Here is a 113,741-nt window from a genome sequence, read left to right on the forward strand (position 1 = left end):
CTTTCCCGGGGGCCAACCCCCGGACCCCTGGCCGACCTCGGTGTGAGCCGGAATCATGAGCGCAACTCCTTGCCGGTCAGCTCCAGGAACACGTCTTCGAGGGTGTGCCGCTCCACCGAGATCCTCTCCGGCATCACGCCGTGCTGGGCGCACCAGGAGGTGACCGTCGCGAGCAGCTGCGGGTCGACCTTGCCGACGACCCGGTAGGAACCCGGCGTCAGCTCGGCGGCCGAGCAGTCTGCGGGCAGGGCCTTCAGCAGCGATCCCACGTCGAGGCCGGGCCGGCCCGTGAAGCGGAGCGTGTTCTCGGCGCCGCCCCGGCACAGTTCCTCCGGGGAGCCCTGGGTGATGACCCGGCCCGCGTCGATGATCGCCACGTCGTCGGCGAGCTGCTCGGCCTCGTCCATGTAGTGGGTGGTGAGGATCACGGAGACGCCGTCCGCGCGCAGGTCCCGGACGAGGTCCCAGGTGGCCCGGCGGGCCTGCGGGTCGAGCCCGGCGGTCGGCTCGTCGAGGAAGACCAGCTCCGGTCGCCCGACCACGGCCATGGCCAGCGCGAGCCGCTGCTGCTGCCCGCCGGACAGCCGCCGGTACGTGGTCCGGCCGCAGGAGCCGAGCCCGAGCCGCTCGATCAGCGCGTCCACGTCCAGCGGATGCGCGTGCAGCTTGGCCACGTGGCGGAGCATCTCGTCGGCCCGGGAGCCCGAGTAGACGCCGCCGGACTGGAGCATCACGCCGATGCGGGGCCGCAGGTCCCCGGACTGTCTCACCGGGTCGAGGCCCAGGACGCGCACCGTGCCGGAGTCCGGCTTGCGGTACCCCTCGCAGGTCTCGACCGTGGTGGTCTTGCCCGCCCCGTTGGGGCCGAGCACGGCGGTCACACCCGCCCGGGCCACCAGGTCGAGCCCGTCCACCGCGGTCTTCGGGCCGTACCGCTTCACCAGGGCCTGGACCTGGACCACGGGCTCACTTCGCATGGGTCCAGAGTCTAGGTAGGCGCGCCGGACATCAGACCGGCGGGTGCAGAAACTCCTCATCACGGGGCCGGTGGACCGCCAGCCACTGTTCGGCGTAGGCCACCGCGTCCGCCACCGGGAACAGCCGGGCCTCGGCCGCGGCCACCTTTCCGCGGACGACGGGACGGTCCCGTTCGAAGTCGTAGCCCAGCTCGTCGAAACGGTCCGAGCTGATCGACACCTCGGTCACGGTCTCCCAGCCCTCCGGACCCGGGCGGCCCACGGCGACGCGCGGGGACGGGATGCGGTACTCGGCGAGGTGGAAGCTCGTGCAGGAGGCGTAGCCGGCCCCGAGCAGCAGCACCCTTGCGTCCATCGCCTCCAGTTTCGCCAGCGGGCTGCGCTCACCGAGCCGGCAGTCGGGCGCGTGCCCGTCGAGCACCTTCGCCGCCTGCGGGCCGAGTGCCGCGAACGAGGTCTGCGGGTGCGCGCTGCGCAGTGCGCCGGGCCAGGTGCGCACGGTCTCCGGGAGGACGCCGACCCCGCGGGCGGGGGTGATCCGCGGGTCGTAGGCGGGCATGGTGGCGCGGATGGCCGCCCACCATTGCGGGGGTACCGGCGGATTGCTCCACAGGGCCGGGTCGGACAGGTCGCCGGTCTGGGTGGGCACCACGAGCGTGCCCTCCGGGCCGAGCGCGTCGAGCAGTCCTTGCACCACCGCCACGGCGCCGCCGTTGACCCAGCCGAGGGAGCTGAGCGAGGAGTGCACCAGGAGGGTCTCACCAGGGCGTACGCCGAACTCGCCGAGCTGCTTCCGGAGCGTCTCGCGGGTGACAAGAGGGCCGGTCGGAGGGGGTGCGGGCATGGTTGTGGAGTGTCCCCCATGCGGCTGCCGCATGCCACCGGTTTGATCGATCAGAGATCGTTTCCGCAGGTCAGATTAGGTTTACCTAAGTGACGCAGGGCACCGTGGTGTGCGGCACACGCGGCTTGCCGGGTCCGGAAGAATTACGCAACAATGGCGTTGTGAAAAACGTCGGCGAGGCACCTCACGAGGAGCTGGCGACCGGGGAGCGGTCCACCCGCAACCGGGTCGCGCGGTCCATCCTGGACCACGGCCCCTCGACCGTCGCCGAGCTCGCCGAGCGGCTGGGCCTCACCCAGGCGGCCGTGCGCCGGCACCTCGACGCCCTCACGGGCGACGGTGTCGTGGAGGCGCGCGAGCAGCGGGTGTACGGCGCGCGGACCCGCGGCCGCCCGGCCAAGGTGTTCGCCCTGACAGACTGCGGCCGGGACGCCTTCGACCAGTCGTACGACACGCTCGCGGCGGACGCTCTGCGCTGGATCGCCGACCGCGAGGGCGGCAACGAGGCGATCGCCGCCTTCGCCCGCGCCAGGATCGCCGCGCAGGCGGGCGCCTACCGCCGGGCGGTCGAGGCCGCCGCGCCCGAGAAACGGACCGAAGCGCTGGCCAAGGCCTTGAGTGCCGACGGGTACGCTGCTACGGCGCGCAATGCGCCCCACCCGCAGAAGGGTGAGCAGCTCTGTCAGCACCACTGCCCGGTCGCCCACGTCGCCGAGCAGTTCCCGCAGCTGTGCGAGGCGGAGACGGAATTCTTCGCCGAGCTGCTCGGTACGCACGTACAGCGGCTCGCCACCATCGCGCACGGCGACGGCGTCTGCACGACGTTCATCCCCAAGATTTCCCATAACGCATCTGCAAGCACGGCCGGGAGGAACCCCGCATGACTCTCCCCACGGAGACTGCCCACCCCGAGCTCGAGGGCCTGGGCAAGTACGAGTACGGCTGGGCCGACTCCGACACGGCCGGCGCCTCTGCCAAGCGCGGCATCAACGAGGACGTCGTCCGGGACATCTCCTCCAAGAAGAACGAGCCGGAGTGGATGACCAAGCTCCGGCTCAAGGGCCTGCGCCTGTTCGAGAAGAAGCCCATGCCGAACTGGGGCTCGGACCTCTCGGGCATCGACTTCGACAACATCAAGTACTTCGTGCGCTCCACGGAGAAGCAGGCGGAGTCCTGGGAGGACCTGCCCGAGGACATCAAGAACACGTACGACAAGCTCGGCATCCCCGAGGCGGAGAAGCAGCGCCTCGTCGCCGGTGTCGCCGCCCAGTACGAGTCGGAGGTCGTCTACCACCAGATCCGTGAGGACCTGGAGGAGCAGGGCGTCATCTTCCTCGACACCGACACCGCGCTGAAGGAGCACCCGGAGCTCTTCAAGGAGTACTTCGGGACGGTCATCCCCGTCGGCGACAACAAGTTCGCGTCGCTGAACTCCGCCGTGTGGTCGGGCGGCTCCTTCATCTACGTGCCGCCGGGCGTCCACGTGGAGATCCCGCTCCAGGCCTACTTCCGTATCAACACGGAGAACATGGGCCAGTTCGAGCGGACCCTGATCATCGTCGACGAGGGTGCCTACGTGCACTACGTCGAGGGCTGCACCGCGCCGATCTACAAGTCGGACTCGCTGCACTCCGCGGTCGTCGAGATCATCGTCAAGAAGAACGCCCGCTGCCGCTACACGACCATCCAGAACTGGTCGAACAACGTCTACAACCTGGTCACCAAGCGCGCCGTCGCCTACGAGGGCGCGACCATGGAGTGGATCGACGGCAACATCGGCTCCAAGGTGACGATGAAGTACCCGGCCGTCTACCTGATGGGCGAGCACGCCAAGGGCGAGACCCTGTCCATCGCCTTCGCCGGCGAGGGCCAGCACCAGGACGCCGGCTCCAAGATGGTCCACATGGCGCCGAACACGTCCTCCAACATCGTCTCGAAGTCCGTGGCGCGTGGTGGCGGCCGTACGTCCTACCGCGGCCTCGTCGAGATCGGCGAGGGCGCCCACGGCTCCAAGTCGAACGTGCTCTGCGACGCGCTGCTCGTCGACACCATCTCCCGCTCGGACACCTACCCCTACGTGGACGTCCGCGAGGACGACGTGTCCATGGGCCACGAGGCGACCGTCTCCAAGGTCTCCGAGGACCAGCTCTTCTACCTGATGAGCCGCGGCCTGAGCGAGTTCGAGGCCATGGCGATGATCGTGCGCGGCTTCGTCGAGCCCATCGCCAAGGAGCTCCCCATGGAGTACGCGCTGGAGCTCAACCGGCTGATCGAGCTGCAGATGGAAGGCGCGGTCGGCTGACCCGCCCCCTCGACCGCAGACGTCCTACCCAGGAAAGAGAGCACTACGACAGCCATGGCTGAGGCCCAGAACATCCCCGTGGGATCCACCACCGCGGGCTCGATCGCGGTCGCCGCGGAGTCGACCGTCGCCACGCGCATGAGCGCGCCCCCCTCCTTCGACGTGGCGGACTTCCCCGTCCCGCACGGCCGTGAGGAGGAGTGGCGGTTCACCCCGCTGGAGCGCCTGCGCGGCCTGCACGACGGCACCGCCGTCGCCACCGGCAACGGCGTGAAGGTCGAGGTCCAGGCCCCCGAGGGCGTCACCGTCGAGGCCGTCGGCCGCGACGACGCGCGGCTCGGCAAGGCCGGCACCCCGGCGGACCGCGTCGCCGCCCAGGCCTACTCGGTATTCGAGAAGGCCTCGGTCGTGACCGTCCCCAAGGAGACCGTCCTCACCGAGCCCATCCGCATCGCGGTGCACGGCGAGGGCGGCACCGCCTTCGGCCACCAGGTGATCGAACTGGGTGCCTTCGCCGAGGCCGTCGTGGTCATCGACCACACCGGTGACGCGGTGCTCGCCGCCAACGTCGACTACCTCCTGGGCGACGGCGCCAAGCTCACCGTCGTCTCCGTCCAGGACTGGGACGAGAAGGCCGTCCACGTCGCCCAGCACAACGCGCTCGTCGGCCGCGACGCCTCCTTCAAGTCGGTCGTCGTCACCTTCGGCGGCGACCTCGTCCGGCTGCACCCGCGCGTGCAGTACGCCGGCCCCGGCGGCGAGGCCGAGCTGTTCGGCCTGTACTTCACCGACCAGGGCCAGCACCAGGAGCACCGCCTCCTGGTCGACCACAACGTCCCGCACTGCAAGTCGAACGTCGTCTACAAGGGCGCGCTCCAGGGCGACGACGCGCACGCGGTCTGGATCGGCGACGTGCTCATCGAGGCCACGGCCGAGGGCACGGACACGTACGAGATGAACCGCAACCTGGTCCTCACGGACGGGGCCCGCGTGGACTCCGTACCGAACCTCGAGATCGAGACCGGCGAGATCGTCGGCGCCGGCCACGCCTCGGCGACCGGCCGCTTCGACGACGAGCAGCTCTTCTACCTCATGGCCCGCGGCATCCCGGAGCACGAGGCCCGCCGTCTGGTGGTCCGCGGCTTCTTCGCCGAGCTGGTCCAGCAGATCGGCCTCCCCGACATCGAGGAGCGCCTGATCGCCAGGATCGAGGAGGAGCTGGAGGCGGCGGTCGCATGACCTTCGTACGCGTCTGTGGACTGGGCGAGCTGGAGGAGGACACCCCGAAACGGGTGGAACTCGACGGCACTCCCGTGTCCATCGTGCAGACCGAGGGCGAGGTGTTCGCGATCCACGACATCTGCTCGCACGCGAACGTCTCCCTGTCGGAGGGCGAGGTCGACGACTGCCACATCGAGTGCTGGCTGCACGGCTCGCGTTTCGACCTCCGCTCCGGCAAGCCCGACGCCCTTCCGGCGACACGCCCCGTCCCCGTATACCCCGTACAGATCGATGGGGACGACGTGCTCGTCTCCCTCACCCAGGAGTCCTGAGGCACCCATGGCAACGCTTGAAATCCGAGACCTGCACGTCACCGTCGAGGTCGAGAACGGTACGAAGGAAATCCTCAAGGGTGTCGACCTCACCGTGAAGCAGGGCGAGACGCACGCCATCATGGGCCCCAACGGCTCCGGCAAGTCGACTCTCGCCTACTCCCTCGCGGGTCACCCGAAGTACACGATCACCGGCGGCACCGTCACCCTCGACGGCGAGGACGTCCTGGAGATGTCCGTCGACGAGCGCGCCCGCGCCGGCCTGTTCCTCGCCATGCAGTACCCGGTCGAGGTCCCGGGCGTCTCGGTGTCGAACTTCCTGCGCACCTCCGCCACGGCCGTCCGCGGCGAGGCCCCCAAGCTGCGCACCTGGGTGAAGGAGGTCAAGGAGGCCATGGAGCGCCTCAACATCGACCCGTCCTTCGCCGAGCGCAACGTCAACGAGGGCTTCTCCGGCGGTGAGAAGAAGCGCCACGAGATCCTCCAGCTCGAGCTGCTCAAGCCGAAGGTCGCGGTGCTCGACGAGACCGACTCCGGTCTGGACGTCGACGCGCTGCGTGTCGTGTCGGAGGGCGTGAACCGGGTCCGCGAGACGGGCGAGGTCGGCACCCTGCTGATCACGCACTACACGCGCATCCTCCGCTACATCAAGCCCGACCACGTGCACGTCTTCTCCGGCGGCCGGATCGTCGAGTCCGGCGGCGCCGAGCTCGCCGACAAGCTGGAGAACGAGGGCTACGAGGCCTATGCGAAGCTCGACGGAGTCGACACGAAGGGTGGCGCATCCGCGTGACATTGCTGCCGGGCCTCCTCGACACCGAGGCGATCCGCAAGGACTTCCCCATCCTGGACCGCCAGGTCCACGACGGCCGGAAGCTCGTGTACCTGGACAACGCCGCGACCAGCCAGAAGCCGCGCCAGGTACTGGACGCCCTGAGCGAGTACTACGAGCGCTACAACGCCAACGTCCACCGCGGTGTGCATGTGCTCGCCGAGGAGGCCACGGCGCTGTACGAGGGCGCGCGCGACAAGGTCGCGGAGTTCATCAACGCGCCGTCGCGCGACGAGGTGATCTTCACCAAGAACGCCTCCGAGTCGCTCAACCTCGTGGCGAACATGCTGGGCTGGGCCGACGAGCCCTACCGCGTGGACTCCGAGACCGAGATCGTCATCACGGAGATGGAGCACCACTCCAACATCGTGCCGTGGCAGCTGCTCGCGCAGCGCACGGGCGCCAAGCTGAAGTGGTTCGGCCTCACCGACGACGGCCGCCTCGACCTGTCGAACATCGACGAGGTCATCACCGAGAAGACGAAGATCGTCTCCTTCGTGCTGGTCTCCAACATCCTCGGCACCCAGAACCCCGTCGAGGCGATCGTGCGCCGCGCCCAGGAGGTCGGTGCGCTGGTGTGCATCGACGCCTCCCAGGCCGCGCCGCACATGCCGCTGGACGTGCAGGCCCTGCAGGCCGACTTCGTGGCCTTCACCGGACACAAGATGTGCGGCCCGACCGGCATCGGCGTCCTCTGGGGCCGCCAGGAGCTGCTGGAGGACCTGCCTCCGTTCCTCGGCGGCGGCGAGATGATCGAGACGGTGTCGATGCACTCCTCGACCTACGCCCCGGCACCCCACAAGTTCGAGGCGGGCACGCCCCCGATCGCCCAGGCGGTCGGACTCGGCGCGGCGATCGACTACCTCGACGCGATCGGCATGGACAAGATCCTCGCTCATGAGCACGCGCTCACCGAGTACGCGGTGAAGCGGCTGCTGGAGGTTCCCGACCTGCGCATCATCGGCCCGACCACGGCCGAGGAGCGCGGCGCGGCGATCAGCTTCACCCTCGGGGACATCCACCCGCACGACGTGGGTCAGGTCCTCGACGAGCAGGGCATCGCGGTCCGGGTCGGCCACCACTGCGCGCGGCCGGTCTGCCTGCGGTACGGAATTCCTGCGACCACGCGAGCGTCGTTCTATCTGTACTCCACGCCAGCTGAGATCGACGCGCTGGTCGACGGCCTGGAGCACGTACGGAACTTCTTCGGCTGAGGGGCGTGCTGAACGGTGAAACTGGACTCCATGTACCAGGAAGTCATCCTGGACCACTACAAGAACCCGCACGGGCGGGGCTTGCGGGATGGCGACGCCGAGGTGCACCACGTCAACCCGACGTGCGGTGACGAGATCACCCTGCGGGTGAAGTACGACGGCACCACGATCGAGGACGTCTCGTACGAGGGCCAGGGCTGTTCGATCAGCCAGGCGAGCGCGTCCGTACTGAACGACCTCCTCGTCGGCAAGGACCTCTCCGACGCGCGGAAGATCCAGGAGACCTTCCTGGAGCTGATGCAGTCCAAGGGGAAGCTCGAACCCGACGATGCGATGGAGGAGATCCTGGAGGACGCGGTCGCGTTCGCCGGGGTGTCCAAGTACCCGGCCCGGGTGAAGTGCGCCCTGCTGAGCTGGATGGCCTGGAAGGACGCGACGGCCCAGGTACTGGGCGGAGCCGACGCCGAGAAGGAGACGACGGCATGAGCGAGACCGTTGAGATGAAGCCGGCCTCGGAGGAAGAGGTCCGTGAGGCGCTGTACGACGTGGTCGACCCCGAGCTGGGCATCGACGTCGTCAACCTCGGCCTGATCTACGGCATCCACATCGACGACGCGAACATCGCGACGCTCGACATGACCCTGACCTCGGCGGCCTGCCCGCTGACGGACGTCATCGAGGACCAGGCGAAGTCCGCCACCGACGGCCTCGTGAACGAGCTGCGCATCAACTGGGTCTGGATGCCCCCGTGGGGCCCCGACAAGATCACGGACGACGGGCGCGAGCAGCTGCGTGCTCTCGGGTTCAACGTCTGAGATCCACCGACTGACATGAGGGCGGCACCCTTTCCGGGTGCCGCCCTCACGCATGCTCAGCTCAGACCGGCCACGATCTGGAACGACGAGTCCGAGCGGTACTGGTGACTGTTCTCGTAGGGGTCCAGGCGGAGCTGGAGGTTGCGGTGGCGCAGGAAGCGGCCCGGGTAGTTGACCGACTCCAGCGTGAGCGTTCCCGACGGGCCCCAGAAACGGGGGCAGAACGTGGCGTCCTCCCGGAAGAGGGACGATCCGTCGTTCGTGTTCGCGACCAGGACGAAGCTGCGGTGGCGGAGGTAGCGGCCGTCCGCGGTGGTGAAGGAGTAGCAGGAGGAGTCGGCGAGACCGGTGACGCGCTTGAAGGTGGCGTCCTCGCGCTGCTCCGGCCCTGAGCCGATCTGGTCCAGGCGTACATAGCCGTCGCGCACCCGCCAGTGGCGGTCGGGGAAGTTGACCGAGCGTATGGATATGCCCTGCGAGGACGGGGGCTTCGGGTGCTTCGAAGGGGTGGGTGACGACTTCGGCGGCTTCGGGGCCTTCTTCTGGGGCTCCGGGCTCGGGGCGGCCTTGGGAGCGCTGCTGGTGGGGGTGGGGGACGGGTGGGTGCGGTCCGCGCCGGCCTTTTCGGTACCGCCGGCCTTTTCGGTACCGCCCTTGGAGGGGGTCGCGAAGGAGATCAGGCCGCCCGGGGCAGAACTGCTGAGGGTGGTCGGCTCCGCCGCCCGGGATTTCGGCTCGCCGGACTCGCTGTCCATCACGGTGATGGCCGTGACGCACGCGGTGACGGTGGCCAGGGCCAGCGCGCCCGCCAGCCAGAGCCGTCGCGTCCCCGGTGCCCGGGTGGTGTCCGGGGCCCAGCCGCTCTCCCAGGGGCGGTCCTGTGGCGTCCGGGACTTGTCTTCTGACATGCGCTGTTCCTCCAGCGGGGCACCCTTGACGGCGGCGCAGTTGTGGTGGCCCGGTGTGTGATCGGTGGACACCGTAGTGGACCCGCGGGGCGCCTGTGGCGCGTTTTGGGAGAGCGGTTTCTCTCCGATATCAAGTCCCGCGTTGTGTACGGTCGTACAGATGTTGTGTACGCTCGTACACATGGGCTATCTCCTGTTGGCCGGCGCCATAGCCGCCGAAGTGGGCGCTACCACCGCCATGAAGTACAGCGACGGCTTCAGCAGGCTCGGGCCGTCGCTGCTCACGGTCCTCGGATACGTCGTCTCGTTCGCGCTGCTCGCGCAGACCCTGAAGACCGTCTCGGTCGGTACGGCCTACGCGATCTGGGCCGGGGTCGGCACCGCCGCCATCGCCACGATCGGGATCGCGTTCATGGGCGAGGGGATGACCGTCGCCAAGGCCGGCGGGATCGCGCTGATCATCGCCGGGGTCGTGGTGCTGAACCTGGGCGGAGCCCACTGATGGCCCGGCGCTACGACCCCGAGCGGCGGCAGCGGATCATCGACGCGGCGATCCGGGTCGTCGGGTCGAAGGGGATCGCCGGGCTGAGCCACCGCAGTGCCGCGGCCGAGGCCGATGTGCCGCTCGGTTCCACGACGTACCACTTCAAGACCCTCGACGAGCTGCTCGTCGCCGCGCTGCGGCAGGCCAACGAGGGGTTCGCCAAGGTGGCCGCCGCGCGCGCCGGCCTGACGGATCCGCAGACCGACCTCGCGGCCGAAATCGCCGGGTGGATCGGAGAGTGGCTCGCGGGCGACCGCACCGGCGTCGAGCTGGAGTACGAGCTGTATCTGGCCGCCCTGCGCCGCCCCGCCCTGCGCCCCGTCGCCGCCGAGTGCACCGAGGAAGTCGCCGAGATGCTGTCCCGGCGTACGGATCCGGTCACCGCGCAGGCGCTCGTGGCGCTCATCGACGGCATCTGTCTTCAGGTGCTGCTGACGGGGGTGCCGTACGACGAGGAGTATGCGCGGCAGGTGCTGGGGCGGGTCGTCGCGGGGGCCCGCGGGTGACGTCGGCGGGGCGGGTGTCCGTGCTGCTGAGGGGCACCTTCGAGGGGTGGATACCGCCCGTCCCGTGAGATGCCCCCGCACCGGTTCGCATCGACCGCCGTCCGCCGGTTAGGTTGCCCTCATGACCGACACGACTGCTCCTCGCACGACCGGCGCCGTGGCCGCCGGCCTCGCCACGATCGCCGCCGACGGCACCGTTCTCGACACCTGGTTCCCCGCGCCCGAGCTGGCCGACCAGCCCGGCCCGTCCGGCACCGAGCGGCTGTCCGCCGAGCGTGCCGCGGAGCTGCTCGGCGGTGGCGCGACCGCGGCGATCGGCCCGGACGCCCGCCGGGGCGTCGAGGTGGTCGCGGTCCGCACGGTCATCGCCTCGCTCGACGAGAAGCCGATCGACGCGCACGACGCGTACCTGCGCCTGCACCTGCTCTCCCACCGCCTGGTCAAGCCGCACGGCCAGAGCCTGGACGGCATCTTCGGCTTCCTCGCCAACGTCGCCTGGACCTCGCTCGGTCCGGTCGCCGTCGACGACCTGGAGAAGGTGCGGCTCAACGCCCGCGCCGAGGGCCTGCACCTCCAGGTCACCTCCGTCGACAAGTTCCCGCGCATGACGGACTACGTGGCCCCCAAGGGCGTCCGGATCGCCGACGCCGACCGGGTCCGCCTCGGCGCGCACCTCGCCGAGGGCACCACGGTCATGCACGAGGGCTTCGTCAACTTCAACGCCGGCACGCTCGGCACGTCGATGGTCGAGGGCCGCATCTCCGCCGGTGTCGTGATCGGCGACGGCTCGGACATCGGCGGCGGTGCCTCCACGATGGGCACGCTCTCCGGCGGCGGCAACGTCATCATCTCCATCGGCGAACGCTGCCTGATCGGCGCCGAGGCGGGCGTCGGCATCGCGCTGGGCGACGAGTGCGTCGTCGAGGCCGGCCTCTACGTCACCGCCGGCACCCGCGTCACCATGCCCGACGGCCAGATCATCAAGGCCCGCGAGCTGTCCGGCGCCTCCAACATCCTCTTCCGCCGCAACTCGGTCACCGGCACGGTCGAGGCCCGGCCGAACAACGCGGTGTGGGGCGGGCTGAACGAGATCCTGCACAGCCACAACTGACGATCCCGTACGGATGACCCGGCGTGACCTCGCGGTGGTTTTGGCAGATGAACCGGTGGACGCAGTGTCCGATCAGACGCCGAACCGATGAAAGAGGACCGGGGCATGAGGAACGAGCGGAGGCGGGCCGTGGTGTGCCGGCTGGCCGGGGTGGTCGTGGCGCTGGCGGTGTGCTGGCTGCCGGCGGGGGTCGCGCACGCCGACGAGACCAACACCGGCTCGCACAACGGCCACCGGGTCGGTCTGATCAACGTCAACGTCGGTCAGATCGACGACCCGGCGGAGGACGTGCTGGAGCACACGCTGCTGTTCGGTGACGGGTACGCCTGGAACTGAACGGGCGGAGCAGACGGGACGGCCCGTGCCGCAGGTGACTGCGGCGCGGGCCGTCCCCTCTTTTGTTCCTGGCCGGTGGCATAGCGGGACGCCCCCGCACGCGTCACAGGAAGTACGGGGAGCGGGCACAGGGTTCGCCCCGGGGGAGAGCGAAGGTGACGATGGATGCCGAAGCGCAGGAGAGTTTCCGGGAGTTCGTGGCGAACCGGTCGTCCGCGCTGCTGAAGACCGCCGTCCTGCTGAGCGGCGGCGACCGGCACGCGGGCGAGGACCTGCTCCAGAACGCGCTGATCAAGGCGGCGGGCCGCTGGCACCGCATCGACGAACCCGAGGCGTACGTCCGCCAGGTGCTCTACCGGCAGCAGGTCAGCCGCTGGCGGCTGAAGTGGCCGAGGCGTGAACTGAGCGTCGCCGAACTGCCGGAGACCGGCACCGACCCGGACGCCTCCGGGGCCGCCGAGCTGCGCCTGCTGATGCGCGGCGCACTGGCCCGGCTGACCGCGCGGCAGCGCACCGTGCTCGTGCTGCGCTACTTCGAGGACCTGCCCGAGGGCGAGGTGGCCCGCATCCTGGGCTGCTCCGTCGGCACCGTACGGTCCGCCACCCATCGTTCCCTCGCCCGGCTGCGCGCCCTCGCGCCCGAGCTGGCCGCCCTCGGCCCGGCCGACGCCGAGCAGCGGCCCTCCCGTGACTACTCGCCCGTGGAGGTGCGTCAGTGAACGTCGACGAACTCGTGCGTGACGCACTGCGCGACCAGGCCGACGGGCAGCCGCCCGCGGCTCCCGGCTTCGCCGACCGGGTGTTGGCCGTGCGCCGTCGCCGCCGCAGCCGGCGGCTCGCGACCGCTGCCGCCGCGGCCGTCGCTGTGGTGGCCGTCGCCGTGGCCGTGCCCGTCCTGGACTCCGGCAAGCAGGACGTACGCCCCTTGGGCGGGGGCGAGCAGACCGGCATCACCGCCCACCCGGACCAGTCGCCGCCGCGCGACATGATCGCGGCCGGGCGGGTCGCGCTGGCCGCCTACTTCACCAGGGCGATCGTCGAGCAGTCCGCCGACCGTGCCGTTTCGGAGCGGACGTACTGGTTGCTGAACCCGAGGACGAAGAAGTACGCGAAGGACGACCGGTGGTCGTACGTCGCGGTCGCCCCCGGGATGACGACCGCCGCCGTGCTGGAGCGGGACCTGCCCGTGCCGCGCATCGGACTGCTCGATCTGGCGAGCGGACAGGTCAAGCGGTGGATCCCGGTCGACCGGCCGGTGGCGGGCGTGGAGTTCTCCACCGACGGCAGGAAGCTCGTCGCGACGACGTACAGCGAGAACCCCGACCGCCGGGTGAAGATCGACGGGTCGGAGGGCTGGGAGGCCCCGTTCATGCAGTCGGACCGGACCGGGTTCCATGTCATCGACGTGGCTTCCGGGAGCAGTTCCTGGGCCGGGGTGGAGATCGGCGGGGGTGCGCACAACCCCGAGGCGTTCATCAACTCCCGTCAGGACTTCGCGTTCACCCGCGACGGCCGTCTCGTCTGGTCGGGGATGCCCACCGAACCCGGCGAGAAGTGGTACGACTTCACCGGCAAGGAAGTCCTCGCGTCGGAGCTGGAGCGGTACCGGGACTGGTCCGTCGACGCGGGGGTGTCGCCGGACGGGCAGCTCGTCGCCGGTCCGTTCGCCGGGCGGAAGTGGAAGACGTCGTCCTTCGTCCTCGACGCCCGCACCGGGAAGCAGCGCGAGGTGCGCGGGCAGCAACTGCTCGCCTGGGCGGACGGGGACTCGCTCGTCGCCTGGGACATCGGGGCGGACGGGAACGAGTACCACCAGCGGCTGGTGCTGGTGACCATCGGCGGCGAGAAGACCACCCCGCTCAGCGACTTCCGGTCGCCCAAGGACAACACCAAGGGGCGGTGGGAGCCGGTGTTCGCGGAACGGTGATCACGTGCTGATCAGGTCTTCGTGGAGCGAGAGCAGCTCGTCGGTCGTCCTGCGGCCGGCGGGCTGAAGGGGCCTGCGGACCGGGCCTGCCGGCAGGGCCAGTTCGTTGAGGAGCGCCTTCGCCGTGACGGTGCCCGGCAGGCCCGCCGACATGATCGCCTCGATGAGGGGCGTCGCCTGTTGCTGGAGGCGGGCCGCCCGGGCCGTCTCGCCCGCGTCGAACGCGTCCAGGACGGCCCGCAGGTGGCCCGGGATCACGTTCGCGACCGTGCTGACGTATCCCGCGCCGCCCACGGCGTACAGCGCGAGGTTGTGTTCGTCGCAGCCCGCGTAGTACGCCAGGGCCGTGCGGGCCAGGACCTTCTGGGCGCCCAGGAAGTCGCAGGAGCAGTCCTTGACCGCGACGATCCTGGGGTGGCCGGCGAGGCGGAGGATCGTCTCCGGTTCGATGCGGGTTCCGGTGCGGGCCGGGATGTCGTAGAGCATGAGCGGGAGTTCGGAGGCGTCCGCGATCTCTCGGAAGTGCGCCTCGATCGCGTCCTGCGGGGGTCTGCTGTAGTACGGCGACACCACCAACAGGCCGTCCGCGCCCGCCTTTTCGGCCTCCCGGGCCAGTTCGACGGTGTGCCGGGTGTCGGGGGTGCCGATACCGGTGACGACCTTCGCGCGGTCGCCCACCGCTTCCCGGACGGCAGCGACGAGGGCCGACTTCTCGGCGTCCGTGGTGGTGGGGGACTCGCCCGTCGTGCCGGAGAGGACCAGGCCGTCGCAGCCGTTCGCCACCAGGTGGGAGGCGAGGTGCTGGGCGCCGTCGAGGTCCAGGGTTCCGGACGGGGTGAAGGGGGTGATCATGGCGCAGAGGGTGCGGCCGAAGGGCGGTGTGGGCGGCGTGGTCATGGGGGTAGTGTCGGGCCGTTGACTTTGTAGCTCCACTTAATTCTGCTACTCGATATTCGTAAGATCTGCTTCAGGGTGGTGAGGGGTGCTCCGGCGGGTGCCCCGTCCGGGACGCGGGCTCGGCAGAGCTGGAGGGCGAGTCGCAGGGTAGCCGCGGGGCCGCCCGGGTACCCGGGGGTTCCTGACTTCGAGAGGAGGCGGAACACCGTGACCGGGACCATGGAACATCGGGCCGTGCACGACGAGCGCCACTCCGTGGGCGAGCTCGTCGCACAGGCCGCGGAGCAGCTCTCCACGCTCATGCGGCAGGAAGTGGCTCTCGCCAAGGAGGAGCTGGCCGAGAAGGGCCGGCGTGCGGGGCGTGGTGGCGGGCTGCTCGGGGCGGCGGGCGCCGTCGCGTACGCCGGGCTGCTCGCGCTGGCCGGTACGGGTGTCGCCGCGCTCTCGCTGGTGCTGCCCGTGTGGGCCGCGGCGCTGATCGTCACCGGGGTGCTGTTCGTGATCGCGGCCGTGCTGGCGGCGACCGGGCGTGGGCAGCTGAGGCAGGCCGCGCCGCCTACGCCCGAGAAGGCTCTCGGCAGTGTCAGGGCGGACGTGGAGGAGATCAAGGAGAGGGCGCATCGATGACGGACGCGACGGGTGGGGCGAAGGGGCCCGATGAGCTGCGGCGGCAGATCGAGCGGACCCGCGGTGAACTCGGCAACACGGTGGAGGAGTTGGCGGGGAAGGCGGATGTGAAGGGGCGTGCGCGGGCGCGGGCGGCTGATCTGCGGGACAAGGCCGGGGCCATGACGGTGCAGTTGCGGAGCAGCGCCGCGCAGGCGGGGCACACCGTGCAGGACAGGGCGACGCATACGGGGCCTCGTCCGGTGCGGACCGCTGTCCAGGCCGGGATGCGGCATCCGAAGCCGGTGCTGGTGGCCGGGGCGGCGGGGGCCGTGGTGGCTGTCGGAGTGTTGCGGTGGAGGCATGCGCACGGGCATCGCTGAGCGGGGCGCGGGTGCCTCCGGCGCTGGTCCGTGGCTGCTTCGGTGGGGGTGCGCGTCGTCTGCGTCTGGCGCCTGGCGCCAGGCGCCGGGTGGTGGGTCGGGGCCGGGTCGGGGGGTGTCCGTCCTCGGAACGGCGGGAGGGGGTCGTACGCCGACTGACTGGTCGTTGACGCGCCAACCTCTGTGGGAGGACACCCCCCGCCCCGGCCCCTTCTCGCCGTACGCGGGTGCGGGCGTTTCGTGGCTTGCGCCCGCGGCGGGATGCCGCTCCGCCGGGTAGTGGACCTACCGCGGCAGCGCCGTGTCGCATCCGCTTGACCTCAAGTTTGGTTGAGGTTGAAAGGTGGGGTGTGTTCGCGACCGGCGCTACGACTGGAGTGTTCATGAGCCGTCGAACCGAGCAGCACCCCGACCTCACCGACCCCCGCATCGGTGCCCCCTTCTTCAGTACATGGCGGGTGGGCACCCCCGAGCGGCAGGGGCAGACCGTGGAGGCGATCGGGCGTACCTGGGAGCGGCGGCCCTGGCCCGCCAGGGATCTGCTGGGGTATCACGTGTACGCGGGGCACGACGGATCCACCCTGATGCACTACTCGCAGTGGACCGGCGAGCAGGCCTACGAGTCCTTCGTCAAAGCTCACCGGCAGGAACGCGTCGACGAGATCGACACCGCCGTGCCGGGGATCGAGCGGGTCGGGCTCGGGCGGTACCGGCGGTACCGGAGCCGGGAGCGCGCTGCCGGGGATGCCCGGGTACCGGGCCTGATCGTCACGGTGCGGGTCGACTTCGAGGCCGGGGCGCAGGAGCGCCGGGAGGAGTGGGTCGATCTCGTGCTGAAGGCCCTGGACGACGGCCCCGGGGAACACGCGGGGCTGCTCTCCGCTCACTTCCATCTCAGTACGGATGGCGGGCACGTACTGAACTACGCGGAGTGGGGCAGCGCCGAGGACTATGACCGGGAGCTGGCCGCCCCGTCGACCGAGGTGTGGCAGCGGGTGCGGACGTATCCGGGGGTGAAGGGGAGCACCGGCAGCCGGTACGAGCACGCTCTGGGGCTGGTGCCGGACTGACCGGTGTGCGTGGGCCGGCCGGGCGGAAGGCCCGGCCGGCCCACGGGATGTCACGGGCGGAAACGCAGGACCTGCGGGTCGTGGTCGCTGATCTGGTCGTTGAACTCCGCGTTGACGTGCACGCTGTCGTACTCGAAGTCGCAGTCGCGGCGGATCGACGGGCTGATCAGGATCTGGTCGAGGACCTGGCTGTTGCCCTGGTAGACGTAGGAGTACCGCTCGCTCCTGGGCAGCGACTTGATCGCCGACCACAGTTCGCCGCGGCCCTCGAGGAGCTTCGTGGTCCGCGAGAACTCGAAGTCGTTGATGTCGCCGAGGGTGACGACGTCCGCGTTCTTCTGGGTGTCGAGGATGTCCTTGACGAAGGCGTTCACCACGGTGGCCTGCTGGTGGCGCTGTGTCTCGGAGCTGCGGGACGGCGGCTGGTACTGGGAGGTCAGTCCCTGGTCGCCGCCCTTGGAGCCGAAGTGGTTGGCGATCACGAAGACCGAGCGGCCGCGGAAGACGAACTCGCCGGCCAGCGGCTTGCGGCTGTTCTTCCAGGCCTCGTCGGCGGGGGCGATACGGCCGGGGCTGAGCGTCAGATGCGCCTTGCCGCGGATCTTCGTCACGCCGGTGGCCGTCGTGGCGTCGCCGCCCGCGCGGTCCGCGAAGGAGACCCGCTCCGGGTTGAACAGGAACGCCTGGCGGATGTTGCCGCCCGGCTGGCCGCCGTCGGCGCCGTCGGCCGGGTCGATCGAGCGCCAGTCGTACGTGGGGCCGCCCGCCGCGGCGATCGCGTCGATCAGCTTGGTCAGGGTCTGGTCGGCGGCGACCGTGCCGTCGTTCTGCGCGCCGTTGTTGTCCTGGATCTCCTCCAGGGACACGATGTCCGGCGACTTGAGGTTGTTCACGATCGCGGAGGCGTGGGCGGCGAACGTGTCGTCGGTCGGGTCGAGATTCTCGACGTTGTAGGTGGCGACCGAGAGTTCGGAGGAGCGCTGCTTGCGGGTCGTCTCGCGCTCCAGGCCCGCACTCTTCAGCGTGCCCAGCTCGCTCGCGACCAGGGTGTAGCCACCGAACTGGTTGTAGTCCAGGGGGCCCGCGGTGGTGCCGGTGAGGGTGTCGCCCACGTTCGCCTTCGGGAAGTCCGCCGTCGCGCCGAGGGACTGGATCTGGAGGCGGCCCGTGTTCTGGGCGTCGTAGGAGCCGTAGACCGTGCCGCCGCGGCGGTTGCGGTTCTCGTGCGGCTTCACCGTCACCCAGAGCTCGGTGTACGGGTCGGTGGCGCCGACGACGCGGGTGTCGGTGACCCGGACGGACATGCCCTCCAGCGCCTCGTAGTAGTCCAGGGCGTACTTCGAGGGCTTGAGGGGGAGCGCGTTGATCGAGCCGTTCGCGGCGGTGTCGCCGGCCGGTGCGTAGGCGGCGGGGACCGAGCGCGAGGTGATCGCCGTGGCGGCGGGGAGCGCGTGGCCGCTGGAGACGACCGTGGTCGTCGGCTTGGTGATCTCGGTGATCGACTGGTTGCCGGAGGTCGTGCCGCCGGGGACGTACTCCGAGATCGTGCCGCTGACCGTGACGGAGTCACCGACGGCGACACCCTTCGGGGTGGAGCTGGTGAAGACGAAGACGCCCTCGCTGGTCGCCGGGTCGGCGTCCGGGCTCGGGTCCTGGATCCAGAAGCCGCGGGACGAGCCGTAGGTCCGGATGCCGGTGACGATTCCGGCCACGTCCGTCACCTGCTTGCCGGCGTACGGGGACATCCGGGTGCTGCCCTGGATGTCGTGGATGCGGACCGACTCCGCGTGCGCGGGAGTGGTGAGGACGATCGTGGATGCCGCGGAGCACGCGGCGGCGACGGTGAGCGCGGCGAGGCGCGCGGACGACTTGCTCGGCAACGGGATTCCCTCCGGGGACGTGACAGGGCGCCGGGACGAGGGCGGAGACATGTGGAATGGCTGACTGCCGCTACCTGTGGGGCGGATGCGGTGACGCGCGTAGACGCGGTGGACGGGTGGACCTGGTGGGGCCGGCCCGGTGAACAAGTGTCCGCCGACTTCTACGCGCGTCAATCTCCAGCCTGGTCACGCCACTTGTCAAGGTTTCGGCCATGTACGGCGGCTGACGGGGAGGTGAAGTGGGCGGCATGGGGGGAAATCCGTCTAGGCTGAGCGGCTGAGTAACCTGAGGCGCGCTAGGAGAACAGCCGATGTCAGACAGCTCCCCCCTGCCGCCGGTGCGGCTGCACACCGAAGCGGAGCTGGCGCGCGACGCGCTGTCCACGCCGTTGCTGGCCCGGGCCGCCCGGCTCGCCCGCTGGGCCGGGCCGGACACCCGGGTCGACGCCGGGGGCGGGCTCGTCGACGAGCAGGTGCCCGCGGCCGCCGAGGCGCTCGGGCTGAGCGGGGAGGACGCCGCCGCCGACGCCAGTGAGGCGTGGCGGGTCGCCGTGGACGCCGGGCTCGTGGAGGTCGTCGACGAGGAAGAGGGCACCGTGACGGCCGGTGCGGACGTGGCCCTGCTCACCGGCGGCTCACCGCAGGACGTGCTCGCCGTGTGGCTCGCCGCCCTGGAGACGGTGCTCGCCGACGCGAGCGTGCCCGACCTGGACGGACTCGTCGACGAGGACGGCGAGGTCGACCTCTCCGCCCTGGACTGGGACCCCGAGGGCGAGGCCGAGTTCCTCGACGGCGTGCTCGGCAACCTCTACCTGCTGACCGCCGGCGAGGACACGCCCGGCGGCGCCCCGGTACCGCTGCCGGCGCTGGCCGCCTCGGTCATCGTGCCCAGCGACATGGGCGAGCCCACCAACGACGTCCTGGAGCAGGTCTCCGACGCGATGATGCGGCTGGACGACCAGTTCCGGATGCTGGAGCCGGTGGGATTCGTCGAGTACCAGCCGGTGGACGAGGCGCTCATGGCCGACGTCGACGAGGAGCCCGCGGCGCCCGTCGACGACACCGACGTCTCCCGGTACGGCATGGTCCGGCTCACCCCGCTCGGGCTGTACGGCATGCGGACGCGGCTGATGGAGGCCGGATTCGAGGCACCGGCCGTCGGGGACCTCGCGGACAAGGGGGCCGACGCGCTGCTCGACGGCACGGCGGGGTTCCCGCCCGGCGCGGCGCAGGCGGAGACCGAGCAGTGGCTTCAGCGCCGGGAATCGCTCGCCGCGGCGCGGGAGTTGCTGGCGGCGGCCCGGGGATCCGATGCCGGGGCGCCGTTGCGGCGGCTGCGGTGTCAGCAGGCCTTGTCGCTCGTCGGTGCCTCCGCCGAGCCCGCCCTGCGGGAGGTGCTCGACGACGCCGAGCTCGGCGGGCTCGCACGGGTGTGGCTGACCGAGCACGGTGCGGTGGACGTGCCCGCGCCTTCCGAGTCGATGGTGTACTGGCTGACCATCGACACGGTGGCCGCGCAGCTGGCCGCGGAGGGGAACTCCGAGGAGCTGCGGGCGCTGGTGCAGGGACTCGCGCAGCAGCACGGCGGGTTCTTCGCGGCGGTGTGGCGGGTCGATCATCCGGCCACGGCTGATGTGCTGGAGGCGATGGGGCGGTTGCATCCCGACAAGAAGGTCGCCAAGGAAGCGCGGAAGGCTGCCTTCAAGGCGCGGTCGCAACAGGGGGGTTGATCCTGTTCTGCGGGTACGGCGCCGCCTTGGCTTGTCGCGCAGTTCCCCGCGCCCCTGGGGTGTTGTTCAACCGGCGTTCATGGATGAGCGGGACGGTTTCGCCGAACGAGGTCCGCCACCCTCCACGGCATTCTCACCGTCACAGGAGACACCATGTCGCTCACCCGTAGGGACTTCGCCAGGAACTCCGCCGTCACCGGGGCCGGGGTCGCGCTGGCGGGGAGTGTCGGCGCCCTCGCCAGCGCTCCGAACGCCCTCGCGTCCTACGACACCGACAGCGCGGGGGACGAGGCGACGGACGCACGGCACGGAGTCGGGTACGGGCCGCTCGTCGCGGACCCGAAGGGCATCCTCGCCCTGCCCGCCGGCTTCACGTACCGGATCCTCACCTACAGCGGCAGGACCAGGCTGGAGTCCGGTGAGTTCACGCCGTCCAACCACGACGGCACCGCCACCTTCGACGGCCCCCGCGGCACCGTCCTGCTCGTCAACAACCACGAGCTGAAGGGCCCGCGCACCAACTGGAAGCACCCGGTACCGCTCACCGAGGGCCTCGTCTACGACCCGGCCGCGGCAGGCGGCTGCACGGTCGTCGAGGTACGCCCCGACGGGCGCGTCGCCGAGTGGGTCGGCATCGCCGGCACCTCCACCAACTGCGCCGGCGGCAGCACCCCGTGGGGCACCTGGCTCACCTGCGAGGAGAACTCCGACAGGGCCGGCGTCAACGGCATGACCAAGGACCACGGCTACGTCTTCGAGGTCGACCCCAGCGACCGGCGCGCCAACCGCGCCCCCAAGCCGCTGAAGTTCTTCGGCCGCTACGACCACGAGGCCGTCGTCATCGACCCCAAACGCGGCCACGCCTACCTCACCGAGGACGACGACGAGCCCAACGGCCTCTTCTACCGTTGGGTCCCGCCCAGGGGCTTCGAGTACGGCCCCGGCACGTTCCGCAAGCTCGCCGACGACGCCGGTGCCCTCCAGGCACCCAAGTGCTTCGACTCCGGCGGCACGTTCGTCGACGACCTGTCCCGCACCACGAAGATCGGTACGGTCTACGGCGTCGACTGGGTGGACGTCCCCGACCGCGACGCCCGCACCACCCCCGTGCGCAAGCAGTTCGGCGACGGAGAGGTCACCCGCGCCCGCAAGCTGGAGGGCATGTGGTGGGGCGACGGCGGCACCTACATCGTCTCCTCGTACGCCCGCGAGGAGAGCCCCGGCCGGCACGACGGTCAGGTCTGGTTCTACGACCCCAAGCGCCGGACGCTGACGCTCAAGATCCTGCTCGGAGTGAACCCCGACCCGTCCGAGGACGGAGCGTTCGACGGCCCCGACAACATCACCGTCTCCCCGTACGGCGGCATCGTCCTGGCCGAGGACGGCGAGGGCGTCTCGCACCTCTTCGGTGCCACCGACAGCGGACGCACGTACCCGATCGCCCGCAACGACCTGAACATCGGCACCGAAGAGGAGCCGGAGTACAGCGAGTTCGCCGGTGTCACCTTCTCACCCGACGGCAAGACCCTTTACGCCAACATCCAGGACCCGGGCATCCTGCTCGCCATCACCGGTCCCTGGAAGCGCCAGAAGCGGTAAACAATTCGCTCGCAGTGCCTGCGCTGCGCCTCCTACAGTGAGATCACAACGTCACGCACCTCCCGGTGCGATGGCAGCGGCTACTTCTCTTTCAAAGAATCCGACGCCGCCGCCGACTTGATCTCGGGAGGCGCAGCATGTGGTGGGTGCCCGGTGCGCAGGCAACGGTTACTTCCTGGGATCAGAGGGTTGCGGGTTCGAGTCCCGTCAGCGACTTCGGGTCGCTGTAGCTCAAGGTGTAGAGCATCTGAATTAGTCCGTCGCCGACTTCTGTTCTCGGGCATCCACCTCTCTTCTCGCATGCAGCGTCCTCCCCTCGAAAACACGAATGAATTCGGGGGAATTCACCATGGCGCGTTTCAATTCCAAGGCAGCCCGCGCGCGTCCCGTCTCGCGCGTGACGTCCACGGGACGGGTGCTGCGCACCTACGAGGGCGGCCGCGGCCGCGAGCGGGACGCCCGCTCCGAGCTCTTCCTGCTCGCCGTCTCCCACTTCGTCTCCCAGCAGACCTTCTACGAGACCGGCGGCGACCGCGACGGCCGCTTCGCGAAGCTCGTGCGCGAGCTCGCCGTCACCGACCCGGAGTGGACGGCCGGCCTGCTCGGCTGGCTGCGCGGCGCGGGCAACCTGCGCACGGCCTCCGTCGTCGGCGCCGCCGAGTACGTCAAGGCTCGCCTGGAGGCCGGCGCGACCGGCGGCCCGTCCAACCGGCAGGTCGTCGCCTCCGTCCTCCAGCGGCCCGACGAGCCCGGCGAACTGCTCGCGTACTGGACCGCCATGTACGGCCGCTCTGTGCCGAAGCCGGTCAAGCGCGGTGTCGCCGACGCCGTGCGCAGGCTCTACCACGGCAAGGCGCTGCTGAAGTACGACACCGCCTCCAAGGGCTACCGCTTCGGCGACATCCTCAACCTCGTGCACGCGGCGCCCGACCCGGACAAGCCCTGGCAGGGCGAGCTGTTCCGGTACGCCCTCGACCGCCGGCACCACCCCGACACCGCGGTGCCGCCCCCGTCGGACCACGTCCTCACCGCGCACCGCGCGCTGATGGCGCTGCCCGTCGGGGAGCGGCGTGCGGTCGTGACCGCCGAGGGCGGTGCCGAGCGGCTGGCCGAGGCCGGGATGACGTGGGAGGCGCTGGCGGGCTGGCTGCAGGGGCCGATGGACAAGGCGGCCTGGGAGGCCGTGATCCCCTCCATGGGCACCATGGCGCTCATACGCAACCTGCGGAACTTCGACGAGGCCGGTGTCTCCGACGAGGTGGCCGAGCGGGTCGCCGCGCGGATCGGCGACCCGGCGGAGGTCGCCCGCTCGCGGCAATTCCCCTTCCGGTACCTCGCCGCCTACCAGCACGCGCCGTCGCTGCGCTGGTCGTACGCGCTGGAGCGGGCACTCGGCCACTCGCTGGCCAACGTGCCGGCGCTGCCCGGCCGGACGCTGGTGCTCGTGGACCGCTCGGGTTCGATGTTCTGGTCGCGGCTGTCCGACCGCTCGGAGCTCACCCGCGCCGACGCGGCGGCGATCTTCGGTACGGCGCTGGCGCTGCGGGCGGAGCGCGCGGACCTGGTCGAGTTCGGCTCGACGAGCGACCGCGTGAAGTTCCGCCGGGGCGAGTCGGTGCTGAAGATCCTCGGCCGCTTCGGCGGCCTGGGCGGCACCGACACCACGGAGGCGGTGCGCCGGCACTACAAGAAGCACGACCGGGTACTGATCGTCACCGACGAGCAGTACACGCACCACCACCGGGGCGACCCGACCGAGCAGATCCCGGCCGACGTGCCGGTCTACACCTGGAACCTCGCCGGATACCGGGCGGGCCACGGCCCGTCGGGCCAGGGCAACCGGCACACGTTCGGGGGGCTCTCGGACGCGGCTTTCCGGATGGTTCCGCTGATCGAGGCCTCCCGGGACGCCGACTGGCCCTGGGCGGCCTGACAGGCCGTGGCCCGCACCGCGTGGGGAGTGCGGGCCGCGGTCTGGCGCGCGCCCCTTGTTGACCGCTGTACTGACATCTAACATTTCAGTCCATGGAAGCCATCCGGCCCGTGCCCCGCACCCTGCTCAGGGACCGGGCGTACGAGGCGATCCGGGACGCCATCGTGGCCGGGGAGATCGAGCCCGGCGCGGTGGTGCGGGACGCCGAACTCGCGGAGCGGCTCGGGCTGTCCCGGGCGCCCGTGCGGGAGGCGTTCTCCCGGCTGGTGGACGAGGGGCTGCTGGAGAGCAAGCCGCAGAGCTACACCCGGGCGACCCCCCTGGTGACCGCCGACGTCCGGGACGCCGCCGCCGTGGTCGGCGCCATGCACGAACTCGTGGCGCGGGTCGGCGTGCCCCGGCTCGGTGCCGCGGACATCACGGCGATGCGCGCCGCCAATGAGCGGTTCGCCGCCGCCGTGGCCGCCGGAGACGTGGACGCGGCGCTGCGGGCCGACGACGAACTGCACGACGTCCTCGTCCGGGTGAGCGGCAACCGGGCGGCCGGCGCGACCGTCGCCCGCTACACCCCGCTCATCCGCCGCCTGGAGCGACGGCGCTTCGGCGAGGGCGGCAGCTGCCGTTCGGCCGGGTTGCACGAGCGGCTGATCGAGGCCTGCACGGCCGGTGACGTGGACGAGGCGGTCCGTGTCACGGCGGAGATCTGGCGGGGGCTCGAAGAGCTCGCCGACTGAGACCGACCCGGGAGGACTCATGTCCCTTTCCTCGTACGAGCGTTACCCGCTGCTCTTCGGCCCTTCGCCCGTCCACCCCCTGGAGCGGCTCACCGCGCACCTCGGCGGGGCCTCCCTCTGGGCCAAGCGCGAGGACTGCAACTCCGGTGTCGCGTACGGCGGGAACAAGACCCGCAAGCTGGAGTACCTGGTCGCCGACGCGCTCGCCCAGGGCTGCGACACGCTCGTGTCGATCGGCGGCGTGCAGTCCAACCACACCCGCCAGGTCGCGGCCGTCGCCGCCCGCGCCGGGCTCAAGTGCGTTCTGGTGCAGGAGAGTTGGGTCGACTGGCCCGACGCCGTGTACGACAAGGTCGGCAACATCCTGATCAGCCGACTCGCCGGGGCCGATGTGCGGCTGGTGAAGGCCGGGTTCGGCATCGGGTTCAAGGAGAGCTGGGAGCAGGCGCTCCGGGAGGTCGAGGAGGGGGGCGGGAAGCCGTACGCCATCCCGGCCGGTGCCTCCGACCATCCGCTCGGGGGACTCGGCTTCGCCGGGTGGGCGTACGAGGTGGCCGAGCAGGAGCGGGCGCTGGGCGTCTTCTTCGACACCGTCGTGGTGTGCTCGGTGACCGGGTCGACCCAGGCCGGCATGGTCGCCGGGTTCGCCGCGCTGGAGGAGGAGGGCGGGCGGCCCCGGCGCGTGCTCGGCATCGACGCCTCGGCGAAGCCGGCCGCGACCCGCAGCCAGATCGCCCGGATCGCGCACGGCACGGGGCAGCTCATCGGCGTCAAGCGGGAGGTGACCGAGGCGGACGTCGAACTCGACGAGCGGTACCACGCAGGTGTCTACGGCATCCCCGACGAGACGACCCTGGCGGCGATGCGGCTCGCGGCCCGGACGGAGGGGATGGTCACCGACCCCGTGTACGAGGGCAAGTCCATGGCCGGGATGATCGACCTGGTGTCGCGGGGCGAGATCGGCCGCGACGCCACGGTGCTCTACGCCCACCTGGGAGGGCAGCCGGCGCTGAACGCGTACAGCGCGCTGTTCTGACCGCCGGTGCGGCCGCGTACGGGAATCATCCGGTCGGCAGCCGGGTTGTCGCGGTCACCCGACGCCCTGGAGGAGCCCGCCATGTCCGACGAGCCAGCCGTCCGCGAACTCCGCCTGGTCGTGACCGCCGAGGACTACGACGCCGCGCTGCACTTCTACCGGGACGTGCTCGGGCTGACCGAGCAGGGCGCGTTCGCCTCGGAGGACGGGCGGGTCACGATCCTCGACGCCGGGCGGGCCACCTTGGAGCTGACCGACCCGAACCACGCCGCGTTCATCGACGAGGTCGAGGTGGGGCGACGGGTGGCCGGGCACATCCGGGTCGCCTTCCAGGTGGACGACTCCGTCGCCACCACGGCGAAGCTGGCCGCCGCCGGAGCCGAGGTCGTCGCCGAGCCGACGCGCACCCCCTGGAACTCCCTCAACTCCCGCCTCGAAGCCCCGGGCGCCCTCCAGCTGACGCTGTTCACCGAGCTCGACGGCTGAGGCGCCCGTCCCTTCGCCCCTGCCGGGCAGGTTCGGGTGCCGGATACAGTGCTGAACGTGTGGACGGACAATCAGCGTGCGGAGCCGAGTGCCGAGCGGCCCGACGGTGCCCGGCGCCGGGCCACGATCCACGACGTCGCACGCCTGGCCGGGGTGTCACGACAGACGGTCTCCCGGGCGGTCAACGATAAGGGTGAGATCGACCCCGGCACCAAGGAGCGGGTCCTGGAGGCGGCGCGGCTCCTGGACTACCGGCCGAGCCGGTTCGCGCGCGGGCTCGTCCGGAAGGGCGCGGTGACGGCCGGCCTGGTCATCCCGGACCTGCGCAACCCGTTCTTCCCCGAGGTGGCCGCCGGAGTGCTCGAGGCGGCCGAGCAGCGCGGCTGGCAGGTCGTCGTGTGGGACTCCCGGATCGACGAGGCCAGGGAGCGGGAGGCGCTCGACGTGCTCTCCCACCAGGCGGACGCCGTCGTGGGCTACTTCAAGGACCCGGACGACGTGCTCGTCCGGCACCTCGGGGGCGTACCACTGGTGCTGCTGGAGCGCGGCCCGCAGCAGACCCGGTTCGCCGCCGTGGGCATCGACGCCGCCACCGGTGTCGAGCAGGGCCTGAACCACCTGTTCCGCGCCGGGCACCGCAGGATCGGCATGCTGGACGGCGTGCACGGCCCCGGCCCCCGCAGGGAGGCCTTCCTGGAGCAGGTGCGGCGGCTCGGCCTGCCGGTCGACCAGGACTGGGTCGTGGTGTGCCCCGAGCACAGTGTGGCGGGCGGCGAGGCCGGAATGGAGCGGCTGCTGTCCACGCGGCCCGATGTCACGGCGGTCTTCGGCTTCAACGACCTGATCGCCGTCGGGGCGATGCGCGCCGCCCGCCGCCGTGGCCGGAGCGTTCCGGACGACCTGGCCGTACTCGGCTTCGACGGCCTCTCTCTGGGCGAGCTGGTCGAGCCCGCCCTGACCACCCTGCACATCGACAAACGGCAGCTGGGCCGGCTGGCCGTGGAGCAGGTGGCCCGGCTGCGCGCGGGCGAGGAGCCCCTGCGGGGCGCGGACGCATGGGTGACACCCGAACTCGTGGTGCGCGACTCCGCCTGACGTTCCCGCCGTCCGGCCCCTCGGAGGACCAGGGCCGGCCGCGCCCGCTCCCTTCGAAGAGACGAGAGGGCCGGGTCCGGTCTCCGTCCGGCTCGCGAGGCGCCGTTCTCGGTAAGGTGCGGAGAGAGTCCCCGGTTGGTGAAGGAGTGGTCGCGTGGCGCAGGTCAGGCCCATGCGGGCGGACGCCCGGCGCAACTACGAGCGGTTGCTGACGGTCGCCGCGGAGGCCTTCGCCGAGCACGGGGAAGGCGCGTCGCTCGACGACATCGCCAAGCGGGCCGGGGTCGGCTCCGGCACGCTGTACCGGCACTTCCCGACCCGGCAGGCACTGCTGGAGGCCGCGTATCTGGACCGCGTCGAGGCGATCGCGGCGAGGGCCGATGCGCTCGCGGCTGAACTGCCGCCGGGCGAGGCGCTGGTCGCGTGGCTGTACGAGCTCGGCGCGGGACTGATCCGGATGCGGGGTCTGAAGGCCCTGCTCGGTCCGGCCGTCACCGAGAGCGGCTCGGCCATGGCCACGGCCTGCGGCGATTCGGTCAAGGCCGCGGCCGGGCGGCTGGTCCGGGCGGCGCAGGAAGAGGGCACGCTGCGGGCGGACGTCGAGCCGGCCGACGTGCTGCGGCTGGCCCACGGGGTGGCGACGGCGTCGGAACTGGCGGACGGGGAGGGCCGGCACATCCGGCGGTACCTGACGCTGCTGATGGAGGGGCTGGGGGCGCGGCGCCGCCGACATGGTCGGCCGGACGCCGGACGCCGGACGCCCCCTGGGTAAGGGGGCGTCCCCGGAGGCCGGTGGCGGGTTACAGCGCCTGCGCCGCCGGCTTCACCATTCCCCTCACCGTGCGGGACTTCACGAACTCACCCAAGGCCGTCATCTCCCACTCGCCGGAGAACTGGCGGATCAGCTTGGCCATCATCACGCCGGTCTGCGCCTCGGCGCCGGTGAGGTCGAAGCGGACCAGTTCCTCGCCGGTCGTGCCGTCCAGGAGGCGGCAGTAGGCCTTGGCGACCTCCGTGAACTTCTGGCCGGAGAAGGAGTTGACCGTGAAGACCAGGCCGGTGACCTCCTGGGGCAGGCGGCCGAGGTCGACCATGATGGTCTCGTCGTCCCCGCCGCCCTCACCGGTGAGGTTGTCGCCGGAGTGCTGGATCGCGCCGCCCACGATCTGGAGCTTGCCGAAGTAGCAGCTGTCGATGTGGTTGCGCTGCGGCCCGTAGGCGATGACCGAGGCGTCCAGGTCGATGTCCTTGCCGCGGTAGGCCGGCTCCCAGCCGAGACCCATCCTGACCTGGGACAGCAGAGGGCGGCCGCCCTTCATCAGGGAGACCGTCTGGTGCTTCTGGAGGCTGACGCGGCCCTTGTCGAGGTTGATCTTCCCGGCGCCGGGCGCGGCCGGGGGCGGCGTGGCGGGGGCGGCCGGGGGCGCGGCGGGCGTGGAGACGGGCGGGGCCGGCGGCTGCACCGGGGCCGGCGGGGTCACCGGCTGGGGCGGGGCGGCGGCGGCCGGTTCCTCCACCGTGACCCCGAAGTCCGTGGCGATGCCCGCGAGGCCGTTGGCGTATCCCTGGCCGACGGCGCGGGCCTTCCACTGGCCGCCTCGCTGGTAGACCTCCACGATGACCAGGGCCGTCTCGCTGCCGAGCTGCGGGGGCGTGAACGTGGCCAGGACGGAGCTGTCGTCCGCGTTGCGGATCGTGGCGGTCGGCTCGATGCCCTGGAAGGTCTGGCCCGCGGCGTCCGGGCTCGCCGTGACGACGATCTTCTCGATGCCAGGGGGGAGGGCCGCCGTGTCGACCACGATCGCGTCGGGCGCACTGCCGCCGCCCGAGCGGTACGTCACGCCCGGGCCCGACGGCTGGTTGTAGAAGATGAAGTCGTCGTCGGAGCGCACCTTGCCGTCGGCGGTGAGCAGCAGGCCCGATACGTCGAGCCGCACCGGGGCGGCGACGTCCACCGTCACGCGGGCGGCGGGCAGGGGGATGTTCGAGCCAGGGGTCATAGCTGTCATGCCGGGTGAACGAGCGAAGCGGTTTTGCCGTTCCCTTACCTTGCGGCCAATCGGGTCACCGGCGATTGCGGGGGTGGTGGCGGGCGGTGCGTTCGTTGCCCCGCTTGTAGTTGCCGGTCCAGCGGGCCATGACGAGCTGGGGGTCGGAGCCCTCGACCTCCGCGAGGAACCGCGTGGCCCGGGGACCGTTCAGGGTGGTGGCGGGGCGGCCGTGGTGGCTGATGCGGACGGAGCCGCCCGTGTGCTGCTCGTAGGTGAATCCGTGGGGTCGTGGCATGCCGTGAGCGTAGGGGGCGGAGGGCGGGCGCCCCACCGAATTTCGCCCGACCCTCCCGCAGAGGTCCGTTCCCTACGGCACGACCACGATCTTGCGGCCGACCCCCGCGGCGAACTGCTCCAGCGCCTGCGGGTACCGCTCCAGCGGGATGCGGTCGCTGATGAAGATCTCCGGGTCGAGGACTCCGTTCGCGAACAGCTCCGCCGCCCGCTCGAAGCTGTGCAGCACCGCCATCGAACCCGTGATGGTGATCTCCTGGTTGTAGATGCGGTACGGGTCGATCGTCACGCGCGTCGCGTAGTCGGCCACGCCGAACTGCAGGAACGTGCCGGCCTTCGCCACCCGGTCCAGGCCGTCCTGGATCGCCGCCGCGTTGCCCGTGGCGTCGACGACCAGGTCCCAGCCCTGCGGACGGTCCAGTTCGTCGGGGTTCGCCGCCGACGCCGAGACGCCCAGGCGGTGGGCCGTCTCCAGGCGGGCCGGGTTCACGTCGACGACGTCCACGCTCGCCGCGCCCGTGCGCTTGGCCAGCTCCAGCATCATCAGGCCCATCGTGCCGGAGCCGTAGATCAGGACGTGCGCGCCGAGGCGCGACTGGAGCACGTCGTAGCCGCGGACCGCGCAGGACAGCGGCTCCACCAGCGCGGCGTCCTCGGTGCGGACGTGGTCGGGGAGCTTCACGCAGTTCGCCACCGGGGCGAGGGCGTACCTGGCCGCGCCTCCGGCCGTGGTCACGCCGATCGCCGCCCAGCGTTCGCAGAGGTTGTTGTGGCCCGTACGGCAGTAGCGGCACTCGTAGCAGTACAGGGACGGGTCGACGGCGACCCGGTCGCCCATCGACACCTCCGTGACCTGGGTGCCGACCCCGACGACCTCGCCGGCGAACTCGTGCCCGGGCACGATCGGCAGCTTCGGGGCGAACTCGCCCTGGAGGATGTGCAGGTCCGTGCCGCACAGCCCGCAGGCCGCGACCTCGACGACGACCTCGCGCGGCCCTGGCGTCGGGTCCGGGACCTCGGTGACGACGGCCTTGCCCACGGACTCGATGACGGCGGCCTTCATTTCACGGCTCCCAACGACAGGCCCTGGACCAGCTTGTCCTGGGCGGCGAACCCCGCGGCGAGCACCGGCAGGGAGATGACGAGCGACGCGGCGCACACCTTCGCCAGGAACAGGCCCTGGCTGGTGATGAAGCCGGTCAGGAAGACGGGGGCGGTCTCGGCGACCACACCCGTGAGCACCCGGGCGAACAGCAGCTCGTTCCAGCTGAAGATGAAGCAGATCAACGCGGTCGCGGCGATACCGGGGAGGGAGATCGGGGCGACCACGCGCGCGAGGACCGTCGGCAGCCGTGCCCCGTCCACCCGGGCGGCCTCGATCACCGCGACCGGGATCTCGGCGAGGAACGACTGCATCATCCACACCGCGATCGGCAGGTTCATGGAGGTGTAGAGGATGACCAGCAGCCAGATGTTGTCGAGCATCCCCGCGTTCTTGGCGAACAGGTAGATCGGCAGCAGGCCGGCCACGGCGGGCAGCATCTTCGTGGAGAGGAAGAAGAACAGGACGTCCGTCCACTTACGGACGCGGTTGATGGACAGCGCGTACGCCGCCGGGAAGGCCAGCAGCAGCACCAGCAGGGTCGAGGCCACGGAGGCGACCGTGGAGTTGATCAGGGCCGGCCAGGGGCTCGCGCCGCCGCCCGCGCCGAAGAACTCGCGGTAGCCGTCCAGGGTCAGCGAGGCCGCGAAGGACGGCGGGTTGGTCGCCGCGTCCGCCTCCGAGTGGAAGGACGTCAGCGCCATCCACGCGATGGGCAGGAAGAACGCGATGCCGAGCAGCCAGGCCAGCAGGCCCAGGCCCGCCCCCTTGCCACGGACACGGCGGGTACGCAGTGCGGTCGTGCTCATGCGCGGGACACCTCCTCGCGGAACAGGGACGACACCACGCGCAGGGCGAAGGTCGCGATGACGATCGAGCCGATGACGACCAGGACGCCCGCGGCCGAGGCGAGGCCGTTCTCATGGGCCTGGTAGAAGCTCTGGTAGACGGTGTAGGGGAGGTTGGCGGTGCCGAGGCCGCCGGACGTGATCGTGAAGACCGCGTCGAAGTTCTGGACGATGTAGATCGAGCCCAGCAGGGCGCCCAGTTCGAGGTAGCGGCGCAGGTGCGGGAGCGTCAGATGGACGAAGATCTGCCAGTCGCTCGCGCCGTCGACCCGGGCGGCCTCGATCTGCTCGTGGTCGCGGCTCTGCAGGCCGGCGAGCAGGATCAGCATCATGAACGGCGTCCACTGCCAGACGAGGGAGGCCTCGACCGCGAGCAGCGGGGTGGTGGAGATCCAGTCGGGCTGTGGCCCGCCCACATAGTGCACCAACCCATTGAACAGTCCGTATTCAGGGTTGTAGAGCACATGCTTCCAGAGCAGGGCCGCCGCGACCGGCACCACCAGGAACGGTGCGATCAGCAGCGTCCGTACGATGCCCCGGCCGCGGAACCTCCGGTCCAGCAGCAGCGCCAGGACGAGCCCGAGGACCAGGCTGGCCAGCACCACGGCCACCGTCAGCAGCACGGTCGTCCACACCGAGTGGCGCAGGTCCGGGTTGGTGAGGACCTCCTGGTAGTTGTCGACGCCGGTGAAGTGCCGGGCGTCGGGATAGAGGGAGTTCCAGTCGAAGAAGGAGATCACCAGCGTGGCCACGAAGGGCAGCTGGGTGACGACGATCATGAAGATCAGGGCGGGCAGCAGCGGGGCCCGGGTCGCCCAGGCGCGCAGGCGGGCGGAGGGCCGGCGGACCGGGGTGCGCGTCTCGGGAGCGGCCACGGGGGCCGTTGTCATGGCGGTCATCGTCCCTCGTACTCCTCGGAGATCTTCTCGGCGAGCGCCTGAGACTTGTTCAGGGCCGACTCGACGGACTGGCGTCCGGCGATGGCCGCGCTGATCTCCTGGGAGACCTTGGTGCCGAGGTCGGTGAACTCGGGGATGCCGACGAACTGGATACCGGGCGCGGGCCGCGGCTGTACGCCGGGATCGTTCGGCCGGGCCTTCTCGATGGCCTCCTTGGTCATCTCCTGGAAGGCACCCGCCTCCTTGCGGTAGTCGGCGTTGGCGTACGTCGACGCCCGCTTGCCGGCCGGGACGTTCGACCAGCCGACCTGGTCGCCGACCAGTTCCTCGTAGCCCTTGCCGGACGCCCAGGAGATGAACTTCCAGGCGTTGTCCGGGTTGCGGGAGGCCTTCTGGATGCCCCAGGCCCAGGTGTAGAGCCAGCCGGAGGACTCGGTCTTCTCGACGGGGGCGGGGGCGTAGCCGACCTTGCCCTTGACCGGGGAGTTCGCCGCCTCGAGGGACCCGGCCGCGGAGGTGGCGTCGTACCACATGGCGACCTTGCCCTGGGTCATGTTGTTCAGGCACTCGGCGAAGCCGGACTGGGCGGCGCCGGACTCGCCGTGCTCGCGCACCAGGTCGACATAGAACTTCGTCGCCTTCTCGAAGGCGGGCGAATTGAGCTGGGCCTTCCAGTTCTTGTCGAACCAGGTGCCGCCGAAGGTGTTGACGACGGTGGTGAGCGGGGCCATCACCTCGCCCCAGCCGGGCAGGCCGCGCAGGCAGATGCCCTTCATGCCGGGCTCGGCGCCGTCCGCCCGCGCCGCGAGGTCCGCCACCTGCTGCCAGGTGGGGTGGGCGGGCATCGTCAGGCCCTTCTCCTCGAACACGTCCTTGCGGTACATCAGGAACGACGATTCGCCGTAGAAGGGCTGGCCGTAGAGCTTGCCGTCGTCCGCGGTGAGGGACTGGCGCATGGGCTTCAGGACGTCCTGCTCGTCGTAGCCCGGGTCCTTGGCGACATAGCCGTTCATCTCGTGCAGCCAGCCGTTGCGGGCGTAGATCGGTATCTCGTAGTTGGACAGGGTGGCGACGTCGTACTGGCCGGCCTGGTTGGCGAAGTCCTGGCTGATCTTGTCGCGGACGTCGTTCTCGGGCAGGACGGTGAAGTTGACCTTGATGCCCGTCTCCTTGGTGAAGTGGGCGCGGGTCAGCTTCTGCAGCTCGACCATCTGGGGGTTGTTGACCATCAGGACGTTGATGGCGTCGCCGCCGGATCCGGCCCCGCCCGCGCCGACCCAGCAGCCGGAGAGCAGCGGGGCGAGCAACGTCCCTGCGGCGACCAGGGCGAGCGTGGCTCGCGGCGGCCGTCGTCGGCTCTGGGTTCGCATGGATCGCTCCTGGATGTATGGGGAGATAAGGGGCATCGCGGGGCGTGCGGATGCCCCGGGGGGATGGGGGTCGATGTGTGGTCAGACGCGGATGACCTGCGGCCCGAGCAGCGCGTAGCGGTGGGCCTCGGCGGTCGGCAGCAGGGTGCTCGTCACGATCGTCTCCAGCCCGCCGACCTCGCCGAACCGGCAGAAGCTGACCGCTCCGAACTTGGTGTGCACGCCCGCGAAGACCACGCGCCGGGCGGCCCGGATCGCCTGTGCCTTGACCTCGCTGACGGCCGGGTCGGGGGTGGTGAGGCCGTACTCGCGGGAGATGCCGTTGGCGCCGATGTAGGCCAGGTCGACGACGAAGCCGGACAGCATCTTCGTCGTCCAGTGGTCGACGGTGGCGAGGGTGCCGCGCCGTACCCGGCCGCCGAGCAGCAGTACGGAGATGTGCTCGGCCTCGGCGAGGGCGCCCGCGACCGGCAGGGACGCGGTGACCACGGTCAGCGGCCGGTCCCGGGGGAGTGCCTCGGCGATGAGCTGCGGGGTGTAGCCCTCGTCGACGAACACGGTCTCGGCGTCGCCGAGCAGATCGGCCGCGGCGGCCGCGACCCGGCGCTTCTCGGGGACGTGACTGGTGGCGCGGAAGGCGAGCGTCGTCTCGAAGCCGGCGCTCTCCACGGGGTAGGCGCCGCCATGGGTGCGGCGGAGCAGGCCGTGGTCCTCCAGGACGCGCAGATCCCGCCGTACCGTCTCCTTGGCCACGCCCAGCTCGGCGGCGAGGGCGCTGACGTCGACCGAGCCGTCACGTCGTGCGGCCAGCACGATCTCGCGCTGGCGTTCCTCCGCCGTGTGCGTGCTCACGCCGACCCCTGTCTTCCGCTTGCGCTGCCCGTTCGGGCCCGGTGCGGCCCGTGGGGGAATTTCTACAGCGGGGATGCGGGAGTGACCAGGCCTGTTGCGGGTTTGATACTGCCCGTTTGTGCCCGTTCGACGGAGGGTGCGCCCGTCGCGGACCTGCGTCGGTGAGGACCGGCACGTGAGACCGGGCGCCGACGGTGCCCGAATACGGCGGCGGGCGGGCCCGTTCGGTGCCCGCCCGCCCCGTTGCGCGATGTGTTCCGGTCAGTACGGCCAGATCGGCGGGTCCGTCACGAACTGGCCGCCCAGGTAGGCGTGCGCCTCGTTGCCGTCCTGCAGCTCGCCCTGCTCGGCGATGAGCTTCTCGGCGAACGGCTCGGAGTCGTCCTGCGGCTCGTAGCCGAGCGCCCGGGCGCTGGTGAGGTCCCACCACAGCCGCGTGTTGGCGGAGGAGCCGTGCACGACGGTGTGGCCGACGTGCTCGGCGGTCAGGGCCGCGTGGAAGAGCCGGGCACCGTCGGCGGGGCTCATCCACACCGAGAGCATGCGCACGCTGGTCGGCTCGGGGAAGCAGGAGCCGATGCGCACCGAGACCGTCTCCAGGCCGTGCTTGTCCCAGTAGAGCTGCGCGAGGTCCTCGCCGAAGCACTTGGACAGGCCGTAGAAGGTGTCCGGGCGGCGCGGGGTGTCGATCGGGATGAGCGGGTCGTCGGCCTGGGGGCGTGGGGTGTAGCCGACGGCGTGGTTGGAGGAGGCGAAGACGATCCGGCCGACGCCTTCCTCGCGGGCGGCCTCGTACAGGTGGTAGGTGCCCTCGATGTTCGCCTTGAGGATCTTCTCGAAGGGCGCTTCCAGGGAGATGCCCGCGAGGTGGATGATCGCGTCGACGCCCCGGACCGCCTCGCGCACGGCGTCCCGGTCGGCCAGGTCGGCGGTGAGCGCGTCGGGCGCGCCCTCGATGGGCCGCAGGTCCAGCAGGCGCAGGTCGTAGCCGTAGGCCGGGAGCAGGTCCCGCATCAGGGTGCCGAGGCCGCCGGCGGCGCCGGTGAGCAGGACGGTGCGGGGAGCGGGCATCCTCGGGTCTCCTTGATCGCCGACCATGCACATGAGCGCACGGCATTCATATGCGTGGACACGCTAAGGAGCCGGGGCGGAGCCCGTCAAGTATGGCGTGGAAGCGGCGAATCCGCTGGTGCGTCGCGGGTTCGCGCGCTTGACCGACCCCAAGGCGGCGCCTTAGCGTGGAGATGTTCAGAAATATAGACGCCAATCATGAATATGGAACCGGGAGAGCTTGTGACGTCAGCCCCTCTCGCCGCGCGACTCACCATCCCCAGCGGGCCGCTGTTCTTCCCGGTCACCGCCTACGGACCCGACGGCTCCGTGGACCTCGACACCTACCGCACGCACGTCCGGCAGGGGGTGGAGGCCGGTGCCGCCGCCGTGTTCGCCTGTTGCGGCACCGGCGAGTTCCACGCGCTCACGCCCGAGGAGTTCGAGGCCTGTGTGCGGGCCGCCGTCGAGGCCGCCGACGGGCGTGTGCCGGTCGTCGCGGGCGCCGGGTACGGCACCGCGCTCGCCGTGCGCTACGCCCGCCTCGCCGAGGCCGCCGGGGCGGACGGGCTGCTCGCCATGCCGCCGTACCTCGTCGTCGCCGGGCAGGAGGGCCTGCTGCGGCACTACCGGGAGGTGGCCGCCGCGACCGCCCTGCCGGTCATCGTCTACCAGCGCGACAACGCCGTGTTCACCCCGGAGACGGTCGTCGGACTCGCCCGCACGGACGGGATCATCGGCCTCAAGGACGGGCTCGGCGACCTCGACCTCATGCAGCGCATCGTCAGCGCCGTCCGCTCCGAGGTCCCGGGCGGCTTTCTCTACTTCAACGGCCTGCCGACCGCCGAGCAGACCCAGCTCGCCTACCGCGCCCTCGGTGTCACGCTCTACTCGTCCGCCGTGTTCTGCTTCGCACCGGAGATCGCCCTCGCCTTCCACCGGGCCCTGCGGACCGGCGACGACGCCACCGTGGAGAAGCTGCTGGACGGCTTCTACCGCCCGTTCGTCGACCTGCGCGCCCAGGGCCGCGGCTACGCGGTCGCCCTGGTCAAGGCCGGTGTACGGCTGCGCGGCCTCGATGTCGGGGAGGTCCGGCCCCCGCTGCACGAGCCGGCCGAGGATCATGTGAAGCAGCTCGCCGAAGTGATCGAGCGGGGCTACGCGCTGCTGGAGGAGACCAAGTGAAGGCGTCGGCATTCGTCTACCCCTGGGACGTCAACGGGGACCCGGAGGCACCCGCGCGGATCGCCGCGCTCGGCGTGCGGCAGGTGACGCTCGCCGCCGCCTACCACTCCACGCGCGCCCTCACGCCCCGCCATCCGCGCCACCGCATCGTCACCGCCGAGCACGCCGCCGTGCTGTACCCGGCGGACGACCGCTGGGCCGGGCGCGAGCCGCGCCCCTACGCGGCCGGCAGCTGGGCCCCCGGGGACGCCTTCGGCGAGGCCGCCACCGCGCTCGCCGCGGCCGGTCTGGAGGTGCACACCTGGGTCGTCCTCGCGCACAACTCCCGCCTGGGCGCCGAGCACCCGGACACCTCGGTCGTCAACGCCTACGGCGACCGCTACCCCTGGGCGCCGTGCATCGCCCAGCCCGCCACGCGCGCGTACCTCACCGACCTGGCCGCCGAGGCGGCCGTCCGGCCCGGGGCGCGCGGCACCGAGCTGGAGTCCCTCGGCTGGTACGGCCTGCAGCATCTGCACGCCCACGACAAGACCGGCGGCATCGGCCTCGGGGACGCCGGGCAGTACCTGATGGCGCTGTGCTTCTGCCCGTCCTGCCGGGAGGGCTACGGCCGGCACGGCCTGGACGCCGACGAACTGGCGTCCGCCGTACGGACCGCGCTGGAGCCGGTGTGGCAGGGTGCCCCCTCCGACGGAGGCTGGACGGGCATCGAGAAACTCCTCGGCGAGACGCTCGCGACCACCACGCGCGCGTACCGCGACGAAACCGCCCGCACGCTCCAGGAGCAGGCCGTCGCGGCCGTCCGGGCGGCGGCGCCCGAGGGCTTCCAGGTGCTGCTGCACGCGGACCCGGTGTCGTACCACGTCGGTGCCAACCCCGGCGTCGACCCGGCGCACATCCTGTCCGTCGCGGACGGTGTGGTCGTGCCCTGCTCGGGCGGCACCGGCACACTGACGCCGTTCGCGCGGCAGGAGCGCGAGGGCGCCGTCATCGCCGCCAACTTCACCGTGGTCTCGGGCATGGGCGGCAGCCCCGGCACCCTCGCCGCCGACGCCGCCGAGGCACGGCGGCTGGGCGCCACCGAACTGAGGCTGTATCACGCCGGGCTGGCGTCCGACGGCGACCTGGAGACGGTCCGCTCCGCCCTCGCCGGGCTCTGACACAGCGGGGCCGCCGCCACCAGCAGGACCACGCCCAGGGCGACCAGCACCAGCCGGTGGCTCACCAGCTCGACCAGGGCCGCCCCGGCGGCCAGCCCGACCACGTTCGGTGTGTACACCAGGGTGTGGGCGGTGGCCGTGACCCGGCCCAGCAGCGCACCCGGCGTCTCACGCTGCACGGACGTCAGCGCGGCGATCAGCACCGCGGGCAGCCCCACGCCGATCGCCGCGCCGCACACCAGCGCCACCGGGTCGGACGGCACCGCCCGCAGGCCCACCGCGAGCGCCAGCAGGGCGATGCCGGACGCCGCGAAGCGCCGTGCGCCCAGATGGCGCAGGGCAGGGCCGGAGAGCAGGCCGACCGCGACCGAACCGGCGCCCTGCACGGCGTACAGCACGCCGGTGTACGCGGGGGAGTGCCCGAGGCCGTCGACGACGGCGTACACCATCGCCCCGTTCAGGCCGGCGCACAGCATCGTGGCCCCGCCCGCCAGGACCAGGGGGCGCAGCACGGGGTGCGCCCACAGGTGGCGGACGCCCTCGACCGTGCGCTGCCGGTGGCTGCCGGCCGGCCGCGCGGGCTTGTCCTCCCGCACCCGCAGCAGGGCGTACAGGCCCGTGGCCAGCACGAACGTCGCCGCGTCCAGGAGGGCGACGCTCGCGCCGCCGTACGCGGCGTACAGGCCCGCGCCCGCCAGCGGGGCCAGGAGCTTCATGCCCTCGGTGGCGGTCATGCGCAGGCCGTTGAAGTCGCCGAGCAGGGCCGGGTCGACCGCGGTCGCCACGAGCGCCGACTCGGCCGCGTCGTGGACGACGCCCGCCGCCCCGTATACGAACAGCACCGCGTACAGCAGCCACACGTCGCCCGGGGCGTCGACGCCCACAAGCGCGAGCAGGAGGGCGCCCAGGAGCAGGTTCACGCCGATCAGCAGCGGTTTGCGGCGGCCGCGGTCGGCGAGGGTGCCCAGCAGCGGGCCGGCCAGGGTCGGCAGCCACATGGCGAGCATGCACAGCGCGGCCAGGCCGTCCGAGCCGGTGAGGTCCTTGACCCACACGCCGGACGCCAGCCACAGGGCCGAGGTGCCGAAGCCGGAGACCACCACGCCCGAGAGGTAGAGCCCGGCGTCGCGGTCGCGCAGGACGCGCACGAGCGGCCAGGTCGTCTTGGTCGTCATGCCTGGCCATCGTGCGGCTAAGGACCCGGGGAGGGGATCGGGCAGGTTCCTTAGCGGAGCGTCCAGGAGTCGCCGGATCTCGGCCACTTGAACGCGGCCGCCTGTTCCGCGTGCCAAGGGAGCCGAAGGTCCTGCGGCCGGAGGCCCACCCACTCCGGCTGCTTCCTTCACACCCTGACCTGGTCGGGAATCGTGACCGCTGCGTATCGCTCTTGTGTGTGACTGAGGTGGTCCATGAGGTGGTGGAGGAGCGCTGGTGCGTCACATGAAAAAGTTGCGTCGTGACAGATTTCGGGGGTGGCTCGGAGACGCCGATACGGCGCTCCCGACTTGCCGAGTACGCAGAGATGACCTTGAGGCCCGAGCCACCTGTGGCTCCCGGTCGGCAGTCGGTCCCTGAGAACTCCGGTTCTGACGAGGAGAATCGACCGGCTGAGTCGGATGGTGCCCCCAGTCCACCTGAGGCATCGGAGGCCGCCGAGGTGCCGTCGCTCGACGAGGCGCCGGAGCCCACCGAGGAGGAAGTGGCCCTCCGCCGACGCGAGTTCGCCGTGCTGCTGGAGGCGTTCCGGGACACGGCGGTGCTGGTGCCGCTGCACAACGGCGGCTGGCTCACCGCCGACTTCGGCGGGATCCGCTGGATCCTGGCCTTCTCCAACGAGTCGGCGCTGTCCCGGTACGCGCTCGCTCGGGACGAGGCCGACCGGGAGTGGGCGTACCAAACGGTCCTCGGGGCACGGCTGTTGGACGTGGCGGTACCGGAGGCCGGTGTGCCGTGCGGAGTGGCTCTGGACGCGGCCGACGGTGCCGAACACGCGCTGCTGCTCCCGCCGGTGACCGGAATCGTGCCTGACGCGTTCGCAGTGGACCATGTACAGCAAGGAGGGACGCCTCGATGACGGGGGGCGGCGGCAACGGCAACGATCTGACAGCGATCGGTCTCGACGAGATCGCCAAGGGACTGACGGCGGCGCTGGGCGAGTTGAAAGAGCTCGGCATGGTCGGTGAGGCCGGCGCGGGCCGTGGCTTCGGCGACATCGCACTGTCCGGTCTGGAGCTGGGGGCGGAGGGCCTCACGGGCGCCTTCGGCTCCTTCTGCGAGCGGTGGGAGTGGGGCGTCCGTTCGCTGATCCAGGAGGGCAACGGGTTCGCGCTGAAGACGGGGCTCGCGGCCGGGACGTACTACGAGACCGACCAGTACGTGGCAGGAGCGATGAAGGTCGGCGTCAACTCGGTGATCGGCAATCCGCACGCCTCGGAGGAGGAGATCACCGGCAAGGACTGGGGCGAGGTCTGGTCGAACAACCCGGTCACCCAGATCAGGGACGCCGACTACAGCAAGGAGTCCTTCGACCGGGCCTGGGAGACCAGCGCCCAGGGTTGGCGCGACGCGGGCCGGGACGTCATGACGTCCGAGAACCTGGCGGGCATGGGGTCGCTGGCGCCCGAGAGCATCCGCGAGCGTTCGGGGGTCTCGGAGGCCGCGTGGGAGCGGATGCTGGACGACCAGTTCGGCCCCTCGCCGGAGGAGCGTGCCCGTATGCAGGGTGGCGGGGGTGAGGGCTGATGGGCGTCCTTGACGACATCGGCAGCGGCCTGGGCAGGCTGAAGGACGGCGTCGACCACGGCCTGAACGTTCTCGAGGACGGTGTCGACGCCGGTAAGAAGGTCGTCGGCGAGGGCATCGACTGGGGCACCGACCGGCTCGGTGACGGCCTTGACCGGGTCGGCTTGGAGGACGCCGCGGACGCGGTGGAGGACTGGGGCGACGAGGTCGCGTCCGACCTCGGCGCCACACCGGGAGAGCAGCAGCTCGGCCAGACCCAGGAGGCCGACGAGCTGATCCACGGCAACCCCGAGAAGATCCGGAGCAGTGCCAAGCACCTGCGGGACTTCTCCGCCGCCTTCGACAAGGTCGGCTCGGGGATGAAGAAGGTCGACTCCTCCGCCTGGCGCGGCGAGGGCGGGGACACCTTCCGTGAGAAGTTCGGCGTCCACCCCTCGAAGTGGCTCCAGGCCGCCGACGCATGCGAAACCGCGGCCTCTGCGCTGGACGCGTATGCGGGCACGGTGAAGTGGGCGCAGCAGCAGGCGCAGGAGGCCATCGAGCTGTACGCACGCGGCAAGAGCGCTTCCGAGAAGGCCATCGGGGAGTACAACCAGAAGGTCGACGCCTACAACGCCAAGGTGCGGGCGGACCAGGACCCCGGCCCCACTCCCGGGCCGTTCCACGATCCCGGCAAGGAGACCATCCGGCAGGCGCGGGAGCAGCTGGCCCGGGCCCGCGCTCAGCGGAACACCGCCGCCGGTGACGCCGAGGCGGACATCAGGAAGGCCCTCGCCCATGCCCCGGCGGAGCCGCCGCCGCTGGACCGCCTGACCGGCAACGTGGTCGACGGCCTCGTGGCGACCGGCGTCGAGCTCAACCACTTCGTGGGCGGTGTCGTCAAGGGCACCGCGGGTCTGGTCAGCTTCGCCCGCGGCCTGAACCCGGTCGACCCCTACAACCTGACCCACCCGGCGGAATACCTCCAGAACATCTCCCTGACGCTCTCCGGCCTGGTCTCGACCGCGGCCCATCCCGAGCGGGCGCTGAACGCAGCGGTGGAGGGTTTCAAGAAGGATCCGTCCGAGTTCGTCGGCCGCCTGGTACCCGAGCTCATCGGCACAAAGGGCGCGGGGTTGGCGCGGGGCGGTCTGCGGGCTGCGATGAGGGAGGGGGTGGAGACAGGAGCCGGAGCCGCGAAGGCCGCACCGAACGGCGCGAAGGTCGCGGACGAGGCTGCCGTCGTGGCGCCGAAGGACTGGAGCGACCTTGCGCGCTCCACGGACCATGTCAAGGAAAAGGCGATCCACGCCGATTCCGTAGACCCGAAGAAGGCGCAGGAGTTCCTGGATGACCAGTTTCCGTGGCTCAAGGATGTAAACAACACCGGCATGCCTGGATACACGGACAACTGCAGTCACAACACCGTCACGGTGGACCGCAGGCTGGACGGCGTCGAGGTGAGTGCCGCGCCCAAGCAAGCTGGCGGCCACATTCCTCCCGAGCAACTGGGCCTGAAGGATAGGGCCGCTGGTCACTATGACTGGGTGAACGGCTACGATGACATCGTCAAAGACCTGCAGAACCGGGGAGACGGGTCCAGAAGCGTCGTCTATATCAGCCGCCCCAACAGCACGGCACACGTGTTCAACGCGGTGAACACACCACACGGCGTTGTTTTCCTCGATGGACAGAGTGGTGCTTTGGCGGTTTTGGAAAAGAACGTCTCGAGTATCGGGCACATTCCATATCGCGATGGAGTCAAATAGATGGTGACCAAAGACGAGGCAGTTGTCGTCGCTGTCGAGTTCGTGAAGTCCGGGCCTTACCGGGAGCAAGCAGAATCCGTGGTCATGCTCCCGGACACGGCGGTGGAATTTGCGTACGGGTGGACAGTGTGCTTCGACCTGAAGGAACACATCGAGACCGGCGACTTCACGAAAAAGCCGTTCAGTCCCGTCGTCGTCGTTCCGCACGATGGCTCACCCGCCCACATGGCGCCGACGTTTCCGCCGACTGAGCACTACATGGAGTTGCGTGCATCCGGCAACTGGCCTCCGAACAAGGGAAACCGGCATGCCGGGGCCTGACACCCGGGCAACCGCCTGGCTGAACGCCACCTACGGTGGCCTCGTACGGCTGGCCGTCGGGCACCCCGTGCACGAAACGGCTGCCGCATGGCTGATGGCCTGTCGGCCGCTGCCGCAGCCGGGGTTTCCAGAGACGCCGATGATGGCGGCGTCGGTCGTCGTGCCCAAGGACGGCGGGACCCCGTTCCACCCGGCGCCCAGTGCCCCACTCGCGGACCTGGAGCCCGTACCGCCGGAGGATGCGGCTCGCCGGGCCGCGACGCAGGCCCGGCGGATCAACATCCGCGGGTGTGTGGTGACTCTGCACTCCGCGATCGACGGCGCCCAGTCCACGCCCCTGCCCTGGCAGCCCTCGGACGAGGCGCCCGGCTGGTGGGACCGGCTGACCCGCCGCTATTTCCCTCAGTTCACGCGGATCGAGGTCGGCGGCTGGGACGACGTGATCCGGGCGGTCACGGAGACCGGGCCGGACACCCGTGGCGTGGTCTGGGTCCGCCGGGAGGTCGGTGGCCATGAGGCCACCGGCAACCTGCTCTACGCGCACAACCACAAGGGACAGGTGGTTCTCCTCGACGCGCTGACGTCCTCCCTTGCCCGCCTCGACCCGTCCCTGGTCCGCGAGCTCGTGCTGATCCGCGCTCTGCCGGGCACGTGCACGCCCCGCCTCGCCCCGTGGGAGCACGCGGCACCCGACTTCGCCTCCGCGGTCGACAAGGCACGCCGTTGGCTCCAGGACACCTACCACGGTGAAGTGGACCTGCACGCCCCGACGGCGCAGGACGAGACCACGCGCGGCTGGGTCTTCTCCTGCAACACGAGCCGTTTCCTGAACGCAGGCCACTGGCCGGACTGCATGCTCGACGCGACGGTCGTGGTCCCGAAGGACGAGGCCGCGCCCTTCGGCCTGCCCAACACCGACCCTTGGGCCTGGCTCGCCCGCTGGGACGCGGGCGGTACCGTCGGAACGGCGGACCTCCCGAAGCCACCGGCTCCCGCCCGCGCCGCGTGGTTCGAGCCGACGCTCGCCGACCTCGGCCCCGTGCTGTCCGTGTCCGAGCACCAGGACTGGGCGGCGGCGGTCGAGGCGGCTTCCGCGCTGCCGGTCGCAGCCCGCGCCCTGATCTGGGCTCGCCGTACGGACGGCCGGGGCCGCGAGGCCGTCGGCCAGTTGGTGAACGCGCTCCGCCTGGAGGACGGCGTCGTCCTGGTCGACGGTTCGTCGGGCGAGCCGGCCGTCCTGGACCCCACGGGAGTCCACCGCTTGCACGTCGTCCGGTACCGCTGAGGAACGACAGGACAGGTGACGCCGGTGAGCACCCGGCCCCCGGTGGCCGGGCTATCCGCGTCTCGCGCAGGACATCCAGGGCGTCAACCCGCCCGCTGAGGTGCCCCCGGTCCGCGTCTCGCGCAGGACATCGGGGGCGTCGTCCTGCGCGCTGGGCCGCCCCACCACGCCCCTCGCACCGGCCGGCCCGTGCGGAGCGGGACCGGCCGCGAGGAGCGGAGACGTGCGGGCGATGAGTTCCGCGCCCGGTGTCGGTCTACCTCCCAGGACCACCCTTTGAGGAGCTCGCATGACCGACACCGCCGGGACGACCGGTACGACCCTCGACCTCGGACCCCAGACGGAGGCCCTGGCGCAGCTCGTCGCCGGTGTCACCGACGAACAGCTACCCGACCCCACTCCCTGCCCCGCATACGAGGTGCGCCACCTGCTCGGCCACCTCGCGGGGCTGACCGTCGCCTTCCGTGACGCGGCCCGCAAGGACCTCGGCGCCACGACCGACACCAGTCCGGACTCCGCGCTCCCGGACCTCGCGCCCGGCTGGCGCGAGGAACTGCCCAAGATCCTCGCCGAACTGGCCGAGGCCTGGCGCGACCCGGCCGCCTGGACCGGTATGACCCGGGCCGGGGGCGTCGACCTGCCCGGCGAGATCGCCGGCCTCGTCGTCACCGACGAACTGGTCATCCACGGCTGGGACCTGGCCCGTGCCACCGGCCAGTCCTACGCCCCGGACCCGGCCGCGCTCCGGACCTGCCACGACTTCCTCGCGGCGTCCGTCGACGACCCCGGGCGCGGCGCCATCTTCGGCCCGGTCGTCGCCGTCGAGCCGGGCGCACCCCTGCTGGACCGGGCGGTCGGACTGAGCGGTCGGGACCCGGGGTGGACGCGCACGCCGTAGAAAGCGATTGCAGCTTCCTTTGTCAGAAGCATTGACGAAACAAACGCGCCCTCCTACCGTCATCGCGTCGTACTTCGTACGTCATATATGAGACGCGATACGCGAGATCCGATACGCGATCCACCGATACGCGAGATCCGAGAGGCGCGCATGACCTCTGTGCCCACGCCGATCCCCTCCCGCACGCAGTACGTGCTGGAGGGGATCAAACACCGCATCCTCACCGGGCAGTTGACGCCGGGGCAGGCGCTGGTCGAGACCGAGCTCGCCGCGCAGTTCGGGGTGTCGAAGACCCCGGTGCGCGAGGCGCTCAAGACGCTCGCCGGGACCGGGCTGGTCGTGATGAGCCAGTACAAGGGCGTCACGGTGCGCCTGGTGGACGCGGACATGGCGCGCGAGGTCTACGACGTGCGCCTGCTGCTGGAGCCCGAGGCGCTGAAGCGGGCCGTGCAGCGCGGGGCCTCCCTGGACGCCGCCCGCGACGCGCTGACCCGGGCCGATGTCGCCACCGACACCGCCGAACGCTCGCTTGCCAACCGGGAGTTCCACCGCGCCCTGTACCTGCCGTGCGGCAACCCGCTGCTCGGCCGGATGCTCGACGAGGTCCGCGACCAGGCCGCCCTGGTCTCCGCCGTCGCCTGGGCCGCCTCGCCCTCCTGGGAGCGGGAGGCCGGCGAGCACCGGGAGATCCTGCGGCTCGCACTCGAGGGTGACGCCGACGGCGCGGCGCGTGCCCTGCACGCCCACATCGCGTCCTTCGTGCAGCGCGCTTTCCCCCGGGCAGGACTGGAACAGGAAGGTCAGGAATGAGCAGCGTGGCGTTCGAGACCCAGCGGGCGGCCCTGGCCGACGTGGTGGCGATCCCGGTGACCCCGTTCGCCGAGGACGGCTCCGTCGCGCAGGACACCTACCGGGCCCTGCTGCGTCGTCTGCTCGACGGGGGCATCACGACCCTCACCCCGAACGGCAACACCGGCGAGTTCTACGCCCTGACCCCCGAGGAGCGCCGGCTCGTCACGGAGTGGACGATCGACGAGGCCGGGGAGCGGGCCGTCGTCCTGGTCGGCGTCGGGCACGACATCCCGACCGCGGTCGCCTCCGCCCGGCACGCCCGGGAGCTCGGCGCGCAGATGGTGATGGTCCACCAGCCCGTCCACCCCTACGTCTCCCAGGCCGGCTGGGTCGACTACCACCGCGCCATCGCGGAGGCCGTGCCCGAGCTGGGCGTCGTCCCGTACATCCGCAACGCGCAGCTCACCGGTGCCCGGCTCGCCGAACTGGCCGACACCTGCCCGAACGTCATCGGCGTGAAGTACGCCGTCCCCGACGCGGCCAGGTTCGCCGCGTTCGCCCGGGACGCGGGTCTTGAGCGGTTCGTGTGGGTGGCGGGACTCGCCGAGCCGTACGCACCCTCCTACTTCTCCGCCGGTGCCACCGGCTTCACCTCGGGGCTGGTGAACGTCGCCCCGGCCGTGTCGCTCAACATGATCGAGGCGCTGCGCTCCGGCGACTACCCGGCCGCGATGAAGGTCTGGGAGCAGATCCGCCGCTTCGAGGAACTGCGCGCCGACAGCGGCTCCGCCAACAACGTCACCGTCGTCAAGGAGGCACTCGCCTCCCTCGGGCTGTGCCGCCGCGAGGTCCGCCCGCCGAGCAGGCCGCTGCCTCAGAGCGAGCGCGCCGAGGTCGCCGTCATCGCCGCCGGGTGGTCGATATGACCGCCGAGAAGCGCCCCGAGGAGCTGCGCAGCCACCAGTGGTACGGCACCGAAGGGCTGCGCACCTTCAGCCACCGCGCCCGTACCCGTCAGCTCGGCTACCTGCCCGAGGAGCACCTGGGCAAGCCCGTCATCGCGATCCTCAACACCTGGTCCGACATCAACCCCTGCCACGTGCATCTGCGCGACCGCGCGCAGGCCGTGAAGCGGGGGGTGTGGCAAGCCGGGGGCTTCCCGCTGGAGTTCCCGGTCTCCACGCTCAGCGAGACCTTCCAGAAGCCGACCCCGATGCTCTACCGCAACATGCTCGCCATGGAGACCGAGGAACTGCTGCGGTCCTACCCGGTCGACGGGGCCGTGCTGATGGGCGGCTGCGACAAGTCCACGCCCGCGCTGCTCATGGGGGCGGCCAGCGCCGACCTGCCGGCGGTGTTCGTGCCGGCCGGGCCCATGCTGCCGGGCCACTGGCGAGGCGAGGTCCTCGGCTCCGGCACCGACATGTGGAAGTACTGGGACGACAAGCGGGCCGGGGTCATCGGCGACTGCGAGATGCAGGAGCTGGAGAGCGGCCTCGCCCGCTCGCCCGGCCACTGCATGACGATGGGCACGGCCTCCACCCTGACCGCCGCCGCCGAGGCCCTCGGCGTCACCGTCCCGGGCGCCTCCAGCATCCCGGCCGTCGACTCCGGGCACGACCGGATGGCCGCCAGGGCGGGCATGACGATCGTCGAACTGGTCCACAGGGACCGGAAGCTGAGCGACATCCTCACCGCCGAGGCCTTCCACGACGCCGTGACGACCGTGCTCGGACTCGGCGGCTCCACCAACGCCGTGATCCACCTGATCGCCATGGCCGGCCGCGCGGGCGTCCGGCTCACCCTCGACGACTTCGACCGCATCGCCCGCACGGTGCCGGTGCTGGCCAACGTACGGCCCGGCGGACAGACATACCTGATGGAGGACTTCCACTTCGCGGGCGGCCTGCCCGGGTTCCTCTCCCGGATCCCGGATCTGCTCCACCTGGACCGGCCGACCGTCTCGTACGACACGCTGCGGGAGCAGCTCGCCGGCGCGCAGGTGCACAACGACGACGTCATCCGGACCCGGGACAACCCGGTCGCCGCCGAGGGCGGGGTCGCCGTGCTGCGCGGCAACCTCTGCCCGGACGGCGCCGTCATCAAGCACATCTCCGCCGAGCAGCACCTGCTCAAGCACACCGGCCCCGCCGTCGTCTTCGACGACTACAGGACGATGCAGCGCACCATCAACGACCCGGCGCTCGGCATCACCCCCGAGCACGTGCTCGTGCTGCGGGGCGCTGGCCCCAAGGGCGGCCCGGGCATGCCCGAGTACGGGATGCTGCCGCTGCCCGACTACCTGCTCAAGCAGGGGGTGCGGGACATGGTCCGCATCTCCGACGCCCGGATGAGCGGCACGAGTTACGGCGCGTGCGTGCTGCACGTCGCGCCCGAGTCGCACATCGGCGGACCGCTCGCCCTCGTGCGGACCGGGGACAGCATCACCCTCGACGTCGAGGCGCGCACCCTCCACCTCCACGTCGACGACGAGGAACTTCAGCGGCGCAGGGAGCGGTGGACACCGCCGCCCACCCGCTACGAGCGCGGCTACGGCGCGCTCTACAACGAGCAGATCACGCAGGCCGACACCGGCTGCGACTTCGAGTTCCTGGCCCGTCCGGGCACGGTGCAGGACCCGTACGCGGGCTGAACCCGCGCGCCACCCACGCACGACGGCACCACCCACGCACCTCAGCACGACCCGGCACGACCCTGCACAGGAAGAAAGCGCTTCCCGCGCACGCACGACGTACCACGACGTACTGAGATCGGAGAACAGTCATGGCCCAAGCCGCAGCCGTGGCGAAACCGCCCGCGCCACCCCGGCGGCGCCGGGCCTCCGCCACGCCGCGCAGGCTCCCGTACCTGCTGATCGCGCCGGCCGCCCTGCTCATGCTGGGGTTCATCGCCTACCCGGTCATCAGCGTCTTCTACTACAGCCTGCAGAACTACAACCCCACCAAGCCGTGGCGGAACGGCTACGCGGGCTTCGACAACTTCGTCCACGCCTTCACCGAGGACCCGGTCTTCTGGGACACCCTGGTCTTCAGCGCCAAGTGGGTCTTCGTCGAGGTCGGCCTCCAGCTGCTGTTCGGTCTCGCGCTGGCCCTCATCGTCAACCAGACCTTCGTGGGCCGGGGCCTGGGACGCGCGATGGTCTTCTCCCCGTGGGCCGTCTCCGGCGTCCTCACCTCCGCGATCTGGGTGCTGCTCTACAACTCCCAGACGGGCATCACCCGATACCTCGCGGACATCGGCATCGGCTCCTACGGCACGAGCTGGCTGTCGGACACCTCCACTGTCTTCCCGGCGGCGATCGTCGCCGACCTGTGGCGCGGGGTGCCCTTCTTCGCGATCCTCATCCTCGCCGACCTCCAGTCCGTCTCGAAGGATCTCTACGAGGCCGCCGAGGTCGACGGGGCCAGCAGGATCAAGCAGTTCTGGCACATCACGCTGCCCCATCTGAAGGACGCCATCATCCTGTCCACGCTGCTGCGCGCGGTCTGGGAGTTCAACAACGTCGACCTGCTCTACACACTGACCGGCGGCGGCCCGGCGGGCGAGACGACCACACTGCCGCTGTACATCGCCAACACATCCGTCGACGCCCACAACTTCGGCTACGCGTCGGCCCTGACCACGGTGGCGTTCGTGATCCTGCTCTTCTGCTCGATGGTCTACCTGCGGCTGAGCAAGTTCGGAGGCGAGGAGAAGTGAGCGTCAAGGAAGCCACCAAGGCCGCGCCCGCCCCCGTGCGCGCCACCCCCGAACCGCCGCGCCCCGCCAAGGGCCACCGCGCCTGGGACGAGGCACCCCGCTGGCAGATCTACCTGCCCCTGGGCATCTACCTGCTCTTCACCCTCGTCCCCTTCTACTGGATCCTGCTCTTCTCGCTGCGCCCGGCCGGCTCCACCTCGCTCGTGCCCTGGCCGATGACCTTCGACCACTTCGAGAAGGTCTGGACGGAGCGCAGCTTCGGCACCTACTTCACCAACAGCGTGCTCGTCGGCGTCGCCACCCTGCTCGTCACGACGCTCGTCGCGCTGGCCGGCGGCTACGCCCTCGCCCGGTTCAACTTCAAGGTCAAGCGGGCGTTCATGCTGGGCCTGCTGTGCTCCCAGTTCGTGCCGGGAGCGCTGCTGCTGGTCCCGCTGTTCGAGATCTTCGCCGAACTCCAGATGATCAACAGCCTCGGCAGCGTCATCCTCGCCGAGACGGTCTTCCAGCTGCCGCTGTCGATGATCCTGATCAGCAACTTCATCAAGAACGTGCCGTACTCCCTGGAGGAGGCGGCCTGGGTCGACGGCTGCAACCGCATGACCGCCTTCCGGATCGTGGTGCTGCCGCTGCTGCGGCCCGGTCTGATCGCCGTCGGCTCGTTCGCCTTCGTCCACTCCTGGAACCACTTCCTGTTCGCCCTGATGTTCCTGAACAACCAGGACAAGCAGACGATCCCCGTCGGCCTCAACAGCCTGATGAGCGCCGACAGCGTCGACCTGGGCGCGCTCGCCGCGGGCGGCATCATCGCGGCCGTCCCGGTGGTGATCGTGTTCGCCTTCATCCAGAAGTGGCTGATCACCGGGTTCAGCGCGGGGGCGGTGAAGGGATGAGGGGCAGACGACTGGCCGTCGCGGCCGGGCTGCTGGGGGTGCTCTGCGTGCCCGCGCACGCCGAGGCCCGGGACATCGGCCGCGACAACAACCGGTACGACATCACCGACGACGACTACCGCTACTCGCTCGGCGTCTCCACCGAGTCGCGGATGTACGCCGAGAACAACGCCTTCCATGCCCCGGCCCACGTGGAGGTCGCCGACCTGGTCAAGAGCTGGAACGGCAGCGCCCTGCACCAGAGCGGCACGCTGTTCAACGGCTTCCCGGTCGACCTGCTCGCGATCCACAACGCCTACAACTCGGGCAGTGAGCGCGATCTGACGGCCGACGTCGGCTGGACGCCCGCCCTGCACGGGCGGATCGACAGCGCCCGGGCGGCCGACCGGGCGGTGGCCCGCGGCGCGGGTGCGGGGAGGATCCCGTGACCGGTCGCATGATCGACTCCATGAGCGAACTCCACGGCGGCACCCGCAGGCGCCCGCTGAGCACACCCCTGCCCGTCGTCCTCGCAGGCGCCCGTGGCCACGGCCGCTGGCACGTCGAGAACATCCGCCGCCTCCAGCGCAAGGGCGTCGTCCGGCTGGTCGGCGTCTGCGAGCTGACACCGCTGACCGGGGAGGAACTCGGCGACCTGGGCACCCCCGAGCAGTCCGCCGACTTCGGCGCCCTGCTCGACTCCACCGGCGCCGAGGCCGCGGTGATCTGCACACCGATCCCGACCCACACCGACCTGGCGCTGACAGCGGCTCAGCGAGGCGTCCACCTCCTGCTGGAGAAGCCCCCGGCCCCCTCGTACGCCGAGTACCGCCGGATGGCCGACGGGGTCGCCGCGGCCGGAGTCGTCTGCCAGATCGGCTTCCAGTCGCTGGGCTCGCACGCCCTGCCCGCCGTCCGCGACCTGGTCGAGCAGGGGGCGATCGGGCAGCTGGTCGGGCTCGGCGGGGCCGGCGCCTGGGTCCGCGACGAGGACTACTTCCGGCGGGCGCCCTGGGCGGGCAAGCGGCGGCTGAACGGCGTCGACGTGATCGACGGGGCGCTGACCAACCCCCTCGCCCACGCCGTCGCCACCGCCCTCGCCCTGGGCGGCAGCACCCGCGCCGAGGACGTCACCGGCATCGAGACCGAGCTGCTGCGCGCCAACGCCATCGAGTCCGACGACACCTCCTGCGTCCGGATCACCACCGCGCAGGGCCACCCGGTCACCGTCGCCGCGACCCTGTGCGCCGAGCAGGCGGACGAGCCGTATGTGCTGGTGCACGGCAGCAGCGGCCGGATCACCTTCTGGTACAAGCAGGACCGCGTGCTGCTCCAGCGCGCGGGGCACGGCCCGCAGGAGTCCGAGCACGGCCGCACCGACCTGCTGGAGAACCTCGTCGACCACCTCACCACCGGCGCGGACCTGCTGGTCCCGCCGGACGAGACGGGCGCCTTCATGAAGGTCGTGGAGGCCATCCGCACCGCTCCCGACCCGGCGCCGCTGCCGGACACCGCCTGGCACCGGATCCCCGGCGAAAGGCGCCGGGTGGTGCCCGGCATCGACGGACTCGTCGCGGCCGCCGCCGACACCCTCTCCCTCTACTCCGAGCTCGGCGCCCCCTGGGCGCACCTGTCGAACGAGGTGAGCACCCGATGACCAGCAACGACACCGTGGTCCTGCGCGTCGCGGGCCGGCCGGTCGGCCGGTACGTCACCCGGCCCGAGCTGCCGGCCCGGCTCTCCCCGCGCCCCTACCTGCACCCCGTCACCACCCTGGCCGGCACGGCCGTGACCGAACTCGCCCCGGCCGACCACGCACACCACCTCGGCGTCGGTGTCGCCGTTCCCGACGTCGAGGGGTTCAACTTCTGGGGCGGGCGCACCTACGTCCGCGACCAGGGCCCGACCGAACTCGACAACCACGGCGCGCAGCGGCACATCGCGTTCCAGCTGCGCGACCCGGACGGCTTCGTGGAGGAGCTGCGCTGGGTGGCCGCGGGCGGCGAGCTGCTGCGCGAGCGCCGTACGGTCGCGGCCACCGAACTCACCGACCAGGCCTGGGCGCTGGACCTCACGTTCTCCCTCACCAACGTCACCAGGAGCCCGCTGTCGATCGGCAGCCCCGCGACCAACGGGCGCCCGGGCGCGGCCTACGGCGGGTTCTTCTGGCGGGCCCGCAAGGAGTCCGCCGCGCCCGAGGTCTTCACCGCCGGTGCCGACGGCGAGGAGAAGATCCACGGCCGCCCCGCCGACTGGCTCGCTCTGCGGGGCGGCACCTGGACGCTGGTCTTCGCCGGCGCCACCGAACAGACCCGCCGCGACCCGTGGTTCGTACGCGGCGAGGAGTACCCGGGCGTCGGTTCCTCCCTGGCGCACGAGGAGCGGCTGCCGGTCCCGCCGGGCGAGACCGTCGTGCGCCGGGTGGTCACCGTCGTCGCCGACGGCCGTCTCGACCGGGACGCCGCCACGGCCCTCGTCCGCAAGGCGGTGAGCCCGTGACCTCCGAGACCTACCGCAACCCGATTCTCGACGCCGACTGGTCCGACCCGGACGTCGTCCGTGTCGGCGACGACTTCTACCTGACCGCCTCCAGCTTCGGCCGCGCCCCCGGACTGCCGCTGCTGCACTCCCGGGACCTGGTCAACTGGACCCTGGTCGGCCACGCGCTCGAACGCCTCGAACCGGCCGCCGAGTTCGAACGGCCCCGGCACGACTGCGGTGTCTGGGCCCCCTCGCTCCGGTATCACGACGAACGCTTCTGGATCTTCTGGGGCGACCCCGACCAGGGCATCTTCCAGATCAACGCCCCGCAGATCCGGGGCCCCTGGACCCGCCCGCACCTGCTGAAGGCGGGCAAGGGCCTGATCGACCCCTGCCCCCTGTGGGACGACGAGACCGATGAGGCCTATCTGGTCCACGCCTGGGCCAAGTCCCGCTCCGGCGTCAAGAACCGCCTCACCGGCCACCGGATGCGCCCCGACGGCACCGGCCTCCTCGACGAGGGCAAGGTGATCGTCGACGGCGACCGCATACCCGGCTGGTTCACCCTCGAAGGCCCCAAGCTCTACCGGCACGACGGCTGGTTCTGGATCCTCGCCCCCACCGGCGGCGTGGAGACCGGCTGGCAGGGCGCCTTCCGCTCGCGCGGGTTCTTCGGGCCGTACGAGGAGAGGATCGTCCTGGAGCAGAAGGACACCGACGTCAACGGCCCCCACCAGGGCGGCTGGGTGCGTACCCCGTCCGGCGAGGACTGGTTCCTGCACTTCCAGCAGCGCGGCGCCTACGGCCGGGTCGTCCACCTCCAGCCGATGCGCTGGGGTCCGGACAACTGGCCGGTGCTCGGGGACGACGGCGCCCCCGTCGCCGAACACCGCCGTCCCGCGCTGCCGCCGCAGCCGCCCGCCGCACCCGCCACCGACGACGACTTCCCCGGCGGACGGTACGGCCGACAGTGGCAGTGGACGGCCAACCCGGGCGACGGCTGGGCCACCCAGCACTCCGGGGACGGGCTGCGGTTGTCCTGCGTCCGTTCCACGGACACGCACGACCTGCGTAAACTCCCGAACCTCCTCACTCAGCGGCTGCCCGGCGTCCCGTCCGCCGTCGAGGTGGAGCTGCGCCTGCACAGTGAGGAGCCGGGGGCCCGGGCCGGGCTCGCGGTCCTCGGGGACGCGTTCAGCTGGATCGGTCTCCAGCGCGGGGCCGACGGCACGGTCCACCTCGTGCACCGGTTCGCCGAGGGGGTCGCCGAGCGGGAGCGCGACGCGGCCCACCCGCGCCTCGCACCCGGGGGACACGTCTGGCTCCGCATCGAGATCGGCGCCGGAGCCCGCTGCCGCTTCTCCTACGACCTCGGCGACGGTCCGTGCCCGTCGGGTCCCGTCTTCGCCGCCACCCCCTGGCGCTGGGTCGGCGCCCTACTCGGCCTCTTCGCCCTCGCGCCCGTCGGGTCGGGACACGCGGGCGCCGCCACGTTCACGCAGTTCCGGATCACCGACGTGTAGCCCACCGCATCCGCAGCCCTATCTCGCCTGTTGGGAGCCGCAATGACGCACCCCCATAGCAAGCGCTTGCCCAGACCGGGTGTCGCCCTGGCCGCCGTCGCGGCCCTGGTCGCCGCCCTGGCACTGGGCGCGACCGGGGAGGCGGGAGCCGCCGAACCCGCCCCCGCCGGGATGTCCGCACCGGCGGCGGCGCGCTGGACCGACCAGGCCCACGGCTTCGCCTCGCTGGCCGGAGGCACCACGGGCGGGGCCGGCGGCAAGGTCGTCACGGTCACCGACCAGGCCGCGCTGGCGAAGTACGCGGCCGCCGAGGAGCCGTACGTCATCAGGGTGGCGGGGACGGTCGCCGTCCAGCCCTTCGGCTCGGACATCGTCGTCGCCTCGAACAAGACGATCATCGGCGTCGGCGACACCGGTGAGATCGCCCACGGCGAACTGCACCTCAACCCCGGCACGCACAACGTCATCATCCGCAATCTGACGATCCGCGACTCCTATGTCGAGGGCGACTGGGACGGCAAGACCACCGACTTCGACGCCATCCAGATGGACGCCGTCCACCACGTCTGGATCGACCACAACCGCTTCACCCACATGGGCGACGGGCTGCTCGACATACGCAAGGACAGCCAGTACGTAACCGTCTCCTACAACCAGTTCAGCAACCACAACAAGGCGTTCGGGATCGGCTGGACGACCAATGTCCAGACGCAGATCACCATCGACCACAACTGGTTCACGGGCACGAAGCAGCGCAATCCCTCGGCGGACAACTGCGCCTACGCGCACCTCTACAACAACTACATCTCCGCACAGGTGGCCGATGGCGACCCGGTGTGGACGTACGGGAACTGGTCCCGGGGCCGCAGCAAGATGGTCATCGAGAACAGTTACTACGACAGGGTCCAGCATCCCTACCAGGCCGACGCCACCGCGGAGTTGGTGGAGCGGGGGTCGATCCTGAGGAAGACGAGCGGGCGGACCGACGAGTGGGGTGCCGCCTTCGACCCGCGGGACTTCTACGACTACCGGCTCGACCGGGCCGCCGCCGTCCCCGCCCTGGTGAAGAAGTTCTCCGGGCCGCAGCGCCGGATCGGTGTGACCCTCGACGTCCCGGGCGCCTACCCGACCGTGCAGGCCGCCGTGGACGCCGCCCCCGACGGCAACGACACCCCGCTGACGATCGCCGTCGCGCCGGGCACCTACCGCGAGAAGGTGTTCATCCCCGCGAGCAAGCCGCACCTCGTGCTGCGCGGCACCGGACAGAACCGCTCCGACACCGTCATCGTCTTCGACACGCCCGCCGAGTACGGGGGTTCGACGGGAAGCGCCACCGTCCGGATCGCCGCGAACGACGTCACCGCACGCAACCTCACCTTCAGCAACGACTTCGACGAGGCCGCGCACGAGCTGAAGGGCGAGCAGGCCCTGGCGATGAAGACGACCGGCGACCGGATCGTCTTCGAGGACACCGCGTTCCTGGGCAACCAGGACACCCTGATGACCGACAGCCCCAAGCTGAACGTGATCAGCCGGGTGTACGTCCGCGACTCCTACATCGAGGGCGACGTCGACTTCGTCTACGGACGGGCGACGACCGTGGTCGAACGGTCCGTGATCAAGGCGCTCACCCGGGGGTCCACGACCAACAACGGCTACATCACGGCCGCTTCGACGTGGACGGGCAACCCGTACGGGTTCCTGATCACCCGCTCGAAGATCGTGAGCGACGCACCTGCCGGGAGCTTCCACCTCGGCCGGCCCTGGCACCCGGGCGGCGAGCCGAACGCGGTGGCCCAAGTGCTGATCCGCGACACCTGGCTGCCCGCCGCGATCAAGGCCTCGCCGTGGACCGACATGAGCGGTTTCTCGTGGAAGGACGCGCGCTTCACGGAGTACCGGAACTACGGGCCGGGGGCCGCGATCACCCAGGACCGGCCGCAGATGAGCGACGAGGACGCGAGGACGCACACCGTCACCGCGTATCTCAAGGGCAACGACAACTGGGCGCCCCACGCACGCCACTGACCCCCCACGACTCGATGTCTCCGTTTGATCCAGAAGAGAGAGCCGACCAATGAAGATCAGCATCCGTAGAAGCAGGCGCGTGGCCACGGCCGTCGCCCTGGGCTCCGTCCTCGCCCTGACCGCGACCGCCTGCGGTGACGACGGCAGCGGCGCCGGTGGCGACAAGGGGGCCGAGGGTAGCGGCAAGGGCAAGATCGTCTTCTGGGACAACAACGGCGGTGTCCGCACGGACATCTGGAAGCAGATCATCGCCGACTTCGAGAAGGCGAACCCGTCGATCAAGGTCGAGTACGTCGGTATCGCCGCCACCGAGTACCAGTCCAAGGTCGACACCGCCATCCAGGGCGGCGGTCTGCCGGACGTCGGCGGTGTCGGCGCGGCGATGGCCGCCGGGTTCGCCGCCCAGAACGCGCTGGATCCCCTGGACGGCCGACTCGGCACGTCCACGATCAAGGACCAGCTCAACGAGGGCATGGTCGAGTCGCTCAAGTCCGCCGGTGGCGGCGACGCGCTGTACTCGATCCCGACCTCCGCGAACAACGGCACCCTCTACTACCGCACCGATCTGTTCCAGAAGGCGGGCCTGGACGCGCCCACCACCTGGGAGAAGTTCTACGAGGCTGCCGAGAAGCTCAGCAACGCGAAGAGGAACGAGTTCGGCTACACCATCCGCGGTGGCGCGGGCTCCATCGCGCAGGCGCTGGACGCGATGTACGGGCAGTCCGGCATCACGTCCTTCTGGGACGCCGGCGGCAAGAAGACCACGGTCAACGACCCGAAGAACGTCGAGGCACTGGAGAAGTACGCCGGTCTGTACAAGAAGTACACGCCGGCCGCCGACCTCAACAACGACTTCACCAAGATGGTCGCGCAGTGGGACTCGGGCACGATCGGCATGCTCAACCACAACCTGGGCTCCTACCAGGACCATGTGAAGGCGCTCGGCACCGACAAGTTCCGCGGCATCCCGCAGCCCACCGGCCCCGGCGGCAAGCGCGTCCAGGTCTCCAACCCGGTCGACGGTCTCGGCCTGTTCAAGAGCTCCAAGAACAAGGAGGCCGCCTGGAAGTTCATCGAGTTCGCCGCCTCGCACGCGTCCAACTCCAAGTGGAACGAGTCGGCCGGCGCCATCCCGTCCAACACGGACGCCGCCAAGGACGCCTGGATCTCCGAGGCCGAGCCGACCAAGCTCGCCGCCGAGGCCCTCAACGACGGCTCCACCACCATCGTCCAGCTGCCCTACTACCTGCCCGACTGGAACACCATCTCCAAGGCCGACAACGAGCCCGGCTTCCAGAAGGTCCTGCTCGGCGACATGAGCGCCAAGGAGTTCCTGGACAAGATGGCCGATCAGCTGAACGAGGCTCAGGCGGAGTGGGACCAGCAGAAGGGCTGAGACCGCCCGGTTCCGCGCCGGGGCGGCCTGCGGTGCGCAGGCTGCGGGCCGCCCCGGGCTGGTCGCGCACACGTGCCCGGCCTCGTACGGCAAACACCCCCGCACCCCTGAGAGCCTGCCGAAAGAAGGGTCTGTCGTGTCACTGAGCCGTAGACAAGTCACCGCGGCCGCTGTCGCCGCCGTTCCTCTCACCTTCGCCGCGACCGGTACCGCGCAAGCCACCGGCCGCCGCGCCCGCACGCTGTACATCGCCGGTGATTCCACCGCCGCACAGAAGTACGCCGACGCGGCACCGGAGACCGGGTGGGGAATGGCGCTTCCGTTCTTCCTGCACAAGGACCGGCCGGTCGCCAATCACGCGGTCAACGGACGTAGTTCCAAGAGCTTCGTCGACGAGGGACGGCTCGATGTCATCCTCCGGCAGATCCAGCCGGGCGACTTCCTGCTCATCCAGTTCGGCCACAACGACGAGAAGGTGAACGACCCCACCCGGTACACCGAGCCCTGGACGACTTACCAGGACCACCTGCGGATGTACATCGACGGGGCCCGGGCACGTGGGGCGCGGCCCGTGCTCGCCACGTCCGTCGAGCGGCGCAAGTTCGACGCGGCCGGCAAGGCTCTGCCGAGCCACGGCGAATACCCGGCGGCCATGCGGGCGCTCGCCAAGCAGGAGGGGGTGACACTGCTCGACATCCAGGCGCTGTCGATCGCGCTGTGGCAGCGGCTGGGCGTCGAGGAGACGAAGAAGTACTTCAACTGGACCACGACCGAGCAGGACAACACGCACTTCAACCCGCCCGGCGCGATCGCCGTGGCGCGCCTCGTCGCGCGGGAGTTGCTGCGTGCGCGGGTGCTCGCGCCGAGCGAGGTGCGCCGGCTCGACGAGACGATCCCCGAGTCCTGGATCACCTGGCCGAAGGCCGCCGCGTAACACCCCCGTCCCTGGAAAAGGAGATCCGCACCATGCAGCTACGTGAATGGCATGGGCATGCCATAATCAAGAGGGTGGCCGCCTTCGCCGGCTGCTCCGCACTGATGCTGTCCCTCACCGGCACCGGCACCGCCGCCGCTCAGGCCGACTCCCGCGATCACGCCCGGCAGACGCTCGGGGCGAAGGACGGGTGGGGGTCGTACGGCACCGGAACCACCGGCGGTGCCGCCGCCGACGCCGAGCACGTGTACACCGTGACCACCTGGGCCCAGTTCAAGGCCGCCCTCGCCGCGGGCGGCAGCGCACCGAAGATCATCAAGGTGCGGGGGACCATAGACGCCGTCTCCGAGGGGTGTGACGCCTTCGCCGCACCCGGGTACGACTTCGACGCCTACCTGAAGAAGTACGCGCCCGAGACGTGGGGGATGGACAAGGACCTGAGCGGCGAGCCCGCCGACAGCCCCGAGGGACTGCGCCGCGCCTCCGCCGACAACCAGGACCAGGCCATCAAGGCCGGTGTCCCGGCCAACACGACCATCATCGGGGTCGGGAAGAACGCGGGTTTCAAGGGCGCCAGCCTCCAGATCAAGGGCGTCGACAACGTCATCGTCCGCAACCTCACCTTCGAGAGCCCCCTCGACTGCTTCCCGCAGTGGGACCCGACCGACACCTCCACGGGCGCCTGGAACTCCGAGTACGACACCGCCGTCGTCTACGGCTCCACCCATGTCTGGATGGACCACAACACCTTCACCGACGGCAGCCACCCCGACAGCGAGGCCCCGACGTACTTCGGCACCCTGTACCAGCAGCACGACGGTCAGCTGGACATCGTCCGGGGGTCCAACTACGTCACCGCCTCCTGGAACGTCTTCGCCGACCACGACAAGACGCTCATGATCGGAAACAGCGACAGCGAGTCGACGGCCGTCGGCGACCGGGGCAAGCTCAAGGTGACGCTCCACCACAACCTGTTCCGCAACCTCGTCGAGCGCGCGCCGCGTGTCCGCTTCGGGCAGGTCGACACGTACAACAACCACTACGTGGCCGGCCAGGACTACGTCTACAGCTTCGGCATCGGCAAGGAGTCCCAGCTCGTCGCCGAGCACAACGCCTTCACGCTGCCGAGCGGGGTCAGCCCGGCGAAGATCCTGAAGAAGTGGATGGATTCGCCGGTCACCGCCGCGAACAACCACGTCAACGGCAAGCCGACCGACCTGATCGCCGTGCACAACGCGGAGATCCCCGGCGAGACCCTCCAGTCGGGCGCCGGCTGGACGCCGACCCTGCGGACCAAGGTCGACCCGGCTAAGGCCGTCCCCGGGATCGTCGACCACCGCGCGGGCGCCGGCCGCATCTGCTGACCCCCCCCGAGAACCGGCCGGGCCGGGCGCACGCCACGAGGTGCGCCCGGCCCGGCCGCCCACGGACCATCACCCGCACGAGCCGCACCGCGAAGGGGCAGCCGCATGTCCTCGCACTTCCACCGTTCCCTCTCCCGCAGGGGATTCCTCGTCGCGAGCGCCGGGGCGGGCGCCGCACTCGCCCTCGCGCCGGTCCCCGCGACTTCGTCACCGTCTCCGACAGCCGGTTCGAGGACCACGACAAGGCGATCCTCATCGGGTCGGGCGACGGGCGCGGCGACCGCGACCGGGGGCATCTCAAGGTGACCTTCGCCCGCAATCTGTTCACCGGCATCGCGCAGCGCGCCCCGCGGGTCCGCTTCGGGCAGGTGCACGTCGTCAACAACGTCCACCGGGGGCGGGCACCGCTGTACGCCCTGGGCGTCGGAGTGGAGTCCGCCGTCTTCTCCGAGCGCAACGTCTTCCGTTACCCCGGGGGAGAGCCGGCGCTCGCCGTCGCGGCCTACGGGGGCGAGGAGTTCCACGACACGGGCTCCTGGTTCAACGGCCGGCCCGCCCGCCTGAACGCCGTGGCGAACGGTCTCGGTCTCGGGAACGACGTCGGCTGGGACCCCGCCGACATGTACGACTACCGTGCCCTGACCTCCCCGGCGGCGGTCGAGCGGTACGTACTGCGGCACGCCGGAGCCGGGAGGCCGCATGGACGCCCGTGAAGCGCTGGGACGACGGACGTTCGTGCTCGGGGCGGGGACGGCGCTGCTGGGCGGGGGAGCGGTGAGCGGGGCGGAGGCGGCGGTCGTGGACGGCCCGCTGCCCGACTTCCACCCGGCGCTGAAGAACGCCCTGTACAACAACTCCGACGACGGCCTCGACTTCTGGTCGTTCTCCTCGCCGGTCACCGTCGAGCACACCTGGGCGTTCGGCAACGGCAAGAACCGCTGGAGCGACTCCGCCTTCACGGGCGACGGCAACGGCTACAAACTCGGCGGTGACGGGGAGGTGGTCGCCCACGTCCTCAACAACTCGGCCGCCTGGGACAACGCCGGCAACGGCTTCACGGAGAACAGCAACAAGGGCGCCATCGTCGTCAACCGGACCACGGCGTACGCCAACGCCAAGTGGGGCTACTACTTCGCGACCGGCTCGGCGCGGCTCGGCAAGAACCTCGCCGTGAGCAACGGCGGAGGGACGGTCGGCAAGGGCTCGTCGGTAGTGTCGGCCGGCAACAACTGGGACTCCGGGATCGCGACCCCGGCCTTCCGGTCCACCAACGCCTCGACGACCTACAACGCCCGCCAGTCCAGCGGCGCGCTGCCCGTGACCACGTTCCTGACCACGGGCAGCACCACCATCGGAGCGACGATGGACTGACGAACCCGACCTGCTTCGTCAGCCGAGGCCCGACGGCGTCACCGCCGTACCGGCTCGATCCCCTCCAGTGTCGGCACGACCGGCTTGATGCTGCCGTCGGCCGCGAACTCCATGCGGTCGATGGTGGTCTCGCGGTGCATGCCGTCGCCGCCCGGCAGACCGGGGCCGTTGAGGGCGAAGCGGTGGTAGACGGCGTACCAGTCGTCGGTGCCGGGGGTGTTCACCACCGAGTGGTGGCCGGTCCCGAGGATTCCGTACTCGGGCCGCTTCTCGAGGATCGTCCCGCGCTTGGTCCACGGGCCGAGCGGGGACGGTCCCGTCGCGTACGCCACGTGGTAGTTCTCGCTGCGGGTGTCGTCCTCCGACCACATGAAGTAGTAGGTGCCCTTCCGCTTGATCACGAAGGCGCCCTCGCGGAAGTTGTCCGGGGTGATGTCCTTCACCTTCGACGCGTCGAAGGACACCATGTCGTCGTTGAGCGGCACCACGTACCCGTGCCCGTTGCCCCAGTACAGGTAGGCCTGACCGTCGTCGTCCGTGAAGACCGCCGGGTCGATCATCTGGCCCTTCAGCGATCCGCCCTTGGCGACCAGCGGCTTGCCGAGCGCGTCCTTGAAGGGGCCTGCGGGGGAGTCCGCCACGGCCACGCCGATCTGCTGCTCGGCGCAGAAGTAGAAGTAGTACTTGCCGTTCCGCTCGGCGATCGCGGGCGCCCAGGCGTTCTTGTCGGCCCAGCTCACGTCCGGCCCGAGGTCGACGATGACGCCGTGGTCCTTCCAGTGGACCAGGTCCTTCGACGAGTACGCCTTGAACTTGGTGCCGCTCCAGCCCTGGAAGCCGTCCGTCGTCGGATAGATCCAGTACCGGCCGTTCAGGTAGTGCACGTCGGGGTCGGCGTTCAGGCCCGGCAGGATCGGGCTGCGCGTACGGACGGCCTCGACCGTCCAGGTGCGCTTCGTGCCGTCGGCGGCCGTCACCGTGTACGTCTGCGGCTTGCGGAAGTCACGTCGGGTGCCGGACTTGGGGCTCAGCTTCGCGCCCTCGCCCACCCACAGCTTCGGGGCGAGGTCCCGCAGATCGGCGTCCGGCCGCATGGGCAGGACGACCTTCGAGGCGCTGTCCGTGACGATCGACCAGCCCTTCTGGTGCTTCGCCGTCGCGTCCACGACCGAGGTGGAGGTGGACGGGTAGGCGGCCAGCAGGCGGTCGTACTCCTTCTGCGTCACCGGCAGGACCGTGCCGTGCCGGGGGCTCGCCGGGAGCTGGTAGTTCGCCGAGGGGGTCCACTTGCCGGAGGCGAGGTCGGTGGTCTCGAAGGGCACGTAGCCGCGGCCGCCGTACTCGTCGATGAACAGGTACCACTTCTTCTCGGTGTTCGACTTGAACACCGTCGGGCCCTCACCGCGGTCCATCGCGCCCTTGCCGATGCAGTCGGACACGAAGTCGTACGTCGTCGACGTCAGCGAGGTCGACTTCTCGCCGGTGATGAACTTCGAGCAGGGGCTGGATGAGCCGGGGTCCCGCTCGTCCTTGGTGTAGCGGTAGTACTCGTCCTTGTACTTCACGACCGTGGAGTCGATCACCGAGTAGCCGGGGTCGTTCCAGATCTTCGGCTCGCTGAAGGTGCGGAAGTCCTTGGTGGTCGCGTACATCATCTTGTTGTACGTGTTGCCCTTGTGGTCCGGGTCGTCGTCGGCGTACAGCTTCGAGGCCCAGAAGACGACGTACTGGCCGAGCGAGTCGTCCCAGTAGGCCTCCGGGGCCCAGGTGTTGCCCGCGTTGTCCGGGGAGACCTTCACCAGGCGCTGGTCGGTCCAGTGGACCAGGTCGGTGGACTCCCAGACCATGATCGACTTGCTGCCGTGCCGCTGGACGTCGTCCCAGCTGCCGCTGGAGTTCTGGTACATCCTCAGGTCGGTGGCGATCAGGTAGAACTTGTCGCCCTCGGGGGAGCGGATGACGAACGGGTCGCGCAGGCCCTTCTCGCCGGTCGTGGACGTCAGCACCGGCTGGCCGGCGTTCAGTTCACGCCAGTGCAGCGGGTCGTTGCCGCGGCTGAGGGCGTAGCGGATCTGCTCGCCGTCGGCGGTGCCCTCGCCGGTGAAGTAGGCGAAGAGATAGCCGGCGTACTTGCTCTGCTTCACGGGCGGGGCTCCGGGGTCTGCGGTGCTGGGCGGTGCGGTGAGGAGGGTGAGGAGGAGGCCGGTCAGGGCCAGGAAAGGCAGCAGGAGCGTGCGGGCGATGCGGGGGCGCATGACACTTCCTGTCGGAGTATGGGGGATTCTGTTGGATGGGGGGCCTTCGGAGTTTCACCGGAGGGGCGCAGGGCGTCAACGGGTGCGCGTGAGGACGGTGGTTCCGAAACTTTCGGGACGTCGAGGTCTCCGGCGCGCGTGACGGCGGCAACCCTTTCCGGCGCGGTGGCGACTGGTGGACGGAAACGGGCGGGAGTGGGCCCCTCCGAGCCGTTTCCGTCACCGATCCCCTAGGAAAGGAACGCTCCGTGCTGCCGAGCACCGGACGTCATCGCAGGACCCGTACGCTCTCCATCGCCGCAGCCGTGGCCTGTGCCGCGGGGGCCGGCGGCGTCTACCTCGGGCTGTCGGGCGGCGGCGCGCAGGCCACCTCGGCGACGGTCACCGTCTCCACCGCGGCCGAGCTCGAAGAGGCCGTGAAGAACGCCACCGCCGGTACCACGATCCAGGTCCGCGGCGGCACCTACCGTCCGGCGGCCACCCTCAAGTCCTCGGCGAACGGCACCAGTTCCGCGCCCATCACCCTGCGGGCGTACGGCGGTGAGAAGGTGCGCATCGACGGGTCCAGGCTGCCCGCCGGCTCCTGGCTGGCCGGGATCTACGGCGACCACTGGACCGTCCAGGACCTGGCCTTCGTCAACTCCCCGGCCCAGGGCTTCGTCGCCACGTCCTCGGTCGGCGGCATCTTCAGGAACCTGGTCACCGCGGACAACGGCGACTCCGGCTTCACCCTGCGCGGCGACGGCACCACCGGCAACCTCGTGCAGAACCTGGACAGCCACGGCAACTACGACCCGGCCGGCCACGGCCAGAACGCCGACGGCATCGCCGTCAAGTTCGGCTCGGGGACCGGGAACAGGATCACCGGAGCCCGGCTGTACGACAACTCCGACGACGGCCTCGACCTGTGGCAGTTCTCCTCGCCGGTCACCATCGAACACTCCTGGGCCTTCGGCAACGGCGAGAACCGCTGGAACGACGCGGCCTTCGAGGGCAACGGCAACGGCTTCAAACTGGGCGGCGGGGGCGCGTCCGTCGCCCACGTCGTCAACAACAACGCGGCCTGGGACAACACGCTGCACGGCTTCACCGAGAACTCCAACTCCGGCGCCATCGCCCTGAACCGCAACACCGCGTACGCCAACGCCCGGAACGGCTTCTACTTCGCGACCGGCACGGCCCGCCTCGGCAAGAACCTCGCCGTCGGCGACAAGGGCGGAGCGGTGAAGCACGGCTCCTCGACGGTCTCCGCCGGCAACACCTGGGACAGCGGCATCGCCACGCCGCCCTTCAGGTCGACGGACGCGGCCGGTGCGTACGGAGCCCGCCGGGCGGACGGCTCCCTGCCCGCGACGACGTTCCTGACGACCGGCTCCACGACCATCGGCTCGACGATGGACTAGCTAGGGGGTGTCCGCAAAGTCGCGTCGTCCGCCCGGAGGGCGGGCAGGCGGGACTTTGCGGACACCCCCTGGGGTGCAAGCGCGACGCCCCCGCCGGTGCGAAGCGGCGGGGGCGTCCTGCAGACCGGCCGAGGGGGGCTCGGCCGGTACCGTCCGGCCGTCCGGAGGGGGGCTCCGGAGGGCCGAGGTGCCGGGCGTCCGACTGGGGGGCCGGACACCCGGCGTCCGGTCGGCCCAAGGGGGGACCAGGGCCGACCGGGGTCACAGGGGGGCAGGCCCTACTGGTAGCTGATGTCGGAGGCCTTGAAGGTGCAGCTCTTGCCGTCCGGACCGGGCGGCGTCAGCTCCTTGGGCTCCTTGCCCGTGTTGTTGCCCTCGAAGCGCACACACGTCTTGATCTTCTTCTTGCTGTCGCCGTGGATGCGGATCTTCGACAGCGTCGCCGTGTCGCCGTAGTTGGCGTTCACCCCGACGATCGAGTTCATCGGCGCCGTCACGTCGATGTCGCTGAGCACGATCGTGCGCTTGTACTGCGTCTTGCAGTTGCCGCAGGAGCGGACCAGCTTGCCGGCGTTGTGCACCTGGAAGCCCGACACGTTCAGCGTGCCGGCGCCGTTGAACTGCAGCACCTTGTCGTCGGCGTTCTTCGCGCCGCCGCCGATCACCTTGTACACCGCGGACGAGGACTTGCCCTTGAAGCTGGCCGCGTCCTCGCCGACGTCCGTCCACCACACGTTCTGCAGCGTGCAACTGCCCTTGCAGTGCACGCCGTCCGCCGCCGGAGTGCCGATGATGACGTTCTTGAGGACCGCGCCGTCGGCCAGCTCGAAGAGCGGGGCCTGGCCCTCGTCCTGGCTGCCGCCGCCGAGCGCGCCGGTGCCGTAGAACAGCTTCATCCCGCCGTCGCGTACCCCGGAGACCGGGATGGTCTTCGGCACGGGCGTGCTGCCCTTGTCCGAGGGCCAGGAGGACGCGGCGCCCGCCGTCGACAGCATCGACGTGGTGACGATCGCCGCACCCGTGATCCCGAACGCGGACACCCCGGCGATCACCGCCCGCCGCAGGGTGACCCGGCGACGATGGCGGACGCGCTGTTCTGCTGGTGCAGTCATGTACCGATTCCTCAAGTGGGGGGTGGCTCTTGCGCGTACTGGTCGCCACCGGTGAGGAAAGGGTTGCCGCCTCTTCAGGAATTTTTCACGAGTCGCCGTCGCCGTCGTCGACCGCCGCGAAGCCGCCGCCCACCGACAGCTGCCGCGAACCGGCGGCGGCCGTCACCGTGTAGCGGTCCTCGCCCGCGTCGCGGCCGCCGCGGGCATGGTCGAACTGGCCGGCGAACACCCACTCGCCCGCCGGGACCGTACGGCCCTCCTTGAGGGTCCAGGTGTAGACGAGGAAGCCGTCCTGCTCGGCGACCGCGAGGGTGAAGTCGTTCTCGGGCAGGGAACGCCAGGCGCCCGCGTCGGAGACCCCGCCGGTCTGGACGACCTTCAACCGCACGGTCAGCGCGGTCAGTGGCTCGCGGGTCTTGAGCGTGATGTTGCTCTGCGCCCAGAAGTCGTTGCTGTGCGGGTCGACCGAGCCGTCCGACCACAGCGGCCCGTCCTCGGTGGCGGCGGCCGGCCGCTCGGTGGCCGGGGCGCTCGGCGTCCCCGACGGCGGGGGGCTGGACTCGCGGCGCTCGGGCGACCGGCTCGGCGCCGGCTCCACCGGAGGCGGAGGCACGGGGGCCCGGCTCGTCGCGTCCGGGGACGGCGTGGGCGTCGGCGACGTCGCCACTTCCTGCTGCTGAGGGGCGGCTTCCTCCTTCACCGCGGAGGCCACCGCGTAACCGCCCACCGCCAGAACGCCGGCGACCGCGGCCGTCGCACCGGCCACCCGCATCCAGCCGAACACCGGCGGAATCGTCGCCCGGTGACCGGAACCGGCCGGACCGGCCATGCCGCGCTCGACCCGGGCCAGCATGCGCTCCCGGTCGGGCTCGTGCGCCCCGGCCGCCTCGTGCAGCCGTGTGCGCAGCTCCTCGTGCACGTCCCGCCGCATGGTCATCGGTCCCTCCCTCCGCCCTCACCGGTGCGTACGCCCTCCACGGCGGGCGAGCAGCGGGGAGCGCCCAGCGCCGCGTGCATCCGCTGCGGCACTCCCTGCCCCCCCAGCAACCGCTGGAGTTCGGCCATCCCCTTCGAGGTCTGGCTCTTCACCGTACCCACCGACACACCCAGCGCCAGCGCGGTGTCCTTCTCCGACAGGTCGAACGCGTGCCGCAGCACCACACAGGCCCGCTTGCGGAACGGCAGCCTGCGCAGCGCCTCCTGTACGTCGACCACGCCCGCGACGTCCGGGTTCTCGGTGTTCTCCTCGCGCTGCGACCAGAACAGGGCGATGCGCCGCCGCTCGCGCACCGCGCTGCGGATGCGGGTACGGGCCAGATTGGCCACCACACCGCGTGCGTACGCCGCCGGATGGTCGGCCGCGCGCACCCGGTCCCAGCGGTGCCACAGCGCCAGCAACGCGTCCGCGGCCAGATCGTCGGCGGTGTCCGACTCGCCCGTCAGCAGGTGGGCGAGACGGGACAGTTCGGCGTAGTGGCGCTCGAAGAAGGCGTGGAACTCCACGGAGGCGGCGTCGTCGACGACTGTGCCCACGGGCGACCTCTCCTCGCAGCGGCTACGGGCGCTCCCGGCCGGGGCACCTGTGGCTGTCATGTAGATGACATGTGATCATCCGGGGGAGCCCGGACGAGATCGGGAAGCGTAGCAGCGATCGTCGAACGGTTCGTACGGGGCTTCGAACGGCGTATGGCAGGCCGGACTCTGATTCCGTAACACGGAGAAAACCTGAACAGGGTTCGAGGCGGGCACAATCCGGCCAGCATCCGCACACCGATCACCCAGACATCCAGGAGCACCCGCCATGTCCGAACCGCAGCAGGTCACCGACCGGCCTCCCGCCAAGGAAGCCCCGGCCAACGGCGTCGACCGGTTCTTCCGGATCTCCGAGCGGGGCTCCACCTTCGGCCGGGAGATACGCGGCGGCTTCGCCACGTTCTTCACGATGGCCTACATCCTTGTCCTGAATCCCATCATCCTGGGCAGCGCCAAGGACAAGTTCGGGCACCAGCTGGACGCCGTCCAGCTCACCACCGCCACCGCCCTGGTGGCCGCGGTCATGACGATCATCATGGGCGTGGCCGGCAACCTGCCCCTCGCGCTGGCCGCCGGACTCGGCCTGAACGCCGTGGTCGCCTTCCAGATCGCCCCGCTGATGAGCTGGGACGACGCGATGGGCCTGATCGTCCTCGAAGGCCTGCTGATCTGCGCGCTGGTGGTGACCGGTCTGCGCGAGGCCGTCATGCACGCGATACCCCAGCCGCTCAAGCAGGCGATCAGCGTCGGCATCGGCCTGTTCATCGCCTTCATCGGCTTCGTCGACGCCGGTTTCGTCAGCCGCATCCCGGACGCCGCGAACACCACCGTGCCCGTTCAGCTGGGCGGCACCGGTACCCTCGCCGGCTGGCCGATGCTCGTCTTCTGCCTCGGCGTGCTGCTGACGATCGGGCTGCTCGCCCGCAAGGTCAAGGGCGCCATCCTGATCAGCATCGTCACCATGACCGCGCTGGCGGTAGTGATCAACTCCCTGGCCGACATCAAGTCCTGGGGCCTGACCACACCCTCCTGGCCGGACCAGGTCGTCGACGCCCCCGACTTCGGGCTCATCGGCGACTTCGACCTGTTCGGCGCCTTCAGCGCCCCCGGCGTCGGTGTCGTCACCGTCGTCCTGCTGATCTTCACGCTGATCCTGTCCGACTTCTTCGACACCATGGGCACCGTCGTCGGCATCAGCGCCGAGGCCGGCCTGCTGGACGAGGACGGCAAGGTCCCGAACCTCGGCCGGGTGCTGCTCATCGACGGTGCCGCCGCCGTCGCGGGAGGCGCCGCCTCCGCCTCCTCCGCGACCTCCTACATCGAGTCCGCGGCCGGTGTCGGCGAGGGCTCGCGCACCGGCTTCTCCAACCTGGTCACCGGCGGCCTGTTCGGCCTCGCGCTGTTCCTGACCCCGCTGCTCACCATCGTCCCGCTCCAGGCCGCCGCCCCGGCCCTGGTCGCCGTCGGCTTCCTGATGATGACCCAGGTCAAGCACATCGACTGGGACCGCTACGACATCGCCATCCCGGCGTTCCTCACCATCGCCGTGATGCCGTTCACCTACTCCATCACCAACGGCATCGGGGCCGGCTTCCTCGCCTACGTCGTCATCAAGACCGTGCTCGGCCGGGCGAAGGAGGTCCACTGGCTGCTGTGGGGGACCTCGGCGCTGTTCCTCGTGTACTTCGCGATCGACCCGATCGAGCAGCTCCTGGGAGCGAAGTGACGCCGGGCGTGCGCTGACACGAGAACGGGCCGCCCCCGGGGGGAAGGGGGCGGCCCGTCTCGTCTGTACAGACGGATTGCCGGCGGTGGAGGTTCAGTCCTTCAGCGCCGCTTGCATCATCGCCTTGGCGACCGGCGCCGCCAGGCCGTTGCCGCTGACCTCCGAGCGGGCCGCGTCCGACTGCTCCACGACCACCGCCACGGCGACCTCCTTGCCCGACGAGTCGGACTTGCCGTACGAGGTGAACCAGGCGTACGGCACCTGGCTGTTGTTCTCGCCGTGCTGGGCCGTACCCGTCTTGCCGCCCACGGTCGCGCCCGGCACCCGGGCGTTCGTGCCCGTGCCCTTGTTCACGACCGTCTCCATCGCCGACTGCAGCTGCTCGGCGGTCGAGGAGCTGACGATCTCCTTCGTGCCCGCCTCGTCGTCGTAGTCCTCCAGCACATCACCGCCGCTGTCGGTGATCTGCGAGACCATATGAGGCGACACCAGCTTGCCGCCGTTGGCAATGGCCGCAGACACCATGGCCATCTGCAGCGGGGTGGCGGTGACGTCGAACTGGCCGATGCCCGTCAGCGCCGTCTGCGACGGGTACATGTCCGACGGGTACACGCTCGGGTGGGCCCGGACCGGCACATCCAGCTTGTCGTCGTTGAAGCCGAACGTCTCGGCCATCGCCTTCACCTTGTCCTGGCCCAGCTTCACGGCCATCTTCGCGAAGACGTTGTTGCACGAGTACTCCAGCGCCGTGCGGATCGTGGCGTTCGTGCAGGGCGCGTTCGGGTTCTCGTTGGTCAGGTCCCGGCTGGTGCCCGGCAGCGTGTACGGGTCCGGGCTGTCCGTCTTCTCGTCCACCGACGCGTACAGCCCGTCCTCCAACGCGGCCGCCGCCACGACCAGCTTGAACGTCGAACCGGGCGGCAGCGGCTGCCGCAGCGCACGGTTGACCAGCGGCTTCTCCGGGTCCGAGGTGAGCTTCTGCCAAGCCGCTCCCGCGGTGTTGGCGTCGGTCAGCGAGGTGGGGTTGTACGACGGCGTCGACACGACCGCGAGGATCTTCCCGGTCTTCGGGTCGACGGCGACGGCACCGCCCTTCTTGTCGCCGAGCGCCTCGTAGGCCGCCTTCTGCACGTCCGGGTCGATGGTCGTGACCACGTTGCCCGGCTCGGCCCGCTGGTTGGTGACGGTGTCCATCACGGACTTCAGCCGGCTGTCCGTGCCGTTGAGCAGATCGGTGTAGATGCCCTCCAGCTGGGTCGGGGCGTACGCCTGCGACGCGTAACCCGTCACCGCCGCGTACAGCGCGCCGTCGGTGTACGTCCGCTTGTACCTGAGGTCGCCCGTCTTCGTCGGCGCCGAGCCGGTGACCGACCGGCCGCCCACGATGATGTTGCCGAGCGGCGCCGAGTACGTCTCGATGGCGTTCCGCCGGTTGTCCTTGTCGTCTGCCAGCGCCCGGCCCTCGTAGAACTGCACCCAGGTCGCCCTGACCAGCAGAGCCAACACCAGGAGCAGCGCGAAGACCGAAGCGCGCCTGATCGTCTTGTTCATCCCGCACAGGAGGACGAGCCACGGCGGGCGGATCGTTCCCGTCCGTCCGGATTCTCATCCGGCGTTCAGAAAGCCCGCTTCGTACGCGGCGATCACCGCCTGCGTACGGTCCCGGCTGCCGGTCTTGGCCAGGACCGCCGCGACGTGCGACTTCACCGTGGCCGGGCCGACCTCCATCCGGCGGGCGATCTCCGCGTTGGTCAGCCCCTGCGCCATGTGCCGCAGCACCTCCCGCTCGCGGCCCGTGAGCTTCGCCACCCACGCGGGCGGCGCCGGGTGGGCCCGGGCGTGCTCGGTCGCGAGGGTGCGGACGGCCGCCGGGAACAGCAGGCTGTCGCTGCGCGCCACCAGCCGGACCGCCTGCACCAGCGCGTCCGCGTCCGCCCGCTTCAGCAGGAACCCGGCGGCTCCGGCCCGCAGCGCGTCGTACACGTAGGAGTCGTTCTCGAACGTCGTCACGACGACGATCCGCGGCGGCTCGTCCAGCGTGGCGAGGATCTGCTCGGTGGCGCGGATCCCGTCGGTCTCCGGCATCCGGACGTCCATCAGGACGACGTCCGGACGCAGCTCCCGAACGACCGACACCGCCTCGGCGCCGGTGGCCGCCTCGCCGACCACCTCCAGGTCCGGCTCGGCGGAGAGGATGGCGCGCAGTGCGGTGCGCACCATGCGCTCGTCGTCGGCGAGGACGACACGGACCGGGGCCGGGCGGGTCATGCGGGTCCTCTCATCGGCAGGCGCGCGTGCAGCCGCCAGGTCTGTGCCGCGGTCGGTCCCGCCGTCGCGGTCCCGCCCAGCAGCCTGGCCCGGTCCGTGATGCCCCGCAGCCCGTGGCCGCCACCGGTGCGCGAGGGAGCGGGGCCGGTCACCGGATTCTCCACGGTGATCTCCAGTTCCCCGCCCGTCACCGCGATCCGCACCTCCACGGCCGCCCGCTCACCGGCGTGCTTGAGGGCGTTGCTCAGCCCCTCCTGCACGATGCGGTAGGCCTCGCGGGACAGCAGTGGGGGCAGCGCCTCCGGGTCGGCTTCCACGGTGGCCCGCACGCGCTGTCCGCCCGCCCGGGTGCGCCGCAGCAGCCCGTCGAGGTCGGCGGCGAGGGTGGGCGCCGGGGCGGTGCCGGGGGCATCGCCCTCGCGCAACACGCCCAGTACGGCGTCGAGTTCACCGACCGTGCGTCGGGTCGTGTCCTCGATCGCGGCGAGGGCCTCGCGGACGAACTCCGGGTCGGAGCCGAGGACCCGGCGGGCCGCGCTCGCCTGTAGGGTGACCGCGCTCAGGGCGTGGCCGACGGAGTCGTGCAGCTCCCGCGCCAGCCGGTTGCGCACGGCCAGGTCGGCCGCGCGGGCCTCGGCGGCGGCGAGCCGCTCCCGGGGCGTGGGACCGAGCAGCAGGGGAGCCCAGCGGGCCAGCAGCGCACCGCAGCCGGCCGCACAGCCGGCGAGGGCGACGAGCGACGCCACGCCCGCGACCGGGGCGAGCGCCAGGACCCAGGTGTGGTCGAAGACTTCGGGCAGGCCGAGCCGGCCGCCGCGCAGCCCCGACAGGAGCGGCAGCACGATCAGCACGGCGGCGAACGGCGGCAGCGCCAGCGACATCCCCGCGATGATCCCGCCGAGCCCGAGATGCAGCGTGAACCAGGCGGCCGTACGGCCCTTCTCGCCCCGCGTCCGTGCGGGCCCGAGGGCGAGCCGGTCCGCCTCCACACCGCACAGCCAGCGCACGGCGGCCGACTCCAGCGGCCGGGTCAGCGGGAACAGCGAGGTGACGGCCGCGAGCGGCAGACCCACGCCGAACGAGGCGAGCTGGAGGGGGAAGGAGCCGAAGGCGTCCGCGGAGCCGGAGACCGGGCCGAGGACCACCGAACCGACCAGGACGTACGGCGTGGCCAGCGCACCGCCGAGGATCAGATGGATCCAGCGCAGGCGCGCCCGCCGGCCGAACAGCGACCGGGCGACCGCGCTCACGCCGCCCGCCGCGCGACCCTGGCCGAGCGCTCCGCGAAGGAGTAGGCGCCGATGGCGGCGACGAGGAGGCCGACGAGCATCTGCCCAGCGTAGGCGAGGTTCATCAGCGGCGTGGGGCGGTCGGCGAGGTCCGCCACGCCGACGGCGGAGGCCAGCGACAGCCACCCGCCCCAGCAGGCCACGGCACCCGAGCCGACCCAGGCGAGAGAGAGCGGCACCGACACCGGCAGGGCCCGGCCGCGCCGGAAGGCCGGCAGCACGGCACCGGCGACCGCCGCGAGGAGGAACACGACGAACAGGGCCTCCAGGACGTAGAACTCACCGCCCCGGTCCGCCGCCCGGCCCTCGCTGAGTCCGGCGGAGACGCCGCAGGCCCACAGGACGTGGAGCGTGAGCGGCAGCAGGGCGAGCACGGCGGCGGCCGCGGCGAGGGCCCGGTGGGCCGGATCGACGGCACCGACGGGCAGGTCCCACACCCGCCCGCGCCACAGGTGACCCCAGCGGTCGCGCGCGTAGAGCACGAAGAGGGCGCCGAGGGCGAGACCTTGGGCGATGAACCCGGTGTACACGACGGCGAACACCCACTCGTCCAGGAAGGCCTCCCGGCCCGCCGACGAGGCACCGCCTCCGCCGAACGCCCTCACCACCAGCTGCGCCGGGAACCCCGCCATGATGGGCGCGAGCAGCCCGGTCGCGACCCACGCCGGGAACGCCAGCAGCCACGCGGGCACCCGCAGCCCCCACGGCCGGGTCAGCACCAGCGCCAGCACGATCACCGCGCTGTCCAGCAGCATCGACAGACCGTTGACCACGGCCATGGTGAGGCGGTCGTCGAGCAGCGAGCTGCCCGCGGGTATCCCGACGTGACTCCCGGCGATCCAGGCGGCCTTGAGGGCGAGGTACGGCACACAGGAGACGACGGCGACGGCACGGAGGATCCGCCGCGGGCGGCCGGCACGCGCGGCGGGGCCGGGAGCGGCGGGGGAAGCGATCGACTGGGTCATGCGATCAGGCTCCCGCGGGGGAGGCCGCCGGCGCCTCCTGCCCGGCGACGATCCGCCTCCGCCGGGCGGGGGAGAGGCCCCTCAGCCCTCCAGGATGAGCACCGTCTCGTCGATCTCGGCACCCCGGGCCGGGGCGTACCCCCGGGCCGCCGCCGCCACACGGAACCCGCACTTCTCCAGCACGCGCAACGACCCGGTGTTGTCCGACGCCGCCCGCGCGTACAGCGGGCGCTCGGGCACCTCGGCGAGCAGGGCCCGCAGGGCCTGTGTGGCGATGCCCTTGCCCCAGTACGCGCGGTCGATCCAGTACGTCACCTCGCGCTCACCCGGCACCCCGTACACCGCCGCGCTGCCGACCACGTCACCGTCGGCCAGGACCGTACGGGCGACGACGTCGGGCGAGGAGCGCTGCCGGGACCAGCGGGTGTCGAAGGCGGCCCGGTCGGTCGGATCCTCCGGGGTGAAGGCCGCCATGGTCAGGGACTCGGGGTCGTTCATCTGCCGGAAGAAGACCGGCAGATCACTGTCGTGGACCTGGCGCAGCTCGACGTTCATGCCTCAGAGCCTACGAGTCGCCAGTGTCAGTCGGTCCCGCGCGTCGAAGAGCGCGTCCTTCACCAGCTGCTCGTGCGCCGGAGTGAGCCGGGCCACCGGCACCGAGCAGCTGATCGCGTCCCGCGCCGGGGTGCGGTAGGGGATCGCCACGCCGAAGCAGCGCAGCCCCAGCGTGTTCTCCTCGCGGTCCACGGCGAAGCCCTGCTCCCGCACCTGGCGCAGCTCCTCGATGAGCTTCTCCCGATCGGTGATGGTGTGCTCGGTCAGCGCCGGCAACGTCTCCGGGAGCATCTTGCGGACCTGCTCGTCCGAGTAGGTGCTCAGCAGCGCCTTGCCGAGGGACGTGGAGTGCGCGGGCAGCCGGCGGCCGACCCGGGTGAAGGGGCGCAGGTAGTGCTGTGACTGGCGGGTGGCCAGGTAGACGACGTTCGTGCCGTCGAGGCGGGCGAGGTGGATGGTCTCGGTCGTGTCGTCCGAGAGCCGGTCCAGGGTCGGGCGGGCCGCCGCCACGACCTCGTCGCCGTCGATGTACGACGTGCCGACCAGCAGGGCCCGCACCCCGATGCCGTACCGCGTGCCCGTCGCGTCCGTCTCCACCCAGCCCAGCTCGACCAGGGTGCGCAGCAGCATGTAGAGGCTGGACTTGGGATATCCGACGGCCTCCTGGACCGCCGCGAGGGAGTGCATGCCGGGGCGTCCGGCGAAGTATTCGAGCAGTTCAACCGTTCGTACCGCGGACTTGACCTGCGCCCCGCCACCCGTCTCGCCAGCCGACATCGCCCTTGACCCCTTCGTTGGACGGGAAATAGTCTCCACAGCATATTCATCATCAGAGACAGCGTTCAGTATATCGAACGCCCCTGGTGGATGACCCAGTACTGCGGCAATACATGTGTGGAGGGACCCGCGGTGGCAGCAGCACCAGTCTGGAGTGTCGACCCCCGAACCGGGAAGCAGCGCGAGCAGGTTGCGGTGGAGGCCACAGCCCAGGAGGTGGACGCCGCCGTCCGCGCCGCGCACGAGACACGCGGCGCCCTCACCGACCGCACGGTCCGCGCGGCCTTCCTGCGCAGCGCCGCGGACGAGCTGGAGGCGGCCAAGGACGGTCTCGTCGACGCCGCCGACGCCGAGACCGCGCTCGGCCCGGTCCGGCTGACCGGCGAGCTCGCCCGCACCTGCTACCAGCTGCGCGCCTTCGCGGACATCGTCGACGAGGGCGCCTTCCTCGACGTCGTCATCAACCACCCCGACGACACCGCGACCCCGCCGATCCCGGACCTGCGCCGCTACAAGGTCCCGCTCGGCGTCGTCGCCGTCTACTCGGCGTCGAACTTCCCCTTCGCCTTCTCGGTCGCGGGCGGCGACACCGCGAGCGCCCTCGCGGCCGGCTGCCCGGTCGTCGTCAAGTCCCACCCGGACCACCCGGCCCTGTCCGAGTACGTCGCCAAGGTGCTGCGCCGCGCCGCCGCCCGGTACGACATCCCCGAGGGCGTCGTGGGCCTGGTCCACGGCTTCGAGGCGGGCGTCGAGCTGATCAGGCACCCGCTGGTCGCGGCGGCCGGCTTCACCGGTTCCGTGCGCGGTGGCCGTGCCCTCTTCGACGCGGCGGCGGCCCGCCCGGTCCCGATCCCCTTCCACGGCGAACTGGGCTCCCTGAACCCGGTCGTCGTCACCGAGGCCGCGGCCGCCGAGCGGGCCGAGGCGATCGGCGCGGGTCTCGCCGGTTCGATGACGCTGGGCGTCGGCCAGTTCTGCGTGAAGCCGGGCCTCGTCCTCGCGCCGGCCGGCGCCGCCGGTGACGCCCTGCTGAAGTCCCTGACCGACGCCGTCAGCGACACCGACGCCGGGGTCCTGCTCGACCACCGCATGCGCGACAACTTCGTGGCCGGGGTCGCCGAGCGGGCCGGGCTGCCCGACGTCGACTCCCCGGTCACCCCGGGTGCGGGCGGCGAGCACACCGTCAGCGCGGGCTTCCTCACGGTGCCGGCGAGCCGGCTGGCGGCGGAGGGCGAGCACGACCTGCTCCTGGAGGAGTGCTTCGGGCCGGTCACCGTGGTGGCCCGCTACGAGGACGAGACCGAGGTGAAGGCGGTGCTGTCGCGGCTGCCCGGCAATCTCACGGCGACGGTGCAGTTGTCCGAGGAGGAGGCGGCGGGCGCGGGCCGCGGTGCGGAGATCCTCGCGGAGCTGACGCCGCTGGCCGGGCGTGTGCTGGTGAACGGCTGGCCGACGGGTGTCGCCGTCGCGCCGGCTCAGCATCACGGTGGGCCGTACCCGGCGACGACGTCGACGTCCACGTCGGTGGGCGGGACGGCGATCGAGCGGTGGATGCGGCCGGTTGCCTATCAGAACGCCCCCGAGGCGTTGCTGCCGCAGGAGTTGACGGACGAGAACCCCTTGGGGCTGCCTCGCAGGTTCAACGGGCGTTTGGAGCGGTAAGCGCCGTAGCGGCGCGGTGGGTTGCCGGCTTGCGGTTCGCTGTGGCTTGTCGCGCAGTTCCCCGCGCCCCTGAGCGGCGGACCTGAAAGACTTGGTCGAATGGATCTCGAACTTCCCGAACTTCCTTTCAGCCTGCGCACATATGGCCCCGAAGCCCATTGGTCCTACGAGGACGGTGTGCTCACCGCTTGGGCCGGGGCGCGGCAGGACCGGTTCGTTCCGCCCACCGGTGAGGGGCTGGACCCGGCTTCCGACGCGCCCCGGCTGCTCGGGGCGCCGGAGGGCGATTTCCAGCTGATCGCCAAGGTCACCGTCGGGTTCGGCGCGGCCTTCGACGCCGGGGTGCTCTACGCGCACGTGGGGGAGCGGGCCTGGGCGAAGCTCTGCCTGGAGTACTCCCCGGACGTCCCCACCGTCTGCACGGTGGTCACCCGGGGCCATTCCGACGACGCCAACTCCTTCACCGTGGACGGCAGTTCCGTCTGGCTCCGAATCAGCCGCACCGGCCGCGCCTTCGCCTTCCACGCCTCCCGTGACGGCGAACGCTGGACCTTCGTCCGCCTCTTCACCCTCGGCGGCGAGAAGGAGACGGACGCGGCGCTGGTCGGCTTCATGACCCAGTCCCCGATGGGCGAGGGCTGCGTGGTGACGTACGACCACATCGAGTTCCGGCCGAGCTGGCCGAACGATCTGCGCGACGGCAGCTGAGGCGCGCCCGGGAACCGCATCGCGGCCGGCCTCGTCCTCAATTCCATGATCAGCAACCGAGTGACTCCGGGCCGTGTGATCCGTACCGTCCTGCCTGCCGAGGTGGCGGACGTCGTCGCGCTGCACGCGCGGGCCAGGGCGACGTACTACCCCGACGGGCTGCCGCAGGACGGCACGGACTGGACCGAGGCCTGGCGCAGTGCCCTCACGCGGCCGGACGGGCGGGTGCTGTGCGTGGTGGAGGCGGGCCGCATCATCGGCCTCGCCTCCTTCCGCACCTCTGAGGACGCCCCGGCGGACTCGGTGAAGCTGTTCCAGTTCCACGTCGACCCCGAGCACTGGCGCCGCGGTGTCGGCGCCGCCCTGCACGCCGCCTGTGTGGAGGAGTGGCAGGCCGACGGCAGGCGTACGGCCGTCCTCGACGTGCACGTCGACAACCGGCGGGCGCAGGCGTTCTACCGGCGGCAGGGATGGGCCCCGGAACCGGCCGGGCCGGGGGATCACCATCTGCGGATGCGGCTCGCCCTGGCCGGGGAATGAAGCTCGCTGCTTGAACGTTCATGCACTCGGCGGAGGGAGTCTCCGTACCCGTACGACCTGGAGAGAGCCGAGACATGCGCGTCGAGATCTGGAGCGACATCGCCTGCCCGTGGTGCTACGTGGGCAAGGCCCGCTTCGAGAAGGCGCTGCGGGACTTCCCGTACCGCGACGAGGTCGAGGTGGTGCACCGCTCCTTCGAGCTGGACCCGGGCCGCGCCAAGGACGACATCCAGCCCGTGATCACGATGCTCACCAAGAAGTACGGGATGAGTGCCGCCCAGGCCGAGGCCGGGGAGGACAACCTCGGGGCCCAGGCCGCCGCCGAGGGGCTCGACTACCGCACCCGGGGCCGCGACCACGGCAGCACCTTCGACATGCACCGCGTGCTGCACTTCGCCAAGGAGCAGGGCCGCCAAGAGCAGCTGCTCGACCTGCTCTACCGGGCCAACTTCGCCGAGGAGCGCTCCGTCTTCGACGACGACGAGCGGCTGGTGGAGCTCGCCTCGGCCGCCGGGCTGGACGCCGAGGCCGTGCGCGCGGTGCTCGCCGACCCGGGAGCGTACGCCGATGACGTACGCGCCGATGAGCGCGAGGCCGCACAGCTCGGGGCGGGCGGCGTGCCGTTCTTCGTCCTCGACCGGAAGTACGGCGTCTCCGGTGCCCAGCCCGCCGAGGTCTTCGCCCGAGCCCTCACCCAGGCGTACGGCGAGCCCTCGCCCCTGAAGATCGTCGACGGCAACGACGACGCGGACGCCTGCGGCCCGGACGGCTGCGCCGTGCCCCAGCACTGAAACGCCCAGGTCGGAGCGCACCCATAAGTGCTCCTTAGCGGCATCACGCAGAAATCGGCAATGGACGGGGAGATCCCGGGGACGCAGAGTGGTCCCATGGAGACCTTCGAGAACCTCGTCCGTGCCGAGTTCACCCCGAAGCACACCTATCTCAACACCGCCAGCAACGGGCTCCTGCCCGCCCGCACCGTCAGCGCCGTGCAGCAGGCGGTGCGGATGCGCGCCGAGGGCACGCCCCTGGGTCCCCTGTACGAGGACGTGGAGGCCGCCCGGGCCTCCTTCGCCCGGCTGGCCGGCGTTCCGGCCGAGCGCGTGGCGACCGGGGCCTCCGTCGCCGAGTACGGCGGGCTGATCGCCGCCTCGCTGCCCGCCGGTGCCGAAGTCCTCACGGCTGAGGGCGACTTCTCCTCGCTGGTGAACCCCTTCCACACGCGCGGCGACCTCAAGGTGCGTGCCGTGCCCCTGGAGCGGCTCGCCGAGTCCGTCCGCCCCGGCACCGCGCTCGTCGCGGTCAGCGCCGCCCAGTCCGCGGACGGCCGTCTCGCCGACCTGTCCGCCGTGCGCGAGGCGGCCCGGGCGCACGGCGCCCGCACCTACGTCGACGCCTCCCAGTCGGCCGGCTGGCTGCCGATGCTGGCGGACGCCGACGACTTCCTCGCCGCCGTCGGATTCAAGTGGCTCATGGGCCCGCACGGAGCCTCGTTCTTCGTCGCCCCGCAGGACTTCGGCGGGCTCACGCCGCTGCTCGCCGGCTGGGTCGCCGGCGAGGTCCCCTGGGACAGCTGCTACGGCCCCGTCGAGGAACTCGCCCACTCCGCGCGGCGGTTCGACGTCAGCCCCGCCCTCTTCACCTACGCCGGGCTGCGCGCCTCACTGGAGCTGATCGAGGAGATCGGTGTCGACGTCGTGCACGCCCACGACGTCGGCCTCGCGGACCGCTTCCGCGCCGGGCTCGCCGGGCTGGGTCACGCGCCGGTGCCCGCGCCGGGCTCGGCGATCGTGTCGGTGCCGGGGCTCGGCCACCGGCAGGGCGAACTGAGCCGGGCGGGCATCGAGGTCTCCGACCGGGCCGGGAACCTGCGGGCGGCGTTCCACCTCTACAACACCGCGGCGGACGTCGACCTGCTCCTGGACGCCTTGACGGCATGAGAAACCGGGTGGGGCCTCCCGTCCCACACGAGGAGGCCCCACCCGGCAGCTCTGTCACAGGGTCGTCTCACCGCTGACCGGCGGTCACCGCACGGGCGTGAAGTCCCGCGCCCCGATGCTGTGTTCTCCGGGGGCCAACCCCCGGCCCCCCGGCAGAGGGGGCGGTCACCGGACCGGCGTGAAGTCCCGAGCCCCGATGAACTCCGGCCGCCGCACCGGCGCCGCGAACGGTTCCACCGCCGTGTTCTCCACGCTGTTGAACACGATGAACACGTTGCTGCGCGGGAACGGCGTGATGTTGTCGCCGGAACCGTGCATGGCGTTGCAGTCGAACCACGTCGCCGAACCGGCCTTGCCCGTGAACAGCTTGATGCCGTGTTGCGTGGCCAGCTGGGTCAGCGCCTCGTCGGACGGCGTGCCCGCGTCCTGCATCTGCAGCGACTTCTTGTAGTTGTCCTTCGGGGTTTCCCCCGCGCACCCGAGGAACGTCTTGTGCGACCCCGGCATGATCATGAGCCCGCCGTTGGTGTCGTAGTTCTCGGTCAGCGCGATCGAGACCGACACCGTGCGCATCCGCGGCAGACCGTCCTCGGCGTGCCACGTCTCGAAGTCCGAGTGCCAGTAGAAGCCACTGGCGCCGAACCCCGGCTTGACGTTGATCCGCGACTGGTGGACGTACACGTCCGAGCCGAGGATCTGCCGCGCCCGTCCGACGACGCGCTCGTCGCGGACCAGCCGGGCGAACACCTCGCTGATCTTGTGCACCTCGAAGACCGTGCGGATCTCCTTGGACTTCGGCTCGACGATCGACCGCTCGTCGGCACGCATGTCCGGGTCGTGCACCAGCCGGTTCAGCTCGTTCCGGTAGACGGCGACCTCGTCCTCGCTGATGAGCTCGTCGATGGCCAGGAAGCCGTCGCGCTCGAAGGACAGCAGGTCGGCCGGGGCGACCGGGCCCGGGGCGTCGGGTGCGCCCCAGACGACCGGGTCCTGGCGCGGGGTCAGTGCCTCGGTGGCACCGCGACTGGGATAGAGGTCCGGGATACCGGTGGTGGTGTCGGTGGTGGCGGTCATGGAAACGTCACACCTCCTCGGTGAGCAGCGGGTATACGCCGTTCTCGTCGTGGTCCTCCCGTCCGGTCACGGGCGGGTTGAACACGCAGAGGCAGCGGAAATCCTGCTTGACCCGCAGCGTGTGCCTCTCGTGCCCGTCCAGGAGGTACATGGTGCCGGGCGTGATCGTGTGCGTCAGCCCGGTCTCGTGGTCGGTCAGCTCGGCCTCGCCCTCCACGCAGACGACGGCCTCGATGTGGTTCGCGTACCACATCGACGTCTCCGTACCCGCGTAGAGGACCGTCTCGTGCAGGGAGAAACCGACTTTCTCCTTGGCGAGGACGATGCGCTTGCTCTCCCACGTACCGGACGCCGCCTTCACGTGCCGGTCGGTACCTTCGATCTCCTTGAACGAACGGACAATCACGGTGCTGCGATGCCTCCTAGATGGGTGGTGCTCTCGGTGCTGTGTCAGGCGGTCTCTCGGACGGCGCGGGCCAGCATGCGCAGGCCCTCGTCCAGCTCCTCGGGCGTGATGGTGAGCGCCGGGAGCAGCTTCACGACCTCGCTCTCCGGGCCGGACGTCTCGATGAGCAGTCCGAGCTCGAAGGCGCGCTTGGCGACCTTGCCGGCGCGGGCCTTGTCGTGGAACTCCAGGCCCCACACCAGGCCGCGGCCCCGGTACTCCTTGACGTCGGCCAGGTTCTCCTCGGTGATGGAGATCATGGCCTGCTCGACCTGCTCCCCGCGCTTGCGGGTCTGCTTCTCCATCGCGGAACCGTCGGCCCAGTACGTCTCCAGGGTCGCGGTCGCCGTGACGAAGGCGGGGTTGTTGCCGCGGAAGGTGCCGTTGTGCTCGCCGGGCTCCCAGACGTCGAGCTCGGGCTTGAACAGGCACAGCGACATGGGCATGCCGTAACCGCTGATCGACTTCGAGACGGTGACGATGTCCGGCACGATGCCCGCCTCCTCGAAGGAGAAGAACGCGCCGGTACGGCCGCAGCCCATCTGGATGTCGTCGACGATCAGCAGCATGTCCTGCCGCTCGCACAGCTCGGACAGGGCGCGCAGCCACTCGGGCCGGGCCACGTTGATGCCGCCCTCGCCCTGCACGGTCTCGACGATCACGGCGGCCGGCTTGTTGAGGCCGGAGCCCTGGTCCTCCAGCAGTCGCTCGAACCACAGGAAGTCCTCGACCGTGCCGTCGAAGTAGTTGTCGAACGGCATCGGGGTGCCGTGCACCAGCGGGATACCGGCGCCGGCCCGCTTGAAGGCGTTGCCGGTCACGGCCAGCGAGCCCAGCGACATGCCGTGGAAGGCGTTGGTGAACGACACGATCGACTCGCGCCCCTTCACCTTCCGCGCCAGCTTCAGCGCGGCCTCCACGGCGTTGGTGCCGGTCGGGCCCGGGAACATGACCTTGTACGGCAGGTCGCGCGGGCGCAGCAGCAGGTTCTGGAAGGCCTCCAGGAACGTGCGCTTGGCGGTGGTCGACATGTCGAGCCCGTGCGTGACGCCGTCACGCTCCAGGTAGTCGATGAGCGCGCGTTTCAGGACGGGGTTGTTGTGCCCGTAGTTCAGTGACCCCGCTCCGGCGAAGAAGTCGAGGTACTCATGGCCGTCCTCGTCGTACATGCGGCTGCCCACCGCGCGGTCGAAGACGGTGGGCCAGCCGCGGCAGTAGCTGCGCACCTCGGACTCAACGGTCTCGAAGACACTCAGGTCGGGCTGGGTGATGGTCACGACGAATCGCTCCTCGGGGCGTGGGGGAAGTCTGCGGGTGTGGGCGGGAAGTCAGGAAAGTCAGTGGGGCAGGGGGCCGATGCGGTACAGCACCTCTGCGTCGTGCGGCCCGTCGGGGAACAGACCCGTGTCGAACAGCACCTCGCGCTCCAGCCGAGCGCCGTGACGCTCGGCGAACGACGTGAAAAGGCGCTCCGAGGCCGTGTTGCCCGGGGTGATGGTGGTCTCCACCGTCGTCACCCCGCGCTCGGCCACGGTGCGCGCGACGAGGCCGTCGAGCAGCGCGGCGGCCAGTCCGCGCCCGCGGTGGGCCTCGTCCACCGCCACCTGCCAGACCAGCAGGGTGCGCGGGCTGTCCGGCCGCGCGTACCCGGTGATGAAACCCATCGGCTCGCCGTGCTCGTCACGGGCGACGGCCGAGGTGGCGGCGAAGTCCCGGCACCACAGCAGATAGCTGTAGGACGAGTTCAGGTCGAGAACCTTCGAGTCCTTCGCCATCCGCCAGAGTGCGGCTCCGTCAGCCACCGTGGGGCGGTCGATTTGCGGATCTGCTTGTACGGCAGTCATGCGAAATGAATTTACCCAGCGAAATCCGAAATTGCATCGTCGATCGGGGTTACGAATGAGCCTCACCTGTGTTATCGCGCGAGCGCGAGGCTTCGCACCCAGGCGCGGCGTAATGCCCGATACTGTCCGGATAATACCGGGCAAAACGTTCGCGGTGTGTAACGCGTCACACCCATGTAACCCGTGCGAGATCCGCCAGAATTGCCTCGCGGAAGGTCCTCAAAATCTATGCGTTTAGGACCGGGAAAACCGGGCAGAAGAAGATGGGAAGCTATTCTCGAGGGAATTCGACTTCTTAATTGTGTCCCACCTTACATGTGAGATGTCTCGGATAGCACGTGGAATTCAGGCCCCGGTCACTCCGTCGATGCGTTCCCGCAGGAGATCGGCGTGACCGTTGTGCCGCGCGTATTCCTCGATCATGTGGATGAGCACCCAGCGCAGGCTGACCTCCATCCCGGGCACCGGCCCCTCGGCGACCCGCCCGATGTGGTCCAGCGGCAGCCCGGCGCACAGCTCCCGCCCCCGGGCGATCTCCCGCCGCCAGATCCCGAGCACCTCGTCCAGCCCGCGCCCCGGATCCAGTGTGTAGCCGGTCACGTCCTCGAACACGGGCGGTACGGTGAGCCCGCCGGCCACCCGCTGGAACCAGTTCCGCTCGACCTCGGCGAGGTGCTGCACGAGCCCGAGCAGGGTCAGCGAGGACGGCTCGGCCGCCGCGATCCGCACCTGCGCGTCGTCCAGGCCTGCGCATTTCAGCTCCAGCGTGGCCCGGTGGAAGTCCAGCCAGCTCTCGAGCATGGCCCGCTCGCCGCCCGTGACGTGCGGGACGGGGCGGCCGTCGGGGAGGGTGGGGGTGTCGGAAGGTGTGTTGGCGGTCATACGGGGAGCATGGCACGGGGCACTGACATGGGTGCCCCGGTGCATCTCGGCCGAGGACTACCGCCACGCCTCCTCGGCGGCCCGCAGCGCGCCCTCCACATCCACGGACAGCTCCTGCTCGAAGAGCGCCGCCCCCAACGCCGCCAGACTCGCCCGCACCGCCCCCGGCGTCGCCTCCGCGCCGTAGTGGTTGACTCGGATCATCTCCTTGGCGAGCGCGCCCCCGCCGACGGCGAGCGGCACCGCCGGATCGGCCTCCAGCGCCCGCCGGACCAGCTCCGACGCCACCACCCCGGAGGGCGCCCGCAGCGTCGTGGCGACGGGCGCCGCGTCCCGTGCCTCGTACACGTACGGCTCCAGTCCGCCACCGAGGGCGAGCGCCCCGGCCCGGGTCGCCGCCGCGGCGGACGCGTGCCGGGCCATCACGGCCTGCGCTCCCGCCGCCTCGATCCGCTCCACACAGGCCTCGAGCGCCAGCATCTCCAGCTGTGCCGGCGCGTGCGGCAGCGCCTTGCGGCCGCCGTCGATCCACCGCTCCTTCCAGTCCAGGAGCGACAGATACGACCGGCGCGGCGCCTCGGGGTTGGCCACCATCCGCGCCCAGGCCCGTTCGCTCACCGACACCGCCGACACCCCGGCCGGACCGCCCATCGCCTTCTGCGCCCCGATCACGCACAGGTCCACGCCCCACGCGTCCGGCAGCACCGGCTCGGCCCCGATCGACGCCACGGCGTCCAGGTAGAACAGCGCCCCGTGCGCCCGCACGACCTCGCCGATCTCCGCGACCGGGTTGGTGTTGCCGGTCGCCGCCTCCGCGTGCACCAGGGACACGAAGTCGATCTCCGGGTGGTCGGTGAAGGCCTGGCGGATCTCCCCGGCCGTGACCGCCGTGTGGAAGGGCACCGCAAGGTCGATCACCGTGGCACCGCAGTCCCGCAGCCAGTCGCCGAAGGTCTGCCCGTACGGACCCGTGATGACGTTCAGCGCCGTCGTGCCCGGACCGGCCGCGGCACGGATCGCGCCCTCCAGCGGCAGCAGCGCCTCGCCCTGCATGATCACGACGTCCTGCTCGGTGCTCAGCAGCCGGGCCACCCGGTCCTCGATCGCGGCGAAGCGGTCCGCGCCGAGCGGGGCCAGGTCCAGGAACGGATGCGTCACGGCAATGCTCTCTTCACTCACAGGTTCGATCGCATCGAGGGTAACCGGCGGCCCGCGGCCCCCTGTGCGGCGCGTCCCGCGGACACCGGCCCCCCTCGATCCCCGCCGGCCCGCTTACTAAGGTGCGGTGCATGAGCGATCACGCGGTGCTGCACGTGAAGGGACGGGTGCTCGTCGGCCCCGAGGACGTCCGGGACGACCTGTGGGTGGTCGACGGCCGCGTCTCCTACGACCGTCCCGCCGGCGCCCGCGACATCCGCACGGTCGTCGGCTGGGCCCTGCCCGGCCTCGTCGACGCGCACTGCCACGTGGGACTCGACCGGCACGGCCCGGTCCCCGAGGACGTCGCCGAGAAGCAGGCCCTGACCGACCGGGAGGCGGGCACGCTGCTCATCCGCGACGCCGGCTCGCCCTCCGACACCCGCTGGATCGACGACCGCGAGGACCTGCCGAAGATCATCCGAGCCGGGCGGCACATCGCCCGCACCCGCCGCTACATCCGCAACTACGCCTGGGAGATCGAGCCGGAGGACCTGGTCGCCTACGTGGCTCAGGAGGCCCGCCGCGGTGACGGCTGGGTCAAGCTGGTCGGCGACTGGATCGACCGCGACCTCGGCGACCTGTCGGCCTGCTGGCCCCGCGAGGCCGTCGAGGCGGCGATCGCCGAGGCCCACCGCCTGGGCGCGCGTGTGACCGCGCACTGCTTCTCGGAGGACTCCCTCCAGGACCTCGTCGAAGCGGGCATCGACTGCATCGAACACGCCACGGGCCTGACCGAGGACCTCATCCCGCTGTTCGCCGAACGCGGCGTCGCCATCGTCCCGACCCTGGTCAACATCGCCACCTTCCCGCGGCTCGCGGACGGCGGCGAGGCCCGGTTCCCGCGCTGGTCGGCCCATATGCGCAGGCTCCACGAACGCCGCTACGACACCGTGCGGGGCGCCTACGACGCCGGGATCCCCGTCTTCGTCGGCACCGACGCCGGCGGCGGCCTCGCCCACGGCCTGGCCGCGGCCGAGGTGGGCGAACTCGTCGCCGCCGGCATCCCGCCCGTCGAGGCCATCGCCGCCGGCACCTGGACGGCCCGCACCTGGCTCGGCCGCCCCGGCCTGGACGAGGGCGCCCCGGCCGACCTCGTCGTCTACGACGAGGACCCGCGGGCCGACGTACGGGTGCTGACGTCGCCGCGCCGGGTGGTGCTGAACGGGCGCGTGGTCGGGTAGCCGTGAGGGTGACGGCGGGGACTTCTGTGCCATGCCGGGCGGTCAAGGACTTATGCGATCTTGCCACGTTGGAGTGAAGTGGCATCAGATCACTAACGGTGTAGGCGCGGTGAGACGAATGTTTCAGGGACCCGAGCCTGTCTCCCCTGGAGCTTCACCGTGAACAGCACCTTCTTCCGTGTGCCCGTACGCCGTCTGGCGACCGTCGCGACGGCCATGGCCCTGGCCGCCGGGCCCATGACACTGACCGGCGTGAGCCCGGCGTACGCCGCCGGCGACCACGGCCGCGCGAGCGCGGCCACCCTGCGCACCGGCTTGGACGTCTCCCTGCTGAACAAGTCGGTGAACGTCCCGCTCGCCGTCTCCCTCAACGAGGTCCAGGCTCCGCAGAGCGCCGAGGAGACCACACTGACGGCCCGTCTGGACGCGGTGAACGGCGGCCGGCCCTTCAGCGTGCTGCGCGCCGAGGTGGCTCAGGCGAGAGCCACGACGACCGCCACGAAGGCCGAGGCGGCCGCCACCTTGGCCCATGCCCGCCTTCACGTCCCCGGCCTGCCACTGCTGGCGGTGATCGAGGTCGAGCAGATCACGTCCAAGGCCACCTGTGAGGTCGGGGAGAAGCCGGTCGCCACGACCGACATTCCCGGCTCGGTGACCGTGCTCGGCGAGCGCGTGAACCTCACCGCCGAGGGCTCGGCGGACGTCAAGGTGCCGGGCGTCGGCGAGGTGCACCTGGATCTGTCGAGCACCCGGACGACGGCCCGTTCGGCCGCCGCCACCGCCCTCGAACTCAAGGTGTCCGTCGACCCGTTGAAGCTGAACGTCGCTGAGGTCGACGGCACGCTCACCCTGGCTGAGGCGGCCTGCAAGACGCCCGCGCCCGCAGCCGCCGCACAGCCCTCGGCCGAAGCGTCCGCCCCGCCCGCCGACGCAGAGCCCGCGGCCGCCGCACAGCCCTCGGCTGAAGCGTCCGCCCCGCCGGCCGACGCCAAGCCGCAGGGAGCACTCGCCGAGGAGAGCCTGGCCGAGACCGGCGGTGACTCGACGACGCCGTACCTCGTGGGTGGCGGGATCGCCCTGCTCGTGGCAGGCGGGGGAGCGGTGGTCCTGACCCGCCGCCGGAGCTGATCCCGCAGCCGGGGGTGGCGGCGAGGAGCGTTGAGGAGGCGGGGTCGCAGGGGCTTCAGGGCCTGCTCCACTACCCACAGAAGCCCGGGCCTCAGTGCTGCAGCGCCCGCTCGAGGGCCCGCAGGAACCCGTCGGTCGTGGCGCGGTCCCGCACCGCCAGCCGCAGCCACTCCTCGTCCAGCCCGGGGAACGTGTCCCCGCGGCGCACCGCGTAGCCGAGGTCGCGCAGGCGCCGGCGGACAGTGGACGCGCGCGGCAGACGGACCAGAACGAACGGGCCCTGCGCGGGCCCGGCCACCCGCAGCCCGGCCGGGGCGAAGCGGGCGAGGCCGGCCGACAGGTGGGCGCGGTCCGCCGCGATACGGTGCGCCGCGTGGGCCGCCTCGGCCACCGCCCGCAGCCCCACGCACGCCTCGGCCGCGGCCAGCGCCGGAGTCGACACCGGCCACAGCGGCTGCGCCCGCTGAAGGTCCTCGACGGTCTGCGGCGCGGCCAGCACGTATCCGATCCGCAGCCCGGCCAGCCCCCACGTCTTGGTCAGGCTGCGCAGCACCACGAGGCCGGGCACATCGACGCGGCCGGCCAGGGCCTCCCGCTCGCCCGGCACCGCGTCCATGAACGCCTCGTCCACCACCAGCACCCGCCCGGGCCGGGCGAGTCCGGCGATCGCGTCCGCCGGGTGCAGCACCGACGTCGGGTTCGTCGGGTTGCCGATCACCACCAGGTCCGCGTCCTCGGGGACGGCCGCCGGGTCCAGCCGGAAACCGTCGGCCTCCCGCAGCAGCACCCGGCCGACCGTGTGCCCGGCATCCCGCAGCGCCGCCTCCGGCTCCGTGAACTGGGGATGCACGACGACCGGCCGCCGCACCTTCAGCGCCCGCGCCAGCAGCACGAACGCCTCCGCCGCGCCCGCCGTCAGCAGCACCCGCTCCACCGGCAGCCCGTGCCGCGAAGCCACCGCCGCCCGCGCGGCACGCCCGTCCGGGTAGGCCGCGAGCCCGCCCAGGGACGCGGCGATGTGCTCCCGCAGCCAGACCGGCGGCGTGTCCGCGCGGACGTTCACGGCGAGGTCGACGAGCGAGCCGCCGTCGTCCCGGACCTCCGCGTCCCCGTGGTGGCGCAGATCGTGCCCGCTCTCAGTGCGCATGCGAGTGAGCGCCGTGGTGGTGCCCGTGTCCGTGCCCGTGGTGGTGGTCGTCGTCGTCCGGGTGGAAGTGCGGCTGCTGTGGCATGCCGACCTTGTCCTCGAAACCGGGCAGAGCGATGCGGTACACGCACGAGTCGCAGTTCATCCGCAGATCACCCTTGACGGCCTCCTCGTACCGCTCCCACACCAGGTCGAGCAGCTCCGGCTCCGGCCCGATCACGTCGGCCGACAACACCTCGACCTCCGGGTGCGCGGCGGCCCAGCCCTCCGTCTGGTGCCGCACCCGGTCCGGCAGGATGCCCGTGAACAGGAAGTAGGGGAGGACCACGATGCGGCGGGCACCCAGCCGCACACAGCGGTCGAGCCCGCTCGGCACGTCCGGCGCGGCCAGCGACACGAACGCCGTCTCGACACCCGCGTACCCGCGCCCCTCCCACAGCAGCCGGGCCGCCTTGTGCACCTCGGCGTTGGCGTCCGGGTCCGTGGAGCCGCGCCCGACCAGCAGCACCGTCACGTCGGCCCGGTCCCCGGGCGTGCGGCCCGCCGACCCCAGGGCCTCGTCCAGCCGCCGCTCCAGCACGTTCAGCAGCGCCGGATGCGGGCCGAGCGGACGCCCGTACGTGTACGAGATGCCCGGGTGCCGCTCCTTCTCGCGGGCCAGCGCCGCCGGGATGTCGCCCTTGGCGTGCCCGGCGGACACCAGCATCAGCGGCACGGCGGCGAACCGGCGCACGCCCTGCTCCACCAGCTCGGTGACGGCCTCGCCCAGCGGCGGCGGGGACAGCTCGATGAAGCCGCCCGCGACGGGCAGTTCGGGGTGCCGGGCCCCCAGCCGCCGTACGAAGTCGCGGAACGCCTCGGCTCCGGCGTCGTCCCGGGTGCCGTGGCCGGCGATGAGCAGGGCGGGCGGGGTGGTCACAGTTTCTCCTCGGCGGAAGTGGGGTGGTACAGCAGGGCGTTGAGCGCGGCGGCGGCGACCGCCGACCCGCCCTTCTCGGACACGTTGCTCACGGCGGGCAGTCCGCTCTCGCGCAGCGCGGCCTTCGATTCGACGGCTCCGACGAAACCGACGGGCAGTCCGATGACGAGCGCGGGGCGCGCGTCGAGGGTCAGCAGCTCCTCCAGCGCGGTCGGCGCGTTGCCGATCACCCAGAGGGCGCCGGGACCGACCTGCTCGTGGGCGAGCCGGATCGCGTGCGCGGAACGGGTCAGCCCGGGCCCGGACTCGGCGTCCTTCAGGCGGCAGACGGTCTCGCGCCGGGTGATCCCGGCGCCGACCATCTCCACGTCCACTACGACGGGGGCCCCGGCATGCAGTGCCGCGTGCGCCTTCGCCAAGTCGGCCTCGTCCAGGACGAGGTCGGTGGCGTAGTCGAGGTCGGCGGCGGAGTGGATGACCCGCTCCACGACCGCCCGGGTCAGCGGCGGGAAGTGCGAGGTGTCCAGCCGGGCGCGCAGACGCCGGTAGGACTCCTCCTCGATCGGATGAACGACGCGGTTCACTCGGCGCCCTCCTGCGCTGCCTGCCAGCGGTAGCCGCGCGGCGTCACCATGCGCCCCGCGATGTCCCGGGTCGCCGTGTTGCCCACGGTCACGACCGTCATCATGTCGACCGTCGCCGGGTCGAGGGAGCCCAGCGTCGTGAGCCGGCTGGACTCGTCCGGCCGCGAGGCGTTGCGCACGACGCCGACCGGCGTCGCCGGTGCCCGGTGCTCCGCGAGGATGCCCAGCGCCTTGGGAAGCTGCCAGTCGCGGCCGCGCGAGCGCGGGTTGTAGAAGGTGACCACGATGTCCGCCTCGGCCGCCGCCCGCACGCGCCGCTCGATGACCTCCCACGGCGTGTGCAGGTCGGACAGGCTGATCGACACATGGTCGTGGCCCAGCGGGGCGCCCAGGATCGCGCCGGCCGCGAGCGCCGCCGTCACACCGGGCACACCGACCACGTCGATGTCGTCGGAGGCCTCGGCCAGCGCGGGGGAGGCCATGGCGTAGACGCCCGCGTCCCCGCTGCCGATCAGCGCGACGGCCTGCCCCTCGCGGGCCTCCGCGACGGCCGTGCGCGCCCGCTCCTCCTCGGCCCCGAGCCCCGACTCCAGGATCCGGGTGCCGGGCCGCAGCAGATCACGGATCTGGTCGACGTACTGGTCGAGCCCGACGAGCACCGAAGCCCGCCGCAGTTCGGCCTTCGCACGCGGCGTCAGCAGGTCCCGCGCGCCGGGCCCGAGCCCCACCACCGCGAGCCGCCCGCGCCCCGGCCGCCGGACGACGGCACAGGTCGCCATCGCCGGGCTCGCGGCCGACTTCCGCTTGGGGACGAGCAGTTCGCCCCCGCTGACGAGCGCGGCGGCCTCCGCGACGGACGGGGTCCCGACGGCCGCGAGCGGCGCGTCGGACGGATGGGGCACGTCGACCCCGGCCAACTCCGCGGCCGGGTACGTCACCAGGGGCACACCGAGCCGCCGCGCGGCCTCGACGATGCCGGGTTCCCCGGCCTTGGCGTCGACGGTGGCCAGTTCGGCGACGGACGCGACGGACAGCCCGGCCTCGCGCAGGGCGTCCTCGACCAGCCCCAGGACCTCCTCGACCGGCGCACCCTTCGACGCCCCGACCCCGACGACCAGCGTCGGCGGCCTCAGCACCACCTCGCGCCCGGCCGCCTCCACGAGCCGGTCGGTGAGCCGGATCGTGTACGCCCCCTCGGCCGCCGTCGGCAGCGGCGGCAGCGGCCAGGCCACCTCGGCCCGCAGCGCCACGCCCTCACCGTCCAGCAGCGCCCGCGACACCCCGGCGACATCGCCCTCGACGGGCAGGCCGAGGGTGTCCAGGCCCGGCAGGTCCACGGCGTCCGTGGCCGTCGTCACGACCGGCTCGGCGCCCAGCAGGTCACCCACCTCGCGGGCCAGTTCATTGGCGCCGCCCGCGTGCCCGCCCAGCAGGGACACGGCGAACCGCCCGCCCTCGTCGACGCACACCACGCCCGGGTCCTCGGTCTTGCCGGACAGCAGCGGTGCCACCAGCCGCACCACCGCCCCCGTCGCCAGGAAGCACACGAGCTGCTCGCACTGCGCGAACGCGGCCCGTACGGCGTCCCCGACGGGACCCTCGTACACACGCGTGCGGTCCGGCCACGCCGCGGCCAGCCGGTCCCGCGCAGCCGCTCCCGCCGCGGTGGCGGAAATGAGGCCGATCACTGAGCAACTCCTTCTTCGACGGCTGCCGGAGGCCGGACGCCCCACAGCAGGAAAACGGGGTTGGTCGCCGCGAGCCGGGTCACCTGACCCGGCAGCGGCGCGAGCCGCGACGACTGCAGCAGCACGCCGTCGCAGGTGAGACCGGCGCTCGTCAGGGCCTCACGCGCGGCCGGTACCCGGTCGAGCGCCGCCATGGCGACGACCACCGTGCGCCGGGCACGCCGCGCACACGCGGCGACGATCGCGGGCAGTTCGCGCCCGCCACCCCCCACGAACACGGCGTCCGGGGTCTCGGCGAGATCCGCCAGCGCGTCCGGTGCCGCGCCCCGCACCACCCGCACGTCCACACCGTGCGCGGCGGCGTTGGCGCGGACCCGCTCCGCCCCGTCCGCGGTCTTCTCCACGGCGGTGACGGCCGCACCCAGCCGCGCGCACTCCACGGCCACGGACCCCGAGCCCGCGCCCACGTCCCACACCAGGTCGCCCGGGCGCGGCCCCAGCCGGGCCAGGGCCAGCGCCCGCACCTCGAACTTGGTGATCATCGAGTCCCGGTGGGCGAACTCCGCCTCCTCAAGGGCCCAGCCGGCGGGCCGCTCACCGGGCCCCGCGACCGTCCGCACAGGGCCGAGCGCCCGAGCCTCGTCCAGGCACAGCACCACGTTCACCGCCGTGCCCCAGTCCCGGGCGGCGGCCTCGGCGGGCGTCACCCGCTCCACGCGCTCCGTGTCCGAGCCGAGCCCCGACGCGACGACCAGCACCCGCGCCGCGTCCCGCAGCGCGGCACCCAGCTCCGCCGGACCCGCGCCCGGCCCGGTCAGCACGGCCGTCTTCGCCTGCGCCCGGCACACGTTGACGGCTGTCCGCAGTTCCCGCCCGTGGGCGCTCACCACCACGGCGTCGTCCCAGGGCAGCCCGATCCGCGCGAACGCGGCGGCGACCGACGACACCCCGGGCCGCACATCCAGCCGCTCCGCCCCGAACCGCTCGGCCAGCGCCCGCACGATCCCGAAGAACCCCGGATCCCCGGACGCCAGCACGACGACCCGGCCGCCCGCGCCGAGCCGCCGTTCGACGGCGTCGAGCGCGGGCGCCAGCGGCCCGAGCACGATCCGCTCGGATGTCTCCGGCAGCCGCACGGCGTCCAGATGCCGCCGCCCGCCGACGACCAGCCCGGCCCCGGCCAGGACGTCCTCGCCCACCGGGACCCCGGTGCCGGTCCCGACCACGGTGATCATGTACTGGCACCCCGTTCACGCAGGGCTCTGCGGGCCTCCGGGTCGGCCTTGCGGTAGCCGTGGAAGTGACCCGGGTGGTACAGGTGCGAGCGCGTGCCGTGCGCGTCGAGCGCCGGGCCGACCAGGAACAGGGTGTGCTTCCAGAGCTTGTGCTCCTTGACCGTCTCCTCCAGCGTGCCGATCGTGCACTTCACGATCAGCTCCTCCGGCCAGGTCGCCTGGTACGCCACCACGACCGGGGTCGTCGTCGGGTAGCCGCCCTCCAGCAGCTCCCGCACGAGCTGCCCGCTGCGGGCGGCGGACAGGAACACCGCCATGGTGGTGCCGTGCTTGGCGAACTCCCGGACCTCCTCCCCGGGCGGCATGGGCGTCTTCCCGCCGCCGAGCCGGGTCAGCACGACCGACTGCGCCACCTCGGGGATGGTCAGCTCGCGCTGGGCGAGCGCCGCGACGGCCGAGAAGGAGGACACCCCGGGCACGATCTCGGTCGCGATGCCGGCCTCGGCACACCGGTCGACCTGCTCCTGCGTGCCGCCCCACAGGGCCGGGTCACCGGAATGGATACGGGCGACCTTGAGCCCCTCGGCGCGGGCCCGCTCGTACACGGCGACGACGTCCTCCAGGGACATGGTCGCCGAGTCGAGGATCTCCGCGTCCTCGCGGGCGTGCTCGAGGACCTCCTCCTGGACCAGGCTGGCCGCCCAGATCACGACGTCGGCCTCGGCGATGGCGCGCGCGGCGCGGAACGTCAGCAGGTCGGCGGCGCCGGGGCCGGCACCGACGAAGGTCACTTTGCCGGCGGGGGCGTCGGCCATGGAATGGGTCCTCTCGTACAGGGGGTGGAACGGGGGCGGGGTGAGGGGCGGACGCGTCAGAGCTTTCCGCCCCGTCCGCCGTCGCGCCGGGCGGGTGCGATGAGCGTCGACAGATAGGGCAGGGGCGCGTCGTCGAGCTCGGCGGCCGGACGTACGGACTCCTCCGGCAGGCCGAGCGCCGACCCCCACACGGCGTCGGCGAGCCGCCCGGTCTCCCGCAGCGCCTCGGCGACCTCGTGCGCCTGCCGCCCGAACTTGTAGGCGACCACGGTCCCGGGCCCGGCCAGGGCGTCCTTCAGCACGGCCGCTCCGGCGGTGACGGGCACGAGCGTGAGCGGCTCGGTGCCTTCGGTCAGCACGGCTCCCGACCGGGCGGCGAGGTCCTGCATGGCGGTGATCCCGGGCACGGTCTCGACGACGGTCCCCGGCACCAGCTCGGCGATGGTCTGCGCGAGGTAGGTGAACGTCGAGTAGACGTTGGGGTCCCCGATGGTCGCGAAGGCCACCGACGGGTGCTGCCGCAGCAACGCGGCGACCCGCTCGCCGGCCGCGTCCCAGGCGGCCTCGCGCCGCCCCCGGTCGCTGCGCTCGTTCAGCGCGAACACCACCCGGACGACCTTCTCCTCGGGCACGTAGTGCAGCACCGTCGCCTCGGCCCGGCCGCGCTCCCCGCTGTCCATCACGGGGACCACCACGACATCGGCCGCCCGCAGGGCGTTCACGCCCTTCACGGTCACCAGCTCCGGATCCCCGGGCCCTACCCCGACTCCGACCAGCCTGCTGCTCATGACGTCCGGCACCTCTCCACGAACCGACGGGCGACACCGGGCTCGGACGCCCAGTGCGTGTGCAGATAGCTCGCGTGCACACCGCGCTGTACGAAACCTTCGACCCGCGGCCGGGGGCTGCGGATCCCCCAGGCGGGCTCCGCCCCCGAGCCGGGCTCCACGACGGTCCGGTGGAACTCGTGGCCCCGCATCCGGGTCCCGGCCGCCGCGAGCACACTGTCGCCCACGGCCACGGCGCCCCGGTAGCCCAGAGTGAGCCGCTCGGTCATCCGTGCCCCGGCGTCCAGCACCCCGCACATCGGCAGCCCGTCCAGCTCCCGGCACAGATACAGCAGCCCGGCACACTCGGCGGCAATGGGAGCGCCGCTCTCCGCCAGCCCGGCGACGGCCTTGCGCAGGGGTGCGTTGGCGGACAGCTCGGCGGCATACACCTCGGGGAATCCGCCCCCGATGACCAACCCGCTCGTCCCTTCGGGCAGTTCCTCGTCCCGCAGCGGATCGAACGGCACGACGTCGGCACCGGCGGCGGTGAGGAGTTCGGTGTGTTCGGCGTAGGAGAAGGTGAACGCCTCACCCCCGGCAACGGCGACCACCGGCCTGTCCGGCGCTTGAGGACGAGGCCGTTCAGGCCGACCGGGGGTTCGGGGGGCGGAGCCCACCGGCGGGGTCGAAGGGGCGGAGCGAGTGGAGGACGGGAAGGGCAGGGGCGGCGGGGGCGAGGAGACGACCTCGGCCGCATCCCAGGCCGCCCCCGACAACGCTCCCGCACTCCGCGCCAGCCCCGTCAACGCGTCCAGATCACACCCGTCGGAGACCTGTGCGGCCATCGCCGCCACGGCCTCCACCGCGGCAGCGTGCCGCTCGGCGACCGGCACCAGCCCCAGATGCCGCGACGGCGTGTCCACCTGCGCAGCCCGCCGCAAGACACCCAGCACCGGCACCCCGGCCTGCTCCAGCGCCTCCCGCAGCAAATCCTCGTGCCGGTCCGAGGCGACCTTGTTCAGGATCACGCCCCCGACCCGCACCTCCGGATCCCACGACGCGAACCCGTGCACCAGCGCCGCCACCGACCGGGACTGCGACGACGCGTCGACGACCAGCACCACCGGCGCCCGCAGCAGCTTCGCGACATGGGCCGTGGACGCGAGTTCGCCCTCACCCGCGGCCCCGTCGTACAGCCCCATCACGCCCTCGACGACGGCGATGTCACACCCCCGTGCCCCGTGCAGGAACAGCGGCCCGACCAGCTCGGGCCCGCACAGGTACGCGTCGAGGTTCCGTCCCACCCGCCCGGTCGCGAGCGCGTGATACCCGGGGTCGATGTAGTCCGGCCCGACCTTGTGCCCAGACACGGCGAGCCCCCGCGCGGCGAACGCGGCCATCAACCCCGTGGCGACGGTGGTCTTGCCGCTGCCCGACGAGGGCGCGGCGATGACCAGCCGAGGGACGGAAGCACTCACCACTCGATGCCCCTCTGGCCCTTCTGGCCCACGTCCATCGGGTGCTTGACCTTGGACATGTCGGTCACGAGATCGGCGAAGTCCACGAGCTTCTCGGGCGCGTTCCGCCCGGTGATCACCACATGCTGGGTGCCGGGCCGGTTCCGCAGGACGTCGACCACCTCATCGGTGTCGACCCATCCCCAGTGCATCGGGTAGGCGAACTCGTCCAGCACGTACAGCTGGTACGTCTCGGCGGCCAGGTCCCGCTTGACCTGCTCCCAGCCCTCCCGGGCCTTCTCCTCGTTGTCCATCTGGGCGTCCCGCTGGACCCAGGACCAGCCCTCGCCCATCTTGTGCCAGGCGACGGACCCGCCCTCGCCGGAGTCCCCGAGCACCCGCAGCGCCCGTTCCTCGCCGACCTTCCACTTCGCCGACTTGACGAACTGGAACACCCCGATCGGCCACCCCTGGTTCCAGGCCCGCAGCGCGAGCCCGAAGGCGGCGGTGGACTTGCCCTTGCCGACGCCCGTGTGCACGACGACCAGCGGCCGGTTCCGGCGCTGCCGTGTGGTCAGCCCGTCGTCCGGCACCACACTCGGCTGTCCCTGTGGCATTACGCGGCCCTCCTCTGCACGTCCTTCACGAGCCCGGCGATGCTGTCCGCCCGCAGCTCGTCCAATGTCACGGCCGTACCGCCCAGTTCACCCGCGAGCTGCCCGGCGAGCCCCAACCGCACCGGCCCCGACTCGCAGTCCACGACGACCGAGGCGACACCGTCGGCCGCGAACAGCCGGGCCGCACGCCCGGCCAGGGCGACCGGCTCCGGGCCGCCGGTGGCCCGCCCGTCCGTCACCAGCACGACCAGGGGCCGCCGCGCGGGATCGCGCAGCCGCTCCACGCGCAGCACGTCGTGCGCCCGCAGCAACCCCGCGGCGAGCGGCGTGCGCCCGCCGGTCGGCAGCGTCTCCAGCCGGGCCGCCGCCGCGTCCACCGACGAGGTCGGCGGCAGCGCGACGTCCGCGCCCGAGCCGCGGAAGGTCACCAGGCCCACCTTGTCGCGCCGCTGGTAGGCGTCCAGCAGCAGCGACAGCACGGCGCCCTTCACGGCGCTCATCCGCTGCCGCGCCGCCATCGACCCCGAGGCGTCCACGACGAACAGCACGAGATTGCCCTCGCGTCCCTCGCGGGAGGCCTGCCGCAGATCGTCCCGGCGCACCACCAGGCCCGGCCCGGACCGCCCGCGCGCCCGCTGGTGCGGTGCCGCGGCCTGCACGGTCGCCGCCAGGTGCAGCTTGGTGAGCGCGCCCCGCGGCCGACGGGCCCCGGTCGTCCGCCCGTGCTCGGTCCGCGCCCGCGAACGCCGCCCGGCGGCGCCCTCGCCGATCCCGGGCACGCTCAGCACCTTGGTGCGGAACGGCTCGGAGGCGCGTGCGGCCGACTGCTCGCCGGCCCCCGAGGGCTGCGGCTGCCCGTCCTCACCGGCCTCGGGCCGGGCCGCGGTGTCGCCGTCGCCCTGCGGCGCGTCGTCGGGTTCCGGCTGTCCGCCGCCCCCGCCGGGCCCGTCAGGGCCTGGGTCCGGATCCGGATCGTCGTCGTCCGGACCGCCGAACTCCTCCAGGGTCTCGTCGAGCTTTTCCTCGTCCAGTCCCGGCGCGTCGAAGGGGTTGCGCCGCCGCCGGTGCGGCAGCGCGAGCAGCGCCGCCTGCCGGACGTCCTCGGCGAGCACCTCGGTGCGCCCGGCCCAGGCCGCCAGCGCGGTGGCGGTCCGCGCCATCACGATGTCCGCGCGCATGCCGTCGACCTCGAACGCCGCACAGGTCGCCGCGATCTGCCGCAGCGCCCCGTCGCCCAGCCGCACGGACGGCAGCAGCTCCCGCGCGGCGATGATCCGCGCCCGTACGGCGGCCTCCTCCTCGGCCCAGCGCGCGGTGAACCCGGCCGGGTCATCGTCGTAGGCCAGCCGCCGCCGCACGACCTCCACCCGCTGGTCGGGCTCCCGCGAGGCCGCGACCTCCACGGTCAGCCCGAACCGGTCGAGCAACTGCGGCCGCAGCTCGCCCTCTTCGGGGTTCATGGTGCCGACGAGCAGGAACCGCGCGGCGTGCCGCACCGAGACGCCCTCGCGCTCGACGTACGAGGCGCCCATCGCGGCCGCGTCCAGCAGCAGGTCGACCAGGTGGTCGTGGAGGAGGTTGACCTCGTCGACGTAGAGGATCCCGCGGTGCGCGTCGGCGAGCAGGCCGGGTTCGAAGGCCTTCACGCCCTCCGAGAGGGCCCGCTCGATGTCCAGTGCGCCGACCAGCCGGTCCTCGGAGGCGCCGACGGGCAGTTCGACCATGCGCGCGGCCCGGGTCTCGAACGCCCCCGGCTCGTGCGGCCCGTCCGGGCAGCCGGGGTCGGGGGAGCCGGGGTCGCAGGAGAAGCGGCAGCCGGAGACGACGTCCAGCGTCGGCATGAGCGCCGACAGCGCCCGCACCGCGGTCGACTTGGCCGTGCCCTTCTCGCCGCGCACCAGCACACCGCCGACCGCCGGGGACACCGCGTTCAACAGCAGCGCGAGCCGCAGGTCGTCCTGGCCCACGACGGCCGTGAACGGAAAGGGGGTGGTCACTTCTCGTCGCCCTCCAAGTCGCCTTCGAGTTCCAGATAGGTGGCCCGCAGCCGTTCCAGCGTCTCCGCGTCCGGCTCGGCCCACAGTCCGCGCTCCGCGGCCTCCAGCAGCCGCTCGGTGATGCCGCGCAGCGCCCAGGGGTTGGACTTCTTCATGAAGTCCCGGTTCTCCGGGTCGAAGACGTACTCGGCGCTGAGCTTCTCGTACATCCAGTCGTCCACGACCCCGGCCGTGGCGTCGTAGCCGAACAGGTAGTCCACGGTCGCCGCCATCTCGAAGGCGCCCTTGTAGCCGTGCCGCCGCATCGCCGCCATCCAGCGCGGGTTGACCACCCGGGCGCGGAAGACGCGGTGCGTCTCCTCGCCGAGCGTGCGGGTCTTCACCTGGTCCGGGGTGGCCGAGTCACCGACGTACGCCTCGGGGCTGGTGCCCGTCAGGTGCCGCACCATGGCGACCATGCCGCCGTGGTACTGGAAGTAGTCGTCGGCGTCGACGAGGTCGTGCTCACGGGTGTCGACGTTCTTCGCGGCGACGGCGATCCGCTTGAACGCCGTCTCCATGTCGCCGCGCGCGGCCCGCCCGTCGAGCCCCCGGCCGTAGGCGTAGCCGCCCCACACCGCGTACACCTCGGCGAGGTCCGCGTCGGAGCGCCAGTTGCGGGCGTCGATCAGCGGCAGCAGACCGGCCCCGTACGCCCCCGGCTTGGAGCCGAAGATGCGGGCCGTGGCCCGGCGGCGGTCGCCGTGCTCGGCGGTGTCCTGGTCGGCGTGGGCCCGGACGTAGTTGGACTCCGCCGGCTCGTCCAGGTCGGCGACCGTGCGCACCGCGTCGTCGATCAGCCCCACCACGTGCGGGAACGCGTCCCGGAAGAAGCCCGAGATGCGGACCGTCACGTCGATGCGGGGCCGGCCGAGCTCAGCCAGGGGGACCACCTCGAACCCGGTCACGCGCCGCGAGGCGTCGTCCCACACCGGCCGGCAGCCCAGCAGCGCCAGGATCTCGGCGATGTCGTCGCCCTGGGTGCGCATCGCCGAGGTGCCCCACACCGTCAGGCCGACGGACGTGGGGTACTCGCCGGTGTCCTCCAGATACCGCTGCACCAGCGAGTCCGCGAGCGACTGCCCGACCTCCCAGCTCAGCCGGGACGGAATGGCCTTGGGGTCGACGGAGTAGAAGTTCCGGCCCGTCGGCAGGACGTTGACGAGCCCGCGGGTCGGCGAACCGGAGGGACCGGCCGGGACGTAGCCGCCGTTCAGCGCCCGCAGGATGTGCCCGATCTCGTCGGTGGTCTTCTCCAGCCGGGGCACGACCTCGGTGCAGGCGAACTCCAGCACGGCGACGGCGTCGGGCAGTTCGGTGCCGAGGACCTCCCGGACCAGCGGCGCGCTCTCGGCGACCGCCCAGCCGCGCTCCTCCATGCCCTCCGCGATCCGTCGGCACAGCTGCTCCAGCAGGTCGATCGCGTCGGCGGCGCTGCGCGACGGGCCGTCCACCAGGTCCGTCAGCTCCACCGGCACCTTCACCGGAGCGCCCGGCTCGGCCAGCAGCTCCTTCTCCACCAGCCCGAAGTGCAGCGCCAGCGACGCCCGCAGCCCCGGCAGCGCGTTGGCCTGCCCGCCCCACACCTGCGAGGCGCGCAGCACGGCCAGCACGAGGTTGACGCGCGGTTCGGCGACCGGCCCGCCGCCCAGGATGTGCAGCCCGTCGCGGATCTGCACGTCCTTGATCTCGCACAGATAGCCGTCGATGTGCATGACGAACTCGTCGAACGCCTCGTCGTCCGGCTGCTCGTCGACATGCAGGTCGTGGTGGAGTTCGGCCGCCTTGACCAGCGTCCAGATCTGGGCGCGCACGGTCGGGGCCTTCGCCGGGTCCAGGTCGGAGACCAGCGCGTACTCGTCGAGCAGCTGCTCCAGCTTGGCCAGGTCGCCGTAGGTGTCGGCGCGGGCCATCGGCGGCACGAGGTGGTCGACGACCGTGGCGTGCCCGCGCCGCTTGGCCTGGGTGCCCTCACCCGGGTCGTTGACGATGAACGGGTAGATCAGCGGCAGGTCCCCGAGGACCGCGTCCGGGGCGCACCCCCCGCTGAGCCCGAGGCCCTTGCCCGGCAGCCACTCCATGGTGCCGTGCTTGCCCATGTGGACGATGGCGTCGGCGCCGAAACTGTTCTCCAGCCAGCGGTAGGCCGCCATGTAGTGGTGGGACGGCGGCATGTCCGGGTCGTGGTAGATCGCGATCGGGTTCTCGCCGAAGCCGCGGGGCGGCTGGATCATCACGACGACGTTCCCGAACTGCAGGGACGCCAGCACGATGTCGTCGCCGTCGGTGTAGAGGTTCCCCGGCGGCTCGCCCCACGCCTCGGTCATGGCGTCCTTGAGCTCCGGGTCGAGCTTCTCGAACCACGCCCGGTAGTCCGCCAGCGGCACCCGCGCGGGCGCGGCGGCCAGCTGCTCCTCCGTCAGCCACTCCACGTCGTGCCCGCCGGCGTTGATGAGCCGGTGGATCAGCTCGTCACCCTCGTCCGGATGCCCCTCGACCACGTACCCGGCGTCCCGCAGCGCGTCCAGCACCCGCACCGCCGAGGCCGGGGTGTCGAGCCCGACCGCGTTGCCGACCCGCGAGTGCTTGGTCGGGTACGCGGTGAAGACCAGCGCGAGCTTCTTGTCCGCGTTGTCCTTGTGCTTCAGCCGCGCGTGCCGTACGGCGATGCCGGCGACGCGCGAGGCACGCTCCGGGTCGGCGACGTAGACGGGCACGTCGTCCGGGCCCTGCTCCTTGAAGGAGAACGGCACGGTGATCAGCCGCCCGTCGAACTCCGGGATCGCCACCTGCATCGCGGCGTCCATGGGGGAGAGGGCGGCGTCCGAATCCGCCCAGGCCTGCCGCGAGGACGTCAGGCACAGGCCCTGCAGCACCGGGATGTCCAGCTCGGCGAGGGCGCCGATGTCCCAGGCCTCCTCGTCACCGCCGGCCGAGGCCTGCGAGGCGTGGGTGCCGCCGGCGGCGAGGACGGTGGCGACCAGGGTGTCCGCCTGCCCGAGGATCTCGTACAGCCCCGCGTCCGCCCCGCGCAGCGAACCGCAGTACACGGGCAGCGCGTTGGCGCCCCGCGCCTCGATCGCGTCGCACAGGGTGTCCACGAAAGCGGTGTTGCCGCTCAGCTCGTGGGCCCGGTAGAAGAGCACGCCGACGGTCGGACGGCCCTGAACGAGGGCGCGCTCGCCGTGGACGCCGTACTCCGGCATCTTCCGCGGCTCGACGAACCCCTCGCCCGTCAGCAGCACGGTGTCGGAGAGGAACCGGGCGAGTTCGGTGAGGTTCTCCGGCCCGCCCTCCACGAGGTATTTCAGCGCCTCGGCCACGACACCGGCCGGGACGGACGACTCGGCCATCAACTCCGCGTCCGGCACGGCCTCGCCGCCGAGCAGCACGGTGGGGATGCCGGAGGCCTTCAGCGCGGCGAGACCGTCCTCCCAGGCCCGCTTGCCGCCGAGCAGCCGGACGACGGCGATGCCCGCCCCGTCCAGCAGGGCCGGAAGCTCCTCCCGGACGTCCACGCGGGTCGGGTTGCCGATCCGGTAGTCGGCACCGGAGGCGGCCCGGGCCGCCAGCAGGTCCGTGTCGGCGGTCGACAACAACAACACTGTGCTCATGCGGGCGCTCCCGGTGGAATGAAGGGCAGTCCTTGCGGCGCGCCGGACTCGATGAGCCGCCACAGCGCGTCCGTGTCCGCGTGCTGTTCGATCAGGTCGCCGAGCCGGTCGAGCTGCTCCTCGCGCAGCGCGGCGAACGAGGTGTCCGGCGCGGGCACGAAGCGGCGGCCCGCGGCGGCCGCCACCTCGCGCAGAAAGGCCCGCCGGAAGCCGTCCGACTCCAGTGAGCCGTGCCAGTGCGTGCCCCAGGTCTGGCCGACCCGGCAGCCGTCCAGGAAGGGTGCTCCGCCGACGACGTCGGCGACCCCGTGGTGGATCTCGTAGCCCTCGACGCGTTCCCCGAGGGCCTCGCCCACCGGCCGCGTGAGGGTCTTCTCGCGGGCGAACCGCACCCGCACGGGCAGGACCCCGAGCCCGTCGACATGGCCCCTGCGGCTCTCGACGTCGTCCTCGATGTGCTCGCCGAGGATCTGGAAGCCGCCGCAGATGCCGAGGACGGGCCGCTGCTCGGCGGCCCTGCGGACCAGGGCGTCGGCGAGCCCCCGCTCGCGCAGCCACTCCAGCGCACGGACCGTCCCCCGGGTGCCGGGCACGATGACGAGGTCGGCGTCGGACAGCTCCTCCGGCCGGTCCACGAACCGCACCACGACCCCCGGCTCGGCGGCCAGGGCGTCCACGTCGGTGAAGTTGGACATCAGCGGCACGGCACAGACGGCGACGCGCAGCACGTCCTCGCCGACGGGCGGGGCCACGACCGACTCGCGCACCGCCCCCCGCAGGGAGACCCGCAGTCCGTCCTCCTCGTCGATCCCGAGCCCGTGCCGGAAGGGCAGCACGCCGTACGTCCGCCGCCCGGTGAGACCGAGCAGCATGTCGAGGCCCGGCTCCAGCAGGGAGACGTCCCCGCGGAACTTGTTGACGAGGAACCCGGCGACGCAACGCTGGTCCTCGGGCGACAGCAGCGCCACCGTCCCGAAGAACGAGGCGAACACACCGCCCCGGTCGATGTCGCCGACGACGAGCACGGGCAGCCCGGCGTTACGGGCGATCCCCATGTTCACGATGTCCGTCCGCCGCAGATTGATCTCGGCGGGAGAACCGGCCCCCTCACAGATCACCGCGTCATACGTGCCCCGCAACTGCTCAAGGCAGTCCAGCACCGTCCCGAGCAGCTGCCGCTGCCGGCCGCCGTGGTACCCGCGGGCACTCAGCTCCCCGACCGGTTTGCCCAGCAGCACGACCTGACTGCTCTGCTCGCCCCCGGGCTTGAGCAGCACGGGATTCATCAGCGCGGTCGGCTCGACCCGGCAGGCCTGTGCCTGCATGGCCTGCGCCCGCCCGATCTCGGCCCCCTCCTTCGTCACGAAGGAGTTCAGGGACATGTTCTGCGCCTTGAAGGGCGCGACCTTGACGCCCTGCCGCACCAGCCACCGGCAGATCCCGGCGGTCACGACGCTCTTGCCGGCGTCGGAGGTGGTGCCGGCGACGAGAAGCCCACCGCTCATGTCATTTCCCCCTCTTCAGCAACCGCGCACCGGCGCACACCCCGAGCGCGAGCCAGGTCACGCGCTTCGACAGCCGCACGGCCCGTTCGACGTCGTGCGTGCCGACGGCCCGCCCCTGCGTGTTCAGCACGGGCCGGTGCTCCACCCGCCCGCCGTACGAGAGCGTTCCGCCGAGCCGCACCCCGAGCGCCCCCGCGAACGAGGCCTCCACGGGACCGGCGTTGGGACTCGGATGCTTCGCCGCATCGGCCCGCCAGGCCCGCACGGCCCCCCGCGGATCCGGCCCTGCCAGCGCGGCGAGCACGGCGGTCAGCCGCGCGCCGGGCCACCCCGCGACATCGTCCAGCCGTGCGGAGGCCCACCCGTACCGGCGGTAGTGGGCCGACTTGTGCCCGACCATGGCGTCCAGGGTGTTGACGGCCCGGAACCCGAGCAGCCCCGGCACCCCGCCGACGGCCCCCCACACCAGCGCCCCCACCACCGCGTCGGAGGTGTTCTCGGCGACGGACTCGACCACGGCCCGGGCCATACCGTCGGCGTCGAGGGCCTGCGGGTCCCGGCCGCAGAGATGCGGCAGCCGGGCCCGGGCCGCCTCAAGGTCCCCGGCCTCCAGGGCACGCCCGACGGCCTGCGCCTCCCGGGCGAGCGACGTCCCCCCGACGACGGCCCAGGTGGCGGCACCGGTCAGAGCGACGGAGGCGACGGCGGACGTCCGCACGGCACGCGCGGCGGCGGAACCGAGGGCGACGGCCCCTGATGTACACACGACGGTGTGCAGCGCGCCCCACCCACGGTGGTCCCGCCACAACACCCGTTCCACGGCACCCGCGGCCCGCCCGAACGCGGCGACCGGATGCCCCCGGCGAGGATCACCGAGCAGCAGGTCACCGATCAGACCGGCGGCGGCGCCGTACGCGAAGACGCGACCGGCACCCATGGGCTCAGCCGGCCGGGAGGGCAGGCAGGGGTGGGGTGTTGAACCTCGATCGGCAGCCGCGCATGGCGATATATGTCCTCACTCAGGGTGTCCACGCCCTGGTTCGACGAGACCGGCGGTGAGAGTTCCTGGCTCCCGGGGATTGCTACCCCGGTGACAGTGGCGGGACCGCGCCGGACTCGCACCGGCTTCCTCTCCTGCCGCCGTATTGGCCCCGGCAGTCCACCACGGCCGGGAACCGCCGTCAACTTGCCGTTGACCTGCGAGGGGAGAGTGTGGAGAACCCCACATCACCCCCGAGGTACACACGACGACCGGGCGGCACAGGACCGAAGTCCCGTGCCGCCCGGCGGACACGACGTGCAGTCAGGCCCTCAGGCCACGATCAGATAGATCCCGTACCCCACAGCAGCCGCACACGCCGCGAAACACGCGTACGCTCCCGTGACCGCGAGCCCCGCGGACCCGCCCTCCGCCACCGCCCGCTCGCGGCGCGACAGGCCGGTGATGCCGAGGGTGAACAGGCCGACGAGGGCCACGGTGACCACGAGACTGACGCCGAAGACGGAGCCGAGGGCCGCCCAGTCGATCTTCATATCGGAGACTCTTCCTTGTAACCGGTGGGCGGGTCAGACCGTGGTGGTCGTGGTCGGTGTGCGTTCGGCGGTGGCCTGCGACGGGAACGCCGAGACCGGACCCTCCGACGCCGTGGCCGTACCACCCGCCGGGGGCGGCGTCACCGCGGCCATCGCCGTGGTCACCACACCGGCGGGCTCCGCCTCGTCGGTGTCGTTGACGTTGGTGTGGTCGACGACCTCACGCCGGGACAGCTTCCAGATCACCGCGCTGGAGGCGACGAGGAAGACGGCCACCACCGCGGTGCCCCAGTCGCCGAAGCCGGTGACGTACTCGGCGAGCGCGCCCACCAGCGCGGCCGCCGGCAGCGTCAGACCCCAGGCGACGAACATCCGCGTCGCGGTCGACCAGCGGACGACACCGCCCTTGCGGCCGAGCCCCGCGCCCATCACCGCGCCGGACACGGAGTGGGTGGTGGACAGGGAGAAACCGATGTGGGAGGAGGCCAGGATGACCGTGGCCGCGCTGGTCTGGGCGGCGAAGCCCTGCTGCGGCTGGAGGTCGGTCAGGCCCTTGCCCATGGTGCGGATGATGCGCCAGCCACCCAGGTACGTGCCGAGCGCGATGGCGAGACCCGCCGAGAGGATGACCCACATGGGCGGGTCGGAGTCGGGGGCGACGGCGCCGCCGGCGACCAGGGCGAGGGTGATGACACCCATCGTCTTCTGCGCGTCGTTGGTGCCGTGCGCCAGGGAGACCAGGCCCGCGGAGGCGATCTGGCCGGCCCGGTAGCCCTTCTTGGACGCCTCGCCGTCGGCCTTCCTGCCGAGGGAGTACGTCAGCCGCGTGGCGAGCAGCGCCGCGATGCCCGCGACCAGCGGGGCGGCGATCGCCGGGATCAGCACCTTGGTGACCAGCACGTCACCGTGCACCGCGCCGACGCCCGCCGAGGCGATCGCGGCACCGATGAGACCGCCCATGAGGGCGTGGGAGGAGCTGGACGGCAGGCCGACCAGCCAGGTCAGCAGGTTCCAGAGGATCGCGCCGACCAAGGCGGCGAAGATGACCTCGGGACGGATGCCGGCCTCGTCGACGAGGCCTTTGGAGATCGTGTTGGCGACTTCGACGGACAGGAAGGCGCCGACCAGGTTGAGGACAGCGGACATGGCCACCGCAGCCTTGGGCTTCATGGCGCCCGTGGAAATGGTCGTGGCCATCGCGTTCGCGGTGTCGTGGAAACCGTTCGTGAAATCGAACGCGAGAGCGGTTACCACCACAATCGCGAGGATCAGCGAGAAGCTTTCCATTTACCCAGGCAATCGTTCGAGGTCATTGGCCAGACGAACGTAGGCAATCTGAGTGAACGGAAGATGAACTGGGAGGGGCGTAGGGGTGACTGCAACGGGGGGCCGCCGTTCCGCCCCGGAACGGCGGCCCGGAGCCCCGGCGACCAGGCGCCTCGCGCGAACCGGTTCAGTCGATCGAGGGACCCGTTGAAGAGATTCTGGTCACCCGGCAGGGTCCCGCCGCCGTTGCGTACGAAGTGCGCCGCCTGCGTCCGGCCCGAGGACCGGTTCGGCAGCGCGAAGTGGTAGGCGCCGCGCACCAGGCCCGCCGTACTGGCGGCGTCCGCGGCGGCACTCGCCCTGGGCGGGACCCGTACTCGCCGAGGTGTAAATCCTCCAGTGCGTACTGGTAGATCGTTGAATGCCCGAAGATCTCCGGCCAAGAGGGGGCCGTCGCACCTTTTGCGCCGAAAGGCGCCCTTACGGGCCGTCGGCTTCCGGCCTAAAGTGCCCCCGCGTGGCGGCGCGTTGAGCCCCTCCCTGGCAGGATCGCGGCATGGCTGAGCAGCGAGGCGACGAGCGGGGCACGGGGGACGCGCGGGAGGGCGAACCGGGTGCGGGGGAGCCGCGGCGCAGGAGCGCCCGCCCCGAGGAGGCGCGCGCCTGGGAGGACCTCGTCGCCACGGCCCGCCGGACGGTCGAGGACGGACTCGTCGTCGGCACGTCCGGCAACGTCTCGGTGCGCGTCGGGGAGACCGTCCTGGTCACACCGTCGGGCGTCCCCTACGACCGGCTCGCGCCGGACGACGTGACCGGCGTCGGCCTCGACGGCCGGCAGGTCCTCGGCACCCTCGTCCCGACCAGCGAGCTGCCCATGCACCTCGCGGTCTACCGCACGACCGGCGCCCTGGCCGTCGTCCACACCCACGCCGTGCACGCCACGGCCGTCTCGACGCTCGTGAGCGAACTCCCGCTGGTCCACTACATGGCCGCCGCGCTCGGCGGCCCCGTCCGGGTCGCCCCGTATGCCACGTACGGCACCGACGAGTTGGCCGAGAACATGCTCCGCGCCCTCGCCGGCCGCGCCGGCTGCCTCCTCCAGAACCACGGCACCCTCACCTACGGCACCACCCTCGCCCAGGCCTACGACCGCACCGCCCAGCTGGAGTGGATGTGCCGCCTGTGGCTGACCGCCGCCTCGGTGCCCGGCCTGACCCCGAGCCTGCTGTCCCGGGAGCAGCTGACCGAGGTGGAGGAGCGCCTGCGCGGCTACGGCCAGCGGGGCTGAGCCGGCCCCGCGGCCGCCGCGGACGTCACCCCGCCGCTCCCTTCCACTGGTCGCCCGCGGAATCCGCCAGGACACTGGAACGGTGCGCACTGTCAAAGCGACGGCCGCTGCCGTCACCGCCGTGATCGGGGCCGGTGCCGCCGCGGTGGCCGCCGGCCGGCTCGCCAGCGACGCCGCGCTCAAGGCGCCCCCCGGCAGGCCCCTGCCCACCGAACCCCGGCTCACCGTGCACGGCACCGCCGGCGGGCAGGTCAGCCTCACCCGGGACCTCGCCGCCCTGCGCCCCGGCCGCTACGGCCTCTCCGGCAACGGCTCCCACGCGGTCGTCGGGCCCGTCCTGACCGGCGCCACACACCCCGCCGACACCGTCGTGCGCCGCCTGGAGAGCATCACGCACGGCACGCTGAAGTCCGGTGACAAGGTCTGGCTCACGCCGAACGTGTACGTCGGCAACCCCGGCGCCGCCCTCGGACTCGAACACGCCGACGTCGACGTCCCCGGCGAACTCGGCTCCCTGCCCGCGTGGTTCGTGCCGGGCAGTCGGGACACCTGGGTGATCGCCGTGCACGGCCTGGGCGCCACTCGGGAACTCGCCATGAACATCATGCCGTTCCTGCACCGCAGCCACTTCCCGGTGCTCGCCCTCGCCTACCGCGGCGACCTGGGCGCACCCCGCCCGTCCGACGGCCTGAACCACCTGGGCGAGACCGAGTGGCGCGACCTCGACGCGGCCATCCGCTACGCCGTGCGCTACGGAGCCCGCCAAGTCGTCCTGCACGGCTGGTCCACCGGCGCCACCATGGCCCTGCGCGCCGCCGCCCGCTCGGGGCTGCGCGACCGCGTCTCCGGGATCGTCCTGGACTCCCCGGTGCTCAGCTGGGAGACCACCCTGCGCGCCCTCGCCTCGGCCCGCCGCACCCCGGCCGCGCTGCTGCCCCTCGCGGTCCGCGCCGCCCAGGGCCGCACCGGCCTGACCGCGGACCGCCTCGCGGGCACGGCCCCGTCCGACGGGCCGCGCGTGCCGACGCTCGTCTTCCACGGACCGGACGACGCCGTCGCCCCCTGGCAGCTCTCGCGCCGGCTCGCCGACGCCCGCCCCGACATGGTCGCCCTGCGCACCGTCGTCAACGCCCCCCACGGAGCCATGTGGAACGCCGACCCGAAGGCCTACGAGGAGGCACTGCGGCGCTTCCTGACGCCCCTTATGTGACCCCGTTCACACCCGCCCGCCGATGCGGCCTGCCGTGCCGGTCTTTCACACACCCCCCGTTCACGCCCCCTTCGCCCCGTCGCGACCACGTCCCGTCCCGCACTCCGACGACCGGTCGCACGGATTCCGTTTAGCGTCGTACCACTGGCCTGTTCTTGGCCCTGGACCACTCCCGGGAACCGGTGCGTTGGCCATCCCCGTCGCCCGCCGTGACATTCCGTTTGGGTTTTCGGACCGTCAACCGGAAGACTGCACCCGTGACGTCCCGTATCCCGCGCGACTCCAGGCTTCGACTCGTCCGCCCGCGACCCCTGGCCGCCGCCCCCCAAGCGATGAACCAGCGGCGCTCGCGCCGCCCCGCACCGCGCCCTCCGGAGGGCACCCCGGCCCCGGCGGAGCTGGCCAGAATGGCACGCTCAGGTCTGGCCGCCGCGGCCCGCGTCGCCCGCTGGGCCGACGCCGCGCTCGGCCCCGGCCGGGACAGCGCCACCGACGACGGCAAGGCCACCCTCTCCGACGCCACCGCCGAACGGGCCGCCCGCGATCTGGGCCTGACCCCGGCTCAGGTCAGAGCCGACTGGGACACCGCCCGCCTCGCCGGCCTCGTGGAGGTGCACGGCGACAGCGCCCGCCCCGGCTGGCGGCTGCGCGCCTGGGACCGCGACGACAGCGCCGTGCTGCGCGGCTGGGTCGCGCTCTTCGACGCCTGGTCGCTCGCCCATCCGGAGCCCGCGGGCCAGGAGCCCGCCGCCGTCGCCGAGGTCGTCTCCGCCATGCCGCAGGCGCTCTCCTTCCTCCAGCTGTCCGCCGGGCCCGTCCCCGTGGAGCAGCTCCTCGACCTCCTGGAGCAGCGCGTCACCGAGCTGCGCACCGCCCGCTGCGAGATCCCCTACGGCCCCCGGCCCGAGCCGACGGCCGAACCGGAGCCCACCGACGCCCCGCTCGCCCCCCTGCTCGACTGGGCCCTGCGCGCCCTCGCCTCCGTCGGCGCCCTCACCTACGGCGACGGCCAGGCCACCCTCACCCCGCTCGGCAGCTGGGCCGTCTGGGTCAAGCTGGAGCAGATCTGCGTCGCCGCGCAGAGCCCCGCCGGGAACATCGAGCAGGCCGCCGACGACATGCTCCGCGGCTGCGCCCAGCTGCGCCCCAACGCGGCCCGCGCCGAGTACCGCGCCTGGCTCGCCGCCCGCCCCGTCGGCAGCGCTGTCACCGAGCTCCTGGGCGCCGCCCGCGGTGAGGACGCCCTGCTGCGCGGCCTCGCCTTCGAGGCGCTGCGCGTGGTCGGCGCCCCCGCCGAGCCGGACGTCCGCGGCGTACTGGAGGAGCCCACGCTCAGGCCCTACGCGCTGCTGTGGCTGGCCGAGCACGACGGGGCCGACCCCGAGGACGCCCACGAGGTCCTCACCCGCGAGGAGGCGACCTGGCTGTGGGTGGACACCGCCGCCGCCGTCGCCGACCACGGTGAGGCGCCGCTGCTCGTCCGCCACCTGGAGTCCGCGGTTCAGCCGACCGTCCCGATGCTCCTGGACGAGGTACGCGCCGTGGGGCACCCGCGCACCGTGCAGGTCCTGGTCGCCCTCGCCGCCGCACACCCCGACCCGGCCCTGGCCAAGGCGGTGCGCCGGGCCGCCTTCCAGGTGCACACCGGCGGCAGCTAGCCCCCGCGGTCCGCTCCGGGGCCCGCCCCGGGGGCCGCCATGGAGGGCGTCAGCCCGCTATCTCGGGCGCGTACGTCCCGAAGCTCCACACATTGCCCTCGAGGTCCCGGGCCATGTAGTCCCGCGAGCCGTAGTCCTGGTCCGTCGGGGGCATCAGCACCTCCACGCCGTGGTCCACGGCGCGGCGGTGGTGCCCGTCCACGTCGTCCACCACCACGTACACCCCCGTGGTGCCCGCGTCCTTCATGGCCGCGTCGAACACACCGCCGCGCCCCTTGGAGCCGACCATCACCGCGCCGTTGCCCTGTGTCAGCTCGGCGTGCATCACCGAGCCGTCCTCGCCCTCGTACACCGACAGCTCCGTGAAACCGAAGGCCTCCGTGAGCTGCCGGATCGCCGCCTTCGCGTCCGCGTACAGCAGCGTGGGGTAGATGCTCGGCCGCCCGCCGGACGTGCCTGCCATGGCGATCACTTCCTCGTGTCCTGCTGTATGTCCCACCGCCGGGAGGAGCCGGATTCCGGCCCGCTGTTCAGTCTTTCACCGGCCACTGACAACGGCCCTCCGTCCGGTGACAACGGCCCTCCGCCCGGCGACGATGATCGAACACCCGCACGCAGAAAAAGTGGTTGCACGTCCCCGTTAGACTGTCCCCATGGCCATTCTCCTCGCGCATTAGACGGCGGGAACGTCCTCAGCCGTCCATCCCGCCCCCGTATCCGCCCTGGAGTCTGTCCGTGATCTCCGCCTCCGGTATCGAGCTGCGCGCCGGTGCCCGCGTCCTCATCGAAAACGCCTCGTTCCGTATCGCCAAGGGTGACCGCATCGGCCTGGTCGGCCGCAACGGCGCGGGGAAGACCACCCTCACCAAATGCCTGGCGGGCGAGGGCATGCCGGCCGGCGGCGCCATCACCCGCTCCGGCGAGGTCGGCTACCTCCCGCAGGACCCCCGCACCGGCGACCTCGGCATCCTCGCCCGGGACCGCATCCTGTCCGCGCGCGGTCTGGACGTACTGATCCGCAAGATGCGCGACAACGAACAGCGCATCGCCACCGGCCAGGGCTCCACCCGCGAGAAGGCCCTCAAGCAGTACGAGCGCCAGGAGACGGAGTTCCTCACCAAGGGCGGATACGCCGCCGAGGCCGAGGCCGCCACCATCGCCGCCGCGCTCAACCTGCCCGACCGGGTCCTCGGCCAGCCGCTGCACACCCTCTCCGGTGGTCAGCGCCGCCGCATCGAGCTCGCCCGCATCCTGTTCTCCGACGCGGACACCCTGCTGCTCGACGAGCCCACGAACCACCTCGACGCCGACTCGATCGTCTGGCTGCGCGACTACCTGAAGACCTACCGCGGCGGCTTCATCGTGATCTCCCACGACGTCGACCTGGTCGAGACGGTCGTCAACAAGGTGTTCTACCTGGACGCCAACCGCGCCCAGATCGACATCTACAACATGGGCTGGAAGCTCTACCAGCAGCAGCGCGAGGCCGACGAGAAGCGCCGCAAGCGCGAGCGGCAGAACGCCGAGAAGAAGGCCTCCGCGCTGCATTCGCAGGCCGACAAGATGCGGGCCAAGGCCACCAAGACCGTCGCCGCGCAGAACATGGCCCGCCGGGCGGACAAGCTGCTGGCCGGCCTGGAGGCCGAGCGGAAGTCCGACAAGGTCGCCAAGCTGCGCTTCCCCGAGCCCTCCCCGTGCGGCAAGACCCCGCTCATGGCCGAGGGCCTGTCGAAGTCCTACGGCTCGCTGGAGATCTTCACCGACGTCGACCTGGCCATCGACAAGGGCTCGCGCGTCGTCATCCTCGGCCTCAACGGCGCCGGCAAGACGACCCTGCTCCGTCTGCTCGGCGGGGCGGAGCAGCCCGACACCGGCAAGGTCATCGAGGGTCACGGCCTCAAGCTCGGCTACTACGCGCAGGAGCACGAGACCCTCGACCCGGAGCGCACGGTCCTGGAGAACATGCGCTCGGCCGCCCCCGACCTGGACCTGGTGGAGGTCCGCAAGACTCTCGGTTCGTTCCTGTTCTCCGGCGACGACGTCGACAAGCCCGCCGGGGTCCTCTCCGGCGGCGAGAAGACCCGCCTCGCCCTCGCCACCCTCGTGGTGTCCTCGGCGAACGTGCTGCTCCTCGACGAGCCGACCAACAACCTCGACCCCGCCAGCCGCGAGGAGATCCTCGGCGCGCTGCGCACCTACAAGGGCGCGGTCGTCCTCGTCACGCACGACGAGGGCGCGGTCGAGGCGCTCCAGCCGGAGCGGATCATCCTGCTGCCCGACGGCGTCGAGGACCTGTGGGGCGCCGACTACGCGGATCTCGTCGCCCTCGCTTGATCGAATGCGTGATCAACGGCGTATGGATCATTCG

At 71.5% G+C, this 113,741-nt stretch carries 105 protein-coding genes, 4 pseudogenes and 1 riboswitch; of the genes and pseudogenes, 62 read left to right on the forward strand and 47 right to left on the reverse strand.

From position 1 onward, the window contains the following. Positions 1 to 53: 53 nt before the first annotated feature. On the reverse strand, positions 54 to 977 hold the full coding sequence (locus tag G3I77_RS05605) for an ABC transporter ATP-binding protein (protein ID WP_248501473.1): 924 nt from the start codon (positions 975 to 977) through the stop codon (positions 54 to 56). Between the two features lie 31 nt (positions 978 to 1,008). Then, entirely contained in the window at positions 1,009 to 1,821 is an 813-nt protein-coding gene (locus G3I77_RS05610; RefSeq protein ID WP_248501474.1) for an aminoglycoside N(3)-acetyltransferase, read from the reverse strand. A 161-nt stretch (positions 1,822 to 1,982) separates the two neighbouring features. Here G3I77_RS05610 and G3I77_RS05615 point away from each other — a divergent pair, with 161 nt between their 5' ends. From G3I77_RS05615 to G3I77_RS05650, 8 genes are read left to right on the forward strand one after another with little or no spacing between them, the layout of a single operon-like run. Next, positions 1,983 to 2,705 (forward strand): ArsR family transcriptional regulator, encoded by a 723-nt coding sequence (locus tag G3I77_RS05615; RefSeq protein WP_248501475.1) that lies wholly within the window; start codon positions 1,983 to 1,985, stop codon positions 2,703 to 2,705. After that, positions 2,702 to 4,123 carry a Fe-S cluster assembly protein SufB gene (gene sufB, locus G3I77_RS05620; RefSeq protein ID WP_062926168.1) on the forward strand — a complete coding sequence of 474 codons (1,422 nt, stop codon included), beginning with the start codon at positions 2,702 to 2,704 and terminating at the stop codon, positions 4,121 to 4,123. Before G3I77_RS05615 ends, sufB begins: the two co-directional genes overlap by 4 nt. A gap of 54 nt (positions 4,124 to 4,177) precedes the next feature. Further along, a complete protein-coding gene (gene sufD, locus G3I77_RS05625) occupies positions 4,178 to 5,362 on the forward strand; it encodes a Fe-S cluster assembly protein SufD (RefSeq protein ID WP_248501476.1) in 1,185 nt (394 codons plus the stop codon). Beyond that, positions 5,359 to 5,676, forward strand: a complete 318-nt coding sequence (locus tag G3I77_RS05630) for a non-heme iron oxygenase ferredoxin subunit (protein ID WP_184844961.1) — start codon at positions 5,359 to 5,361, stop codon at positions 5,674 to 5,676. The genes sufD and G3I77_RS05630 overlap by 4 nt, the downstream gene beginning before the upstream one ends. Positions 5,677 to 5,683: 7 nt before the next feature. Further along, a complete protein-coding gene (gene sufC, locus G3I77_RS05635) occupies positions 5,684 to 6,469 on the forward strand; it encodes a Fe-S cluster assembly ATPase SufC (RefSeq protein WP_248501477.1) in 786 nt (261 codons plus the stop codon). After that, positions 6,466 to 7,722 carry a cysteine desulfurase gene (locus tag G3I77_RS05640; RefSeq protein WP_248501478.1) on the forward strand — a complete coding sequence of 419 codons (1,257 nt, stop codon included), beginning with the start codon at positions 6,466 to 6,468 and terminating at the stop codon, positions 7,720 to 7,722. The genes sufC and G3I77_RS05640 overlap by 4 nt, the downstream gene beginning before the upstream one ends. Positions 7,723 to 7,737: 15 nt before the next feature. Continuing rightward, positions 7,738 to 8,208: a Fe-S cluster assembly sulfur transfer protein SufU gene (gene sufU / locus G3I77_RS05645; RefSeq protein ID WP_030852662.1), complete on the forward strand. Its 471-nt coding sequence runs from the start codon at positions 7,738 to 7,740 to the stop codon at positions 8,206 to 8,208. After that, positions 8,205 to 8,537 carry a metal-sulfur cluster assembly factor gene (locus G3I77_RS05650; RefSeq protein WP_102911749.1) on the forward strand — a complete coding sequence of 111 codons (333 nt, stop codon included), beginning with the start codon at positions 8,205 to 8,207 and terminating at the stop codon, positions 8,535 to 8,537. The genes sufU and G3I77_RS05650 overlap by 4 nt, the downstream gene beginning before the upstream one ends. A gap of 56 nt (positions 8,538 to 8,593) precedes the next feature. Here G3I77_RS05650 and G3I77_RS05655 read toward each other — a convergent pair whose 3' ends face one another. Next, positions 8,594 to 9,445 (reverse strand): AbfB domain-containing protein, encoded by an 852-nt coding sequence (locus tag G3I77_RS05655; protein ID WP_248501479.1) that lies wholly within the window; start codon positions 9,443 to 9,445, stop codon positions 8,594 to 8,596. 181 nt (positions 9,446 to 9,626) lie between these two features. Here G3I77_RS05655 and G3I77_RS05660 point away from each other — a divergent pair, with 181 nt between their 5' ends. The 6 genes from G3I77_RS05660 (at position 9,627) to G3I77_RS05685 (ending at position 13,869) form a co-directional block, all read left to right on the forward strand. Then, entirely contained in the window at positions 9,627 to 9,947 is a 321-nt protein-coding gene (locus G3I77_RS05660) for a multidrug efflux SMR transporter (RefSeq protein ID WP_248501480.1), read from the forward strand. Further along, the gene (locus G3I77_RS05665; RefSeq protein WP_248501481.1) at positions 9,947 to 10,495 is read left to right on the forward strand and encodes a TetR/AcrR family transcriptional regulator; all 549 of its coding nucleotides are present in this window, start codon (positions 9,947 to 9,949) and stop codon (positions 10,493 to 10,495) included. The genes G3I77_RS05660 and G3I77_RS05665 overlap by 1 nt, the downstream gene beginning before the upstream one ends. A gap of 121 nt (positions 10,496 to 10,616) precedes the next feature. Further along, entirely contained in the window at positions 10,617 to 11,606 is a 990-nt protein-coding gene (dapD, locus tag G3I77_RS05670) for a 2,3,4,5-tetrahydropyridine-2,6-dicarboxylate N-succinyltransferase (RefSeq protein WP_248501482.1), read from the forward strand. A gap of 105 nt (positions 11,607 to 11,711) precedes the next feature. Further along, on the forward strand, positions 11,712 to 11,942 hold the full coding sequence (locus G3I77_RS05675; protein ID WP_248501483.1) for a hypothetical protein: 231 nt from the start codon (positions 11,712 to 11,714) through the stop codon (positions 11,940 to 11,942). A 161-nt stretch (positions 11,943 to 12,103) separates the two neighbouring features. Next, a complete protein-coding gene (locus G3I77_RS05680; RefSeq protein ID WP_248501484.1) occupies positions 12,104 to 12,661 on the forward strand; it encodes a SigE family RNA polymerase sigma factor in 558 nt (185 codons plus the stop codon). Beyond that, the gene (locus G3I77_RS05685) at positions 12,658 to 13,869 is read left to right on the forward strand and encodes a WD40 repeat domain-containing protein (RefSeq protein ID WP_248501485.1); all 1,212 of its coding nucleotides are present in this window, start codon (positions 12,658 to 12,660) and stop codon (positions 13,867 to 13,869) included. Before G3I77_RS05680 ends, G3I77_RS05685 begins: the two co-directional genes overlap by 4 nt. Here G3I77_RS05685 and dapA read toward each other — a convergent pair whose 3' ends face one another. Continuing rightward, complete coding sequence (gene dapA / locus G3I77_RS05690) at positions 13,870 to 14,766, reverse strand: 4-hydroxy-tetrahydrodipicolinate synthase (RefSeq protein WP_248501486.1); 897 nt, start codon at positions 14,764 to 14,766, stop codon at positions 13,870 to 13,872. It abuts the gene before it with no gap. 207 nt (positions 14,767 to 14,973) lie between these two features. Between dapA and G3I77_RS05695 the strand changes: the two genes are divergently transcribed. The 3 genes from G3I77_RS05695 (at position 14,974) to G3I77_RS05705 (ending at position 16,825) form a co-directional block, all read left to right on the forward strand. Next, entirely contained in the window at positions 14,974 to 15,393 is a 420-nt protein-coding gene (locus G3I77_RS05695) for a phage holin family protein (protein WP_248501487.1), read from the forward strand. Continuing rightward, entirely contained in the window at positions 15,390 to 15,755 is a 366-nt protein-coding gene (locus tag G3I77_RS05700) for a DUF3618 domain-containing protein (RefSeq protein ID WP_248501488.1), read from the forward strand. The genes G3I77_RS05695 and G3I77_RS05700 overlap by 4 nt, the downstream gene beginning before the upstream one ends. 383 nt (positions 15,756 to 16,138) lie before the next feature. Beyond that, entirely contained in the window at positions 16,139 to 16,825 is a 687-nt protein-coding gene (locus G3I77_RS05705; protein WP_248501489.1) for an antibiotic biosynthesis monooxygenase, read from the forward strand. A gap of 50 nt (positions 16,826 to 16,875) precedes the next feature. Here G3I77_RS05705 and G3I77_RS05710 read toward each other — a convergent pair whose 3' ends face one another. Next, a complete protein-coding gene (locus G3I77_RS05710; protein ID WP_248501490.1) occupies positions 16,876 to 18,705 on the reverse strand; it encodes an endonuclease/exonuclease/phosphatase family protein in 1,830 nt (609 codons plus the stop codon). Positions 18,706 to 19,016: 311 nt separating this feature from the next. Here G3I77_RS05710 and G3I77_RS05715 point away from each other — a divergent pair, with 311 nt between their 5' ends. The 8 genes from G3I77_RS05715 to G3I77_RS05750 all read left to right on the forward strand — a co-directional run bounded on the left by G3I77_RS05715 (position 19,017) and on the right by G3I77_RS05750 (position 28,090). After that, positions 19,017 to 20,435 carry a hypothetical protein gene (locus G3I77_RS05715; RefSeq protein WP_248501491.1) on the forward strand — a complete coding sequence of 473 codons (1,419 nt, stop codon included), beginning with the start codon at positions 19,017 to 19,019 and terminating at the stop codon, positions 20,433 to 20,435. 153 nt (positions 20,436 to 20,588) lie between these two features. Then, positions 20,589 to 22,034, forward strand: coding sequence for an alkaline phosphatase PhoX (locus tag G3I77_RS05720; protein ID WP_248501492.1), 1,446 nt, complete (start codon positions 20,589 to 20,591; stop codon positions 22,032 to 22,034). A 349-nt stretch (positions 22,035 to 22,383) separates the two neighbouring features. Next, a complete protein-coding gene (locus G3I77_RS05725; RefSeq protein WP_248501493.1) occupies positions 22,384 to 23,967 on the forward strand; it encodes a TROVE domain-containing protein in 1,584 nt (527 codons plus the stop codon). Between the two features lie 92 nt (positions 23,968 to 24,059). Further along, on the forward strand, positions 24,060 to 24,701 hold the full coding sequence (locus tag G3I77_RS05730) for a GntR family transcriptional regulator (protein WP_248501494.1): 642 nt from the start codon (positions 24,060 to 24,062) through the stop codon (positions 24,699 to 24,701). 19 nt (positions 24,702 to 24,720) lie between these two features. Beyond that, a complete protein-coding gene (locus tag G3I77_RS05735) occupies positions 24,721 to 25,737 on the forward strand; it encodes a 1-aminocyclopropane-1-carboxylate deaminase (protein ID WP_248501495.1) in 1,017 nt (338 codons plus the stop codon). An 81-nt stretch (positions 25,738 to 25,818) separates the two neighbouring features. Continuing rightward, positions 25,819 to 26,223, forward strand: a complete 405-nt coding sequence (locus tag G3I77_RS05740; protein ID WP_248501496.1) for a VOC family protein — start codon at positions 25,819 to 25,821, stop codon at positions 26,221 to 26,223. Between the two features lie 57 nt (positions 26,224 to 26,280). Continuing rightward, positions 26,281 to 27,318, forward strand: a complete 1,038-nt coding sequence (locus G3I77_RS05745) for a LacI family DNA-binding transcriptional regulator (protein ID WP_248501497.1) — start codon at positions 26,281 to 26,283, stop codon at positions 27,316 to 27,318. A gap of 154 nt (positions 27,319 to 27,472) precedes the next feature. Then, the gene (locus G3I77_RS05750) at positions 27,473 to 28,090 is read left to right on the forward strand and encodes a TetR/AcrR family transcriptional regulator (RefSeq protein WP_248501498.1); all 618 of its coding nucleotides are present in this window, start codon (positions 27,473 to 27,475) and stop codon (positions 28,088 to 28,090) included. 28 nt (positions 28,091 to 28,118) lie between these two features. Here the strand turns inward: G3I77_RS05750 and G3I77_RS05755 are convergent, their stop codons facing one another. From G3I77_RS05755 to G3I77_RS05790, 8 genes are all read right to left on the reverse strand, one after another. Next, complete coding sequence (locus G3I77_RS05755) at positions 28,119 to 29,318, reverse strand: TerD family protein (protein ID WP_248501499.1); 1,200 nt, start codon at positions 29,316 to 29,318, stop codon at positions 28,119 to 28,121. A gap of 64 nt (positions 29,319 to 29,382) precedes the next feature. Continuing rightward, positions 29,383 to 29,604: a hypothetical protein gene (locus G3I77_RS05760; RefSeq protein ID WP_248501500.1), complete on the reverse strand. Its 222-nt coding sequence runs from the start codon at positions 29,602 to 29,604 to the stop codon at positions 29,383 to 29,385. Positions 29,605 to 29,676: 72 nt separating this feature from the next. Continuing rightward, the gene (locus G3I77_RS05765) at positions 29,677 to 30,666 is read right to left on the reverse strand and encodes a zinc-dependent alcohol dehydrogenase family protein (RefSeq protein ID WP_248501501.1); all 990 of its coding nucleotides are present in this window, start codon (positions 30,664 to 30,666) and stop codon (positions 29,677 to 29,679) included. Next, complete coding sequence (locus G3I77_RS05770; protein WP_248501502.1) at positions 30,663 to 31,514, reverse strand: carbohydrate ABC transporter permease; 852 nt, start codon at positions 31,512 to 31,514, stop codon at positions 30,663 to 30,665. Before G3I77_RS05770 ends, G3I77_RS05765 begins: the two co-directional genes overlap by 4 nt. Further along, positions 31,511 to 32,452: a carbohydrate ABC transporter permease gene (locus tag G3I77_RS05775; protein ID WP_248501503.1), complete on the reverse strand. Its 942-nt coding sequence runs from the start codon at positions 32,450 to 32,452 to the stop codon at positions 31,511 to 31,513. Before G3I77_RS05775 ends, G3I77_RS05770 begins: the two co-directional genes overlap by 4 nt. Then, positions 32,449 to 33,822: a sugar ABC transporter substrate-binding protein gene (locus G3I77_RS05780; protein WP_248501504.1), complete on the reverse strand. Its 1,374-nt coding sequence runs from the start codon at positions 33,820 to 33,822 to the stop codon at positions 32,449 to 32,451. The genes G3I77_RS05775 and G3I77_RS05780 overlap by 4 nt, the downstream gene beginning before the upstream one ends. Before the next feature lie 81 nt (positions 33,823 to 33,903). After that, entirely contained in the window at positions 33,904 to 34,674 is a 771-nt protein-coding gene (locus tag G3I77_RS05785; protein WP_248501505.1) for a DeoR/GlpR family DNA-binding transcription regulator, read from the reverse strand. A gap of 261 nt (positions 34,675 to 34,935) precedes the next feature. Further along, positions 34,936 to 35,745: an NAD(P)-dependent oxidoreductase gene (locus G3I77_RS05790; protein WP_248501506.1), complete on the reverse strand. Its 810-nt coding sequence runs from the start codon at positions 35,743 to 35,745 to the stop codon at positions 34,936 to 34,938. A 222-nt stretch (positions 35,746 to 35,967) separates the two neighbouring features. On the opposite strand from G3I77_RS05790, the gene G3I77_RS05795 reads away from it, so the two are divergent. Further along, complete coding sequence (locus G3I77_RS05795; protein WP_248501507.1) at positions 35,968 to 36,909, forward strand: 5-dehydro-4-deoxyglucarate dehydratase; 942 nt, start codon at positions 35,968 to 35,970, stop codon at positions 36,907 to 36,909. Further along, complete coding sequence (locus G3I77_RS05800; RefSeq protein WP_248501508.1) at positions 36,906 to 38,069, forward strand: hypothetical protein; 1,164 nt, start codon at positions 36,906 to 36,908, stop codon at positions 38,067 to 38,069. The genes G3I77_RS05795 and G3I77_RS05800 overlap by 4 nt, the downstream gene beginning before the upstream one ends. Here G3I77_RS05800 and G3I77_RS05805 read toward each other — a convergent pair. Beyond that, positions 38,006 to 39,244, reverse strand: coding sequence for an MFS transporter (locus G3I77_RS05805; RefSeq protein ID WP_248501509.1), 1,239 nt, complete (start codon positions 39,242 to 39,244; stop codon positions 38,006 to 38,008). The two genes, G3I77_RS05800 and G3I77_RS05805, sit on opposite strands and share 64 nt — an antisense overlap. 482 nt (positions 39,245 to 39,726) lie before the next feature. On the opposite strand from G3I77_RS05805, the gene G3I77_RS05810 reads away from it, so the two are divergent. From G3I77_RS05810 to G3I77_RS05915, 22 genes and pseudogenes are all read left to right on the forward strand, one after another. Next, a complete protein-coding gene (locus tag G3I77_RS05810; RefSeq protein ID WP_374385346.1) occupies positions 39,727 to 40,143 on the forward strand; it encodes an SseB family protein in 417 nt (138 codons plus the stop codon). Beyond that, positions 40,140 to 40,811, forward strand: coding sequence for a hypothetical protein (locus G3I77_RS05815; protein ID WP_248501511.1), 672 nt, complete (start codon positions 40,140 to 40,142; stop codon positions 40,809 to 40,811). The genes G3I77_RS05810 and G3I77_RS05815 overlap by 4 nt, the downstream gene beginning before the upstream one ends. After that, a complete protein-coding gene (locus G3I77_RS05820) occupies positions 40,811 to 42,559 on the forward strand; it encodes a putative T7SS-secreted protein (RefSeq protein WP_248501512.1) in 1,749 nt (582 codons plus the stop codon). Before G3I77_RS05815 ends, G3I77_RS05820 begins: the two co-directional genes overlap by 1 nt. Continuing rightward, positions 42,560 to 42,880, forward strand: a complete 321-nt coding sequence (locus tag G3I77_RS05825; protein WP_248501513.1) for a YrhB domain-containing protein — start codon at positions 42,560 to 42,562, stop codon at positions 42,878 to 42,880. Then, positions 42,867 to 44,165, forward strand: coding sequence for a YrhB domain-containing protein (locus G3I77_RS05830; RefSeq protein WP_248501514.1), 1,299 nt, complete (start codon positions 42,867 to 42,869; stop codon positions 44,163 to 44,165). Before G3I77_RS05825 ends, G3I77_RS05830 begins: the two co-directional genes overlap by 14 nt. 289 nt (positions 44,166 to 44,454) lie before the next feature. After that, positions 44,455 to 45,063, forward strand: coding sequence for a TIGR03086 family metal-binding protein (locus G3I77_RS05835; RefSeq protein WP_248501515.1), 609 nt, complete (start codon positions 44,455 to 44,457; stop codon positions 45,061 to 45,063). Between the two features lie 150 nt (positions 45,064 to 45,213). Next, positions 45,214 to 45,873, forward strand: a complete 660-nt coding sequence (locus tag G3I77_RS05840) for a GntR family transcriptional regulator (RefSeq protein WP_248501516.1) — start codon at positions 45,214 to 45,216, stop codon at positions 45,871 to 45,873. Then, the gene (locus G3I77_RS05845) at positions 45,870 to 46,781 is read left to right on the forward strand and encodes a dihydrodipicolinate synthase family protein (RefSeq protein WP_248501517.1); all 912 of its coding nucleotides are present in this window, start codon (positions 45,870 to 45,872) and stop codon (positions 46,779 to 46,781) included. The genes G3I77_RS05840 and G3I77_RS05845 overlap by 4 nt, the downstream gene beginning before the upstream one ends. Continuing rightward, complete coding sequence (araD, locus tag G3I77_RS05850) at positions 46,778 to 48,508, forward strand: L-arabinonate dehydratase (RefSeq protein ID WP_248501518.1); 1,731 nt, start codon at positions 46,778 to 46,780, stop codon at positions 48,506 to 48,508. The genes G3I77_RS05845 and araD overlap by 4 nt, the downstream gene beginning before the upstream one ends. A 131-nt stretch (positions 48,509 to 48,639) precedes the next feature. Further along, positions 48,640 to 49,575, forward strand: coding sequence for a carbohydrate ABC transporter permease (locus G3I77_RS05855; protein ID WP_248501519.1), 936 nt, complete (start codon positions 48,640 to 48,642; stop codon positions 49,573 to 49,575). Beyond that, positions 49,572 to 50,468, forward strand: a complete 897-nt coding sequence (locus G3I77_RS05860) for a carbohydrate ABC transporter permease (RefSeq protein WP_374385347.1) — start codon at positions 49,572 to 49,574, stop codon at positions 50,466 to 50,468. Before G3I77_RS05855 ends, G3I77_RS05860 begins: the two co-directional genes overlap by 4 nt. A gap of 86 nt (positions 50,469 to 50,554) precedes the next feature. Next, positions 50,555 to 50,896, forward strand: a pseudogene (locus G3I77_RS05865) (pectate lyase); the annotation flags it as partial. 20 nt (positions 50,897 to 50,916) lie between these two features. Then, positions 50,917 to 52,104, forward strand: coding sequence for a Gfo/Idh/MocA family protein (locus G3I77_RS05870; RefSeq protein ID WP_248501613.1), 1,188 nt, complete (start codon positions 50,917 to 50,919; stop codon positions 52,102 to 52,104). Beyond that, a complete protein-coding gene (locus tag G3I77_RS05875) occupies positions 52,101 to 52,946 on the forward strand; it encodes a PmoA family protein (RefSeq protein WP_248501520.1) in 846 nt (281 codons plus the stop codon). The genes G3I77_RS05870 and G3I77_RS05875 overlap by 4 nt, the downstream gene beginning before the upstream one ends. After that, positions 52,943 to 54,451 (forward strand): glycoside hydrolase 43 family protein, encoded by a 1,509-nt coding sequence (locus G3I77_RS05880; protein ID WP_248501521.1) that lies wholly within the window; start codon positions 52,943 to 52,945, stop codon positions 54,449 to 54,451. The genes G3I77_RS05875 and G3I77_RS05880 overlap by 4 nt, the downstream gene beginning before the upstream one ends. A 42-nt stretch (positions 54,452 to 54,493) precedes the next feature. After that, on the forward strand, positions 54,494 to 56,479 hold the full coding sequence (locus tag G3I77_RS05885; protein WP_248501522.1) for a pectinesterase family protein: 1,986 nt from the start codon (positions 54,494 to 54,496) through the stop codon (positions 56,477 to 56,479). Between the two features lie 49 nt (positions 56,480 to 56,528). Continuing rightward, positions 56,529 to 57,875 carry a sugar ABC transporter substrate-binding protein gene (locus G3I77_RS05890; protein ID WP_248501523.1) on the forward strand — a complete coding sequence of 449 codons (1,347 nt, stop codon included), beginning with the start codon at positions 56,529 to 56,531 and terminating at the stop codon, positions 57,873 to 57,875. Between the two features lie 136 nt (positions 57,876 to 58,011). Then, a complete protein-coding gene (locus G3I77_RS05895; protein WP_248501524.1) occupies positions 58,012 to 58,809 on the forward strand; it encodes a rhamnogalacturonan acetylesterase in 798 nt (265 codons plus the stop codon). A gap of 32 nt (positions 58,810 to 58,841) precedes the next feature. Then, the gene (locus G3I77_RS05900) at positions 58,842 to 60,173 is read left to right on the forward strand and encodes a polysaccharide lyase family 1 protein (protein ID WP_248501525.1); all 1,332 of its coding nucleotides are present in this window, start codon (positions 58,842 to 58,844) and stop codon (positions 60,171 to 60,173) included. Positions 60,174 to 60,278: 105 nt separating this feature from the next. Next, positions 60,279 to 60,350 (forward strand): annotated as a pseudogene (locus G3I77_RS41090) (twin-arginine translocation signal domain-containing protein); the annotation flags it as partial. After that, a complete protein-coding gene (locus tag G3I77_RS40590; RefSeq protein WP_308311360.1) occupies positions 60,317 to 60,886 on the forward strand; it encodes a hypothetical protein in 570 nt (189 codons plus the stop codon). The pseudogene G3I77_RS41090 and the gene G3I77_RS40590, both read left to right, overlap by 34 nt. A gap of 130 nt (positions 60,887 to 61,016) precedes the next feature. Next, positions 61,017 to 61,544: pseudogene (locus G3I77_RS05915) on the forward strand (pectate lyase); the annotation flags it as partial. A gap of 38 nt (positions 61,545 to 61,582) precedes the next feature. Here G3I77_RS05915 and G3I77_RS05920 read toward each other — a convergent pair. Next, positions 61,583 to 63,799, reverse strand: coding sequence for a family 43 glycosylhydrolase (locus G3I77_RS05920; protein WP_248501527.1), 2,217 nt, complete (start codon positions 63,797 to 63,799; stop codon positions 61,583 to 61,585). Positions 63,800 to 64,047: 248 nt separating this feature from the next. Here G3I77_RS05920 and G3I77_RS05925 point away from each other — a divergent pair, with 248 nt between their 5' ends. Continuing rightward, positions 64,048 to 65,202: a right-handed parallel beta-helix repeat-containing protein gene (locus G3I77_RS05925; protein ID WP_248501528.1), complete on the forward strand. Its 1,155-nt coding sequence runs from the start codon at positions 64,048 to 64,050 to the stop codon at positions 65,200 to 65,202. A gap of 278 nt (positions 65,203 to 65,480) precedes the next feature. On the opposite strand, the gene G3I77_RS05930 is transcribed toward G3I77_RS05925, so the two are convergent. From G3I77_RS05930 to G3I77_RS05940, 3 genes are all read right to left on the reverse strand, one after another. Beyond that, on the reverse strand, positions 65,481 to 66,314 hold the full coding sequence (locus G3I77_RS05930; RefSeq protein ID WP_248501529.1) for a pectate lyase: 834 nt from the start codon (positions 66,312 to 66,314) through the stop codon (positions 65,481 to 65,483). A gap of 85 nt (positions 66,315 to 66,399) precedes the next feature. Then, positions 66,400 to 67,251 carry a hypothetical protein gene (locus G3I77_RS05935; protein ID WP_248501530.1) on the reverse strand — a complete coding sequence of 284 codons (852 nt, stop codon included), beginning with the start codon at positions 67,249 to 67,251 and terminating at the stop codon, positions 66,400 to 66,402. Then, entirely contained in the window at positions 67,248 to 67,847 is a 600-nt protein-coding gene (locus G3I77_RS05940) for a SigE family RNA polymerase sigma factor (RefSeq protein WP_248501531.1), read from the reverse strand. The genes G3I77_RS05935 and G3I77_RS05940 overlap by 4 nt, the downstream gene beginning before the upstream one ends. A gap of 268 nt (positions 67,848 to 68,115) precedes the next feature. On the opposite strand from G3I77_RS05940, the gene G3I77_RS05945 reads away from it, so the two are divergent. Continuing rightward, the gene (locus G3I77_RS05945) at positions 68,116 to 69,573 is read left to right on the forward strand and encodes an NCS2 family permease (RefSeq protein ID WP_248501532.1); all 1,458 of its coding nucleotides are present in this window, start codon (positions 68,116 to 68,118) and stop codon (positions 69,571 to 69,573) included. A 93-nt stretch (positions 69,574 to 69,666) separates the two neighbouring features. Here the strand turns inward: G3I77_RS05945 and G3I77_RS05950 are convergent, their stop codons facing one another. The 6 genes from G3I77_RS05950 to G3I77_RS05975 all read right to left on the reverse strand — a co-directional run bounded on the left by G3I77_RS05950 (position 69,667) and on the right by G3I77_RS05975 (position 75,427). Continuing rightward, complete coding sequence (locus tag G3I77_RS05950; RefSeq protein WP_248501533.1) at positions 69,667 to 71,124, reverse strand: penicillin-binding protein 2; 1,458 nt, start codon at positions 71,122 to 71,124, stop codon at positions 69,667 to 69,669. A 54-nt stretch (positions 71,125 to 71,178) separates the two neighbouring features. Further along, the gene (locus G3I77_RS05955) at positions 71,179 to 71,841 is read right to left on the reverse strand and encodes a response regulator transcription factor (RefSeq protein ID WP_248501534.1); all 663 of its coding nucleotides are present in this window, start codon (positions 71,839 to 71,841) and stop codon (positions 71,179 to 71,181) included. Next, positions 71,838 to 73,091 (reverse strand): histidine kinase, encoded by a 1,254-nt coding sequence (locus G3I77_RS05960; protein WP_248501535.1) that lies wholly within the window; start codon positions 73,089 to 73,091, stop codon positions 71,838 to 71,840. The genes G3I77_RS05955 and G3I77_RS05960 overlap by 4 nt, the downstream gene beginning before the upstream one ends. Next, positions 73,088 to 74,095: a hypothetical protein gene (locus tag G3I77_RS05965; protein ID WP_248501536.1), complete on the reverse strand. Its 1,008-nt coding sequence runs from the start codon at positions 74,093 to 74,095 to the stop codon at positions 73,088 to 73,090. Before G3I77_RS05965 ends, G3I77_RS05960 begins: the two co-directional genes overlap by 4 nt. Positions 74,096 to 74,176: 81 nt before the next feature. Beyond that, positions 74,177 to 74,650 carry a GNAT family N-acetyltransferase gene (locus tag G3I77_RS05970; protein WP_248501537.1) on the reverse strand — a complete coding sequence of 158 codons (474 nt, stop codon included), beginning with the start codon at positions 74,648 to 74,650 and terminating at the stop codon, positions 74,177 to 74,179. 3 nt (positions 74,651 to 74,653) lie between these two features. Next, positions 74,654 to 75,427, reverse strand: coding sequence for an IclR family transcriptional regulator (locus tag G3I77_RS05975; protein WP_031109054.1), 774 nt, complete (start codon positions 75,425 to 75,427; stop codon positions 74,654 to 74,656). 132 nt (positions 75,428 to 75,559) lie between these two features. Between G3I77_RS05975 and G3I77_RS05980 the strand changes: the two genes are divergently transcribed. The 5 genes from G3I77_RS05980 (at position 75,560) to G3I77_RS06000 (ending at position 80,277) form a co-directional block, all read left to right on the forward strand. Next, positions 75,560 to 77,089 (forward strand): aldehyde dehydrogenase (NADP(+)), encoded by a 1,530-nt coding sequence (locus G3I77_RS05980; protein ID WP_248501538.1) that lies wholly within the window; start codon positions 75,560 to 75,562, stop codon positions 77,087 to 77,089. Between the two features lie 99 nt (positions 77,090 to 77,188). Beyond that, the gene (locus G3I77_RS05985; RefSeq protein ID WP_248501539.1) at positions 77,189 to 77,797 is read left to right on the forward strand and encodes a DUF1349 domain-containing protein; all 609 of its coding nucleotides are present in this window, start codon (positions 77,189 to 77,191) and stop codon (positions 77,795 to 77,797) included. Between the two features lie 45 nt (positions 77,798 to 77,842). Continuing rightward, complete coding sequence (locus tag G3I77_RS05990; RefSeq protein WP_248501540.1) at positions 77,843 to 78,337, forward strand: GNAT family N-acetyltransferase; 495 nt, start codon at positions 77,843 to 77,845, stop codon at positions 78,335 to 78,337. Positions 78,338 to 78,411: 74 nt separating this feature from the next. Next, on the forward strand, positions 78,412 to 79,128 hold the full coding sequence (locus tag G3I77_RS05995) for a DsbA family oxidoreductase (RefSeq protein ID WP_248501541.1): 717 nt from the start codon (positions 78,412 to 78,414) through the stop codon (positions 79,126 to 79,128). Positions 79,129 to 79,224: 96 nt separating this feature from the next. Then, positions 79,225 to 80,277: an aminotransferase class V-fold PLP-dependent enzyme gene (locus G3I77_RS06000; protein WP_248501542.1), complete on the forward strand. Its 1,053-nt coding sequence runs from the start codon at positions 79,225 to 79,227 to the stop codon at positions 80,275 to 80,277. 165 nt (positions 80,278 to 80,442) lie between these two features. On the opposite strand, the gene thpD is transcribed toward G3I77_RS06000, so the two are convergent. From thpD to G3I77_RS06030, 6 genes are all read right to left on the reverse strand, one after another. Continuing rightward, positions 80,443 to 81,351: an ectoine hydroxylase gene (thpD, locus tag G3I77_RS06005; RefSeq protein ID WP_248501543.1), complete on the reverse strand. Its 909-nt coding sequence runs from the start codon at positions 81,349 to 81,351 to the stop codon at positions 80,443 to 80,445. 7 nt (positions 81,352 to 81,358) lie between these two features. Continuing rightward, a complete protein-coding gene (locus G3I77_RS06010; RefSeq protein WP_053670739.1) occupies positions 81,359 to 81,757 on the reverse strand; it encodes an ectoine synthase in 399 nt (132 codons plus the stop codon). A 44-nt stretch (positions 81,758 to 81,801) separates the two neighbouring features. Next, on the reverse strand, positions 81,802 to 83,073 hold the full coding sequence (gene ectB, locus G3I77_RS06015) for a diaminobutyrate--2-oxoglutarate transaminase (protein ID WP_248501544.1): 1,272 nt from the start codon (positions 83,071 to 83,073) through the stop codon (positions 81,802 to 81,804). 60 nt (positions 83,074 to 83,133) lie between these two features. Continuing rightward, positions 83,134 to 83,640 (reverse strand): diaminobutyrate acetyltransferase, encoded by a 507-nt coding sequence (gene ectA, locus G3I77_RS06020; protein WP_248501545.1) that lies wholly within the window; start codon positions 83,638 to 83,640, stop codon positions 83,134 to 83,136. Between the two features lie 345 nt (positions 83,641 to 83,985). After that, positions 83,986 to 84,522 (reverse strand): DinB family protein, encoded by a 537-nt coding sequence (locus tag G3I77_RS06025; protein WP_248501546.1) that lies wholly within the window; start codon positions 84,520 to 84,522, stop codon positions 83,986 to 83,988. Positions 84,523 to 84,579: 57 nt separating this feature from the next. Further along, entirely contained in the window at positions 84,580 to 85,680 is a 1,101-nt protein-coding gene (locus G3I77_RS06030; RefSeq protein WP_248501615.1) for an aminotransferase class V-fold PLP-dependent enzyme, read from the reverse strand. 131 nt (positions 85,681 to 85,811) lie between these two features. On the opposite strand from G3I77_RS06030, the gene G3I77_RS06035 reads away from it, so the two are divergent. Both G3I77_RS06035 and G3I77_RS06040 read left to right on the forward strand, forming a co-directional pair. Further along, the gene (locus tag G3I77_RS06035; RefSeq protein WP_248501547.1) at positions 85,812 to 86,903 is read left to right on the forward strand and encodes an amidohydrolase family protein; all 1,092 of its coding nucleotides are present in this window, start codon (positions 85,812 to 85,814) and stop codon (positions 86,901 to 86,903) included. Between the two features lie 159 nt (positions 86,904 to 87,062). Continuing rightward, entirely contained in the window at positions 87,063 to 88,031 is a 969-nt protein-coding gene (locus G3I77_RS06040; protein ID WP_248501548.1) for an SCO1860 family LAETG-anchored protein, read from the forward strand. Positions 88,032 to 88,122: 91 nt separating this feature from the next. Here G3I77_RS06040 and cobC read toward each other — a convergent pair whose 3' ends face one another. The 16 genes and pseudogenes from cobC to G3I77_RS06120 all read right to left on the reverse strand — a co-directional run. Continuing rightward, a complete protein-coding gene (cobC, locus tag G3I77_RS06045) occupies positions 88,123 to 89,178 on the reverse strand; it encodes an Rv2231c family pyridoxal phosphate-dependent protein CobC (RefSeq protein WP_248501549.1) in 1,056 nt (351 codons plus the stop codon). Continuing rightward, on the reverse strand, positions 89,168 to 90,097 hold the full coding sequence (locus G3I77_RS06050) for a sirohydrochlorin chelatase (RefSeq protein ID WP_189589933.1): 930 nt from the start codon (positions 90,095 to 90,097) through the stop codon (positions 89,168 to 89,170). Before G3I77_RS06050 ends, cobC begins: the two co-directional genes overlap by 11 nt. Next, positions 90,094 to 90,681, reverse strand: a complete 588-nt coding sequence (locus G3I77_RS06055; RefSeq protein WP_248501550.1) for a precorrin-8X methylmutase — start codon at positions 90,679 to 90,681, stop codon at positions 90,094 to 90,096. Before G3I77_RS06055 ends, G3I77_RS06050 begins: the two co-directional genes overlap by 4 nt. Beyond that, positions 90,678 to 92,369, reverse strand: a complete 1,692-nt coding sequence (gene cobJ, locus G3I77_RS06060) for a precorrin-3B C(17)-methyltransferase (RefSeq protein WP_248501551.1) — start codon at positions 92,367 to 92,369, stop codon at positions 90,678 to 90,680. The genes G3I77_RS06055 and cobJ overlap by 4 nt, the downstream gene beginning before the upstream one ends. After that, the gene (gene cbiE / locus G3I77_RS06065) at positions 92,366 to 93,604 is read right to left on the reverse strand and encodes a precorrin-6y C5,15-methyltransferase (decarboxylating) subunit CbiE (RefSeq protein WP_248501552.1); all 1,239 of its coding nucleotides are present in this window, start codon (positions 93,602 to 93,604) and stop codon (positions 92,366 to 92,368) included. Before cbiE ends, cobJ begins: the two co-directional genes overlap by 4 nt. Then, complete coding sequence (gene cobM / locus G3I77_RS06070) at positions 93,601 to 94,419, reverse strand: precorrin-4 C(11)-methyltransferase (RefSeq protein WP_142164728.1); 819 nt, start codon at positions 94,417 to 94,419, stop codon at positions 93,601 to 93,603. The genes cbiE and cobM overlap by 4 nt, the downstream gene beginning before the upstream one ends. A gap of 56 nt (positions 94,420 to 94,475) precedes the next feature. Further along, positions 94,476 to 95,207, reverse strand: a complete 732-nt coding sequence (gene cobI, locus G3I77_RS06075; RefSeq protein ID WP_248501553.1) for a precorrin-2 C(20)-methyltransferase — start codon at positions 95,205 to 95,207, stop codon at positions 94,476 to 94,478. Further along, positions 95,204 to 96,667 (reverse strand): cobyrinate a,c-diamide synthase, encoded by a 1,464-nt coding sequence (locus G3I77_RS06080; RefSeq protein WP_248501554.1) that lies wholly within the window; start codon positions 96,665 to 96,667, stop codon positions 95,204 to 95,206. Before G3I77_RS06080 ends, cobI begins: the two co-directional genes overlap by 4 nt. Next, positions 96,664 to 97,263 (reverse strand): cob(I)yrinic acid a,c-diamide adenosyltransferase, encoded by a 600-nt coding sequence (cobO, locus tag G3I77_RS06085; protein WP_248501555.1) that lies wholly within the window; start codon positions 97,261 to 97,263, stop codon positions 96,664 to 96,666. Before cobO ends, G3I77_RS06080 begins: the two co-directional genes overlap by 4 nt. Continuing rightward, a complete protein-coding gene (locus G3I77_RS06090) occupies positions 97,263 to 99,260 on the reverse strand; it encodes a putative cobaltochelatase (RefSeq protein ID WP_248501556.1) in 1,998 nt (665 codons plus the stop codon). The genes cobO and G3I77_RS06090 overlap by 1 nt, the downstream gene beginning before the upstream one ends. Further along, entirely contained in the window at positions 99,257 to 102,913 is a 3,657-nt protein-coding gene (gene cobN / locus G3I77_RS06095) for a cobaltochelatase subunit CobN (protein WP_248501557.1), read from the reverse strand. Before cobN ends, G3I77_RS06090 begins: the two co-directional genes overlap by 4 nt. Beyond that, complete coding sequence (locus tag G3I77_RS06100; RefSeq protein WP_248501558.1) at positions 102,910 to 104,418, reverse strand: cobyric acid synthase; 1,509 nt, start codon at positions 104,416 to 104,418, stop codon at positions 102,910 to 102,912. Before G3I77_RS06100 ends, cobN begins: the two co-directional genes overlap by 4 nt. A gap of 1 nt (position 104,419) precedes the next feature. Further along, positions 104,420 to 105,355, reverse strand: coding sequence for a cobalamin biosynthesis protein (locus G3I77_RS06105; RefSeq protein WP_248501559.1), 936 nt, complete (start codon positions 105,353 to 105,355; stop codon positions 104,420 to 104,422). A 99-nt stretch (positions 105,356 to 105,454) separates the two neighbouring features. Next, positions 105,455 to 105,613, reverse strand: a riboswitch (cobalamin riboswitch). A 116-nt stretch (positions 105,614 to 105,729) separates the two neighbouring features. Continuing rightward, on the reverse strand, positions 105,730 to 105,951 hold the full coding sequence (locus G3I77_RS06110) for a hypothetical protein (RefSeq protein ID WP_031108151.1): 222 nt from the start codon (positions 105,949 to 105,951) through the stop codon (positions 105,730 to 105,732). 33 nt (positions 105,952 to 105,984) lie between these two features. Next, a complete protein-coding gene (locus G3I77_RS06115; protein WP_248501560.1) occupies positions 105,985 to 107,238 on the reverse strand; it encodes an inorganic phosphate transporter in 1,254 nt (417 codons plus the stop codon). Positions 107,239 to 107,453: 215 nt separating this feature from the next. Next, positions 107,454 to 107,546: pseudogene (locus G3I77_RS06120) on the reverse strand (hydrolase); the annotation flags it as partial. Between the two features lie 227 nt (positions 107,547 to 107,773). On the opposite strand from G3I77_RS06120, the gene G3I77_RS06125 reads away from it, so the two are divergent. The 3 genes from G3I77_RS06125 (at position 107,774) to G3I77_RS06135 (ending at position 111,373) form a co-directional block, all read left to right on the forward strand. Then, a complete protein-coding gene (locus tag G3I77_RS06125; protein WP_248501561.1) occupies positions 107,774 to 108,505 on the forward strand; it encodes a class II aldolase/adducin family protein in 732 nt (243 codons plus the stop codon). Positions 108,506 to 108,587: 82 nt separating this feature from the next. Continuing rightward, the gene (locus G3I77_RS06130; RefSeq protein ID WP_248501562.1) at positions 108,588 to 109,715 is read left to right on the forward strand and encodes a S9 family peptidase; all 1,128 of its coding nucleotides are present in this window, start codon (positions 108,588 to 108,590) and stop codon (positions 109,713 to 109,715) included. A gap of 257 nt (positions 109,716 to 109,972) precedes the next feature. Beyond that, positions 109,973 to 111,373 carry a hypothetical protein gene (locus tag G3I77_RS06135; protein WP_248501563.1) on the forward strand — a complete coding sequence of 467 codons (1,401 nt, stop codon included), beginning with the start codon at positions 109,973 to 109,975 and terminating at the stop codon, positions 111,371 to 111,373. Between the two features lie 49 nt (positions 111,374 to 111,422). On the opposite strand, the gene G3I77_RS06140 is transcribed toward G3I77_RS06135, so the two are convergent. Next, positions 111,423 to 111,836: a VOC family protein gene (locus G3I77_RS06140; protein WP_248501564.1), complete on the reverse strand. Its 414-nt coding sequence runs from the start codon at positions 111,834 to 111,836 to the stop codon at positions 111,423 to 111,425. Between the two features lie 272 nt (positions 111,837 to 112,108). On the opposite strand from G3I77_RS06140, the gene G3I77_RS06145 reads away from it, so the two are divergent. Further along, the gene (locus G3I77_RS06145) at positions 112,109 to 113,707 is read left to right on the forward strand and encodes an ABC-F family ATP-binding cassette domain-containing protein (protein ID WP_248501565.1); all 1,599 of its coding nucleotides are present in this window, start codon (positions 112,109 to 112,111) and stop codon (positions 113,705 to 113,707) included. The last annotated feature ends 34 nt before the right edge of the window (positions 113,708 to 113,741 follow it).

This window comes from Streptomyces sp. D2-8, assembly GCF_023184515.1.
Taxonomy (GTDB): Bacteria; Actinomycetota; Actinomycetes; order Streptomycetales; family Streptomycetaceae; genus Streptomyces.

Excerpts from the sequence above, each read along its gene's own strand:
- G3I77_RS05630 (WP_184844961.1), top strand. The coding sequence starts at position 5,359 with ATGACCTTCGTACGCGTCTGTGGACTGGGCGAGCTGGAGGAGGACACC.
- G3I77_RS05765 (WP_248501501.1), bottom strand. The coding sequence starts at position 30,666 with ATGAAGGCCGCCGTCATCGAGTCCGTGGGCAAGGCCGTCGTCACCGAG.
- dapD (WP_248501482.1), top strand. The coding sequence starts at position 10,617 with ATGACCGACACGACTGCTCCTCGCACGACCGGCGCCGTGGCCGCCGGC.
- G3I77_RS05950 (WP_248501533.1), bottom strand. The coding sequence starts at position 71,124 with ATGAACAAGACGATCAGGCGCGCTTCGGTCTTCGCGCTGCTCCTGGTG.
- G3I77_RS05875 (WP_248501520.1), top strand. The coding sequence starts at position 52,101 with ATGACCAGCAACGACACCGTGGTCCTGCGCGTCGCGGGCCGGCCGGTC.
- G3I77_RS05700 (WP_248501488.1), top strand. The coding sequence starts at position 15,390 with ATGACGGACGCGACGGGTGGGGCGAAGGGGCCCGATGAGCTGCGGCGG.
- G3I77_RS05730 (WP_248501494.1), top strand. The coding sequence starts at position 24,060 with ATGGAAGCCATCCGGCCCGTGCCCCGCACCCTGCTCAGGGACCGGGCG.
- dapA (WP_248501486.1), bottom strand. The coding sequence starts at position 14,766 with ATGACCACGCCGCCCACACCGCCCTTCGGCCGCACCCTCTGCGCCATG.
- G3I77_RS05605 (WP_248501473.1), bottom strand. The coding sequence starts at position 977 with ATGCGAAGTGAGCCCGTGGTCCAGGTCCAGGCCCTGGTGAAGCGGTAC.
- G3I77_RS05715 (WP_248501491.1), top strand. The coding sequence starts at position 19,017 with ATGTCAGACAGCTCCCCCCTGCCGCCGGTGCGGCTGCACACCGAAGCG.
- G3I77_RS05610 (WP_248501474.1), bottom strand. The coding sequence starts at position 1,821 with ATGCCCGCACCCCCTCCGACCGGCCCTCTTGTCACCCGCGAGACGCTC.
- G3I77_RS05805 (WP_248501509.1), bottom strand. The coding sequence starts at position 39,244 with ATGACGACCAAGACGACCTGGCCGCTCGTGCGCGTCCTGCGCGACCGC.
- G3I77_RS06035 (WP_248501547.1), top strand. The coding sequence starts at position 85,812 with ATGAGCGATCACGCGGTGCTGCACGTGAAGGGACGGGTGCTCGTCGGC.
- ectA (WP_248501545.1), bottom strand. The coding sequence starts at position 83,640 with ATGACTGCCGTACAAGCAGATCCGCAAATCGACCGCCCCACGGTGGCT.
- G3I77_RS06105 (WP_248501559.1), bottom strand. The coding sequence starts at position 105,355 with ATGGGTGCCGGTCGCGTCTTCGCGTACGGCGCCGCCGCCGGTCTGATC.
- G3I77_RS05970 (WP_248501537.1), bottom strand. The coding sequence starts at position 74,650 with ATGAACGTCGAGCTGCGCCAGGTCCACGACAGTGATCTGCCGGTCTTC.
- G3I77_RS05660 (WP_248501480.1), top strand. The coding sequence starts at position 9,627 with ATGGGCTATCTCCTGTTGGCCGGCGCCATAGCCGCCGAAGTGGGCGCT.
- G3I77_RS05840 (WP_248501516.1), top strand. The coding sequence starts at position 45,214 with ATGACCTCTGTGCCCACGCCGATCCCCTCCCGCACGCAGTACGTGCTG.
- G3I77_RS05855 (WP_248501519.1), top strand. The coding sequence starts at position 48,640 with ATGGCCCAAGCCGCAGCCGTGGCGAAACCGCCCGCGCCACCCCGGCGG.
- cobC (WP_248501549.1), bottom strand. The coding sequence starts at position 89,178 with ATGCGCACTGAGAGCGGGCACGATCTGCGCCACCACGGGGACGCGGAG.
- G3I77_RS05955 (WP_248501534.1), bottom strand. The coding sequence starts at position 71,841 with ATGACCCGCCCGGCCCCGGTCCGTGTCGTCCTCGCCGACGACGAGCGC.
- G3I77_RS05725 (WP_248501493.1), top strand. The coding sequence starts at position 22,384 with ATGGCGCGTTTCAATTCCAAGGCAGCCCGCGCGCGTCCCGTCTCGCGC.
- G3I77_RS06110 (WP_031108151.1), bottom strand. The coding sequence starts at position 105,951 with ATGAAGATCGACTGGGCGGCCCTCGGCTCCGTCTTCGGCGTCAGTCTC.
- G3I77_RS05720 (WP_248501492.1), top strand. The coding sequence starts at position 20,589 with ATGTCGCTCACCCGTAGGGACTTCGCCAGGAACTCCGCCGTCACCGGG.
- G3I77_RS05945 (WP_248501532.1), top strand. The coding sequence starts at position 68,116 with ATGTCCGAACCGCAGCAGGTCACCGACCGGCCTCCCGCCAAGGAAGCC.
- G3I77_RS05900 (WP_248501525.1), top strand. The coding sequence starts at position 58,842 with ATGCAGCTACGTGAATGGCATGGGCATGCCATAATCAAGAGGGTGGCC.
- G3I77_RS05985 (WP_248501539.1), top strand. The coding sequence starts at position 77,189 with ATGGATCTCGAACTTCCCGAACTTCCTTTCAGCCTGCGCACATATGGC.
- cbiE (WP_248501552.1), bottom strand. The coding sequence starts at position 93,604 with ATGATCACCGTGGTCGGGACCGGCACCGGGGTCCCGGTGGGCGAGGAC.
- G3I77_RS05835 (WP_248501515.1), top strand. The coding sequence starts at position 44,455 with ATGACCGACACCGCCGGGACGACCGGTACGACCCTCGACCTCGGACCC.
- G3I77_RS05775 (WP_248501503.1), bottom strand. The coding sequence starts at position 32,452 with ATGACCGCCATGACAACGGCCCCCGTGGCCGCTCCCGAGACGCGCACC.
- G3I77_RS05675 (WP_248501483.1), top strand. The coding sequence starts at position 11,712 with ATGAGGAACGAGCGGAGGCGGGCCGTGGTGTGCCGGCTGGCCGGGGTG.
- G3I77_RS05760 (WP_248501500.1), bottom strand. The coding sequence starts at position 29,604 with ATGCCACGACCCCACGGATTCACCTACGAGCAGCACACGGGCGGCTCC.
- G3I77_RS05655 (WP_248501479.1), bottom strand. The coding sequence starts at position 9,445 with ATGTCAGAAGACAAGTCCCGGACGCCACAGGACCGCCCCTGGGAGAGC.
- G3I77_RS05705 (WP_248501489.1), top strand. The coding sequence starts at position 16,139 with ATGAGCCGTCGAACCGAGCAGCACCCCGACCTCACCGACCCCCGCATC.
- G3I77_RS05890 (WP_248501523.1), top strand. The coding sequence starts at position 56,529 with ATGAAGATCAGCATCCGTAGAAGCAGGCGCGTGGCCACGGCCGTCGCC.
- G3I77_RS05755 (WP_248501499.1), bottom strand. The coding sequence starts at position 29,318 with ATGACCCCTGGCTCGAACATCCCCCTGCCCGCCGCCCGCGTGACGGTG.
- cobN (WP_248501557.1), bottom strand. The coding sequence starts at position 102,913 with ATGAGCACAGTGTTGTTGTTGTCGACCGCCGACACGGACCTGCTGGCG.
- G3I77_RS05965 (WP_248501536.1), bottom strand. The coding sequence starts at position 74,095 with ATGACCCAGTCGATCGCTTCCCCCGCCGCTCCCGGCCCCGCCGCGCGT.
- G3I77_RS05780 (WP_248501504.1), bottom strand. The coding sequence starts at position 33,822 with ATGCGAACCCAGAGCCGACGACGGCCGCCGCGAGCCACGCTCGCCCTG.
- G3I77_RS05995 (WP_248501541.1), top strand. The coding sequence starts at position 78,412 with ATGCGCGTCGAGATCTGGAGCGACATCGCCTGCCCGTGGTGCTACGTG.
- G3I77_RS05740 (WP_248501496.1), top strand. The coding sequence starts at position 25,819 with ATGTCCGACGAGCCAGCCGTCCGCGAACTCCGCCTGGTCGTGACCGCC.
- G3I77_RS05930 (WP_248501529.1), bottom strand. The coding sequence starts at position 66,314 with ATGACTGCACCAGCAGAACAGCGCGTCCGCCATCGTCGCCGGGTCACC.
- G3I77_RS05680 (WP_248501484.1), top strand. The coding sequence starts at position 12,104 with ATGGATGCCGAAGCGCAGGAGAGTTTCCGGGAGTTCGTGGCGAACCGG.
- G3I77_RS05650 (WP_102911749.1), top strand. The coding sequence starts at position 8,205 with ATGAGCGAGACCGTTGAGATGAAGCCGGCCTCGGAGGAAGAGGTCCGT.
- G3I77_RS06115 (WP_248501560.1), bottom strand. The coding sequence starts at position 107,238 with ATGGAAAGCTTCTCGCTGATCCTCGCGATTGTGGTGGTAACCGCTCTC.
- G3I77_RS05990 (WP_248501540.1), top strand. The coding sequence starts at position 77,843 with ATGATCAGCAACCGAGTGACTCCGGGCCGTGTGATCCGTACCGTCCTG.
- G3I77_RS05870 (WP_248501613.1), top strand. The coding sequence starts at position 50,917 with ATGAGCGAACTCCACGGCGGCACCCGCAGGCGCCCGCTGAGCACACCC.
- G3I77_RS05975 (WP_031109054.1), bottom strand. The coding sequence starts at position 75,427 with ATGTCGGCTGGCGAGACGGGTGGCGGGGCGCAGGTCAAGTCCGCGGTA.
- G3I77_RS05830 (WP_248501514.1), top strand. The coding sequence starts at position 42,867 with ATGCCGGGGCCTGACACCCGGGCAACCGCCTGGCTGAACGCCACCTAC.
- G3I77_RS06100 (WP_248501558.1), bottom strand. The coding sequence starts at position 104,418 with ATGAGCGGTGGGCTTCTCGTCGCCGGCACCACCTCCGACGCCGGCAAG.
- G3I77_RS05935 (WP_248501530.1), bottom strand. The coding sequence starts at position 67,251 with ATGACCATGCGGCGGGACGTGCACGAGGAGCTGCGCACACGGCTGCAC.
- sufB (WP_062926168.1), top strand. The coding sequence starts at position 2,702 with ATGACTCTCCCCACGGAGACTGCCCACCCCGAGCTCGAGGGCCTGGGC.
- G3I77_RS05790 (WP_248501506.1), bottom strand. The coding sequence starts at position 35,745 with ATGCCCGCTCCCCGCACCGTCCTGCTCACCGGCGCCGCCGGCGGCCTC.
- G3I77_RS05665 (WP_248501481.1), top strand. The coding sequence starts at position 9,947 with ATGGCCCGGCGCTACGACCCCGAGCGGCGGCAGCGGATCATCGACGCG.
- cobM (WP_142164728.1), bottom strand. The coding sequence starts at position 94,419 with ATGGCCGACGCCCCCGCCGGCAAAGTGACCTTCGTCGGTGCCGGCCCC.
- G3I77_RS05885 (WP_248501522.1), top strand. The coding sequence starts at position 54,494 with ATGACGCACCCCCATAGCAAGCGCTTGCCCAGACCGGGTGTCGCCCTG.
- G3I77_RS06025 (WP_248501546.1), bottom strand. The coding sequence starts at position 84,522 with ATGACCGCCAACACACCTTCCGACACCCCCACCCTCCCCGACGGCCGC.
- G3I77_RS05825 (WP_248501513.1), top strand. The coding sequence starts at position 42,560 with ATGGTGACCAAAGACGAGGCAGTTGTCGTCGCTGTCGAGTTCGTGAAG.
- G3I77_RS05735 (WP_248501495.1), top strand. The coding sequence starts at position 24,721 with ATGTCCCTTTCCTCGTACGAGCGTTACCCGCTGCTCTTCGGCCCTTCG.
- G3I77_RS05920 (WP_248501527.1), bottom strand. The coding sequence starts at position 63,799 with ATGCGCCCCCGCATCGCCCGCACGCTCCTGCTGCCTTTCCTGGCCCTG.
- G3I77_RS05845 (WP_248501517.1), top strand. The coding sequence starts at position 45,870 with ATGAGCAGCGTGGCGTTCGAGACCCAGCGGGCGGCCCTGGCCGACGTG.
- G3I77_RS06000 (WP_248501542.1), top strand. The coding sequence starts at position 79,225 with ATGGAGACCTTCGAGAACCTCGTCCGTGCCGAGTTCACCCCGAAGCAC.
- G3I77_RS06140 (WP_248501564.1), bottom strand. The coding sequence starts at position 111,836 with ATGGCAGGCACGTCCGGCGGGCGGCCGAGCATCTACCCCACGCTGCTG.
- G3I77_RS06125 (WP_248501561.1), top strand. The coding sequence starts at position 107,774 with ATGGCTGAGCAGCGAGGCGACGAGCGGGGCACGGGGGACGCGCGGGAG.
- cobO (WP_248501555.1), bottom strand. The coding sequence starts at position 97,263 with ATGCCACAGGGACAGCCGAGTGTGGTGCCGGACGACGGGCTGACCACA.
- sufC (WP_248501477.1), top strand. The coding sequence starts at position 5,684 with ATGGCAACGCTTGAAATCCGAGACCTGCACGTCACCGTCGAGGTCGAG.
- thpD (WP_248501543.1), bottom strand. The coding sequence starts at position 81,351 with ATGACCGCCACCACCGACACCACCACCGGTATCCCGGACCTCTATCCC.
- sufD (WP_248501476.1), top strand. The coding sequence starts at position 4,178 with ATGGCTGAGGCCCAGAACATCCCCGTGGGATCCACCACCGCGGGCTCG.
- araD (WP_248501518.1), top strand. The coding sequence starts at position 46,778 with ATGACCGCCGAGAAGCGCCCCGAGGAGCTGCGCAGCCACCAGTGGTAC.
- G3I77_RS05820 (WP_248501512.1), top strand. The coding sequence starts at position 40,811 with ATGGGCGTCCTTGACGACATCGGCAGCGGCCTGGGCAGGCTGAAGGAC.
- cobI (WP_248501553.1), bottom strand. The coding sequence starts at position 95,207 with ATGAGCAGCAGGCTGGTCGGAGTCGGGGTAGGGCCCGGGGATCCGGAG.
- G3I77_RS05815 (WP_248501511.1), top strand. The coding sequence starts at position 40,140 with ATGACGGGGGGCGGCGGCAACGGCAACGATCTGACAGCGATCGGTCTC.
- G3I77_RS05770 (WP_248501502.1), bottom strand. The coding sequence starts at position 31,514 with ATGAGCACGACCGCACTGCGTACCCGCCGTGTCCGTGGCAAGGGGGCG.